Annotated in this window: 104 protein-coding genes (1 of these 104 cut by a window edge); 31 read left to right on the top strand and 73 right to left on the bottom strand. The window is 64.1% G+C overall.

Annotation, left to right across the window (positions count from 1 at the left end; translation table 11 throughout):
- Nucleotides 1-7 precede the first annotated feature (7 nt).
- Nucleotides 8-541, top strand: a complete 534-nt coding sequence (locus ABZO33_RS19420; protein WP_414537308.1) for a PadR family transcriptional regulator — start codon at nt 8-10, stop codon at nt 539-541.
- Nucleotides 538-1,299 carry a siderophore-interacting protein gene (locus ABZO33_RS19415; protein ID WP_414537307.1) on the top strand — a complete coding sequence of 254 codons (762 nt, stop codon included), beginning with the start codon at nt 538-540 and terminating at the stop codon, nt 1,297-1,299. The genes ABZO33_RS19420 and ABZO33_RS19415 overlap by 4 nt, the downstream gene beginning before the upstream one ends.
- Before the next feature lie 48 nt (nt 1,300-1,347).
- Here ABZO33_RS19415 and ABZO33_RS19410 read toward each other — a convergent pair whose 3' ends face one another.
- From ABZO33_RS19410 to ABZO33_RS19375, 8 genes are all read right to left on the bottom strand, one after another.
- Nucleotides 1,348-1,677: a hypothetical protein gene (locus ABZO33_RS19410; RefSeq protein WP_023632434.1), complete on the bottom strand. Its 330-nt coding sequence runs from the start codon at nt 1,675-1,677 to the stop codon at nt 1,348-1,350.
- Nucleotides 1,674-2,597 carry an alpha/beta hydrolase gene (locus tag ABZO33_RS19405; protein ID WP_414537306.1) on the bottom strand — a complete coding sequence of 308 codons (924 nt, stop codon included), beginning with the start codon at nt 2,595-2,597 and terminating at the stop codon, nt 1,674-1,676. Before ABZO33_RS19405 ends, ABZO33_RS19410 begins: the two co-directional genes overlap by 4 nt.
- Nucleotides 2,569-3,846: a flavohemoglobin expression-modulating QEGLA motif protein gene (locus ABZO33_RS19400; protein WP_046854425.1), complete on the bottom strand. Its 1,278-nt coding sequence runs from the start codon at nt 3,844-3,846 to the stop codon at nt 2,569-2,571. The genes ABZO33_RS19405 and ABZO33_RS19400 overlap by 29 nt, the downstream gene beginning before the upstream one ends.
- Before the next feature lie 78 nt (nt 3,847-3,924).
- On the bottom strand, nt 3,925-4,473 hold the full coding sequence (locus ABZO33_RS19395) for a hypothetical protein (protein ID WP_414537305.1): 549 nt from the start codon (nt 4,471-4,473) through the stop codon (nt 3,925-3,927).
- Nucleotides 4,474-4,502: 29 nt separating this feature from the next.
- On the bottom strand, nt 4,503-5,207 hold the full coding sequence (locus tag ABZO33_RS19390; RefSeq protein ID WP_414537362.1) for a TetR/AcrR family transcriptional regulator: 705 nt from the start codon (nt 5,205-5,207) through the stop codon (nt 4,503-4,505).
- 207 nt (nt 5,208-5,414) lie between these two features.
- A complete protein-coding gene (gene lysS, locus ABZO33_RS19385; RefSeq protein WP_023630948.1) occupies nt 5,415-6,917 on the bottom strand; it encodes a lysine--tRNA ligase in 1,503 nt (500 codons plus the stop codon).
- 95 nt (nt 6,918-7,012) lie between these two features.
- Nucleotides 7,013-8,108, bottom strand: a protein-coding gene (prfB, locus tag ABZO33_RS19380; RefSeq protein ID WP_414537304.1) for a peptide chain release factor 2 whose coding sequence is annotated in 2 segments (ribosomal slippage) — nt 7,013-8,035 and nt 8,037-8,108 — 1,095 coding nt in all. Because the reading frame shifts where the segments join, the coding sequence is not laid out codon by codon here.
- Between the two features lie 137 nt (nt 8,109-8,245).
- Nucleotides 8,246-9,028, bottom strand: a complete 783-nt coding sequence (locus tag ABZO33_RS19375; protein ID WP_038706674.1) for a class I SAM-dependent methyltransferase — start codon at nt 9,026-9,028, stop codon at nt 8,246-8,248.
- Nucleotides 9,029-9,124: 96 nt separating this feature from the next.
- On the opposite strand from ABZO33_RS19375, the gene ABZO33_RS19370 reads away from it, so the two are divergent.
- Entirely contained in the window at nt 9,125-9,745 is a 621-nt protein-coding gene (locus ABZO33_RS19370) for an energy transducer TonB (protein WP_414537303.1), read from the top strand.
- A gap of 3 nt (nt 9,746-9,748) precedes the next feature.
- Here ABZO33_RS19370 and ABZO33_RS19365 read toward each other — a convergent pair whose 3' ends face one another.
- The 7 genes from ABZO33_RS19365 to ppc form a co-directional block, all read right to left on the bottom strand.
- Nucleotides 9,749-10,438 (bottom strand): extensin family protein, encoded by a 690-nt coding sequence (locus tag ABZO33_RS19365; RefSeq protein ID WP_414537302.1) that lies wholly within the window; start codon nt 10,436-10,438, stop codon nt 9,749-9,751.
- Nucleotides 10,439-10,444: 6 nt separating this feature from the next.
- Nucleotides 10,445-11,275, bottom strand: coding sequence for an isocitrate lyase/PEP mutase family protein (locus ABZO33_RS19360; RefSeq protein WP_414537301.1), 831 nt, complete (start codon nt 11,273-11,275; stop codon nt 10,445-10,447).
- A 23-nt stretch (nt 11,276-11,298) separates the two neighbouring features.
- Nucleotides 11,299-12,168, bottom strand: a complete 870-nt coding sequence (locus ABZO33_RS19355) for a DUF72 domain-containing protein (protein ID WP_414537300.1) — start codon at nt 12,166-12,168, stop codon at nt 11,299-11,301.
- Between the two features lie 3 nt (nt 12,169-12,171).
- Nucleotides 12,172-12,462 (bottom strand): hypothetical protein, encoded by a 291-nt coding sequence (locus ABZO33_RS19350; RefSeq protein ID WP_038707592.1) that lies wholly within the window; start codon nt 12,460-12,462, stop codon nt 12,172-12,174.
- 132 nt (nt 12,463-12,594) lie between these two features.
- Complete coding sequence (gene tsaB, locus ABZO33_RS19345; RefSeq protein WP_414537299.1) at nt 12,595-13,269, bottom strand: tRNA (adenosine(37)-N6)-threonylcarbamoyltransferase complex dimerization subunit type 1 TsaB; 675 nt, start codon at nt 13,267-13,269, stop codon at nt 12,595-12,597.
- 88 nt (nt 13,270-13,357) lie between these two features.
- Complete coding sequence (gene adk, locus ABZO33_RS19340; protein ID WP_023632584.1) at nt 13,358-14,008, bottom strand: adenylate kinase; 651 nt, start codon at nt 14,006-14,008, stop codon at nt 13,358-13,360.
- Nucleotides 14,009-14,266: 258 nt separating this feature from the next.
- Nucleotides 14,267-16,894: a phosphoenolpyruvate carboxylase gene (gene ppc / locus ABZO33_RS19335; protein WP_414537298.1), complete on the bottom strand. Its 2,628-nt coding sequence runs from the start codon at nt 16,892-16,894 to the stop codon at nt 14,267-14,269.
- Between the two features lie 143 nt (nt 16,895-17,037).
- On the opposite strand from ppc, the gene ABZO33_RS19330 reads away from it, so the two are divergent.
- The 3 genes from ABZO33_RS19330 (at nt 17,038) to ABZO33_RS19320 (ending at nt 18,888) form a co-directional block, all read left to right on the top strand.
- The gene (locus tag ABZO33_RS19330) at nt 17,038-17,382 is read left to right on the top strand and encodes a hypothetical protein (RefSeq protein ID WP_046854414.1); all 345 of its coding nucleotides are present in this window, start codon (nt 17,038-17,040) and stop codon (nt 17,380-17,382) included.
- Between the two features lie 255 nt (nt 17,383-17,637).
- Nucleotides 17,638-18,051, top strand: a complete 414-nt coding sequence (locus tag ABZO33_RS19325; protein ID WP_102684069.1) for a DUF4398 domain-containing protein — start codon at nt 17,638-17,640, stop codon at nt 18,049-18,051.
- A 48-nt stretch (nt 18,052-18,099) separates the two neighbouring features.
- On the top strand, nt 18,100-18,888 hold the full coding sequence (locus tag ABZO33_RS19320) for an OmpA family protein (protein ID WP_046854412.1): 789 nt from the start codon (nt 18,100-18,102) through the stop codon (nt 18,886-18,888).
- A gap of 132 nt (nt 18,889-19,020) precedes the next feature.
- Here ABZO33_RS19320 and rpoS read toward each other — a convergent pair whose 3' ends face one another.
- From rpoS to ABZO33_RS19280, 8 genes are all read right to left on the bottom strand, one after another.
- Nucleotides 19,021-20,028, bottom strand: coding sequence for an RNA polymerase sigma factor RpoS (gene rpoS, locus ABZO33_RS19315; protein ID WP_011535249.1), 1,008 nt, complete (start codon nt 20,026-20,028; stop codon nt 19,021-19,023).
- Between the two features lie 105 nt (nt 20,029-20,133).
- Nucleotides 20,134-20,988 carry a peptidoglycan DD-metalloendopeptidase family protein gene (locus ABZO33_RS19310; protein WP_414537297.1) on the bottom strand — a complete coding sequence of 285 codons (855 nt, stop codon included), beginning with the start codon at nt 20,986-20,988 and terminating at the stop codon, nt 20,134-20,136.
- A gap of 183 nt (nt 20,989-21,171) precedes the next feature.
- Nucleotides 21,172-21,810, bottom strand: coding sequence for a protein-L-isoaspartate(D-aspartate) O-methyltransferase (locus tag ABZO33_RS19305; RefSeq protein ID WP_414537361.1), 639 nt, complete (start codon nt 21,808-21,810; stop codon nt 21,172-21,174).
- A gap of 38 nt (nt 21,811-21,848) precedes the next feature.
- Entirely contained in the window at nt 21,849-22,598 is a 750-nt protein-coding gene (surE, locus tag ABZO33_RS19300; protein WP_046854410.1) for a 5'/3'-nucleotidase SurE, read from the bottom strand.
- The gene (truD, locus tag ABZO33_RS19295) at nt 22,586-23,644 is read right to left on the bottom strand and encodes a tRNA pseudouridine(13) synthase TruD (RefSeq protein WP_414537296.1); all 1,059 of its coding nucleotides are present in this window, start codon (nt 23,642-23,644) and stop codon (nt 22,586-22,588) included. The genes surE and truD overlap by 13 nt, the downstream gene beginning before the upstream one ends.
- The gene (ispF, locus tag ABZO33_RS19290) at nt 23,641-24,114 is read right to left on the bottom strand and encodes a 2-C-methyl-D-erythritol 2,4-cyclodiphosphate synthase (RefSeq protein WP_414537295.1); all 474 of its coding nucleotides are present in this window, start codon (nt 24,112-24,114) and stop codon (nt 23,641-23,643) included. Before ispF ends, truD begins: the two co-directional genes overlap by 4 nt.
- Before the next feature lie 77 nt (nt 24,115-24,191).
- A complete protein-coding gene (gene fghA / locus ABZO33_RS19285) occupies nt 24,192-25,040 on the bottom strand; it encodes an S-formylglutathione hydrolase (RefSeq protein WP_414537294.1) in 849 nt (282 codons plus the stop codon).
- A 10-nt stretch (nt 25,041-25,050) separates the two neighbouring features.
- Nucleotides 25,051-26,163, bottom strand: a complete 1,113-nt coding sequence (locus ABZO33_RS19280; protein WP_039614790.1) for an S-(hydroxymethyl)glutathione dehydrogenase/class III alcohol dehydrogenase — start codon at nt 26,161-26,163, stop codon at nt 25,051-25,053.
- A gap of 108 nt (nt 26,164-26,271) precedes the next feature.
- On the opposite strand from ABZO33_RS19280, the gene ABZO33_RS19275 reads away from it, so the two are divergent.
- Nucleotides 26,272-27,168 (top strand): LysR substrate-binding domain-containing protein, encoded by an 897-nt coding sequence (locus ABZO33_RS19275; RefSeq protein ID WP_414537293.1) that lies wholly within the window; start codon nt 26,272-26,274, stop codon nt 27,166-27,168.
- Nucleotides 27,169-27,225: 57 nt separating this feature from the next.
- On the opposite strand, the gene ispD is transcribed toward ABZO33_RS19275, so the two are convergent.
- From ispD to rpsB, 23 genes are all read right to left on the bottom strand, one after another.
- The gene (ispD, locus tag ABZO33_RS19270; protein ID WP_414537292.1) at nt 27,226-27,933 is read right to left on the bottom strand and encodes a 2-C-methyl-D-erythritol 4-phosphate cytidylyltransferase; all 708 of its coding nucleotides are present in this window, start codon (nt 27,931-27,933) and stop codon (nt 27,226-27,228) included.
- On the bottom strand, nt 27,930-28,211 hold the full coding sequence (gene ftsB / locus ABZO33_RS19265) for a cell division protein FtsB (RefSeq protein ID WP_011535259.1): 282 nt from the start codon (nt 28,209-28,211) through the stop codon (nt 27,930-27,932). The genes ispD and ftsB overlap by 4 nt, the downstream gene beginning before the upstream one ends.
- Before the next feature lie 157 nt (nt 28,212-28,368).
- Complete coding sequence (gene eno, locus ABZO33_RS19260) at nt 28,369-29,658, bottom strand: phosphopyruvate hydratase (RefSeq protein WP_414537291.1); 1,290 nt, start codon at nt 29,656-29,658, stop codon at nt 28,369-28,371.
- A 153-nt stretch (nt 29,659-29,811) separates the two neighbouring features.
- On the bottom strand, nt 29,812-30,657 hold the full coding sequence (kdsA, locus tag ABZO33_RS19255; protein ID WP_046854405.1) for a 3-deoxy-8-phosphooctulonate synthase: 846 nt from the start codon (nt 30,655-30,657) through the stop codon (nt 29,812-29,814).
- 3 nt (nt 30,658-30,660) lie between these two features.
- Nucleotides 30,661-32,289 carry a CTP synthase gene (locus ABZO33_RS19250; RefSeq protein ID WP_046854404.1) on the bottom strand — a complete coding sequence of 543 codons (1,629 nt, stop codon included), beginning with the start codon at nt 32,287-32,289 and terminating at the stop codon, nt 30,661-30,663.
- 270 nt (nt 32,290-32,559) lie between these two features.
- Nucleotides 32,560-33,855 carry a tRNA lysidine(34) synthetase TilS gene (tilS, locus tag ABZO33_RS19245; protein ID WP_414537290.1) on the bottom strand — a complete coding sequence of 432 codons (1,296 nt, stop codon included), beginning with the start codon at nt 33,853-33,855 and terminating at the stop codon, nt 32,560-32,562.
- Nucleotides 33,856-33,953: 98 nt separating this feature from the next.
- Nucleotides 33,954-34,901 (bottom strand): acetyl-CoA carboxylase carboxyltransferase subunit alpha, encoded by a 948-nt coding sequence (locus ABZO33_RS19240; protein ID WP_023628729.1) that lies wholly within the window; start codon nt 34,899-34,901, stop codon nt 33,954-33,956.
- Nucleotides 34,902-35,006: 105 nt separating this feature from the next.
- Complete coding sequence (gene dnaE / locus ABZO33_RS19235) at nt 35,007-38,531, bottom strand: DNA polymerase III subunit alpha (RefSeq protein ID WP_414537289.1); 3,525 nt, start codon at nt 38,529-38,531, stop codon at nt 35,007-35,009.
- Nucleotides 38,532-38,698: 167 nt separating this feature from the next.
- A complete protein-coding gene (gene rnhB / locus ABZO33_RS19230; RefSeq protein WP_414537288.1) occupies nt 38,699-39,322 on the bottom strand; it encodes a ribonuclease HII in 624 nt (207 codons plus the stop codon).
- Between the two features lies 1 nt (nt 39,323).
- Nucleotides 39,324-40,451, bottom strand: a complete 1,128-nt coding sequence (gene lpxB, locus ABZO33_RS19225) for a lipid-A-disaccharide synthase (protein WP_414537287.1) — start codon at nt 40,449-40,451, stop codon at nt 39,324-39,326.
- 1 nt (nt 40,452) lies between these two features.
- The gene (lpxA, locus tag ABZO33_RS19220) at nt 40,453-41,229 is read right to left on the bottom strand and encodes an acyl-ACP--UDP-N-acetylglucosamine O-acyltransferase (RefSeq protein ID WP_414537286.1); all 777 of its coding nucleotides are present in this window, start codon (nt 41,227-41,229) and stop codon (nt 40,453-40,455) included.
- Complete coding sequence (gene fabZ / locus ABZO33_RS19215; protein WP_003252314.1) at nt 41,226-41,666, bottom strand: 3-hydroxyacyl-ACP dehydratase FabZ; 441 nt, start codon at nt 41,664-41,666, stop codon at nt 41,226-41,228. Before fabZ ends, lpxA begins: the two co-directional genes overlap by 4 nt.
- A 112-nt stretch (nt 41,667-41,778) precedes the next feature.
- Entirely contained in the window at nt 41,779-42,834 is a 1,056-nt protein-coding gene (gene lpxD, locus ABZO33_RS19210; RefSeq protein ID WP_414537285.1) for a UDP-3-O-(3-hydroxymyristoyl)glucosamine N-acyltransferase, read from the bottom strand.
- Nucleotide 42,835: 1 nt separating this feature from the next.
- Nucleotides 42,836-43,339: an OmpH family outer membrane protein gene (locus ABZO33_RS19205; RefSeq protein WP_414537284.1), complete on the bottom strand. Its 504-nt coding sequence runs from the start codon at nt 43,337-43,339 to the stop codon at nt 42,836-42,838.
- Between the two features lie 44 nt (nt 43,340-43,383).
- Nucleotides 43,384-45,744, bottom strand: coding sequence for an outer membrane protein assembly factor BamA (gene bamA, locus ABZO33_RS19200; RefSeq protein ID WP_414537283.1), 2,361 nt, complete (start codon nt 45,742-45,744; stop codon nt 43,384-43,386).
- A gap of 75 nt (nt 45,745-45,819) precedes the next feature.
- Entirely contained in the window at nt 45,820-47,172 is a 1,353-nt protein-coding gene (gene rseP / locus ABZO33_RS19195; RefSeq protein ID WP_414537282.1) for an RIP metalloprotease RseP, read from the bottom strand.
- A 42-nt stretch (nt 47,173-47,214) separates the two neighbouring features.
- The gene (ispC, locus tag ABZO33_RS19190) at nt 47,215-48,405 is read right to left on the bottom strand and encodes a 1-deoxy-D-xylulose-5-phosphate reductoisomerase (RefSeq protein ID WP_414537281.1); all 1,191 of its coding nucleotides are present in this window, start codon (nt 48,403-48,405) and stop codon (nt 47,215-47,217) included.
- Nucleotides 48,402-49,217 carry a phosphatidate cytidylyltransferase gene (locus tag ABZO33_RS19185; RefSeq protein WP_414537280.1) on the bottom strand — a complete coding sequence of 272 codons (816 nt, stop codon included), beginning with the start codon at nt 49,215-49,217 and terminating at the stop codon, nt 48,402-48,404. The genes ispC and ABZO33_RS19185 overlap by 4 nt, the downstream gene beginning before the upstream one ends.
- Nucleotides 49,217-49,972 (bottom strand): polyprenyl diphosphate synthase, encoded by a 756-nt coding sequence (gene uppS / locus ABZO33_RS19180; RefSeq protein ID WP_414537279.1) that lies wholly within the window; start codon nt 49,970-49,972, stop codon nt 49,217-49,219. Before uppS ends, ABZO33_RS19185 begins: the two co-directional genes overlap by 1 nt.
- A 16-nt stretch (nt 49,973-49,988) precedes the next feature.
- Entirely contained in the window at nt 49,989-50,546 is a 558-nt protein-coding gene (frr, locus tag ABZO33_RS19175) for a ribosome recycling factor (RefSeq protein WP_414537278.1), read from the bottom strand.
- Entirely contained in the window at nt 50,543-51,286 is a 744-nt protein-coding gene (gene pyrH, locus ABZO33_RS19170; RefSeq protein ID WP_023629889.1) for a UMP kinase, read from the bottom strand. Before pyrH ends, frr begins: the two co-directional genes overlap by 4 nt.
- Nucleotides 51,287-51,464: 178 nt before the next feature.
- Nucleotides 51,465-52,328: a translation elongation factor Ts gene (gene tsf / locus ABZO33_RS19165; protein ID WP_050704410.1), complete on the bottom strand. Its 864-nt coding sequence runs from the start codon at nt 52,326-52,328 to the stop codon at nt 51,465-51,467.
- Nucleotides 52,329-52,515: 187 nt separating this feature from the next.
- Nucleotides 52,516-53,253: a 30S ribosomal protein S2 gene (rpsB, locus tag ABZO33_RS19160; RefSeq protein ID WP_023629884.1), complete on the bottom strand. Its 738-nt coding sequence runs from the start codon at nt 53,251-53,253 to the stop codon at nt 52,516-52,518.
- Nucleotides 53,254-53,600: 347 nt separating this feature from the next.
- Between rpsB and map the strand changes: the two genes are divergently transcribed.
- The 4 genes from map (at nt 53,601) to ABZO33_RS19140 (ending at nt 59,186) form a co-directional block, all read left to right on the top strand.
- Nucleotides 53,601-54,383 carry a type I methionyl aminopeptidase gene (gene map, locus ABZO33_RS19155; RefSeq protein ID WP_046854393.1) on the top strand — a complete coding sequence of 261 codons (783 nt, stop codon included), beginning with the start codon at nt 53,601-53,603 and terminating at the stop codon, nt 54,381-54,383.
- A 25-nt stretch (nt 54,384-54,408) separates the two neighbouring features.
- A complete protein-coding gene (locus ABZO33_RS19150) occupies nt 54,409-57,108 on the top strand; it encodes a [protein-PII] uridylyltransferase (RefSeq protein WP_414537277.1) in 2,700 nt (899 codons plus the stop codon).
- A 21-nt stretch (nt 57,109-57,129) separates the two neighbouring features.
- Nucleotides 57,130-58,323: a succinyldiaminopimelate transaminase gene (gene dapC, locus ABZO33_RS19145; protein WP_414537276.1), complete on the top strand. Its 1,194-nt coding sequence runs from the start codon at nt 57,130-57,132 to the stop codon at nt 58,321-58,323.
- A gap of 119 nt (nt 58,324-58,442) precedes the next feature.
- Entirely contained in the window at nt 58,443-59,186 is a 744-nt protein-coding gene (locus ABZO33_RS19140) for a peptidase M12 (RefSeq protein WP_414537275.1), read from the top strand.
- Here the strand turns inward: ABZO33_RS19140 and ABZO33_RS19135 are convergent.
- The gene (locus ABZO33_RS19135; RefSeq protein ID WP_414537274.1) at nt 59,183-60,829 is read right to left on the bottom strand and encodes a Na+/H+ antiporter; all 1,647 of its coding nucleotides are present in this window, start codon (nt 60,827-60,829) and stop codon (nt 59,183-59,185) included. The two genes, ABZO33_RS19140 and ABZO33_RS19135, sit on opposite strands and share 4 nt — an antisense overlap.
- Nucleotides 60,830-61,111: 282 nt before the next feature.
- Between ABZO33_RS19135 and ABZO33_RS19130 the strand changes: the two genes are divergently transcribed.
- The 4 genes from ABZO33_RS19130 (at nt 61,112) to ABZO33_RS19115 (ending at nt 64,229) form a co-directional block, all read left to right on the top strand.
- Entirely contained in the window at nt 61,112-61,459 is a 348-nt protein-coding gene (locus ABZO33_RS19130; RefSeq protein WP_046854389.1) for an ArsC family reductase, read from the top strand.
- Between the two features lie 42 nt (nt 61,460-61,501).
- Entirely contained in the window at nt 61,502-62,536 is a 1,035-nt protein-coding gene (dapD, locus tag ABZO33_RS19125; RefSeq protein WP_110701871.1) for a 2,3,4,5-tetrahydropyridine-2,6-dicarboxylate N-succinyltransferase, read from the top strand.
- Between the two features lie 80 nt (nt 62,537-62,616).
- Nucleotides 62,617-63,822, top strand: coding sequence for a cysteine desulfurase (locus ABZO33_RS19120; RefSeq protein ID WP_414537273.1), 1,206 nt, complete (start codon nt 62,617-62,619; stop codon nt 63,820-63,822).
- A complete protein-coding gene (locus tag ABZO33_RS19115; RefSeq protein WP_414537272.1) occupies nt 63,819-64,229 on the top strand; it encodes a SufE family protein in 411 nt (136 codons plus the stop codon). The genes ABZO33_RS19120 and ABZO33_RS19115 overlap by 4 nt, the downstream gene beginning before the upstream one ends.
- Nucleotides 64,230-64,272: 43 nt before the next feature.
- Here ABZO33_RS19115 and tcdA read toward each other — a convergent pair whose 3' ends face one another.
- Nucleotides 64,273-65,082, bottom strand: coding sequence for a tRNA cyclic N6-threonylcarbamoyladenosine(37) synthase TcdA (tcdA, locus tag ABZO33_RS19110; protein WP_414537271.1), 810 nt, complete (start codon nt 65,080-65,082; stop codon nt 64,273-64,275).
- Between the two features lie 288 nt (nt 65,083-65,370).
- Between tcdA and ABZO33_RS19105 the strand changes: the two genes are divergently transcribed.
- The 4 genes from ABZO33_RS19105 (at nt 65,371) to ABZO33_RS19090 (ending at nt 70,439) form a co-directional block, all read left to right on the top strand.
- Nucleotides 65,371-67,962: a glycosyltransferase gene (locus tag ABZO33_RS19105; protein ID WP_414537270.1), complete on the top strand. Its 2,592-nt coding sequence runs from the start codon at nt 65,371-65,373 to the stop codon at nt 67,960-67,962.
- 118 nt (nt 67,963-68,080) lie between these two features.
- Nucleotides 68,081-69,232 carry a succinyl-diaminopimelate desuccinylase gene (dapE, locus tag ABZO33_RS19100; RefSeq protein ID WP_414537269.1) on the top strand — a complete coding sequence of 384 codons (1,152 nt, stop codon included), beginning with the start codon at nt 68,081-68,083 and terminating at the stop codon, nt 69,230-69,232.
- Nucleotides 69,232-70,044 carry a putative RNA methyltransferase gene (locus ABZO33_RS19095; protein ID WP_414537268.1) on the top strand — a complete coding sequence of 271 codons (813 nt, stop codon included), beginning with the start codon at nt 69,232-69,234 and terminating at the stop codon, nt 70,042-70,044. Before dapE ends, ABZO33_RS19095 begins: the two co-directional genes overlap by 1 nt.
- Nucleotides 70,045-70,061: 17 nt before the next feature.
- On the top strand, nt 70,062-70,439 hold the full coding sequence (locus tag ABZO33_RS19090; RefSeq protein WP_023631318.1) for a hypothetical protein: 378 nt from the start codon (nt 70,062-70,064) through the stop codon (nt 70,437-70,439).
- 64 nt (nt 70,440-70,503) lie between these two features.
- On the opposite strand, the gene ABZO33_RS19085 is transcribed toward ABZO33_RS19090, so the two are convergent.
- Nucleotides 70,504-70,713 (bottom strand): cold-shock protein, encoded by a 210-nt coding sequence (locus ABZO33_RS19085; RefSeq protein WP_011535295.1) that lies wholly within the window; start codon nt 70,711-70,713, stop codon nt 70,504-70,506.
- 228 nt (nt 70,714-70,941) lie between these two features.
- On the opposite strand from ABZO33_RS19085, the gene plsB reads away from it, so the two are divergent.
- Both plsB and ABZO33_RS19075 read left to right on the top strand, forming a co-directional pair.
- On the top strand, nt 70,942-73,431 hold the full coding sequence (gene plsB, locus ABZO33_RS19080; protein WP_414537267.1) for a glycerol-3-phosphate 1-O-acyltransferase PlsB: 2,490 nt from the start codon (nt 70,942-70,944) through the stop codon (nt 73,429-73,431).
- A 64-nt stretch (nt 73,432-73,495) separates the two neighbouring features.
- Nucleotides 73,496-74,182: a DUF4197 domain-containing protein gene (locus tag ABZO33_RS19075; RefSeq protein WP_023631317.1), complete on the top strand. Its 687-nt coding sequence runs from the start codon at nt 73,496-73,498 to the stop codon at nt 74,180-74,182.
- Nucleotides 74,183-74,312: 130 nt separating this feature from the next.
- On the opposite strand, the gene ABZO33_RS19070 is transcribed toward ABZO33_RS19075, so the two are convergent.
- Together ABZO33_RS19070 and ABZO33_RS19065 are read right to left on the bottom strand one after the other, a co-directional pair.
- Nucleotides 74,313-77,378 (bottom strand): efflux RND transporter permease subunit, encoded by a 3,066-nt coding sequence (locus tag ABZO33_RS19070; protein ID WP_414537266.1) that lies wholly within the window; start codon nt 77,376-77,378, stop codon nt 74,313-74,315.
- A gap of 6 nt (nt 77,379-77,384) precedes the next feature.
- Nucleotides 77,385-78,485, bottom strand: coding sequence for an efflux RND transporter periplasmic adaptor subunit (locus ABZO33_RS19065; RefSeq protein ID WP_414537265.1), 1,101 nt, complete (start codon nt 78,483-78,485; stop codon nt 77,385-77,387).
- A gap of 172 nt (nt 78,486-78,657) precedes the next feature.
- Here ABZO33_RS19065 and ABZO33_RS19060 point away from each other — a divergent pair, with 172 nt between their 5' ends.
- On the top strand, nt 78,658-79,299 hold the full coding sequence (locus ABZO33_RS19060; RefSeq protein ID WP_414537264.1) for a TetR/AcrR family transcriptional regulator: 642 nt from the start codon (nt 78,658-78,660) through the stop codon (nt 79,297-79,299).
- A gap of 772 nt (nt 79,300-80,071) precedes the next feature.
- Here the strand turns inward: ABZO33_RS19060 and recJ are convergent.
- Together recJ and ABZO33_RS19050 are read right to left on the bottom strand one after the other, a co-directional pair.
- Nucleotides 80,072-81,781, bottom strand: coding sequence for a single-stranded-DNA-specific exonuclease RecJ (gene recJ, locus ABZO33_RS19055; RefSeq protein WP_414537263.1), 1,710 nt, complete (start codon nt 81,779-81,781; stop codon nt 80,072-80,074).
- Between the two features lie 30 nt (nt 81,782-81,811).
- On the bottom strand, nt 81,812-82,354 hold the full coding sequence (locus tag ABZO33_RS19050) for a YaeQ family protein (protein ID WP_414537262.1): 543 nt from the start codon (nt 82,352-82,354) through the stop codon (nt 81,812-81,814).
- 140 nt (nt 82,355-82,494) lie between these two features.
- Here ABZO33_RS19050 and ABZO33_RS19045 point away from each other — a divergent pair, with 140 nt between their 5' ends.
- Nucleotides 82,495-83,694, top strand: coding sequence for a CaiB/BaiF CoA transferase family protein (locus ABZO33_RS19045; RefSeq protein ID WP_414537261.1), 1,200 nt, complete (start codon nt 82,495-82,497; stop codon nt 83,692-83,694).
- Between the two features lie 10 nt (nt 83,695-83,704).
- Nucleotides 83,705-84,583, top strand: a complete 879-nt coding sequence (locus ABZO33_RS19040; RefSeq protein WP_414537260.1) for a TIGR02285 family protein — start codon at nt 83,705-83,707, stop codon at nt 84,581-84,583.
- 172 nt (nt 84,584-84,755) lie between these two features.
- On the opposite strand, the gene ABZO33_RS19035 is transcribed toward ABZO33_RS19040, so the two are convergent.
- From ABZO33_RS19035 to ffh, 15 genes are all read right to left on the bottom strand, one after another.
- On the bottom strand, nt 84,756-85,037 hold the full coding sequence (locus ABZO33_RS19035) for a DUF3509 domain-containing protein (protein ID WP_367859007.1): 282 nt from the start codon (nt 85,035-85,037) through the stop codon (nt 84,756-84,758).
- A gap of 139 nt (nt 85,038-85,176) precedes the next feature.
- Complete coding sequence (locus ABZO33_RS19030) at nt 85,177-85,554, bottom strand: histidine kinase (protein WP_414537259.1); 378 nt, start codon at nt 85,552-85,554, stop codon at nt 85,177-85,179.
- 153 nt (nt 85,555-85,707) lie between these two features.
- Nucleotides 85,708-87,117: a threonine synthase gene (gene thrC, locus ABZO33_RS19025; protein ID WP_414537258.1), complete on the bottom strand. Its 1,410-nt coding sequence runs from the start codon at nt 87,115-87,117 to the stop codon at nt 85,708-85,710.
- 54 nt (nt 87,118-87,171) lie between these two features.
- The gene (locus ABZO33_RS19020) at nt 87,172-88,476 is read right to left on the bottom strand and encodes a homoserine dehydrogenase (RefSeq protein WP_023630110.1); all 1,305 of its coding nucleotides are present in this window, start codon (nt 88,474-88,476) and stop codon (nt 87,172-87,174) included.
- An 82-nt stretch (nt 88,477-88,558) separates the two neighbouring features.
- Nucleotides 88,559-89,308 carry a thioredoxin fold domain-containing protein gene (locus ABZO33_RS19015; RefSeq protein ID WP_198745001.1) on the bottom strand — a complete coding sequence of 250 codons (750 nt, stop codon included), beginning with the start codon at nt 89,306-89,308 and terminating at the stop codon, nt 88,559-88,561.
- A gap of 226 nt (nt 89,309-89,534) precedes the next feature.
- The gene (locus tag ABZO33_RS19010) at nt 89,535-90,059 is read right to left on the bottom strand and encodes a hypothetical protein (protein ID WP_414537257.1); all 525 of its coding nucleotides are present in this window, start codon (nt 90,057-90,059) and stop codon (nt 89,535-89,537) included.
- Between the two features lie 53 nt (nt 90,060-90,112).
- Nucleotides 90,113-90,592: a hypothetical protein gene (locus tag ABZO33_RS19005; protein ID WP_414537256.1), complete on the bottom strand. Its 480-nt coding sequence runs from the start codon at nt 90,590-90,592 to the stop codon at nt 90,113-90,115.
- Entirely contained in the window at nt 90,589-95,001 is a 4,413-nt protein-coding gene (locus ABZO33_RS19000) for an RHS repeat-associated core domain-containing protein (protein WP_414537255.1), read from the bottom strand. The genes ABZO33_RS19005 and ABZO33_RS19000 overlap by 4 nt, the downstream gene beginning before the upstream one ends.
- Nucleotides 95,002-95,106: 105 nt before the next feature.
- Nucleotides 95,107-96,003, bottom strand: a complete 897-nt coding sequence (gene xerD, locus ABZO33_RS18995) for a site-specific tyrosine recombinase XerD (protein ID WP_414537254.1) — start codon at nt 96,001-96,003, stop codon at nt 95,107-95,109.
- 124 nt (nt 96,004-96,127) lie between these two features.
- Nucleotides 96,128-96,535, bottom strand: coding sequence for an acyl-CoA thioesterase (locus ABZO33_RS18990; RefSeq protein ID WP_023629813.1), 408 nt, complete (start codon nt 96,533-96,535; stop codon nt 96,128-96,130).
- A 98-nt stretch (nt 96,536-96,633) separates the two neighbouring features.
- Nucleotides 96,634-96,984, bottom strand: coding sequence for a 50S ribosomal protein L19 (gene rplS / locus ABZO33_RS18985; RefSeq protein WP_023629812.1), 351 nt, complete (start codon nt 96,982-96,984; stop codon nt 96,634-96,636).
- 43 nt (nt 96,985-97,027) lie between these two features.
- The gene (gene trmD, locus ABZO33_RS18980; RefSeq protein ID WP_023629811.1) at nt 97,028-97,780 is read right to left on the bottom strand and encodes a tRNA (guanosine(37)-N1)-methyltransferase TrmD; all 753 of its coding nucleotides are present in this window, start codon (nt 97,778-97,780) and stop codon (nt 97,028-97,030) included.
- Between the two features lie 3 nt (nt 97,781-97,783).
- Complete coding sequence (rimM, locus tag ABZO33_RS18975) at nt 97,784-98,320, bottom strand: ribosome maturation factor RimM (RefSeq protein ID WP_023629810.1); 537 nt, start codon at nt 98,318-98,320, stop codon at nt 97,784-97,786.
- A 5-nt stretch (nt 98,321-98,325) separates the two neighbouring features.
- On the bottom strand, nt 98,326-98,577 hold the full coding sequence (rpsP, locus tag ABZO33_RS18970; RefSeq protein WP_011535318.1) for a 30S ribosomal protein S16: 252 nt from the start codon (nt 98,575-98,577) through the stop codon (nt 98,326-98,328).
- 232 nt (nt 98,578-98,809) lie between these two features.
- A complete protein-coding gene (ffh, locus tag ABZO33_RS18965) occupies nt 98,810-100,186 on the bottom strand; it encodes a signal recognition particle protein (RefSeq protein WP_023629809.1) in 1,377 nt (458 codons plus the stop codon).
- 270 nt (nt 100,187-100,456) lie between these two features.
- Here ffh and ABZO33_RS18960 point away from each other — a divergent pair, with 270 nt between their 5' ends.
- From ABZO33_RS18960 to ABZO33_RS18950, 3 genes are all read left to right on the top strand, one after another.
- The gene (locus ABZO33_RS18960) at nt 100,457-101,266 is read left to right on the top strand and encodes an inner membrane protein YpjD (RefSeq protein WP_414537253.1); all 810 of its coding nucleotides are present in this window, start codon (nt 100,457-100,459) and stop codon (nt 101,264-101,266) included.
- A gap of 9 nt (nt 101,267-101,275) precedes the next feature.
- On the top strand, nt 101,276-102,463 hold the full coding sequence (locus tag ABZO33_RS18955) for a transporter associated domain-containing protein (RefSeq protein WP_414537252.1): 1,188 nt from the start codon (nt 101,276-101,278) through the stop codon (nt 102,461-102,463).
- A gap of 242 nt (nt 102,464-102,705) precedes the next feature.
- Complete coding sequence (locus ABZO33_RS18950; RefSeq protein WP_367858057.1) at nt 102,706-104,010, top strand: MFS transporter; 1,305 nt, start codon at nt 102,706-102,708, stop codon at nt 104,008-104,010.
- Nucleotides 104,011-104,088: 78 nt separating this feature from the next.
- On the opposite strand, the gene purT is transcribed toward ABZO33_RS18950, so the two are convergent.
- From purT to ABZO33_RS18925, 5 genes are all read right to left on the bottom strand, one after another.
- Nucleotides 104,089-105,270: a formate-dependent phosphoribosylglycinamide formyltransferase gene (gene purT / locus ABZO33_RS18945; protein WP_414537251.1), complete on the bottom strand. Its 1,182-nt coding sequence runs from the start codon at nt 105,268-105,270 to the stop codon at nt 104,089-104,091.
- A 74-nt stretch (nt 105,271-105,344) separates the two neighbouring features.
- The gene (locus ABZO33_RS18940; protein WP_023629807.1) at nt 105,345-105,812 is read right to left on the bottom strand and encodes a VUT family protein; all 468 of its coding nucleotides are present in this window, start codon (nt 105,810-105,812) and stop codon (nt 105,345-105,347) included.
- Nucleotides 105,813-105,892: 80 nt separating this feature from the next.
- Nucleotides 105,893-106,087 (bottom strand): DUF1289 domain-containing protein, encoded by a 195-nt coding sequence (locus tag ABZO33_RS18935; RefSeq protein WP_046854365.1) that lies wholly within the window; start codon nt 106,085-106,087, stop codon nt 105,893-105,895.
- Complete coding sequence (locus tag ABZO33_RS18930) at nt 106,080-106,604, bottom strand: gamma carbonic anhydrase family protein (protein ID WP_414537250.1); 525 nt, start codon at nt 106,602-106,604, stop codon at nt 106,080-106,082. Before ABZO33_RS18930 ends, ABZO33_RS18935 begins: the two co-directional genes overlap by 8 nt.
- A 45-nt stretch (nt 106,605-106,649) precedes the next feature.
- A complete protein-coding gene (locus ABZO33_RS18925) occupies nt 106,650-107,249 on the bottom strand; it encodes a CoA pyrophosphatase (protein WP_046854363.1) in 600 nt (199 codons plus the stop codon).
- Between the two features lie 137 nt (nt 107,250-107,386).
- Here ABZO33_RS18925 and ABZO33_RS18920 point away from each other — a divergent pair, with 137 nt between their 5' ends.
- From ABZO33_RS18920 to ABZO33_RS18905, 4 genes are all read left to right on the top strand, one after another.
- Entirely contained in the window at nt 107,387-107,941 is a 555-nt protein-coding gene (locus tag ABZO33_RS18920; protein WP_046854362.1) for an NUDIX hydrolase, read from the top strand.
- A 20-nt stretch (nt 107,942-107,961) separates the two neighbouring features.
- Nucleotides 107,962-108,525, top strand: a complete 564-nt coding sequence (locus ABZO33_RS18915; protein WP_046854361.1) for a L,D-transpeptidase family protein — start codon at nt 107,962-107,964, stop codon at nt 108,523-108,525.
- A 220-nt stretch (nt 108,526-108,745) separates the two neighbouring features.
- Nucleotides 108,746-112,768 carry a hemagglutinin repeat-containing protein gene (locus tag ABZO33_RS18910; protein ID WP_414537249.1) on the top strand — a complete coding sequence of 1,341 codons (4,023 nt, stop codon included), beginning with the start codon at nt 108,746-108,748 and terminating at the stop codon, nt 112,766-112,768.
- A gap of 150 nt (nt 112,769-112,918) precedes the next feature.
- Nucleotides 112,919-114,306, top strand: partial view of a ShlB/FhaC/HecB family hemolysin secretion/activation protein gene (locus ABZO33_RS18905; protein ID WP_414537360.1) — the 5' portion only. The gene runs 229 nt beyond the window's last position; the window shows 1,388 of its 1,617 coding nt (coding positions 1-1,388); its start codon is at nt 112,919-112,921; the stop codon falls past the right edge of the window.

Genomic DNA, 114,306 nt, shown 5'->3' with positions numbered 1-114,306 from the left:
CCTCTCCATGCGTGACCATGATCCCTTCGAACGCCGCCCCGGCCGCGGCGAACGTGGCCCACGGGTATTCGCCCCGGGCGACCTGAAACTGCTGATGCTGTCGATGCTGGCCGAACAACCGGGCCACGGCTACGACCTGATCCGCCAGATCGAGACCCTCTTCGACGGCAGCTACAGCCCCAGCCCCGGGGTGATCTACCCGACCCTCAGCTACCTCGAGGAAGCCGAGCTGGTCACTGGCGCCATCCAGGGCAGCAAGCGCCTCTACGCCATCACCGATGCCGGTCGCAGTGCCCTGCAGGAACAGGCCGTCGCCCTCGACGGCGTGCGCATGCGCATCGAGGTAAGCAAGCGCGCCCTGCGCGGCCACGAGCGGCCCGCGGAAATCCACGAAGCCGTCGGCAACCTGCGCCATGCCCTGCACATGCACAGCGGCCGCTGGAACGCCGAAGAGATCGAGCGGGTGCGCAACCTGCTCAACGACACCGCCAAGGCCATCGCCTCCGGGCCGGCCATCCCTGTTACGGAGAACACCCCATGAGCTCCACCATTCACCGTGTCAACCACGAGATCCGCCAACGCCGTCTCGACGTGTTGCGGGTCACCGACCTCACCCCACGCATGCGCCGCATCACCTTGGGTGGCGCGGAGCTGGCGGGCTTCGCCAGCGTCGGCACGGACGACCACATCAAGCTGCTGTTCGCCTGCACGCCAGAAGAACAGCAGGCCATCGACGCCCGCAACCTCGGCCGCGACGGCGGCGCCCGGCCGACCATGCGCGAGTACACGCCACGGCGCATCGACCTGGCGAACCTTGAACTGGATATCGACTTCGTCCTGCATGGCGACGGCCCCGCCTCCACCTGGGCCGCACAGGCGGCGCCAGGGCAGACCCTGGACATTGCCGGCCCACGCGCGTCGATGGTGGTGCCGGACATCTTCGACAGCTACCTGCTGATCGGTGACGAAACCGCAATCCCGGCCATCGCCCGACGCCTTGAAGAATTGCCGGCGGGGCGCCAGGTACTGGCGGTGATCCAGATCGAGGACGAGCAAGAGCGCCAGGCACTGGCCAGCAAGGCGCAAGTGGAGGTGATCTGGGTGCGCCGGCATGCAGAAGACCTGCTGGAGCGGGTCAAGCACCTGGCGCTGCCCCAGGGCCGGCTGTATGGCTGGGTGGCGCTGGAGAAGGCACTGACCCGACAGGCCAAGGCGCTGCTGCTGGAAAAGGGCGTGCAGGAAGACGCCCTCAAGGCTGCCGCGTACTGGCGGGCCGACGGCACTGCCGACGACGAATGACGCCGGCCGGGCCTGTGGCAACGGGCAAGCCCGTTGCCAGGGGACCTGTTACTGCAGCTCCTGCTGCGGCGTCTCCTGCCCGGCGCAGCGCACCGCGCGCTTGCGGTTGTCCACCAGCACGCCGGTCAGCCCTTTCTGCTGGGTATCGAACAGCACCAGCACGCCGTCGATGCATTGCGCCACTTGCGGCGCCGGGGTCAGCGAGAGCTTGTAGTCCTCGCCCGGGATGGTCTTGAGCATGGTGAAGTCCTGCAGCAACAGGGCGTCCTCAGGCTTGGCGAAATGCAGGTAGCCGTAGTACCAGAGGGCTCCCACCGTCACGATGATGCTGCCGACACCGGTCAGGATCAGCGGGATGGCGTTGCGTTCTTCACTCATTGCTTGTTCTTCTCGTCAGGATAGTTGGGTACTTCGGCCAGCCGACGCAGGCCGTTGAAGTGCGTGGGGTCGTCCAGGAAGCGCAGCATCAGCTGGCGCCAGGTCGGGTCGGCGAAGGTCTGCACATGATCGCCACGGGTCAGTTGCAGCACCCGCGGCGGTGGTGCATGCCGGTACAGGCGCAGGCCGTTGTCCAGCGGCACCAGGTTGTCGTCGATGCTGTGGAAGAACAGCTTCGGCGGGCTGTCCAGGCGCTCGATCGAGCGGATCGCGCTGTCGCCATCGGGCACCAGCCACGACAGCGGTACTTGCAACGGCCAGGTCATCCACGAGGTACTCAGGGCATAACGCCCCACGGCCCGGTAGCTGGCTGGCACACCATCGAACACCAAGGCGCTGAAACGCCGACGCTGCTCGGGATGCTGTGCCAGATAGTGAATGGCCATCGCCCCACCGAGGCTCTGGCCCAACAGCACCAGCGGCTTGCCTTGCACCTGGGGAGCGGCGCGCAGCCAGTCCAGGGCCGCGCCGATATCGCCATACACCTCGGGCAGCGTCGGTTTGCCCTGGGACAACCCATACCCGCGATAGTCGAGCATCAGCACCTGGTAGCCCTCTTTCGGCAGCCAGTAGCTGCCGCCCAGATGCCAGGCCAGGTTGCCGCCGTTACCATGCAGGTGCAGCACGGTACCCTTGACTTCGACCCCCTGCGGCACCGGGATCCACCACGCGTGCAGGCGCGTGCCGTCGGCGGCGGTGAGGCTCACGTCCTGATACTGCAAATGTGCCTGTGCCGGGGTGAATGGCAGGCCGGGTTCGGGATAGAACAGCAGGCTGCTGCAACCTCCCAGCAGCAGCAGGCCAAGGCCGAAGGCGAGATGACGGCAGGCGTCAGAGAATGTTCGCGTAGTCGGCTTCAATACGGTCCAGGCTCAGGTGGTTGAGGAAGTTGGAGAAGCACATCCACGCCGACAGCGCGTTGAGGTCGCGGAACTGTTCCGGCAGGTACTTGGGTGGCTCCACCAGCCCCTCTTCGACCAGCTGGCGCAGCGTGCGCATGTCTTCCAGGGTGGTCTTGCCGCAGAACAACAGCGGGATTTGCTCAAGCTTGCCCTTCTTCACGGCCAACTGAATGTAGTTGTAAACCATGATGAAGCCCTTGAGGTAGGACAAGTCCTTGGTGAATGGCAGGCCGTTGGGTACCGAGCCACGGAACACCCGGCTGGCGTTGCTGTAGCTCTGGCCCATCTCGAAGCCCTGGCCGCGGAAGAACTCGAAAACCTGCAGGAAGTCCGCACCCTCCTCGACCATATGGATGGCTCGGGTACGGTTGGTCAGCTTGCGCAGGCGGCTGGGGTAGGAGGCGAAGGCGATCACCTCCATGAGGATCGCCAGGCCCTCCTGGGTCACCGTCGACGAGGGCGGGCCCTTGGCCAGGAAGGTGCAGATCGGCTGGTTCAGGCCATTGAGGGTGGTGCCGACATGCACCAGCCCCTCATGTACCTCCAGCGCCCGCACGTCGCGGCTGTTGAACATGGCGTCGGCGCGTACCTTGATGTAGTCGGCGCCGGCCGCCGCGTCGGCGACGATACCGTCGGACTCGAACACGCGGATGGTTTCCTCGGCTTCGCCGAACACCTTGTTCAGGCGGCGCTGGAGAATCTCCACCGCTTCCTTGGCGGTGAGGTTCTTCGGCTCGTCCTTCAGGTCGCCGCGGCCGTCGATGTTGTTCAGGTAGTCCGAGAGCATCAGGCCCAGGTCGGCCAGGGTCGGGTCACCGGCGTGGAAGGCATCGGAGGCGGCGCCATAGAGCTCTTGGGAGATCAGGCCGAAATCCTCGGTGCCTCGCGCCTCGAGCATGCGCACCACCATGCGGTACTCCTTGCACATGCGCCGCATGATCTGCCCGACCGGGTTGAACTGCCCCAGTTGCCGGGTGATGTCGCGCTCGATGCTCTGGAACTCGGCCTTCACCGCGTTGGAATCGAACGACAACGGCCGGTTCTGATAATAGGCGCGATCTACCGCAGGCGGCTCCTTGCCCTTGGCCTTGAGGAAGCCCTGGCGGATGCCGTCGTCCCATTTCACTGCGTCAAGCACGCGAATCGGGGTCTGCGTGGCGACAATGCGATCGGACAGGCTGCGGATGGTTTGCTGGTATTCGTCCACCGGGGACTCCTTGTTGAAGCCTGTCGCGAGGTTGCGTGGGAGAAGGCTTGCCCCGCGAGGAGGCCGGTATGCTCAGTGCTATTTGGCGGAACGCTGGAAGCGCGCCACTTCGACGAAGAGGTCGGAGTTGGCCGGATCGTCCAGGTAGGCCAGCACACGCTCCGTCGGGCTGTCGATCAGCACGCCGGGGCCATTGTCCTCAGGCACCTGGGTGCTGCGCCCGCTCAGCTCCTTCTCGTCCACTGCCTGCTGGACCTGCTCGACATCGAGGTTGTAGACCACCAGTTGCTTGCCGTCGATCACCTCGAAGCCGCCGATCAGGAAGTTGCCGCCCAGCCGCTTGGGCACGCCCGCCGACAGGTACCAACGGTTGCCGTGCCGGGCCACGGTGAAGACGTATTCCTCGGGCGCCTTGCCCTGGGCACGGGCCACTGCCTTGTAGGTGTTGCCGCCGGCGCGGCTGATGCTCAGTTTCAGCGGCTGGCCCCAGGCGTCCTTGCTGCTCCACTGCCCGAGCAGGGCCTTAGGCGCCGCCTGGTTGGCCGGCAGCGGCTCGTCGAAGGTCACCAGACAACCGCCCAGCAGGAGGAATGACAAGGTCAACAACACCACACGCCAGGCTTTCATCAGGTTCTCCTTGAAAAATCGTTCGCCACTCAGGCCGAGGCCAGCACCATCTGCAGGTATCGGACAAGGATAGCGAGCATCTGCTCATCGGCCTGCGCATTCGCATCCTTGAGCAGGCCCTGATATTCCATCTGCTCGATAATCGCCGTCAACATCTGGGCATCCTGTTCCGGCTGGCGCGAGCCGACCACCTGCAGTATCTGGCGCGCGCCATGCAGCAGGATCTGCTCGTGGGCCTGCACCAGTTCGGCCAGGCGCCGGCACAGCAGCGCCTCCTGGCGGAAGGCCTGCTCGGCCATGAGGAAGTCGCGGCGGTTGTTCAGTTGGCGCAGCACGTAGTCGGCCAGCATACGCGCCACTTCATCGGCCAGGTGCGCCCGGGCCTCGGGGGTACCGTCGCCCTGGGCCAGCAACTGGCGCAGCACGCCTTCGGTGTTGGTCCAGAGCTTGGCCATGTAGGCCGCGCTGCGCTCGACGTACTGGGCGAAGGTATCGGCCAGCAGGTCCTGGATATCCTTGAAGTAGTAGGTGGTGGCCGACAGCGGCACGCCGGCCTCGGCGGCCACGGCGCGGTGGCGCACGCCGCGCACGCCGTCACGCACGATGATGCGCATGGCGGCGTCGAGGATCTGCTGGCGGCGTTGCTCGCTGCCCTGTCGGGCGGTCTTGCGGCCTTGGTACTGCACGCTTTCGGCGACGGCGGTGGCGATGCCGGCGGCGCCCTGGTGGGGCATGGCGGGGGTCACTCTGGTTTACCTCACGAACAGTGGGTTGCCTATACCGGCCTCATCGCGGGGCAAGCCCGCTCCCACGGTTGCACCACAGAGCTTGAGCGTTGTGGTGACCGTGGGAGCGGGCTTGCCCCGCGATGAGGCCCGTAGAAACAACATAAAGCTTCAGGCAAGAAAAAGCCGCCTCGAAAGGCGGCTTGTTCAGATCACTCAGGCCTGTGGACGCATGTGCGGGAACAGGATCACGTCGCGGATCGACGGCGAGTTGGTCAGCAACATCACCAGGCGGTCGATGCCGATGCCTTCACCGGCGGTCGGCGGCATGCCGTACTCCAGGGCACGGACGAAATCGGCGTCGTAGTGCATGGCCTCATCGTCACCGGCGTCCTTTTCGGCCACCTGGGCCAGGAAGCGCTCGGCCTGGTCTTCGGCATCGTTGAGCTCGGAGTAGGCGTTGGCGATCTCGCGGCCACCGATGAACAGCTCGAAACGGTCGGTCACAGCCGGGTTGTCGTCGTTGCGACGGGCCAGCGGCGAGACTTCGAACGGGTACTCGGTGATGAAGTGCGGCTGCTCCAGCTTGTGCTCGACCAGCTCTTCGAAAATCATCACCTGCAGCTTGCCCAGGCCCTCGTGGCCGAGCACCTTGGCGCCGGCCTTCTTGGCGATCTCGCGGGCGCGGTCGACGTCCTGCAGGTCGGCAGCGGTAAGCTCCGGGTTGTACTTGAGGATCGAGTCGAACACCGACAGGCGCACGAACGGCTCGCCGAAGTGGAACACCTTGTCGCCGTACGGCACGTCGGTGCTGCCCAGTACCAGCTGCGCCAGCTCGCGGAACAGTTCCTCGGTGAGGTCCATGTTGTCGCGGTAGTCGGCGTAGGCCTGGTAGAACTCGAGCATGGTGAATTCTGGGTTGTGACGGGTCGAGACGCCTTCGTTACGGAAGTTGCGGTTGATCTCGAACACTTTCTCGAAGCCACCGACCACCAGGCGCTTGAGGTACAGCTCCGGCGCGATACGCAGGAACATGGCCATGTCCAGGGCGTTGTGGTGGGTTTCGAACGGCTTGGCCGCGGCGCCGCCAGGGATGGTCTGCAGCATCGGCGTTTCCACTTCGAGGAAGTCGCGCTCGATGAGGAACTTGCGGATGTGCGAGATCACCTGCGAACGCACGCGGAAGGTGTGGCGGGTTTCCTCGTTGACCATCAGGTCGACGTAGCGCTGGCGGTAGCGCTGCTCGGTGTCGGTCAGGCCGTGGTGCTTGTCCGGCAGCGGGCGCAGCGACTTGGTCAACAGGCGCACGTTGGTCATCTCGACGTACAGGTCGCCCTTGCCGGAACGGGCCAGGGTGCCTTCGGCGCTGATGATGTCGCCCAGGTCCCAGGTCTTGACCGCTGCCAGGGTTTCCTCCGGCAGGGTCTTGCGATTGACGTAGACCTGGATGCGGCCGGTCATGTCCTGGATGACCATGAACGAGCCACGGTTGAGCATGATGCGACCGGCGACCTTGACCGGAATGGCGGCTGCTTCCAGCTCTTCCTTGGTCTTGTCCGCGTACTGTTTCTGCAGGTCGTTGCAGTAGCTGTCGCGACGGAAGTCGTTGGGGAAGGCATTGCCCTTGGCGCGCTCGGCGGCAAGTTTTTCCTTGCGCAGCGCGATCAGGGTGTTTTCTTCCTGTTGCAGGTCTTGCGCTTCGGTCTTGAGGTCGCTCATGTCGTCATTCTTTCCATCAGGTATTCGTTGCCCCTGTCGGGCAGGGCAGGCGATACCGGCCCCTCGGGCCTGGTATCGCGGCGGTGGTGTACGGGTTACAGGCCCTGCTTGAGGCTCGCTTCCAGGTATTCGTCGATATCACCGTCGAGCACCTTGTTGCAGTCGCTACGCTCGACGCCGGTGCGCAGGTCCTTGATGCGCGAGTCATCCAGTACGTAGGAGCGGATCTGGTGGCCCCAGCCGATGTCCGACTTGCTGTCTTCCAGCGCCTGCGAGGCGGCGTTGCGCTTTTGCATTTCCAGCTCGTACAACTTGGCCCGCAGCATTTTCATGGCGGTGTCCTTGTTGGCGTGCTGGGAACGTTCGTTCTGGCAGGCCACCACGGTGTTGGTCGGCACGTGGGTGATACGTACGGCCGAGTCGGTGGTGTTGACGTGCTGGCCACCGGCGCCCGAGGAGCGGTAGGTGTCGATGCGCAGGTCGGACGGGTTGATCTCGATCTCGACCTTGTCGTCGATCTCGGGCGAGACGAACACGGCCGAGAACGAGGTGTGGCGGCGGGCGCCGGAGTCGAACGGGCTCTTGCGCACCAAGCGGTGCACACCGATCTCGGTGCGCAGCCAACCAAAGGCGTATTCGCCCTTGATGTGCACGGTGGCGCCTTTGATGCCGGCGACTTCGCCCTCGGACAGTTCGATGATGGTGGCGTCGAAGCCACGCTTGTCGGCCCAGCGCAGGTACATGCGCAGCAGGATGTTGGCCCAGTCCTGGGCCTCGGTGCCGCCGGAGCCGGCCTGGATGTCCAGGTAGGCGTTGTTGGGGTCCATCTCGCCACTGAACATGCGACGGAACTCGAGCAGGGCGAGGGATTCCTCCAGCCCTTGCAGCTCGGTCACGACATCGCTGACGGCGCCTTCGTCACCTTCTTCGACGGCCATGTCGAGCAGGTCCTTGCAGTCGCCAAGGCCGTTGGCCAGTTTATCGAGGGTTTCGACCACCTGCGCCAGCATCGCGCGCTCACGGCCCAGGGCCTGGGCGTACTCGGGCTTGTTCCAGACAGCGGCGTCTTCCAGCTCGCGGTTTACTTCGACCAGACGATCATGTTTGTGATCGTAGTCAAAGATACCCCCGAATGGACTGGGAACGCTCGGTGAGGTCCTTGATGGTGTTCAGGATCGGTTGGATTTCCATGGGCGGGCAGCTCTCGTGCGAATTCGGTGAAAAGCCCGCGAGTATAACCGAGTCTGCGCCCCGGCGGCAGACCCGCCGGGCGGTATCGCCGGGTGCAGGGGTCGCCACTGCCCACAGATTGAATCAACGACCGACATTCACCCCTTCAGCGCCTTCTTGGGATAGATATCGTACCGGCTGGACTTGCCCTCGAGGCTATGAGAAGGCTTGCCCCCCTCGATGATCGGCGCCTTGCGCGGCCGCTTGACCACCACCCGGTGGGTGGCCAGCGCCAGGGCGGCCTCGAGCAGGGCAGGCGCATCGAGGTCATCGCCGACCAGCGGCCTGAACACCCGCATCTCCTTCTTCACCAGCGCGCTCTTGTCACGATGCGGGAACATCGGATCGAGGTAGATCACCTGCGGCGCCTCCCCCTCCCATGCACGCATGCGCTCGATGGCATTGCCCGTCAGCAGCTGCATGCGCGCGACGATCGGGCCGATTTCAGCATCCCCCCGCGCCCGCGCCAAACCGTCCTCCAGCAGCGCGGCAATCAGCGGCTGGCGCTCGATCAGGGTCATCTCGCAGCCCAGGCTGGCCAGCACGAACGCGTCCTTGCCCAGCCCCGCCGTGGCATCGAGCACCCGCGGCCGCACGCCTTGGGCGATGCCGACCGCCTTGGCGATCATCTGCCCGTTGCCACCGCCGTACAGCCGTCGATGCGCCGCCTGCCCCTCGACGAAATCCACCCGCACAGGCCCGGGCGCCTGCGGCCCCAGTTGCTGGATCTGCAAGCCCTCGGCGCCCAGTTGCACGGCAAACTCCGCCGCCTCGTCAACCAGCGGCAAGCCCAGTCGCTGCGCCCATGCCTCGGCCTGCGCCTGGAATTGCGCGGCCAACGCCTCGACCCTGATACCCGCCGCCTGTTGTTGCTCTAACATCGATTCGCGCACTCGAAAAAAATTAATGTAACCCCGGCCAGAGCCGATACAGGCAATATCCCGCCATTCTGCCAGAGCACAACGCCCGCGACTGCCATGTCAGACACTCTTCCCATTGGCTTGACCTACTTGTCGCCCGTCGGCAACTACGGTCGACAGAATACCCAGGCACTGGGTGGCGTCAGCCACCTGTGGCAGGATTTCTTTGCTCGCGCCATGGCAGAGCAACAGGAAGGCGAAGTCGACGGTTTCAACCAGGCGCTGATGCAGTGCGACCAGGAGAGTGGCGAACCGATCGGCGGCGCCCGAGCCCTGGCCCTGATCGATGCCCAGCGCGCCCTGCCGGTTCACGACACCGAGGTGGCACCACCCGAGCCGCTGTTCCTGCCCAAGGCGGAACTCGAGGCCAAACTGCTGCCCCCTGCCCCCGAGCCCTTCGACACCGTCGAGTTGATCGAGCAGCAACGCCAGCTCGACATCGACAACAGCTGGGTGCGTCCAGTGGTCATGAGCCAGGGCCACCCCCTCGCCGAGCCCGGCCCCGGCCCGACGCCACGCCCGCTGTTCCTGCCCATCGCCGAGTTCGAGACCGGCCTGCTCGACCCTGCGCCCGAGCCCTTCGATGACAGCACACTGGCCAAGCAGCAGAACGACCTGGAATTCGATATTCACTGGGCGCGCCCGGTAGTGTTGAACAACGTGCGCGTGCAGGCCTGAACCTCAGCGGCAGATCTGCCAGAAGCCCATGTCCGCATGGAAGTGATTGTGGTGGGCGGCGTTGTAGTCCGGCCCCAGCACCGTGCTGAAACTTGCGCACGCCGCCTCCTGCACCTGGCGCAGGAAATCCGCCTTGCGCCCACCTCCCTGCCAGTCCCGCGCCAGCACGATGCGCTGGCCGTCCTGCAGGCGAAAACCACTGATATCCAGGGCATTGGCGCTGGCATGCTGGCTGAGCCGCCCTTGCTTGCGATGGTAGACGTTGCGGCAGGCAAAACTGCCCAGGTGATCGACCTGGGTCACTGGCTGGCCGAACACCCGCTGCGCCGCCGGTTGCAACCCATGCACTTCGAACAACGCATAAGCCACGGCCAGCGGGCAGCTGGCGAGGAAGCTGCTGCTGAGCCGCGCCTGCCCGCCTTCGACGCGCCAGACGTTGCGCAACGGGCAGTTGGCCGCCGCCGGGCTGTCGCTTTGCTGCCGATAGCGCAATGACGAAGTCTGCAACGCCTGGCGGCACAGCTCGGGGTCGGCGCGCAGGCGCGACAGCTTGTAGGGTGTCAGCAGGTTCGGTGGCTGGCGCACATCCAGCACCGCCCAAGGGTTCCAGGCATCCGCCGGGCGCCAACCGAGCCACCAGGCAACAAGCACGGCCAGCAGCAGGCTGGCCAATACGGTCAACGTTTTACCCATGCGACCTCAGCGCCGGAAGAGGTCATTGAGCTGATCGAATGGCAACGCCTGCTCGCCATAACTGAAAGTGCCCTGCTCATGGATCTCCAGCGCGGCCCGCTGCAAAGCGCCCAGGGCGGCACGCGCCAGCGATGAGCCGACACTGATGCGCTTGACGCCCAGGTCTTGCAACTGGTTCACGCTCAAGGGCACGCCCGCCATGCCCATCAGCACGTTCACCGGCCTTGGCGCCACGGCCTGCACCACAGCGCGGATCTCATCGACGCTGCGCAGCCCCGGGGCATACAGCACATCGGCGCCGGCCTCGGCGTAGGCCTGCAACCTGCGAATGGTGTCGTCCAGGTCGAGACGCCCGTGCAGCAGGTTTTCGGCGCGCGCGCAAAGGGTGAACGGGAACGGCAGGCTGCGGGCAGCCTGCACGGCGGCGCGTACACGCGCCACGGACAGGTCGAAGTCGTAGATCGGCGCTTCGGCGCGGCCACTGGCATCTTCGATCGAACCGCCCACCAGCCCCGCCTCGGCAGCGCGCAGAATGGTCTGTGCGCAGTCCTCGGGCAAATCGCCGAAGCCGTTTTCCAGGTCCGCCGCCACCGGCAATGGCGTGGCATTGACGATCGCCTGGGCGTTGCCCAGGGTTTCCTCGAGCGTCAGCGCGCCCTCGGCATCCGGCCGCCCCAGGCTGAACGCCAGCCCCGCGCTGGTCGTGGCCAGCGCTTCATATCCCAGGCTGGCCAACAGCCGGGCGGAACCGGCATCCCACGGGTTAGGGATGACGAACGCGCCATCTCGCTCGTGCAGCGCCTTGAAGGCTTCGGCTCGCAGGGTTTGCACATCCATGGTTCAACCTCCCGGCAGTCAGATCAAAGTAACCCCAGTTGTTCGACCTCAGGGGCGCGGGGCAATTCAGGCAGCGCTGCAAGGCCCGGCAGGCGAGCCATCAGCCGCTGGTGAAAACGCATGGCCAGCGCCGCCGCCAGGCGATTGTCGGAAGTATGCAGGAACACGTAGGGGCTGCGGCCCTCTTCGATCCATGCAGCGACCTTGTCGATCCACGGCGTGAGGAAGGCCTCGTTGGCCTCGAGCTGCGGGTGGCCGATGAAACGTACCTGCGGAGACTGGCTGAAAGCCGCTGGCCGCGGCGGTACCTTGGGCTTCTTGGCCTGGGCATGGAGCACCGCAGGCTCGCGTGAGGTGCAACTGAACAACGCGCGCGGATCCAGGCAGATACGCTCGACACCACGTTCATGCAGCAGGCGATTGAGCTGACGCTCCTCCTCGCCCCGGGCGAAGAAGGCATCGTTGCGCACCTCCACAGCCAGGGGCACGCCGATCTCATCAAGGAAATGCGCCAGCTCGCCCAGGCGCGACGGGCCGAACATTGCCGGCAACTGCAGCCAGTACGGCGCCACGCGCTCGCCCAGGGGCGCCATCAGCCGGGTGAAGTCGACGGCCGCATCGAGTTGTTCACACAGGTCGCCGGCATGGCTTACATCGCCTGGAAACTTGGCCGTGAAGCGAAACCCCGACGGCATGATCTGCGCCCAACGCTCGACGGTCGCCGGCGCGGGACGGGCATAGAAGGTGGTGTTGCCTTCAACGGCGTTGAATACCTGGCTGTAGAGCCCGAGGAACTCGCCGCTACGGGCATCGGCGGGATAGAGGTACTCGCGCCAGGCGTTTTCAGCCCAGGACGGGCAACCAAGGAAATAAGGGAGGGGTGATGGCTTCATCCATCAAATGTACAGGTCCAGCCCCAGCACTTCCATCTCCCAGTCGGTGAAGCCGGCGGTGGTCAGGTAGCTGGCCAGGGCGGTGGAGGTGCGGCGGTTGCGGGCGCGGGGAAAGATCAGGTCCTGCTGGCGGGCCGGCAGGTTCTCGCCGCGACGGCTGGCGCGGCTGATCTGCGCGTCGATGTCCTCGATGATCTCGGCATCGGCTTCGTCGATGGCTTCGTCACGCGCTGGCGCCTTGCGTGGCGCACGCTTGATGGGGTAGCTCTGCGAGGAGAAGCCGTCGATACGCATGAAAAAGGCACTCAGGATCAATGATGGCAATTTAGCAGCATCAGGAATCCTTCGCTAATGCCCGAACTGATAACTGGACCACAGTTCGCGCAAAAGGTTTTATCGTGAACGGCAATAGCCGACGAAATACCTTCAACGCGCCTTGGGCGTAGCCACATTATCGCGCAGGTAGACCGGTTGCGCCTGCTCGGCGACCACCGCCTCGCCCCGTGCCCAGGCGAAGCCGGCCAGGGTGAGGATATCCAGGGCGTTGGGCAACGCGGCCGCATCGCTGGCAGAAACCTGCACGGCCAGGCGCTCGGCGTAGCCCCAGCCGGTACCGGCACCGAACCACGCCTCGCCGGCGCCTTGCGGCAGCGCCACGCGCTCCGGCGGCAGTACCGCCTCCTGGCCGATCAGGCGCATCTCACCCTGTTCGGCGCGGTAGCAACCCCAGTACACCTCGTCCATGCGCGCGTCGATGGCCGCGGCCACCTGCTGCACGCCACGCTCACGCAAGGCGCCCTGGGCCAGGGCCGCCAGGTTGGACGTCGGCAGCACCGGGCGCTCGAGGGCGAAGGCCAGGCCCTGGACCACGCCGATGGCGATACGCACGCCGGTGAAGGCGCCCGGGCCACGGCCGAAAGCGATGGCATCCAGCGCACTCAGTGCCACACCCGAGTCGGCCAGCAACTGCTTGATCATCGGCAGCAGCTTCTGCGCGTGCATGCGCGGGATCACCTCGTAATGGCTGGTCACCTTGCCGTCATGCAGCAAGGCGACGGAACAGGCTTCGGTAGCGGTATCCAGGGCCAGCAAGGTGGTCATCGAGCAAGGTATCCAGGCAACAGGGAAAAGAGCGGCAGTATAAACGACAACGGCCCGCAAGCGGGCCGTCGTGACACACGGTGATGGATCAGCTCAGGGCTGCCAGCACCTTGGCGGTGATCGACTCGACCGAACCGACGCCTTCGATGTGGCTGTACTTCGGCTTGCCGGCGTTGGCGGCCGACAGCTTCTGGTAGAAGTCCACCAGCGGCTTGGTCTGGCTGTGGTAGACCGACAGGCGGTGACGTACGGTTTCTTCCTTGTCGTCATCGCGCTGGATCAGGTCTTCGCCGGTGACGTCGTCCTTGCCTTCCACCTTCGGTGGGTTGTACTGGATGTGGTAGGTGCGACCCGATGCCAGGTGCACGCGGCGGCCAGCCATGCGGCCGACGATTTCTTCGTCGTCCACGGCGATTTCGACCACGGCGTCGATGTCGACGCCAGCGGCAACCATGGCTTCAGCCTGCGGGATGGTGCGCGGGAAGCCATCGAACAGGCAGCCGTTGGCGCAGTCAGCCTGCGCGATGCGCTCCTTGACCAGGCTGATGATCAGCTCGTCGGAGACCAGCTGGCCGGCATCCATGACCTTTTTCAGCTCCAGGCCCAGTGGGGTACCGGCCTTGACGGCGGCACGCAGCATGTCACCGGTGGAGATCTGCGGAATACCGAACTTCTCGGTGATGAACTTTGCCTGAGTACCTTTACCGGCCCCGGGAGCTCCCAGCAGAATTACGCGCATCTTGTGCTCCTCATATTTTTTATGCAAATCAACGGATTCGGCGCACAAGGCCAACTCCGGAAAAATCGGTCGAGACCGCAAAATCGGTCAAAAGGCTGCTCAAGATACACAGCACCCGCCCCCCCGACAAGCGTCCCAAAGTGGCAGGAATGCGCCACTTGCGGCTTGCAGGGGGACAGGTTGCGCCGGGCGCAACCGGCCGTGGAGGGCGCGGCCACGGCCAGCCCTGCCACGCGCCGCGACCGCCGTGGGGTGAACTCAACCGGTGTTGCGCAMCCCGGCCGCGATCCCCGCCACTGTCACCAGCAAGGCCTGTTCCAACGGGCTGTCCAGAGCGGCTTCGCGGCTGCGCGAGCGTGCCAGCAACTCGGCCTGCAGGCGGTGCAGCGGGTCCAGGTAGGTGTTGCGCAGGCGGATGAATTCCAGGGTTTCCGGGCTGTGCGCCAGTAGCACCGACTGCCCGGTCAGACCCAGTACCACCTGGCACGACTGCGACAATAGGTCGCGCAGGTGCGCGCCCAACGGCAGCAGTTCGGGTTGCACCAGACGTTCGTCGTAGGCCTCGGCGATCTGCGCATCGGCCTTGGCCAGGACCATCTCCAGCATGTCGATGCGGGTACGGAAGAATGGCCATTGTTCACGCATCTGCGCCAGCAGCTCGCCCTGCCCGCGTGCCAAGGCATTGCTCAACGCAGTCTCCCAGCCGAGCCAGGCCGGCAGCATCAGCCGTGTCTGGGTCCAGCCGAAGATCCACGGGATCGCCCTCAGGCTTTCGATGCCGCCGGCGCGGCGCTTGGCCGGGCGGCTGCCCAGCGGCAGGCGGCCAAGCTCCTGCTCGGGGGTGGACTGGCGGAAGTACTCGACGAAGTCAGGATTCTCGCGCACCACGGCGCGGTAGGCCTTGACCCCGTCGGCGGCGAGCTGGTCCATCAGGGCGCGCCAGGCCGGCTCCGGCGGCGGCGGTGGCAACAGGGTCGCCTCCAGCACCGCGGCCAGGTAGAGATTGAGGTTCTGTTCGGCGATGCCCGGCAAACCGAACTTGAAGCGGATCATCTCGCCCTGTTCGGTGGTGCGGAAACGGCCACCCACCGAACCCGGCGGCTGCGACAGGATCGCCGCGTGGGCAGGGCCGCCGCCACGCCCAACCGTGCCGCCGCGGCCATGGAACAACAACAGCTCGACCTGATGCTCACGGCAGATACGTACCAGGTTTTCCTGGGCGCGGTACTGGGCCCAGGCCGCCGCCGTGGTGCCGGCATCCTTGGCCGAGTCGGAATAGCCGATCATCACTTCTTGCGGGCCGTGCAGGCCGGCGCGATAGCCGGGTAGCCCGAGCAGGCGCTCCATGACCGGGCCCGCGTTGTCCAGGTCGGCCAGGGTCTCGAACAGGGGCACCACGCGCATCGGCCGGGTCAGCCCGGCCTCCTTCAGCAACAACTGCACCGCCAGCACATCGGAAGCCGCGCCGGCCATGGAGATCACGTACGACCCCAGCGACGCCGCAGGGGCCGCGGCGATTTCGCGGCAGGTGGCGAGTATTTCGGCGGTATCGGCCTGGGGCTGGAAATGCGCCGGCAACAGGGGGCGGCGGTTCTTCAGTTCGGTCTGGAGGAAGGTGATGCGGCGCTCTTCGTCCCACTCGGCGTAGCGGCCGAGGCCGAGGTAATCGGTGATTTCCGACAGCGCATCGCGATGGCGGGCAGCGTCCTGCCGCACATCCAGGCGCACCAGGAACAGACCAAAGGTCACCGCCCGGCGCAGGCAGTCGAGCAACGGGCCGTCGGCGATCACGCCCATGCCGCACTCATGCAGCGACTGGTAGCACAGCTCCAGCGGCGCGATCAGCTCGCGATTGTCCACCAGTACCGCCGCGCTGGCCGGCTGCGTCGCGGCCAGCGAGGCGTGGGCCCAGGCGCGCGTGGCACGCAGGCGGTCGCGCAACTGTTTGAGCAGCGCCCGATAAGGTTCGGCGCTGTCCCCGACCTTTTCCTTGAGCGCGGCGCTGGCCTGCTGCATGGACAGCTCGGCGGCCAGGTAGTCGATATCGCGCAGAAACAGGTCGGCGGCCATCCAGCGCGCCAGCAGCAGCACTTCGCGGGTTACCGCCGCCGTGACATTGGGGTTGCCGTCACGATCACCGCCCATCCAGGAAGCAAAGCGAACCGGCGCCGCCTCCAGTGGCAGGTGCAGCCCGGTTGCCTCGAACAGTGCCGCGTCGACCTTGCGCAGGTGACTGGGCACCGCCTGCCACAATGAGTGCTCGATCACCGCGAAGCCCCACTTGGCCTCGTCCACCGGCGTCGGCCGGGTCCTGCGGATTTCCTCGGTGTGCCAGGACTCGGCGATCAACCGGCGCAGGCGCTCACGCACCTGCTGGCGCTCGGCCGGGATCAGGTCGCGGTGATCCTGCGCGGCCAGCTGCGCGGCGATGGCATCGTACTTCTGGATCAGGGTGCGGCGCGCCACCTCGGTGGGGTGCGCGGTGAGCACCAGCTCGATGTGCAACTTGCCCAGTTGCCGGGCCAGCTCATCATTGCCATGGCCAGCCGCCTTCAGGCGCGCCAGCAGTTCGGGGAGCACCTGGGCCTCGAACGGCTCGGGCTGGCCGGCGTCACGGCGTCGGATCAGCTGGTACTGCTCGGCGATGTTGGCCAGGTTGAGGAACTGGTTGAACGCCCGCGCCACCGGCAGCAGGTCCTCCTCGGCCAGATCGCCCAGGGTCGAGCTCAGTTGCTCGCCCGCTCCGCGCCGGTCGGCCTTGGCGCTGTGGCGGATGTCCTCGATCTTCTGCAGGAACGCCTCGCCATGCTGCTGGCGGATGGTCTCGCCAAGCAGTTCTCCCAAAAGGTGCACATCCTCGCGCAAGCGCAGATCGATATCACTCATCAGCCTTCTCCACTCCAGGAAACCGCATGCGCCCAAGAGTGCCCACTCGCGCCCGCCCCTGGCAAGCCGCAAGCCGCCAAAGCAACTAAAGTAAACACAGGTCATCCGAAGCAATGCCACTCCAGGCTTTGACAGAGGTCATCATGAAAATTCGCCAACTCGCCCAGCACTGGGAACAGAACGCCGCCGGCCGCCTGAGCCCCACCGGCCATGTCCTGCACCTGGACATGGAAGCAGAAGCGCGCCTGGCCGCGCTGATCGACATGTACCCCAAGCGCAGCCCCGAGGAACTCCTGGGCGAGCTGGTGGCGGCGGCACTGGAAGAACTCGAGGCCAGCTTCCCCTACGTCAAGGGCCAGCAGGTGATCGCCACCGATGAGGAAGGCGACCCGTTGTACGAGGACATCGGCCCTACGCCGCGCTTTCTGGCCCTGTCCCGGCGCCACCTGCAGGCCCTTGGCCGGGTGCAGAAAGACCCCTCGCACTGAGCCCTTGCGGGTGCCGGGCACTGCCCGGCATACCGTCATTTGCAGCGGAAGTTCCAGGCGAAATCCGCTGACTGATTAGTCAGAAAAAAATACCTTTAGCGTGCAAATTTTTCTGAACTATTCAAAAACCGCTTCGGTCACAGCCAATAGCCATCACGGCAAAACCCTGTAAACACGGGCCTTTGCGCCCGACGCTGGCAACAGGGGAACAGCGATTGTCACAGCGTGGCATCGTCGTTTAACAGGAGTGACCCAATGGAGTTGACCACCATGAAGACCCGCATCGCACAACCTTCCTCCACTCATCTGCGCGGGCTCAAGCTGGCCGCGCTGGCCCTGGGCAGCAGCCTGGTGCTGGCCGGCTGCGCGGGCAAGCCGCCTACCGAGCAGTACGCCGTGACCCAATCGGCGGTCAACTCGGCGGTCAGCGCCGGTGGCACCGAGTTCGCGGCAGTGGAGATGAAGGCTGCCCAGGACAAGTTCAAGAAGGCCGAAATCGCCATGCACGACAAGAAGTATGACGATGCCAAGCTGCTGGCCGAGCAGGCCGAATGGGACGCCCGCCTTGCCGAGCGCAAAGCCCAGGCGGCCAAGGCCCAGAAGGCCGTGCAGGATGCCCGCCAGGGTGTCCGGGACGTACGTGAGGAAGGCCTGCGCAGCGCTGAGTAAGCCTGCCCTGCCTCTATAGCCTTCGTTAAAGATCAAAGGATGAACACTATGCGCAACTACGTCATGATTCCCGCCCTGCTGGCCCTGAGCGTCGGCCTTGCCGCCTGCTCCCACGACCCGAACGCCAATCTTGAGTCGGCCCGCACCAATTTCTCCGCCCTGCAGAGCGATCCGCAGTCGAGCAAGGTGGCCGCGCTCGAGACCAAGGACGCCCAGGACTGGCTGAACAAGGCCGACAAGGCCTACATGGATCGCGAGGATGAGAAGAAGGTCGACCAGCTCGCCTACCTCACCAATCAACGCGTCGAAGTGGCCAAGCAGACCATCGCCTTGCGCACCGCCGAAGGCGAGCTGAAAAACGCCGCGGCACAACGCGCACAGGCCAAGCTCGACGCCCGCGATGCGCAGATCAGGAAACTGCAGGACAGCCTCAACGCCAAGCAGACCGACCGTGGCACCCTGGTGACCTTCGGCGATGTGCTGTTCGACTTCAACAAGGCCGAGCTCAAGAGCAGCGCCTACCCCAACGTCACCAAACTGGCCCAGTTCCTCCAGGAGAACCCTGAGCGCAAGGTGATCGTCGAGGGCTACACCGACAGCGTCGGTTCGGCCAACTACAACCAGACCCTGTCCGAACGTCGCGCCGCCGCAGTGCGCATGGCCCTGGTACGTGCCGGCGTGGACCCTGCGCGCATCGTCGCCCAGGGTTATGGCAAGGAGTATCCGGTAGCGGACAACGGCAGCAACTCCGGCCGTGCGCAGAACCGTCGGGTGGAAGTGACCATCTCCAACGACAACCAGCCGGTGGCGCCACGCTCGGTCAGCCAGATCCAGTAACCGTTGCTGGCTGAACGAAAACCCCCGCCTTGATGGCGGGGTTTTTCGTTGGTATCGATCAAAGCGTTTCCCACGCCACTCACGCAAACGCCCCGAACAAAGTCGGGGCGTCTGCCTGGCGCATGTCACTGATTACTGGAACAGTGACTCGCTGGACAGGCCATTCTTCTCGAGGATCTCGCGCAGGCGCTTCAGGCCTTCGACCTGAATCTGCCGCACCCGCTCACGGGTCAGGCCAATCTCCAGCCCGACATCCTCCAGGGTGCTGCTTTCATGCCCACGCAGGCCGAAACGCCGTACCACCACCTCACGCTGCTTGTCGGTCAACTCGCCCAGCCACTGGTCGATGCTCTGCGACAGGTCGTCATCCTGCAGCAGTTCGCATGGGTCGGTGGGACGATCGTCGGTGAGGGTGTCGAGCAGCGTCTTGTCGGAGTCCGGCCCCAGCGAGACGTCCACCGAGGACACCCGCTCGTTCAGGCCGAGCATGCGCTTGACCTCGGCCACCGGTTTTTCCAGCAGGCTGGCGATCTCTTCGGGCGACGGCTCGTGGTCGAGCTTCTGTGTCAACTCGCGAGCGGCACGCAGGTAGACGTTGAGTTCCTTGACCACGTGAATGGGCAGGCGGATGGTGCGGGTCTGGTTCATGATCGCCCGCTCGATGGTCTGGCGGATCCACCAGGTCGCGTAGGTCGAGAAGCGGAAACCGCGTTCGGGGTCGAACTTCTCCACCGCACGGATCAGGCCCAGGTTGCCTTCCTCGATCAGGTCGAGCAGCGACAGGCCACGATTGACGTAACGGCGGGCGATCTTGACCACCAGGCGCAGGTTGCTTTCGATCATGCGCTTGCGCCCGGCAGGGTCGCCTTTTTGCGACAGGCGCGCGAAATGCACTTCTTCCTCTGGCGAAAGCAGGGGCGAGAAGCCGATTTCGTTGAGATACAGTTGGGTCGCATCAAGTGCCCGACTGTAGTCGATGTACTTGTGCTGCTTGAGCGATGCGCCCTGTTTCGACTTGGTCCGAACCGAAGGTACAGCAGGTTCGTCTGACACCACATCCGTTTCCAAAACGATGCCCGTCTCCATCAGAAGCAGGTCATCGTCGATGTCAAACTCCGGCACTTCTTTACTGAGAGCCATTGTTATAGTCCTTTGCTGAGTTCGAACTCAGACTCGAGCGTCACCCTTCCATGGCAGCGCTGGAGCCTGTCCCCTCTACATCCAAGGAACAGGCCGGGACATTGATCAACGGCGTGGCAGGAACTGGAGAGGATCGACGGGTTTGCCCTGGCGGCGAATCTCGAAATGCAGCTTCACCCGATCAGTGCCCGTGGACCCCATTTCTGCGATCGTCTGCCCTGCCTTGACCTGCTGCCCCTCCCGAACCAAAAGCCTGCGGTTGTGACCGTAGGCACTGACGTAGGTATCGCTGTGTTTGATGATGATGAGCTCGCCATAGCCCCTCAAGCCACTACCGGCGTAGACCACCGCTCCATCAGACGCAGCAAAAACAGGCTGTCCCAAATCACCGGCGATATCAATGCCTTTATTCAAACTACCGTTTGAAGCGAATTTTCCAATCAGCACGCCGTTCGCCGGCCACGTCCAACCGCCGACGGCGCGCTCTGCGGCGGGCACCTGGGCAACCGTTTGCGAGGTGGTGGAAGGGGCAGTTGTGGCACTTTTGCCATTGCTGGTCGCCGGTGCCGTGGTGGCGATCGGCCGGCGGATCACCGTGGTCCGGCTCGACGACGAAGTGCTGCCGACGACCGTCGTGCTGCCCCCTGCGCCGCTGCTGAAACGGATCGGCTGGCCCGGTCGGATGGTGTAGGGGGCGGGAATATTGTTGCGTGCCGCCAGCTCCTTGTAGTCCCAACCGTAGCGGAAGGCGATGGAGAACAGCGTGTCGCCGGGCTTGACGATGTACTGCCCGGAGGTGACGGTCGGGCGCTTGGGCGCGGCGTTGTTGCGGTCGACCACACGGGCGCCGTTCGAGCTGGTGCTGGAACAGCCAGCCAGCAGGGTCCCCATGGCCAGCGCGATCACCAGAAGCTTCAATACCGACCGATCCTTGCGCTGCCGCATGCCTGTGTGACCCACCCGCGCTCCCCTCATGCTGTCAAAAATGACGATACAAAATGCAATATTGTTTCAATTATAACCGAGCCACCCTGCTTGGGGTGACTCGCTGTTGGCCTGTTCGGTGTACGAAAAGCGCCACGCCAGATAGACAGGGCCCAGACGCAAGAATTCGTCGTCGGCGCAAATATTCCGTGGCGCCGCTCAGGCCAGTGGGCCATTGAGCAGCGGCACGAAGCGCACGGCCCCAAGTACCCGGCGCGAGAAGCCATGCTCTTCGCGCACGATCAGCAGCAGTTGCTGGGTCTCCCCCGCCGGCCCGACCGGGATCACCATGCGCCCGCCCGGCGCCAGCTGATCGAGTAATGCCTGCGGCACTTCAGGCGCGACCGCGGTGACGATGATGCCGTTGTACGGCGCCAGTGCCGGCCACCCTTCGCAGCCGTCGCCCCAGCGGAACACCACGTTGCGCAGGTTGAGCTCGACCAGGCGCTCCTTGGCCCGGTCCTGCAGCACCTTGATGCGCTCCACCGAGAACACCCGCTCGACCAGTTGGGCGAGGATCGCGGTCTGGTAGCCCGAACCGGTGCCGATCTCCAGCACCTTGTCCAAGGGGCCTGCCTCGAGCAACAGCTCGCTCATGTGCGCGACCATGAACGGCTGGGAGATCGTCTGGTTGTGGCCGATCGGCAGCGCCGTGTCTTCATAGGCGCGATGAGCCAGGGCCTCATCGACGAACAGATGCCGCGGGGTGCGACGAATGGCCTCGAGCACCTTGGCGTTCGACACGCCTTCTTCATAGAGCCGCTGGATCAGCCGCTCCCGGGTACGCTGGGAGGTCATGCCGATACCGCGGCGCTGCAGATCGTCCTGTTCGCGCATCAGAGCAGGCCCTCCAGCCAGCCGTCGAGGCGCTCGAAGGCATCGTTGAAGGTGCGGTCCAGCTGCAGCGGGGTGATCGACACGTAGCCCTGCATCACGGCATGGAAGTCGGTGCCCGGGCCGCCGTCTTCGGCATCGCCGGCCACGGCGATCCAGTAGCCTTCCTTGCCGCGCGGGTTGACCACCTTGGTCGGCGCCGCGGCACGCGCCCGGTGCCCCAGGCGGGTGAGCTGGATGCCACGGATGTGCTCCAGCGGCAGATTGGGGATGTTGACGTTGAGCACGGTGCGCGGCGGCAGCTCCAGGCGTGACTGCGCCTCGACCAGGCGCCGGGCGATATAGGCGGCGGTCGGCAGGTTGTCGGGCAGGCGCGACAAGAGCGAGAAGGCCAGCGAGGTGCCGCCGAGGAAGCGCCCTTCCAGCGCGGCGGCGACCGTGCCCGAATAGAGCACGTCATCCCCCAGGTTGGCGCCCAGGTTGATGCCGGACACCACCATGTCGGGGGTTTCCGGCAGCAGGCCGTTGAGCCCCAGGTGCACGCAGTCGGTGGGCGTGCCGTTGAGGCTGATGAAGCCGTTGGCCAGGGTCTGCGGGTGCAGCGGCCGGTCCAGTGTCAACGAACTGCCGGCACCGCTCTTGTCTTGATCCGGGGCAATCACCACGCACTCGGCATAGTCCACCAACGCTTCATGCAGCGCGGCGAGGCCGGGTGCGGTAACACCGTCGTCATTCGAAATCAGAATACGCATGGGCTGTCCGTCTGCCCTGCCGGCACCAGATCGACGAGTTCGCGCACCACCACGGTGGCGAAGCATCCGGCCGGAAGGACGAATTCCAGTTGCAGGATATCAGGCTCGGGATAATGCCACGTCAGCCGCCCAATAGGGAGCCGCAGGATACGCCGTTCGTGATCCATGCCCGCTCGCGCCAGCCAATCGCACAGCGCCGGATGACGTCCGGCGATCGTGGACTCGAGGTCCAGGGTCGCGCCCTGGCTCGGTGCCGCACCGGCGCCCCACAGCGGGCCGGTCGGGTGCAGGTCGAGAATGGCCAGGCGCGGGTCGCTGCACTCGGCCTCGCCCGCCACGAAGAAGCTGCGCTTGTCGGTGAAGGCCAACAGGTCGCCGACCTGGGTGCGCTGCCAGCTGCCGTCGGCGACACGGGCAGCCAGCACCTGGTTGAACAGGTAGCTGCGCCCGGCCGACAGCAGCCGCGAGCGCAGGTTGCGCTGCTCGGGCAGCGCCTGGCGAGCGGCCCAGTCCTGGGCGTCGTGCACGTTGCCACCGGCATGGCCGAAGCGCTGGCTGCCGAAGTAATTGGGCACGCCCTGCTGCTTGAGCTTCTCCAGGCGGGAATCGAGGGCCTGGTGGTCGGCCTGCAGCGCGGTCAGGCGCAAGGTGAAGCCATTGGCCGAATGCGCGCCACGCTGCAGCTTGCGCTGGTGGCGCACCTGCTTGAGCACGCGCAGGGTCTCGTCCTCGGCACGGGACAGGTCGGGGTCGGCCTTGCCCGGCAGGTGCAGGCTGAACCACTGGCGGGTCAGGGCCTGGCGGTCCTTGAGGCCGGCATAGCTGATGGCGCGCACCGGCACACCAGCGGCGCGGGCCAGGCGGCGAGCCGCCTCCTCGGTGTTGAGGTCGCGCTTCTCGACCCACAGCCACAGGTGCTCGCCCTGGCCGGACAGCGGGATATCCAGGACTTCATCGACCTGGAAGTCTTCAGCCACCGCCTTGAGCACCGCAGTGCCCAAGACATCGCCCGAGGCCCGAGGGCCCAGCAGTTCCAGTTCGGTCATGCTGGCAGCAGCAGGGCGACTGCGTGCACAGCGATACCCTCCTCGCGACCGGTGAAGCCCAGTTTCTCTTCAGTGGTGGCCTTGACGTTGACCTGGTCGAGCTCGATCTGCAGGTCTGTGGCAATTTGCTGGCGCATGGTCTCGATATGCGGGGCCATCTTCGGGGCCTGGGCGACGATGGTGGCGTCGACGTTGCCAACCTTCCAGCCCTTGTCACGCACGACAGCGACCACGTGGCGCAGCAGCACCCGGCTGTCGGCGCCCTTGAACTGCGGGTCGGTGTCGGGGAAATGCTTGCCGATGTCGCCCAGCGCCGCGGCGCCCAGCAAGGCATCGCTCAGGGCGTGCAGCAGCACGTCGCCGTCGGAGTGGGCCAGCAGGCCGAACTTGTGGGGGATACGCACCCCGCCCAAGGTAATGAAATCACCGTCGCAGAAACGATGGACATCGTAGCCGTGGCCAATACGCATAGAAGAACGCCCTGATTGAGTCAGGGCGTGATTCTACCTGCTTTTGCGCTAATGGGGCTGCTTCACGGCCCTGCGGCTCAGACCCTGCCCAGTGCCACCGCATGATGGCGCAGGTGTTCATCGATGAAGCTGGCGATGAAGAAGTAGCTATGGTCGTAGCCGGGCTGCAGGCGCAGGGTCAACCCATGGCCGCCCTTGCGGGCCGCTTGCTCCAGTGCCTCTGGCTTGAGCTGCTTTTCAAGGAAGTCATCGCGATCGCCCTGGTCCACCAGCAGCGGCGGGCATTCATTCGCCTCGGCCAGCAGCACACTGGCATCCCACTCGCGCCACTGCGCCCGGTCTTCGCCCAGGTAGCGGCTGAAGGCCTTCTCACCCCACGGGCAATCCATTGGATTGCTGATCGGTGAGAACGCCGACACCGAGCGGTAACGCCCCGGGTTGCGCAAGGCGCAGACCAGCGCGCCATGCCCGCCCATCGAGTGGCCACTGATACTGCGCTGGTCAGACGCCGGGAAAGACGCCTCGATCAAGGCCGGCAACTCCTCCACCACGTAGTCGTGCATCCGATAATGCTTGGCCCACGGCTGCTGAGTGGCATTGAGGTAGAACCCGGCGCCGAGGCCGAAGTCCCAGGCACCGTCCGGATCGCCCGCCACCTGCTCGCCACGCGGGCTGGTGTCCGGGGCGACGATGATCAGCCCGAGCTCCGCGGCCAGGCGCTGGGCGCCGGCCTTCTGCATGAAGTTCTCGTCGGTGCAGGTCAGGCCGCTGAGCCAGTACAGCACCGGCAGCTTTTCGCCCTGCTCGGCCTGAGGCGGCAGGTACACCGCGAACACCATATCGCAGCCCAGCACCTTGGAGCTGTGCCGGTAACGCTTGTGCCAGCCGCCGAAGCTTTTCTGGCAGGAGATGTTTTCCAGCGTCATGGCGAGGGCCTCAGAAATGGATCACGCTGCGGATGCTCTTGCCTTCGTGCATCAGGTCGAAGGCTTTGTTGATGTCCTCCAGGCCCATGGTGTGGGTAATGAAGGTGTCCAGCGGGATCTCGCCTTTCTCGGACATTTCCACGTAGCTCGGCAGCTCGCTGCGGCCTCGCACGCCGCCGAAGGCCGAGCCGCGCCAGACGCGACCGGTGACCAACTGGAACGGACGGGTGGCGATTTCCTGGCCGGCACCGGCCACGCCGATGATCACCGACTCGCCCCAGCCCTTGTGGCAGCATTCCAGCGCCGCGCGCATCAGTTGCACATTGCCGATGCACTCGAAGGAGAAGTCCACACCACCGTCGGTGAGGTCGACGATCACTTCCTGGATCGGGCGGTCGTAGTCTTTCGGGTTGATGCAGTCGGTGGCACCCAGCTGGCGGGCGATCTCGAACTTGGCCGGGTTGATGTCGATGGCGATGATGCGCGAAGCCTTGGCCTTGACCGCGCCGATTACCGCCGACAGACCGATGCCACCGAGGCCGAAGATGGCTACGGTGTCACCCGGCTTGACCTTGGCAGTGTTGAGCACCGCGCCAATACCGGTGGTCACGCCGCAGCCGAGCAGGCAGACCTTCTCCAGCGGAGCCTCTTTCTGGATCTTGGCCACGGAAATTTCCGGCAGCACGGTGTACTCGGAAAAGGTCGAGGTGCCCATGTAGTGGAACAGCTGCTGGCCCTTGTAGCTGAAACGGGTGGTGCCGTCAGGCATCAGGCCCTTGCCCTGGGTCGCGCGGATGGCCTGGCACAGGTTGGTCTTGCCAGACAGACAGAATTTGCACTTGCCGCACTCGGGGGTATACAGCGGGATCACATGGTCGCCCACCGCCACCGAGGTCACGCCCTCGCCAATCGCCTCGACGATCGCCCCGCCCTCATGGCCAAGGATCGAAGGGAAGATGCCTTCCGGGTCGGCGCCGGACAGGGTGTAGGCGTCAGTGTGGCAAACACCGGAGGCGACGACGCGCAGCAGCACTTCACCGGCCTTGGGCATGGCTACGTCAACTTCGACGATTTCCAGGGGTTTCTTGGCCTCGAAGGCGACGGCGGCACGGGACTTGATCATCAAGGGTCTCCAGAGAAGATGTCGATTGCAGGCTGCCAGTGTAATTCACTGACTTTTTGTGAATAATCCAGGCATTCACAAAACATTATTGCCATGCAGGGATAATCCATGAACAGTCGCTGGGAAGGCATCGACGAATTCGTCGCGGTGGCAGAAATGGGCCAGTTCACCGCCGCCGCCGAACGCCTGGGCGTGTCGTCCTCGCACATCAGCCGGCAGATCGCCCGCCTGGAGGAACGCTTGCAGACCCGCCTGCTGTACCGCAGCACGCGGCGGGTGGCCCTCAGCGAAGCTGGGCAGACCTTTCTCCAGCACTGCCAGCGCCTGCAGGATGGCCGCGAGGAAGCGCTGCGCGCCATGGGCGACCTGGCCAGCGAACCCAAGGGCCTGCTGCGCCTGACCTGCGCGGTAGCCTATGGCGAGCGCTTCATCGTGCCGCTGGTGACGCGGTTCATGGCGCTGTACCCGCAGTTACGGGTGGAGGTGGAGTTGAGCAACCGTACCCTCGACCTGCTGCACGAAGGCATGGACCTGGCGATCCGCCTCGGCCGCCTGCAGGATTCCCGGCTGGTGGCCACGCGCCTGGCGCCGCGGCGCATGTACCTGTGCGCCTCGCCGGCTTACCTGGAACGTTATGGGCGGCCGCACAGCGTATCGGAGTTGGCGCGGCACAATTGCCTGGTCGGCAGCTCCGACCTGTGGGCGTTGCAGCAGGAGGGTCGCGAGATCAGCCAACGAGTACAGGGCAACTGGCGCTGCAACAGCGGCCAGGCAGTGCTGGATGCGGCGCTGCAGGGGATGGGCTTGTGCCAGTTGCCGGACTACTACGTGCTCGAACACCTGCACAGCGGGGCGTTGGTGTCACTGCTGGAGGGGCACCAACCGCCGAATACGGCGGTGTGGGCGCTGTATCCTCAACAACGGCATCTGTCACCGAAGGTGAGGCGATTGGTGGACTATCTCAAGGAAGGGTTGGCGCAGTTGCCGGAGTACAGGACTCTCTAAACAGCGTGGGAGCGGCGGTGCGCCGCTCCCACGCCGCCCGCATCAGCAGCACATGTTTCAACGACGCCCAGCCCAACGCTGGCGCAGCCACTCCAAGTCCTCTGGCCGGGTCACCTTGATATTGTCGCTGCGCCCTTCGACCAGGCGCGGCGCATAACCGGCCCACTCGATGGCGGACGACTCGTCGGTGACCGCCACATCGGACACCAGGCACTCGGCCAGCGCCCGGTGCAGCATACCGAGGCGGAACATCTGCGGGGTGTAGGCCTGCCAGACGGTGCTGCGGTCGACCGTCGCCGCCACCCTGCCCTCGCCGTCGGCACGCTTGAGCGTGTCCCGAGCGGGTACGGCGAGCAATCCACCGACGGGATCTTCAGCCAGGGCTGACAGCAACTTGTCCAGATCGCCACGCGCCAGATTCGGCCGCGCGGCGTCGTGCACCAGCACCCAGTCGTCATCCGACGCGCCCTGGGCGTGCAGCAGCAATAGCGCATTGAGCACCGAGTCGGCGCGCTCGTCACCGCCCGGGGCGCGCTGGATACGCGGATCGCTGGCGCAGTGCAGGCCGGGCCAGTAAGGGTCATGTTCGGCAATGCTGACCACCACGCCCTTGAGCATGGGATGGCCGAGAAAACAGTCGAGGCTATGCTCGAGAATGGTCTGCCCGCCCAGTTGCAGGTACTGCTTGGGCCGGTCGGCAGCCATGCGGGCACCAATGCCCGCGGCGGGAATCACGGCCCAGAAGGCCGGCAGTTCGTGTGTCATTTCTGTGGCAGCTGGTAGAGGGTTTCGCCCTCCTTGACCATCCCCAGTTCATGACGAGCCCGTTCTTCCACGGTCTCCATACCTTTCTTCAACTCCAGGACCTCGGCGTCGAGCACGCGATTGCGCTCCAGCAGGCGTTCGTTTTCCGCATGCTGGTCGGCGATCTGCTGCTTGAGTTCGGTCACTTGCGCCAGGCTGCCATTACCTACCCAAAGGCGATATTGCAGGCCGCCGAGCAGCAGGAGCAGGACGAGGAACAACCAATAGGGACTGCGCATGAAGATATCCAGGGTAAAAAAGGCCGCCGCAGCGAGCTTCCGATAGCACGAAGCCTGGCCGAGGCCAGGCTTCGTCGACAGAAACCCGTGGAGACAACCGAACGATCAGTACGAACGTTCAGCTGGCCCCGGCTGCTGCCTTTTTACCATCTCTTGCTCAGCCGCGAAACTCGGCACGACCGCGATATACGGCCTTGGCGCCCAGTTGCTCTTCGATGCGCAGCAGTTGGTTGTACTTGCTGACGCGGTCGGAGCGGCACAGCGAGCCGGTCTTGATCTGGCCAGCGGCAGTACCCACGGCCAGGTCGGCGATGGTCGAGTCCTCGGTTTCACCGGAACGGTGCGAGATCACCGCGGTGTAGCCAGCGGCCTTGGCCATCTGGATGGCTTCCAGGGTTTCGGTCAGCGAGCCGATCTGGTTGAACTTGATCAGGATCGAGTTACCGATGCCCTTCTCGATGCCTTCCTTGAGGATCTTGGTGTTGGTCACGAACAGGTCGTCGCCAACCAGCTGGACTTTCTCGCCGATCTTGTCGGTGAGGATCTTCCAGCCTGCCCAGTCGGACTCGTCCAGGCCGTCTTCGATCGAGATGATCGGGAAGCGCTCGGTCAGGCCCTTCAGGTACTCGGCGAAACCTTCGGCGTCGAACGACTTGCCTTCGCCGGACAGGTTGTACTTGCCGTCTTCATAGAATTCGGAAGCGGCGCAGTCCAGGGCCAGGGTCACGTCGGTGCCCAGCTTGTAGCCGGCCTTCTCGACGGCTTCGGCGATGGCGGCCAGGGCGTCTTCGTTGGAAGCCAGGTTCGGCGCGAAGCCGCCTTCGTCACCGACGGCGGTGTTCAGGCCACGAGCCTTCAGCACAGCCTTGAGGTGGTGGAAGATCTCGGTGCCCATGCGCAGGCCGTCGGAGAAGGTCTTGGCGCCAACCGGCTGGACCATGAACTCCTGGATATCGACGTTGTTGTCGGCATGCTCGCCGCCGTTGATGATGTTCATCATCGGTACCGGCATCGAGTACTGGCCCGGGGTGCCGTTGAGGTTGGCGATGTGCGCGTACAGTGGCAGGTCCAGGTCCTGGGCGGCGGCCTTGGCGGCGGCCAGGGACACGGCGAGGATGGCGTTGGCGCCCAGCTTGGCCTTGTTCTCGGTACCGTCCAGCTCGATCATGGCACGGTCCAGGGCTTTCTGGTCGGCCGGGTCCTTGCCCAGCAGCAGGTCGCGGATCGGGCCGTTGATGTTGCCGACGGCCTTCAGCACGCCCTTGCCCAGGTAACGGCTCTTGTCGCCATCACGCAGCTCCAGCGCTTCGCGCGAGCCAGTGGAAGCACCCGACGGCGCGCAGGCGCTGCCGATGATGCCGTTGTCGAGCAGTACATCGGCTTCCACGGTGGGGTTGCCACGCGAATCGAGAACTTCACGACCTTTGATGTCGACGATCTTTGCCATTGTTGTAAGCACTCCAGAATTGACGAAAACAACGCAGCTTTTGGGAATTCTTGCCGTTCACCAGGCGACATGGCACGGGCAGGCCTGGCGAAGGGAGCCCCTGACCGAAAGGTCAGGGGTGGAACGGGCGGTACTTTACCCGAGAAATGAGCTTTACGCGGTTTCTACCGTCGGAAAACTTTTCACCAGGTCGTCCAGCTGCTTGAGCTGGCTGAGGAACGGTTCCAGCTTGTCCAGGCGCAGGGCACACGGGCCGTCGCACTTGGCGTTGTCCGGGTCCGGATGGGCCTCGAGGAACAGGCCGGCCAGGCCCTGGCTCATGCCAGCCTTGGCCAGGTCGGTGACCTGGGCGCGGCGGCCACCGGCGGAGTCGGCGCGACCGCCCGGGGTCTGCAACGAGTGGGTCACGTCGAAGAACACCGGGTACTCGAACTCCTTCATGATGCCGAAGCCGAGCATGTCCACAACCAGGTTGTTGTAGCCGAAGCTCGAGCCGCGCTCGCAGAGGATGAGCTGGTCGTTGCCGGCCTCGACGCACTTGGCGAGGATGTGCTTCATCTCGTGGGGCGCCAGGAACTGCGCCTTCTTGATGTTGATCACCGCACCGGTCTTGGCCATCGCCACGACCAGGTCGGTCTGGCGCGACAGGAAGGCCGGCAGCTGGATGATGTCGCACACCTTGGCCACCGGTTCGCACTGGTAGGGTTCGTGCACGTCGGTGATCACCGGCACGTTGAAGGTCTGCTTGATCTCCTCGAAGATCTTCAGGCCCTCTTCCATGCCCGGGCCGCGGTACGAGCTGACCGACGAACGGTTGGCCTTGTCGAAGCTGGCCTTGAACACGTAGGGGATACCGAGCTTCTCGGTAACCCGCACGTATTCCTCGCAGACCTTCAGGGCCAGGTCACGGGACTCCAGGACGTTCATGCCGCCGAACAGGACGAACGGCTTGTCGTTGGCGATCTCGATGTTACCGACGCGAATGATCTTCTGAGTCATGGATCAGGCCTTGTTCTTCTGTGCCAGGGCAGCCTTGACGAAACCGCTGAACAGCGGGTGACCGTCACGTGGCGTCGAGGTGAACTCCGGGTGGAACTGGCAGGCGACGAACCATGGGTGGTCCTTGGACTCCACTACTTCGACCAGCGCGCCGTCTTCGGAGCGACCGGACACCTGCAGGCCAGCTTCAACCAGCTGCGGCAGCAGGTTGTTGTTGACTTCGTAACGGTGACGGTGGCGCTCGGTGATGATGTCCTTGCCGTAGCAGTCGTGCACCTTGGAGCCGGCCGCCAGCTGGCAGTCCTGAGCGCCCAGGCGCATGGTGCCGCCCAGGTCGGAGGCTTCGGTACGGGTCTCGACCGCGCCGGTGGCATCGGCCCACTCGGTGATCAGACCAACGACCGGGTGGCCGCTGTTGCGGTCGAACTCGGTGGAGTTGGCGTCTTTCCAGCCCATCACGTTACGGGCGAATTCGATCACGGCCACCTGCATGCCGAGGCAGATGCCCAGGTACGGGACCTTGTTCTCACGGGCATATTGCACCGCGGTGATCTTGCCTTCGACGCCGCGCAGGCCGAAACCGCCCGGGACCAGGATGGCATCGGCGCCTTCGAGCAGGCTGGTGCCCTGGTTCTCGATGTCTTCGGAGTCGATGTAGCGCAGGTTGACCTTGGTGCGGTTGGTGATGCCGGCGTGGCTCATCGCTTCGATCAGCGACTTGTACGCGTCCAGCAGCTCCATGTACTTGCCGACCATGGCGATGGTCACTTCCTGCTCAGGGTTGAGCTTGGCGTCGACGACCTTGTCCCACTCGGACAGGTCGGCGCTGTTGCACTGCAGGCCGAAGCGCTCGACGACGAAGTCGTCCAGGCCCTGGGCGTGCAGCACGCCTGGGATCTTGTAGATGGTGTCGACATCTTCCAGCGAAATCACCGCACGCTCTTCGACGTTGGTGAACAGCGCGATCTTGCGGCGCGACGAGGCGTCGACCGGGTGGTCGGAGCGGCAGATCAGCACGTCCGGCTGCAGCCCGATGGAGCGCAGTTCCTTGACCGAGTGCTGGGTCGGCTTGGTCTTGGTCTCGCCAGCGGTGGCGATGTACGGAACCAGGGTCAGGTGCATCAGCATGGCGCGCTTGGAGCCCACTTCGACGCGCAGCTGGCGGATGGCCTCGAGGAACGGCTGCGACTCGATGTCGCCCACGGTGCCGCCGATCTCGACCAGCGCGACGTCGGCATCGCCGGCGCCCTTGATGATGCGGCGCTTGATCTCGTCGGTGATGTGCGGGATGACCTGGATGGTCGCGCCCAGGTAATCACCACGGCGCTCTTTACGCAGCACATGCTCGTAGATACGGCCGGTGGTGAAGTTGTTGTTCTGGGTCATCGTGGTGCGGATGAACCGCTCGTAGTGGCCCAGGTCGAGGTCGGTCTCGGCGCCGTCGTGGGTGACGAACACTTCACCGTGCTGGAACGGGCTCATGGTGCCCGGGTCGACGTTGATGTACGGGTCCAGCTTGAGCATGGTGACTTTAAGCCCCCGCGCTTCCAGGATGGCCGCCAGGGAAGCCGAGGCAATGCCTTTCCCCAATGAAGAAACAACACCGCCCGTGACGAATATGTAGCGCGTCATGAAAAACCCTAGAAGTCTGCGTTAAGGCGGCCAGCGCCGCCGGAGAAAGCGAAGGAAGGCCGAAGCCCCCGATCACCTGCGTCAATCACAGTGCATCTCGAAAAACTGCCGCGTCTGTACAGACCAGGGGTGTCCCCGGCATGGAGCTCGCTCGTCATTTTAAGAAATCAGCCCAGCAAAAAACTGCTTGGTAATCGGCAACCTCTGTGTTTTCGCGGAACCCACAGAAGTTGTATCAAGAAGGGAGGGTAGTCTACCGGAATGTACCCTTCAGCTCAAACCTTGCACGTTCGTCGGCGGTTGCCAGTGCAGTTGGCCTTCGGTCTGAGCGAGTCCGGGCAGATTGGCCACCGCCAGCAATTGCTCGCCGCGGTACAGCAGCGGCAGGCGCGGGCGCACGAAGTGCGGGACCTGCAGCTCATTGAGCAGACGCTTGAGGTCGCGCCGGCCACGGCCGCTGACCTCCAGCACTTCGCCGCCTTGGCGGTAGGCGATGCGCAGGCCTGCGTCATCCACGCAGCCTTCCAGCCACACCTGGCCGTTGCCCGGCAGTGCCAGGGGCCTGGACGGGTTCGGCCACGCCCATTCACCCGTCGGAGCCTGGAGCCATTGCCCGTCCAGCCACCAGATGCGCCCGTGGCTGCGCTGCAACTGACCGTCGGTCAGGCGCCAGATCGGGCAGGCATCGCCGGCCGCGTCACGCAAGTCGTCCCAGCCGGCCCAGTGGCGACTGTCCGGCAGGCGCGTGCGGCGGCCAAGCCAGTATTGCAGGGCATTGCGCTGGCGCACCGGTGACAGCGCCTGGAGTACGGCGAGGTCGAGGGAGGCAAGGCCGAGCCAAGGCAGCGGCGCATTGTCGCAGGCCGAGGCCAGGTCGGTGGCGGCCAGCTCGTCCAGCAGGCCCATCGCCTCGCCCAGGTGTTCGGCACTGCGTGCCAGGTTGGCTTCGGCCTGTAGCCAGCGCTGGCGCAGGATTGGGAAGACCTCGCCGCGCAGGAAGTTGCGGGCAAAGGCCGTATCGCTATTGGAAGGGTCATCGACCCATACCAGCCCGTGCATGTCGGCGTAGGTCTGCAGCTGCTGGCGCGACAGCCCCAGCAATGGGCGCACCAGGCTGCCCTGCCCTAGCGGCCGCTGTTGCGGCATGGCGGACAACCCACGCAGGCCGGCGCCGCGCAGCAAGCGAAACAGCAGGGTCTCGGCCTGATCGTCACGGTGCTGGCCGGTAAACAGCACTTCGCCTACGCCCAGCCGCTTTTCGAAGGCGTCGTAGCGGGCGTTGCGGGCCGACTGTTCAAGGCTGGCGCCAGGGGCGACCTGAACAGGGGCCACATCGAGTTCGACACCCAGGGCGGCACACACCGCTCGGCAGTGATCGGGCCAGGCATCGGCGGCGGCTTGCAGGCCGTGATGGACATGGATGGCGCGCAGGGGCGGCGTTGAATGGTTGCGGGTGTAATCGGCGAGCTGGTGCAGGAGGACGGTGGAGTCCAGGCCGCCGGAGAAGGCGACGTACCAGGCGGGGGCGTTGAGCCAGGGAGAGAGTTGCGCAGTGAGGTCGAGCATAGTAGTCCCTCTTCAAATCGCATCGCGGGGCAAGCCCGCTCCCACGCTACAGAACGTGGGAGCGGGCTTGCCCCGCGATCGAGGGCGTCAGACTACGATCAGAGGCCGTAGCTCATCAGGCGATCGTAACGGCGCTTGAGCAGCGCGTCGTTGTCGAGCTTGCCGAGCATGTCCAGCTGTTCGATCAGGTCGGCGCGGATGCTCGCGGACATCTTGGCCGGATCACGGTGGGCGCCGCCCAGCGGTTCCTGGATGACCTTGTCGACGATGTTCAGGCTCTTCAGACGCTCGGCGGTGATGCCCATGGCCTCGGCGGCGTCGGCGGCCTTGTCGGCGGTCTTCCACAGGATCGAGGCGCAGCCTTCCGGCGAGATCACCGAGTAGGTGGAGTACTGCAGCATGTTCAGCTGGTCGCACACGCCAATGGCCAGTGCGCCACCGGAACCACCCTCACCGATCACGGTGGCGATGATCGGCGTCTTCAGGCGTGCCATCACGCGCAGGTTCCAGGCAATGGCCTCGCTCTGGTTGCGCTCTTCGGCGTCGATGCCCGGATAGGCACCCGGGGTGTCGATGAAGGTCAGGATCGGCATCTTGAAGCGCTCGGCCATTTCCATCAGGCGGCAGGCCTTGCGGTAGCCTTCAGGACGCGGCATGCCGAAGTTGCGGCGCACCTTCTCGCGCACCTCGCGGCCTTTCTGGTGGCCGATGACCATCACCGGTTTGTCGTCCAGGCGCGCGGTACCGCCGACGATGGCGGCGTCGTCGGAGAAGTGACGGTCGCCGTGCAGCTCTTCGAACTCGGTGAAGAGGTGATCGATGTAGTCGAGGGTGTACGGGCGGCGCGGGTGACGGGCCAGGCGGGCGATCTGCCAGCTGGTCAGGTTGCCGAAGATACTCTCGGTCAGGGTGCTGCTCTTGTCCTGCAGACGGGCAATTTCATCGCTGATGTTCAGCGAGTTGTCGTTACCCACCAGGCGCAGCTCTTCGATCTTGGCTTGCAGGTCGGCAATCGGCTGTTCGAAATCGAGGAAATTCGGGTTCATAGGCTTCCGTCTTGGGTCTACGGCCAGGCGGCCGGCCGGTTGATCCGTTTGGCGCCCTACCTTAAGGGATCAGGCGCATATAGGTCGAGATTAAAATTCGTCGTTTCAACGGTATTGCAGGAAGACGTTCTCACGTCCGAACTGGTCACGCAGTGCCTGAATCAGGCCGTCGGCCGGGTCGATGGACCACTGGTCGCCGAATTGCAGCATGGCCTTGGCGTCGCTGCCGGTGTACTCCAGGGTGATCGGGCAGCCACCACGGTGACGGGTGATCAGCTCGCCCAGCCAGTTCAGGCGGTCACCCTTGAGCGCGTCGTGGGCGACCTTCAGGCGCAGGCTTTCGGCCAGCTTGGTCCGGGCATCCTCCATGGTCATCACCGTCTTGACCCGCAGGCGCAGGCCACCGGAGAAGTCGTCGTTGCTGACCTCCCCTTCCACCACCACCATGGCGTCGGTCTGCAGCAGGGCCTGGGCGCCCATGAAGGCATCGGCGAACAACGAGGCCTCGATGCGCCCGGAACGGTCGTCGAGGGTGACGAAGCCCATCTTGTCACCCTTCTTGTTCTTCATCACGCGCAGGGCAATGATCATCCCGGCGATGGTCTGGGTATCCCGCGCAGGCTTCAGGTCGACAATGCGCTGGCGGGCGAAACGGCGGATCTCGGTCTCGTACTCATCGATCGGATGCCCGGTGAGGTACAGGCCAAGGGTGTCCTTTTCGCCTTTCAGGCGCTCCTTGAGCGTCAGTTCGCGCACCTTGCGGTGATTGGCATAGACGTCGACATCCGCCTCGTCGAACATGCCGCCGAACAGGTCGACATGGCCACTGTCAGCAGTATGGGCTGCCTGTTCGGCAGCCTTGACGGCCTCACCCAGTGCCGACAGCAGGGTCGCGCGGTTGATGTCGATGTTGGCCTGGTAGGCCTTGATCTCGTCATGGAAGTGCGGGCCGAGACGGTCCAGCGCGCCACTGCGGATCAACGCATCGAGGGTACGTTTGTTGACGCGCTTGAGGTCGATGCGCTCACAGAAGTCGAACAGGTCCTTGAACGGACCGCCCTGTGCACGCGCCTCGACGATCGCCTCCACCGGGCCTTCGCCCACGCCCTTGATCGCCCCCAGGCCATAGACGATGCGGCCATCGTTGTTGACGGTGAACTTGAAGTCGGAGAAGTTCACGTCCGGCGCGTCGAGGCGCAGCTTCATGCTGCGCACTTCCTCGACCAGCACTACCACCTTGTCGGTGTTGTGCATGTCCGCCGACAGGACCGCAGCCATGAACGGCGCCGGGTAGTGGGTCTTCAGCCAGGCGGTCTGGTACGACACCAGGCCGTATGCGGCGGAGTGGGATTTGTTGAAGCCGTAACCGGCGAATTTCTCTACCAGGTCGAAGATGTTACCGGCCAGGTCCGCCTCGATGTTGTTGGCCACGCAGCCTTCGATGAAACCGCCACGCTGCTTGGCCATTTCCTCAGGCTTTTTCTTACCCATGGCCCGGCGCAGCATGTCGGCGCCGCCGAGGGTGTAGCCCGCCATCACCTGGGCGATCTGCATCACCTGTTCCTGGTACAGGATGATGCCGTAGGTCGGTGCAAGCACGGGCTTGAGGCCTTCGTACTGGTAGTCCGTATGCGGGTAGGCCAGCTCGGCGCGGCCGTGCTTGCGGTTGATGAAGTCGTCGACCATGCCCGACTGCAGCGGGCCGGGGCGGAACAGCGCCACCAGTGCGATCAGGTCTTCCAGGCAGTCGGGCTTGAGCTTCTTGATCAGCTCTTTCATGCCGCGCGATTCGAGCTGGAACACCGCGGTGGTTTCAGCCTTCTGCAGCAGCTCGTAGGTCTTGCGATCATCCAGCGGGATGAAGTCGATGTTGACGTCGGGCAGGTCCTTCTTGGCCTGCTCGCGGTTGATGATCTCCATCGCCCACTTGATGATCGTCAGCGTACGCAGGCCGAGGAAGTCGAACTTCACCAGGCCCGCGGCCTCGACGTCATCCTTGTCGAACTGGGTCACCAAGCCGCCGCCTTCTTCGTCACAGGCGATCGGCGAGAAGTCGGTGAGCTTGGTCGGGGCGATTACCACACCACCGGCGTGCTTGCCGGTACCACGGGTCACACCCTCGAGCTTGAGGGCCATGTCCCAGATCTCGCGGCCATCCTCGTCGCTCTTGAGGAAGTCGCGCAGGATTTCTTCCTGCTCGTAGGCCTTCTCCAGGGTCATGCCCACTTCGAACGGGATCATCTTCGACAGGCGGTCGGCCAGGCCATAGGACTTGCCCTGCACCCGCGCAACGTCGCGCACCACCGCCTTGGCGGCCATGGTGCCGAAGGTGATGATCTGGCTCACCGCGTTACGCCCGTAGGCCTCGGCCACGTAGTCGATCACCCGGTCACGGCCATCCATGCAGAAGTCGACGTCGAAGTCGGGCATGGAAACCCGTTCAGGGTTGAGGAAACGTTCGAACAGCAGGTCGTAGGCCAACGGGTCGAGGTCGGTGATCTTCAGTACGTAGGCCACCAGCGAGCCGGCACCCGAGCCTCGACCCGGCCCTACCGGCACGTCGTTGTTCTTGGCCCACTTGATGAAGTCCATAACGATCAGGAAGTAACCGGGGAAGCCCATCTGGATGATGATGTCCAGCTCGAACTTCAGGCGGTCCAGGTAGACCTGGCGCTTCTCTTCGTAATTGGGCGTGGTCTCCTTCGGCCAGAGCACCGCCAGGCGCTCCTCCAGGCCTTCGTGGGAGACATGGCGCAGGTAGTCGTCGATGCCCATGCCGTTGGGCGTGGGGAAATCAGGGAGGAAGTACTTGCCCAGCTGCACGGTGATGTTGCAGCGCTTGGCGATCTCAACGGTGTTGGCAATGGCATCAGGCAAGTCGCTGAACAGCTCTGCCATCTCTTCGGGCGTTTTGAGGTACTGCTGGTCGCTGTAGCCACGCGGGCGGCGCGGGTCGTCCAGGGTCCAGCCCTCGCCGATGCACACGCGGGTCTCGTGGGCATCGAAGTCCGACTGCTTGACGAAACGCACGTCGTTGGTTGCCACCAGCGGCGCACCGAGCTTGTCGGCCAAGGCCACGGCAGCGTGCACGTACTCCTCGTCACCGGCGCGATTGGTGCGCTGCACCTCGACGTAGAAGCGCTCGGGGAACATGCTCATCCAGTCGGCGAGCAAGACCTGTGCTTCGTCCTGACGATTGGCCATCAGCGCCATGCCGATGTCGCCTTCCTTGCCGGCGGACAGGGCAATCAGCCCTTCGCTGGCCGGGGCGATCCAGTCGCGCTGGATGATCACCAGCCCATTGCGCTGGCCATCGGTCCAACCACGCGAGATCAATTCGGTGAGGTTGCGGTAGCCCTGGGCGTTCATGGCCAGGAAGCAGATGCGCGACAGCGGCGCTTCCGGATCGACCCCGGCCAGCCACAGGTCGGCGCCGCAGATCGGCTTGATGCCGGCGCCCATGGCGGTCTTGTAGAACTTCACCAGCGAGCACATGTTGCTCTGGTCGGTGATCGCCACCGCCGGCATGTTCATCCCGGCCAGGGCCTTGGCCAGCGGCTTGATCCGCACCAGGCCGTCGACCAGGGAGAATTCGGAGTGCACGCGAAGGTGAACGAAGGAGACCGACATGGAGGATCCTGTAGCAGTGCTGAACGACAAGGGCGGGATTGTAGCGTATTGCTCTTCGCTTGCCTCGCCTGCAGGTCAGCGGTTGATTGCAGAATGCATCGCGGGGCAAGCTCGCCCCCACGCAGCTCGGCATGAGAACGGGCTTGCCCCGCGATGAATGGCGACGATCAGATCAGCAGGGTGGAAACGCCCTCACGGGCTTCCCATGCAGCTCGAACAGGCGCGAACGAGCGCCGATGAATGGGCGTCGGCCCAAGACGAGCCAGAGCCTCAAGGTGCACCGGAGTCGGATACCCCTTGTGCCCGCCGATCCCATAACCCGGGTAGATCAGCTCGAACGCGCTCATCTCGCGGTCACGGGTGACCTTGGCCAGAATCGATGCGGCGGCGATGGCCGGCACCTGCGAATCACCCTTGACCACCGGAGCTGCCGGTACCGAAAGTTTCGGGCAGCGGTTGCCATCGATCAGTGCCAGCTTCGGCGTGACGTGCAGCCCTTCGACGGCACGCTGCATGGCCAGCATGGTCGCATGGAGAATGTTCAGACGGTCGATTTCCTCGACCTCGGCGCGAGCGATGCAGAAGCTCAGCGCCTTCTCGCAGATTTCGTCGAACAGCGCATCGCGCTTGGCCTCGGTAAGTTTCTTCGAGTCGTTCAGGCCGAGGATCGGCCGGCGCGGGTCGAGAATCACTGCTGCGGTTACCACCGCGCCACAGAGCGGACCACGACCCACTTCGTCAACGCCGGCCACCAGTTCCTCGACCAGGTTGAAATCCAGTCCCATCTGCATGTCAGCGGTCCTTCAACAGGGCAAGCACCGCGTCGGCCGCCTGGTTGGAGGCGTCGCGGCGCAGGGTGCGGTGAATCTGGTCGAAGCTGTCGGTCTGCTGCGCGCCATCCTTGAGCAGCGGCGCCAGGGTTTGCGCCAAGGCCTCGCTGGTGGCGGCGTCCTGCAGCAGCTCGGGCACCAGCAACCGCTGGGCGAGCAGGTTGGGCAGCGATACGTAGGGGCTTTTGACCATGCGCTTGAGGATCCAGTACGTCAGCGGTGCCAGGCGGTAGGCCACCACCATCGGCCGCTTGTACAGCATCGCCTCCAGGGTGGCGGTGCCCGAGGCGATCAGCACCGCGTCGCACGCCGCCAGGGCCTGGTGCGACTGGCCGTCGAGCAAGGTCAGCGGCAACTCGCGCCCTTCGAGCATCTGCTCGACCTGGGCGCGGCGCGCGGCATTGGCGCACGGCAGCACGAAACGTGCACCGGGCACCAGCTCGCGCAGGCGCTGGGCTGCGTCAAGGAACAGGGCGCCCAGGCGCCCCACTTCGCCGCCGCGGCTGCCGGGCATCAGGGCAATCACCGGGCCATCACCCAGGCCTAGCTCGGCACGCGCCGCGCCACGGTCACCCTCGAGAGGGATGGTATCCGCCAACGGGTGGCCGACGAAACGCACCGGCACGCCCTGCTCTTCATAGAAGCGCGCCTCGAACGGCAGCAGGGTGAGCATCAGGTCGCACCCCTCGCGGATCTTCAGCACGCGCTTCTGCCGCCAGGCCCAGACCGACGGGCTGACGTAGTGCACCGTCTTGATCCCGGCCTGGCGTAGCTTGAGTTCGATATTCAGGGTGAAATCAGGTGCATCGATACCGATGAACACGTCGGGCTTTTCGCCGATCAGTGTGTGGATCAGTTCCTTGCGCCGCTTGAGTAGCTCACGCAGGCGCCCGAGCACCTCGACCAGGCCCATGACGGCCAGGCGTTCCATCGGAAAGTAGGAGGTCATGCCCTCGGCTTCCATCAAGGGACCGCCAACACCGATGAACCGTACATCGGGATGACGTGCCTTGATGGCGCGCATCAGGCCGGAGCCGAGAATATCGCCGCTGGCCTCGCCCGCGACCAGCGCCACGCAGAGCTGGGCCATGTCAGCGGGTGATGCCGCGTGCGGAATTGGCGATCGATTGGCGGAACAGGTCGACTTCGGGGAACTGCGTTACCAGCTCATCCAGCTCCTTGAGCGCTTCTTCGACGGTCAGGCCCTGGCGGTAGACGATCTTGTAGGCGCGACGCAGGGCGTGCAGCACTTCGTCGCTGAAACCGCGACGGCGCAGGCCTTCGAAGTTCATGCTGCGCGCCTCGGCCGGGCTGCCGAACACGGTGACATAGGCCGGTACGTCCTTGCCGATCGCGGTGCCCATGCCGGAAAACGCGTGGGCGCCGATATGGCAGTACTGGTGCACCAGCGTGTAACCGGACAGGATGGCCCAGTCGCCGACATGCACATGGCCCGCCAGCGCGGTGTTGTTGACCAGGATGCAGTGGTTGCCGATGACGCTATCGTGGCCGATGTGGGCATAGGCCATGATCAGGTTGTGATCGCCCAGGGTGGTTTCCGAACGGTCCTGCACGGTGCCGCGGTGGATGGTGACACCCTCGCGGATCACGTTGTGGTCACCGATCACCAGGCGCGTCGGCTCACCCTTGTACTTCAGGTCAGGGGTGTCTTCGCCGATCGAGGAAAACTGATAGATGCGGTTGTGCTTGCCGATACGGGTCGGCCCTTTAAGCACGACGTGCGGGCCAATGACTGTGCCCTCCCCGATTTCCACATCGGGGCCTACGATCGACCAGGGGCCAACCTCGACGCCCTCGGCCAGCCTGGCCGAGGGATCGATGATCGCCCGTGGGTCAATCGAACTCATAGGGAGCGTTCCGCGCAGGTGATCTCGGCCGAGCAGACTGGCTTGCCGTCCACCAGGGCACGGCATTCGAACTTCCAGATCATGCTCTTGCGGCTGAGGAACTTGGCTTCCAGGACCAGCTGGTCGCCCGGCAGCACTGGCTGGCGGAAACGCAGCTTGTCGGAGCCGACAAAGTAGTAAAGCGTGCCGTCAGCCGGTTTGGCGTCGAGCATCTTGAATCCGAGAATTCCGGCCGCCTGGGCCATCGCCTCGATGATCAGCACGCCCGGCATGATCGGATGCGCCGGGAAGTGGCCATTGAAGAACGGCTCGTTGATGCTGACATTCTTGTAGGCACGAATGCTTTGGGCCTCGAAGTCCAGGTCCGTCACCCGGTCCACCAGCAGGAACGGGTAACGGTGAGGCAGGTATTCGCGAATCTCGTTGATGTCCATCATTTCGGGGGGAAGCCTGTATAAGAATAGGGAGCGCAGGTGCTGACCACACGCTCCTTTTGCAGATCCAAAGAGGAGCCAGCTAGCGACTGTAACGCTCGCTCAGTAAATGGTATCAGCCTTCTGATGTCGGCTGGCCACCTGAGGTCACGGTGTCGACACGCTTTTCCAGCTGCTGGAGACGCTTGGACATCTCGTCCAGCTGGCGAATGCGAGCGGCGCTCTTGCGCCATTCGGCCAGAGGTTGCATGGCCGTACCGGAAGAGTAGCCACCCGGCTCGGTAATCGAACGGGTCACCATGGTCATGCCGGAGACGAAAACATTGTCGCAGACGTCGATGTGACCGACCATCCCGACCCCACCGGCAATCATGCAGTGCTTGCCGATACGGGTACTGCCGGAGATGCCGACACAGGCCGCCATCGCCGTGTGGTCACCGACCTGCACGTTATGAGCGATCTGGATCTGGTTGTCGAGCTTGACGCCATCACCGATGCGCGTATCCGACAGGGCGCCGCGGTCTACCGCGGTGTTCACGCCGATCTCCACGTCATCACCCAGGGTGACGCCGCCGATCTGTGCGATCTTGCGCCAGATGCCCTTCTCGTTGGCGAAGCCGAAGCCCTCGCCGCCGATCACCGCGCCGGACTGGATGACCACGCGCTTGCCAATGGTCACGTCGTGATACAGCGTGACCCGGGGCGCCAACCAGCCACCCTCGCCGATGACACAGCGGGCACCGATAAAGCAGTGCGCGCCGACCGTCACGTTGGCGCCAATGCGTGCACCACTTTCGATCACCGCGAACGGGCCGATGCTGGCGCTAGCGTCCACCTGGGCATCCTCGGCAACCACGGCGCTGGGATGGACTCCCGCCACAGCCTTGGGCTTTGGATCGAACAGGTGCGAGATGCGCGCATAAGCCAGGTACGGGTCGGCCACGACCAACGCATTGCCGGCGAAACCTTCGGCGTCCTCGGCCTTGAGCAGTACCGCGCTGGCCGTGGAATCGTCCAGGAACTTGCGGTACTGCTTGTTGGCCAGGAAACTCAGCTGCCCGGAAACGGCCTCCTGCAAGGTGGCCAACCCGGTGATTTCCAGCGCCTCGGGGCCTTTGAGCTCGGCGCCGAGGGCTTCGGCCAGCTGGCCGAGTGTCATGGTCACGGTCATATCAACGGGCTTGGTTCATGCGCTCGATGACTTGGCGGGTGATGTCGAACTGCGGCTTGACATCGATGACCGCGCCACGCTCGAGCACCAGGTCGAAGCCGCCCTTCTTGATCACTTCCTCGACGGCGCCATCAAGCTTGGGCTTGAGCTGCTTGAGCATGTCGCGATCCGCCACGGCCTTGGCTTCGTTGAGTTCCTTGGACTGGAACTGGAAGTCGCGGGCCTTTTGCTTGAACTCGAGTTCGAGGCGCTCGCGCTCTGGCTGAGGCATCTTGTCGCCGCCCTTGATCAGGCGATCCTGGATGCCCTTGGCGCTGCTTTCCAGGCCCTTGAGCTTGGTCAGTTGCGGGCCGAACTTCTTCTCGGCGTCGACGGCGTATTTCTTGGCCGCGTCGGATTCCAGCAGGGCCATCTGATAGTTCAGCACGGCAACCTTCATTTCGGCGAAAGCCGGGGTGGCGACCAGCGCCGCGGCCACGAGGGCCAGTTGGGTCAACTTACGCACGATGCACTCCTGGATAATCCGTTGTCGTTATGCAAGGGCCGACCTCAGAAGGTCTGGCCCAGAGAGAATTGGAACACTTGCGTGTCGGCGTCGTCCGGCTTCTTGATCGGCATCGCCAGGCTGAAGCTCAGCGGGCCCAGCGCGGTGATCCAGGTTACGCCCAGACCGACGGAGCTGGCCATGTCCGAGAAACCGACCTTGGTGCAGTCCGGCTTGGAACCGCAGTTGGTGTCGAACACGTTACCCACGGCCCAGAACACGGAGGTGCGCAGCGAACGCTGGTCCTTGACGAACGGCAGCGGGAACAGCAGCTCCACACCACCCTGGACGAGGACGTTGCCACCGAACGGCAGCGGATCCTGGTCCGGGTCGGCGATGGTGCCCTGGTTGCCGGTCACCGCAGCGCCGCGGCTCGGGGTACTGCGTGGACCCAGGGTACTGTCCTTGAAGCCGCGCACGGAGTTGAAGCCGCCCGCGTAGTAGTTTTCATAGAACGGCAGGCCGGAAGTCGAGCCGAAACCATCACCGTAGCCCAGCTCGGTGTGCAGGCGCAGGGTGTATTCGTTGTTGATTGGCTTGAACAGCTGGCCACGGTAGTCGAGCTTGTAGAACGACAGGTCGCTGCCCGGCACGGTGGTTTCCAGGGTCAGGCTCTGCGAGTGACCACGGGTAGCCAGCACGCCTTTGTTAAGGGTCGATTCGGACCAACCGATCGAGGCCTTGAAGTTCAGGAAGTTGTCACCCTCGTCCTGGAGGAACTTGAAGATCTCGTCGACGGTGTAGCGGCCGGTCTTGATCTTGTCCTGCTGCACGGTCAGGCCGTAGGTCAGGCGCGAGGTCTCGCTGATCGGGTAGCCGAGGCTGACGCCGGCACCCAGGCTGTCCACCGCATAGCTGGCCACGTCGACGTCGAGGTCGTCGTAGTCGGTGCTGCGGTAGAAGGCGTTGTAACCCAGGCTCACACCGTCGGGGGTGAAGTAGGGATCAACGTAGCCGAAGTTGTAGCGGGTCTGGTATTCGGAACGGGTCAGGCCGATGGAGACCTTGTTACCGGTACCCAGGAAGTTGTTCTGGCTGATCGAACCACCGAGGATCAGGCCCGCGCTCTGGGCGAAACCGACGCTGGCGGTGATCGAGCCGGAGGCCTGCTCTTCGACGCTGTAGTTGACGTCGACCTGGTCGTCGGTGCCCGGCACCGGCGGCGTCTCGACGTTGACTTCCTTGAAGAAGCCCAGGCGCTCAAGGCGGGTCTTGGATTGGTCGATGAGGTAGGTCGAAGCCCAGCCGCCTTCCATCTGGCGCATTTCGCGGCGCAGCACTTCGTCTTCGGTCTTGGTGTTGCCGCGGTAGTTGATGCGGTTGACGTAGGCACGCTTGCCCGGATCGACGACGAACATGATGTCGACGGTGTGATCCTGGTCGTTCGGTTGCGGCACGCCGTTGACGTTGGCGAAGGTGTAGCCTTCGTTGCCCAGACGACGGGTGATCAGGTCGGAGGTGGTGGTCATCACCTTGCGCGAGAACACCTGGCCCGGCTGCACCAGCAGCAGCGACTTGACCTGGTCTTCCGGCACTTTCAGGTCACCGGACAGCTTGACGTCGCGAACGGTGTACTTCTCGCCTTCGTTGATGTTGACGGTGATGTAGACGTGCTTCTTGTCCGGGGTGATCGACACCTGAGTGGAGGCGATGTCCATGTTGATGTAGCCGCGGTCCAGGTAGTAGGAACGCAGGCGCTCCAGGTCACCGGAGAGTTTTTCGCGGGCGTACTTGTCGTCGTTCTTGAAGAACGACAGCCAGTTGGTGGTCTTGAGCTCGAACAGCTGGCCGAGGGTCTCGTCGTCGAAGACGTTGTTGCCCACCACGTTGATGTGCTGGATCGCGGCGACGGTGCCTTCGTTGATCTTGATCTTCAGGCCGACACGGTTGCGCGGCTGCGGCACGACCTCGGCGTCGACTTCGGCGGAGTAGCGGCCCTGGGCCACGTACTGGCGCTGCAGCTCGTTACGCACGCCTTCGAGCGTCGCACGCTGGAAGATCTCGCCTTCGGCCAGGCCCGACTGCTTCAGGCCCTTCATCAGGTCTTCGGTGCTGATCGCCTTGTTGCCTTCGATCTCGATGCTCGACACCGAAGGGCGCTCGACCACGTTGATGATCAGGACATTGCCGTCGCGGTTCAGCTGGATGTCCTGGAAGAAGCCGGTCTTGAACAGCGAGCGGGTGGAATCGACCAGACGGCGGTCGTCGACCTGGTCACCGACGTTCAGCGGCAACGCGCCGAACACGCTGCCGGCGGAAACCCGCTGCAGGCCGTTGACACGAATATCGGAGATGGTGAAGGACTCGGCGTGAACTTCAGCGATCATCAGTGCGGAGAGCACCGCAGTTAGCAGCAGACGTTTCATGAAGTCCTTTTATTCCAACTGGCAATAAACAACCTGCCGCGACAAGGCAGCAGGTTTCGCGATTGAGCGAAGCTTTTATAGTCGACCCAGATCATTGATCAGGGCGAGCAACATCACCCCGACGACCAAACTGATACCGATCTGGACCCCCCAACCCTGCACCCGATCCGAGAGCGGACGACCGCGCGCCCACTCGATCAGGTAGAACAGCAAATGCCCCCCATCCAGTACAGGGATGGGCAGCAGGTTCAGAACCCCCAGGCTTATGCTCAGGTAGGCCAGGAAATTCAGGAAATCCCCAACGCCCGACTGGGCTGAAGCGCCCGCCACTTTAGCAATGGTTATCGGTCCGCTCAAGTTTTTTACCGAGAGCTCTCCGAACAGCATTTTCTTCAGCGATTCGAGGGTCAGGACGCTCATGTTCCAAGTGCGCGACAAGCCCTCGCCCACCGCCTCCAGCGGCCCGTAACTGACCTCGCGGAGCATCTTCGCCGGCCATTCGCTGGCCTTGACCCCGGCGCCGAGGTAACCACCGGACGCCTGGCCTTCGCCCTTGCGCGCCAGGGTGACCGGTAATTCGAGCGTTGCGCCGTCGCGCTCGATGCGCAGGTTCACCGTACGCTCGGGGCGGGCACGGACCGCGTCGACCACCTGCTGCCAGTCGCCCAGCGCCACGCCGTCGAGTGCCAGCAGCTTGTCACCGGTCTTGAGCCCGGCGGCGGCGGCCGGCCCTTTCGGATCGATCTCCGCCAGCACCGGAACCATCGCAGGTCGCCACGGGCGCAGGCCAAGGGACTGGATCGGATCAGGCTCATCGGCGCCCTTGAGCCAATTGTTCAGGGTGATGTCGGCCTGGCGCTCGACCGTTGCCCCTTCGTCGAGCACACCCACTCGCAACGTGCCGCTCTCGCCGAGGCGACGCACCAACTGCAGGTTGACCGCCGACCAGCCATTGGTCGGTTTGCCATCGATGGAAACAATTTCCTGGCCGACGCCCAGACCGGCGCTGGCCGCCAGGCTGCCCGCCTCGACCGCGCCGATGACCGGGCGCACCTGCTGCGAGCCGAGCATGGCCAGCACCCAGAAGAACAGGATGGCGAGGAGGAAGTTGGCGACCGGGCCGGCCGCCACGATGGCGATGCGCTGGCGTACCGATTTACGGTTGAACGATTGCTCGATCAGCGCCGGCGGCACCTCGCCCTCGCGCTCGTCGAGCATCTTGACGTAGCCGCCCAGGGGAATCGCGGCGACGACGAACTCGGTGCCCTGGCGATCGTGCCAGCGCAGCAACGGCGTACCGAAGCCCACCGAGAAGCGCAGGACCTTGACCCCGCAGCGCCGCGCCACCCAGAAGTGGCCGAACTCGTGGAAGGTGACCAGCACGCCGAGCGCAATCAGCGTGCCGACAATCATGTAGAGCGCAGTCATGTCCTATCTCCGGATGACATTCGGCGGAGCCGGCCGCAGGCTTCAGCGGCCGTGGCGTCGCAGCCATTCGCGGGACAGCTCCCGGGCACGCTGGTCGGCGGCGAACACCGCGTCGAGCGTGGGCAATGCCACCACAGGCTCCTGGTCGAGCACCTGTTCGATCATACCCGCGATCTCCGGGAAGCGGATACGCCGCTGGAGAAACGCTTCGACAGCCACTTCGTTGGCGGCATTGAGCACCGCCGGCGCACTGTTGCCCGCCTCGGCAGCCTGACGCGCCAGGCGCAGGCATGGGAAGCGCTGTTCGTCGGGGGCCTGGAAATCCAGACGGGCGATGGCGAACAGGTCCAGCGGCGCCACGCCCGAATCAATGCGCTCCGGCCAGGCCAGGGCATTGGAGATCGGCGTGCGCATGTCCGGGTTGCCCAACTGGGCGAGCACCGAGCCATCGACATAGTCCACCAACGAGTGGATAACACTCTGCGGGTGCACCACCACTTCCACCTGCGAAGGCTTGGCGTCGAACAGCCAGCAGGCCTCGATCAGCTCCAGGCCTTTGTTCAGCATGCTTGCCGAATCGACCGAAATCTTGCGCCCCATGGACCAGTTCGGATGGGCGCAAGCTTGTTCCGGCGTGACATCCAGCAAGGCTTCGGCCGGAGTTTCGCGGAACGGGCCGCCCGAGGCCGTCAGCAGGATCCGACGCACACCGACAGCGCCCAGACCGCGGGCGTAGTCGCCGGGCATGCATTGGAATATCGCGTTGTGCTCGCTGTCGATCGGCAGCAGCACCGCACCGCTACGTTGCACCGCTTGCATGAACAGGGCCCCGGACATCACCAGGGCTTCCTTGTTGGCCAGCAGCACTTTCTTGCCCGCCTCGACCGCGGCCAGGGTCGGACGCAAGCCAGCAGCGCCGACGATGGCCGCCATCACGGTATCGACCTCCGATGCGGAGGCGACCTGGCACAGCCCGGCCTCACCTTCCAGCACCTCGGTGGCACATCCGGCCTTGGCCAGACCCGCGCGCAGGCGCCCGGCCGCCTCGGCACTCGGCACCACGGCGTACGCCGGGCGATGGCGCTCACACAGGGCCAGCAGTTCGTCGATGCGCGAATAGCCGCTCAAGGCGAACACCTGGTAACGGTCAGGGTGGCGAGCGATGACGTCCAGCGTGCTCAAGCCAATGGAGCCGGTGGCCCCCAGCACGGTAATGCGTTGCACGCGATTCACATCACACCCCACTCAGCCGCCCACAACAGTACGGCAAACATCGGAATCGCCGCGGTCAGGCTGTCGATGCGATCAAGCACGCCGCCATGGCCCGGCAGCAGGTTGCTGCTGTCCTTGATGCCTTCACGGCGCTTGAACATGCTCTCGGTCAGGTCGCCGACCACCGAGGACATCACCACCACCACGGCGCCCAGCAAGCCGAGCAGCACCTGGCCGACACTCCAGTCACGGGCAATGCCCACGCCCAGGGTGATCAGCAGGCTGACCGCGAGGCCACCGTACACGCCCTCCCAGCTCTTGCCCGGGCTGACCTGCGGCGCCAGCTTGCGCTTGCCGAAGGCACGGCCGGAGAAATAAGCGCCGATATCGGCCGCCCAGACCAGCACCATGACCGCCAGGATCAGCCAGTTGCCCAATGGCCAGTGCTTGAGCAGCACCAGGCCCTGCCAGGCGGGGAGCAACACCAGCAGGCCGATCAACAGGCGGCAGGCGGCACTGCTCCACAGCTCGCCGCTGCGCGGGTAGGTCAGCACCAGCCACGTAGCCAGCGCCCACCAGATCACCGAAGCGCCCAGTACCCAGGGTGCCAGGTCGGGCATCAGGTAGAGCAGCATCAGCCCGCCCGCCACCACGGCGGCATAGGCGATGCGCAGCGGGTGCGCGACCAGGCCGGCCAGGCGCGCCCACTCCCAGGCACCGAGCGTCACCACGAAACCGATGAAGAGAGCGAAATCCCCACCATTGAGCAGGAAGAAACCACCCACCGCGATCGGCAGCAGGATCAGCGCGGTAATGATGCGTTGTTTAAGCATTAAGCACGGGCTCCGGCTTCGACCTGCTCGCTGGTCTTACCGAAGCGGCGCTGGCGCGAAGCGAAATCGGCCAGCGCGCTGCGCATGGCCTCGTGTTTGAAGTCCGGCCAGTAGAGGTCGGAGAAGTACAGCTCGGCGTAGGCCAGCTGCCACAGGAGGAAATTGCTGATGCGGTGCTCGCCGCCGGTGCGGATGCACAGGTCAGGCAATGGCAGGTCGCCCGTCACCAGGCAGGTCTGCAGCAGGTCCGGGGTGATGTCGTCCGGGCGCAGATGACCGGCCTGCACTTCACGCGCCAGGCGCTGGGCAGCCTGGGCGATATCCCACTGGCCACCATAGTTGGCGGCGATCTGCAGGATGAAGCGGTTGCTGCCGGCAGTCGCGGCCTCGGCCTCGCGCATCGCAGCCTGGAGTTCAGGGTGGAAGCGTGAGCGGTCGCCGATGATGCGCAGGCTGATGTTGTTGTCGTTCAGGCGCTTGGCCTCGCGGCGCAGCGCCTTGAAGAACAGGTCCATGAGGGCACTGACTTCGTCTGCCGGTCGCTGCCAGTTTTCACTGGAGAACGCAAACAGCGTGAGCACCTCGACCTTGGCCTCGGCGCACACTTCGATCACGGCGCGCACCGCATCGACACCCGCTTTATGCCCGGCAACGCCGGGCATAAAGCGCTTCTTCGCCCAGCGATTATTCCCATCCATGATGATCGCCACGTGACGCGGCACCACGGAGGGCACAGTCTGCTTGGTCTTTTCCATGAAGGTGTCCTGACCCTTAGACGGCCATCAGGTCCTTTTCTTTTGCTTCGGTGGCCTTGGTGATCTGCGCCTCGACATCCTTGATCAGCTTGTCGATGTCGGCACTGGCACGGCGCTCTTCGTCTTCACTGATTTCCTTGTCCTTGGACAGCTTCTTCAGGTCACCCATGGCGTCACGACGAATGTTGCGCACGGCAACGCGGGCATCTTCGGCTGCGGCACGGGCCTGCTTGGTGAAGCCCTTGCGGGTTTCTTCGGTCAGCGGCGGCATGTTGACCAGCAGCAACTCGCCCAGGTTGGTCGGGTTGAGGTTCAAGCCGGCGCTGCCGATGGCCTTGTCGATGGCGCCCAGCATGTTGCGCTCGAAAGGCACCACTTGCAGGGTCTGGTTGTCTTTCACGGTCACGTTGGCCACGCTGGTCAGCGGGGTGTCGACGCCATAGTAAGGCACCATCACGCCACCCAGGACGCTCGGGTGCGCCTTGCCGGTGCGGATCTGGCCAAATGCGTGGTTCAGCGACTCCAGCGACTTTTGCATGCGCGCCTGGGCGTCTTTCTTGATTTCGTTGATCATTTTTGAACTTCCTCGATCAGAGTTCCTTCCGCGCCGCCATGCACGATGTTCAGCAGGGCGCCGGGCTTGTTCATGTTGAAGACGCGCAACGGCATCTTGTGATCGCGGCACAGGCAGATTGCCGTCAGGTCCATTACACCCAGCTTGCGATCCAGCACTTCATCGTAGGACAGATGATCGAACTTCTCGGCATGCGGGTCCTTGAATGGATCTGCAGTGTATACACCATCGACCTTGGTTGCCTTCAATACCACGTCGGCATCGATTTCGATGGCGCGCAGGCAAGCGGCGGAGTCGGTGGTGAAGAACGGGTTGCCGGTACCGGCAGCGAAGATCACGACTTCTTTCGAGTTCAGGTGGCGCATGGCCTTGCGGCGATCATAGTGATCGGTGACACCGACCATGGAGATGGCCGACATGACGATGGCGGTGATGTTCGCCCGCTCCAGCGCGTCGCGCATGGCCAGGGCGTTCATCACGGTGGCCAGCATGCCCATGTGGTCGCCAGTGACCCGATCCATGCCGGCTGCGCTGAGCGCCGCACCACGGAACAGGTTGCCACCACCGATCACCAGGCCGACCTGGACGCCGATGCCGACCAACTGGCCAACTTCCAGCGCCATGCGATCCAGGACCTTGGGGTCGATCCCGAACTCTTCCGAGCCCATCAGGGCCTCGCCGCTAAGTTTGAGTAGAATGCGTTTATAGCGAGCCTGATGACCACTGCCCTGCTGAGCCATTGCGAATCTCTCCTGCGGCGTTTGTAAAAATCTGGCGGGCTGTTTTCAGCCTGCGCGTAACTCTAGCGTGACGCAGCTACTGCGTCAGCGAGCAGCGGTCTGGTAAACCACTCCCGCTTTGACAAAGAGGCTGCGCGCGTGAGCGGGCAGCCTCTTTGGGGCGACAGACGAGTCCGTCTTACTGCTTGGCGGCAGCTACCTGGGCGGCAACTTCGGCAGCGAAGTCGTCAACCGGCTTCTCGATGCCTTCGCCAACCTTGAAGTAGGTGAAGGAAACGATTTCGGCACCGGCTTTCTTGGCCAGCGCGCCAACTTTGACTTCCGGATCCATCACGAAGGCTTGCTCTTTCAGCGAGGCTTCGGCTTTGAACTTGGAGATACGACCGTTGATCATGTTTTCAACGATGTTTTCCGGCTTGCCGGCGATCTTGTCGGCGTTCAGCTGCAGGAAGACGTTCTTCTCGCGCTCGATGGCCTCGGCGGAGATTTCCGACGCATCCAGGAACTCTGGGTTCGAAGCAGCAACGTGCATGGCAATGTTCTTGGCCAGATCGACGTCACCGCCTTTCAGGACAACAACGGCACCGATCTTGTTGCCGTGCAGGTAGGCACCGACAACGTCACCCTCAACGCGCACCAGGCGACGGATGTTGACGTTCTCGCCGCACTTGGCAACCAGGGCTTCACGAGCAGCTTCACGCGAGGCGATCAGCGGAGCGGCGTCGGTCAGCTTCTGGGCGAAGGCTTCTTCGATGCTTTCAGCTACGAAGTTCTTGAAGTCGTCCTGCAGGGCCAGGAAGTCGGTCTGCGAGTTCACTTCCAGCAGAACGGCGGATTTACCGTCGGTCTTGACGGCGATAGCGCCTTCAGCAGCGACGTTGCCAGCCTTCTTGGCGGCCTTGATGGCGCCCGAGGCACGCATGTCGTCAATGGCTTTTTCGATGTCGCCGCCAGCCTTTTCCAGGGCCTTCTTGCAATCCATCATGCCTTCGCCGGTACGCTCGCGCAGTTCTTTGACCAGCGCCGCAGTAATTGCTGCCATTTCAAAATCCTCTTGGAAAGTTTTTCAACCATTCCACCCGTTCGTCACGGGCGTTAAATTCTGCAAATCCGCTGTTTTATACCTCAGCCGGCCCATGATGCGGGGCCTTCGCTGACAGCAGGATTTCAAGGTGGCAAAAAGGGGGCAAAGCCCCCTTTTTGCGTGCCAAGTAGACGCTAAGCGTCAATTACTCAGCAGCAGGTGCAGCCGCTTCTTCAACATAGACTTCAGTGCCGCCGGCAACGTTGTTGCGGCCGCGGATGACGGCGTCGGCCATCGAAGTCATGTACAGCTCGATAGCGCGGATGGCGTCATCGTTACCTGGGATGATGTAGTCAACACCTTCAGGGCTGCTGTTGGTATCGACAACGCCGATGACCGGGATGCCCAGCTTGTTGGCTTCGGTGATGGCGATGCGCTCGTGGTCGACGTCGATCACGAACAGGGCATCAGGCAGGCCGCCCATGTCCTTGATACCACCCAGGCTGCGGTCCAGCTTCTCCAGATCGCGCGAACGCATCAGAGCTTCTTTCTTGGTCAGCTTGGTGAAAGTACCATCTTCGGCCTGGGTTTCCAGGTCACGCAGACGCTTGATCGAAGCGCGGATGGTCTTGTAGTTGGTCAGCATGCCGCCCAACCAACGGTGATCAACGTATGGCGAACCGCAACGAGCAGCTTGCTCGGCGACGATCTTGCCGGCGGAACGCTTGGTGCCGACGAACATGATCTTGTTCTTGCCCTGGGCCAGGCGCTCTACGAAGGACAGAGCTTCGTTGAACATCGGCAGGGTTTTTTCCAGGTTGATGATGTGGATCTTGTTGCGCGCGCCGAAAATGTACTTGCCCATTTTCGGGTTCCAGTAACGGGTCTGGTGGCCGAAGTGCACACCGGCCTTCAGCATATCGCGCATGTTGACTTGGGACATGATAGTTCCTTGATAAGTCGGGTTGGGCCTCCACGTATCCCAATGACCAACCCGTGTTTCCAGGGAAACCGGGCACCCAGGCCATCGTGTCGACACGTGTGTGGGTTTGAGCTGACGGAGGACATCCCCCGAAAGCGGCGCATTTTATACCACAGCCGGCGGGCGAACGGAACCCGGATGATGCTTCGTCCGTCAGCGGCTTTTGCAGCCCCCGCCTTTTGGGGCCAGAATGCCCTCAATAGACCACCGGATCTGCTGGACTATCCCGACAGATCGCCGCCGCGCTCTGGTAGAATCCGGCCTTTCCCGTTTGTTCGCGCCGCGCGCGGCGCCGTAGAGAGCCTGTAATGACCGTCACCATCAAGACCGCAGAAGACATCGAGAAGATGCGCATCGCCGGCCGCCTGGCCGCCGAAGTGCTGGAAATGATCGAGCCACACGTCAAGCCCGGCATCACCACCGAGGAGCTCGACCGCCTCTGCCACGACTACATCGTCAACGAGCAGAAGGCCATCCCGGCGCCGCTGAACTACAAAGGCTTCCCCAAGTCGATCTGCACCTCTATCAACCACGTGGTCTGCCATGGCATCCCCAATGACAAGGCACTCAAGGATGGCGACACCATCAACATCGACGTGACCGTGATCAAGGACGGCTACCACGGCGACACCAGCCGCATGTTCCATGTCGGCACCGTCGCGCCGTGGGCCGAGCGCCTGTCCAAGATCACCCAGGAGTGCCTGTACAAGGCCATCGAACTGGTCAAGCCCGGCTGCCGCCTGGGCGACATCGGCGAGGTGATCCAGAAGCACGCCGAAAAGAACGGTTTCTCGGTGGTACGCGAATTCTGCGGCCACGGCATCGGCAAGGTGTTCCACGAAGAGCCGCAGATCGTCCACTACGGCCGCGCCGGCACCGGCATGGAGCTCAAGGAAGGCATGACCTTCACCATCGAGCCGATGATCAACCAGGGCAAGGCCGACACCAAGGTGCTGGGCGACGGCTGGACCGCCATCACCAAGGACCGCAAGCTCTCGGCGCAGTGGGAACACACCTTGGTGGTGACCGCCACCGGCTACGAGATCTTCACCCTGCGCAAGGACGATACCATCCCGCGCACCTCGGCCTGATACTGAACGACAGGAACGCGACTCGATGCCCCAGGTGGATCCCGAGCTGTTCGACCGCGGCCAGTTCCAGGCGGAACTGGCCCTCAAGGCAAGCCCCATCGCCGCCTTCAAGAAGGCCATCCGCCTGGCCGGCGAGGTGCTCGACAAGCGTTTTCGCGAAGGTCGCGAGATCCGCCGGCTGATCGAGGACCGCGCCTGGTTCGTCGACAACATCCTGCAACAGGCCTGGCACCAGTTCAGTTGGGGCGCGCCAGGCGGCATCGCCCTGGTGGCGGTGGGCGGCTACGGCCGTGGCGAGCTGCATCCGTATTCGGACATCGACCTGCTGATCCTGCTCGACGCCGCCGAGCACGAGCAGTACCGCGATGCCATCGAGCGCTTCCTCACCCTGCTCTGGGACATCGGCCTGGAGGTCGGCCAGAGCGTGCGCACAGTCAATGAGTGCGCCGAGCAGGCCCGGGCCGACCTCACGGTGATCACCAACCTGATGGAAAGCCGCACCATCGCCGGCCCCGAAGCGCTGCGCCAGCGCATGCTCGACGCCACCAGCACCGCGCACATGTGGCCCAGCAAAGAGTTCTTCCTGGCCAAACGGGCCGAACTCAAGGCCCGCCACCACAAGTACAACGATACCGAGTACAACCTCGAGCCCAACGTCAAGGGCGGCCCGGGCGGCCTGCGCGACATCCAGACCGTGCTCTGGGTAGCCAGGCGCCAGTACGGCACGCTGAACCTGCACGCGCTGGCCGGTGAAGACTTCCTGCTGGAAAGCGAAAACGAGCTGCTGGCCTCGTCCCAGGCCTTCCTCTGGCGGGTGCGCTACGCCCTGCACATGCTCGCCGGCCGCGCCGAAGACCGCCTGCTGTTCGACCACCAGCGCAGCATCGCCGCGCTGCTGGGCTACACCGACGAGAACCCCAAGCGCGCGATCGAACAGTTCATGCAGCAGTACTACCGGGTGGTGATGAGCATCAGCCAGCTGTGCGACCTGATCATCCAGCATTTCGAAGAGGTGATACTGGCCGATGACAGTGGCGCCACGCAGCCGGTCAATGCCCGCTTCCGCCTGCACGATGGCTATATAGAAGCGGTCAACCCGAACGTTTTCCGGCGCACCCCGTTCGCCATGCTGGAAATCTTCGTGCTGATGGCCCAGCACCCCGAAATCAAGGGCGTGCGCGCCGACACCGTGCGCCTGCTACGCGAACATCGCCACCTGATCGACGACAAGTTCCGCCACGATATCCGCAACACCAGCCTGTTCATCGAGCTGTTCAAGTGCGAGATCGGCATCCACCGCAACCTGCGGCGGATGAATCGCTACGGCATCCTTGGCCGCTACCTGCCGGAGTTCGGCCTGATTGTCGGGCAGATGCAGCACGACCTGTTCCACATCTACACGGTCGATGCGCACACCCTCAACCTGATCAAGCACCTGCGCAAACTGCAATACACGCCGGTCTCGGAGAAATTCCCGCTGGCCAGCAAGCTCATGGGCCGCCTGCCCAAGCCCGAGCTGATCTACCTGGCCGGCCTGTACCACGACATCGGCAAGGGTCGCCAGGGCGATCACTCCGAACTGGGCGCGGTGGATGCGCAGCAGTTCTGCGAACGGCATCAGCTGCCGGCCTGGGACAGCCGCCTGATCGTCTGGCTGGTGCTGAACCACCTGGTGATGTCCACCACCGCCCAGCGCAAGGACCTCTCCGACCCGCAGGTGATCAACGATTTCGCCCTGCATGTCGGTGACGAGACACGGCTGGACTACCTCTACGTGCTGACCGTGGCCGACATCAACGCCACCAACCCAAGCCTGTGGAACTCCTGGCGGGCGAGCCTGCTGCGCCAGCTCTACACCGAGACCAAGCGCGCCCTGCGTCGTGGCCTGGAGAACCCGCTGGACCGCGAAGAGCAGATCCGCCAGACCCAGAGCGCGGCGCTGGACATCCTGGTGCGCGAGGGCACCGACCCGGATGACGTCGAGCAGCTCTGGTCGCAGCTGGGCGACGACTACTTTCTCAAGCACAACGCCGCCGATGTGGCCTGGCACAGCGATGCGATCCTCCAGCAACCGGCCGATGGCGGCCCGCTGGTGCTGATCAAGGAGACCACCCAGCGCGAGTTCGAGGGCGGCACGCAGATCTTCATCTACGCCCCCGACCAGCACGATTTCTTCGCCGTGACCGTGGCCGCCATGGCCCAGCTCAACCTGAACATTCACGATGCCCGGATCATCACCTCGAGCAGCCAATTCACCCTCGACACCTATATCGTGCTCGACAACGACGGCGGCTCGATCGGTGACAATCCACAGCGGGTCAGGCAGATCCGCGACGGCCTGACCGAGGCGCTGCGCAACCCCGAGGACTACCCGGCAATCATCCAGCGTCGGGTGCCGCGTCAGCTCAAGCACTTCGACTTCCCGCCGCAGGTGACCATCCTCAACGACGCCCAACGCCCGGTGACCATCCTCGAGATCACCGCGCCCGACCGCCCCGGCCTGCTGGCCAGGATCGGGCGGATCTTCCTCGAGTTCGACATCTCGCTGCAGAACGCCAAGATCGCCACCCTCGGCGAGCGCGTGGAAGACGTGTTCTTCATCACCGACGCCGACAACCAGCCGCTGTCCGACCCGCAGCTGTGCAGCCGCCTGCAGGAAGCCATCGTCCAGCAGCTGCAGGCCGGCCAGGCCAGCGACGCCAGCCCTACCCGCATGACCTTTTGACGCTAACGAGACCTTGCGCCGATGAACCACGCCCTGACCCAGCTCCAGCCCTACCCGTTCGAGAAACTGCGCGCCCTGCTGGGCACCGTGAAACCGGCCGCCGACAAGCGCGCCATCGCCCTGTCGATCGGTGAGCCGAAGCATGAATCGCCGGCCTTCGTCGCCAAGGCCATGGCCGACAACCTCGACAAGCTGGCGGCCTACCCCAGTACCATCGGCCTGCCGGCCCTGCGCCAGGCCATCGGCCAGTGGTGCGAGCGGCGCTTCGGCGTGCCGACGGGCTGGCTGGACGCCGACCGGCATATCCTGCCGGTCAATGGCACCCGCGAAGCGCTGTTCGCCTTCACCCAGGCCGTGGTCAACCGCGCCGACGACGGCCTGGTAGTCAGTCCCAACCCGTTCTACCAGATCTACGAAGGCGCGGCCCTGCTGGCCGGCGCCACCCCGCACTACCTGCCCTGCCTGGAAAGCAACGGCTTCAACCCCGACTTCGATGCCGTGCCGGCCGAGGTCTGGGAACGCTGCCAGATCCTGTTCCTGTGCTCCCCGGGCAACCCCACCGGCGCCCTGGTGCCGATGGACACCCTGAAGAAGCTGATCGCCCTCGCCGACAAGCACGACTTCGTGATCGCCGCAGACGAGTGCTACAGCGAACTGTACTTTGACGAGGACGCCCCGCCACCAGGCCTGCTGAGCGCCTGCGCTGCGCTTGGTCGCAACGACTTCAAGCGCTGCGTGGTGTTCCACAGCCTGTCCAAACGCTCCAACCTGCCAGGCCTGCGTTCGGGCTTCGTGGCTGGCGACGCCGAGATCATCAAGCCGTTCCTGCTGTACCGCACCTACCACGGTTGCGCCATGCCAGTGCAGACCCAGCTGGCCAGTATCGCCGCCTGGCAGGACGAGGCCCACGTGCGCGAAAACCGCGACCAGTACCGCGCCAAGTACGACGCGGTGCTCGACATCCTGCAGCCGGTGATGGATGTGCAGCGCCCGGATGGCAGCTTCTACCTGTGGGCCAAGGTGCCAGGCAGCGACGCCGACTTCACCCGCGACCTGTTCGAGGCCGAGCATGTGACCGTGGTACCGGGTTCGTACCTGTCCCGCGAAGTGGACGGAGTCAATCCAGGCGCCGGGCGCGTGCGCATGGCGCTGGTCGCGCCGCTGGCCGAGTGCATCGAGGCCGCCGAGCGGATTCGCGCGTTCCTGGGCCGCTGATGGCAGGCGCCCTCCTCACAGGGGGGCGCAATCTGAATCAAGGCAAGCATTAAGTACCGTCAGTGCAGAATGCAGTCGACCGATAGTTGGCACCTCTCTACCCCTGAAGGTGCACAACGATGTCCGATGTTCTCGTGGCAAACGCGATCTACCGCCTACGCCAGAAGCTGCTGCTCCAAGCGATGAAGCCGCGCAGGAAACGCTCGGTGGCCGATCATTCCGTATTCTGGCGCCCAGGCCAGACACTCAGGGTCTCGTTCATCGGCACGCCCTGCCCATGGCTTGAGAAAGCGATTTTCGACACCGCGTGCCAGTGGCTGAAATACGCCAACCTGACATTCGAACGCCTCGGCAACGATGTCGACGAAGCCGAGATCCGTATCCAGACCGATGTGCAGGACGGTGTGAATTTCAGCTTCCTGGGAAACCAGGCGCTGGACGTGGAAGGCGCCACCATGGCATTGGGGGTCAAGCTGTCCGACCCGTTGTTCGAGCCGGTGGTACTGCATGAATTCGGCCACGCATTGGGCATGGAGCACGAGCACCAACACCCACAGGCCAACATTCCCTGGGATCTGGACGCGCTGCGCCAGTCGTTGGCCATGGCCCTGGCCAACGAGGCCAATAATCCGGATCACCTCGACGACCTGATCGAAGAGGACCTCGCGACCCAGTTCCTGCCACTGCCCGACAACGGCGACCTGCTCATCCTGCCCTATGACCGACAGTCGATCATGCACTACCGCATCAGGCAGAAGCTCACGCGCCACGACTTCAAACGCAGCCAGAACCTGAAGATCAGCAAGAAGGACAAGCGCTTCATGCGCCTGGTCTATCCAGCTTCATGTAAACAGCACGGCTAGCGGACCTGCCCGAGGTTGGCCTCGCTCAGGTCCAATTCGCCCAGCACCTGGCGAACCACTTCGTCCCCCACCAGGTGCTGGCGATGCAGCTCGTACAACTCCAGCCGCTGCGCACGCAGGGCACGCAACCGCAGACGGCGTTCGAGCTGATCCATCTGCTCGGCCAGTGCCCTGGCCTCGGCACTGTCGTTGTAGCTGTCCAGTTCATCGCGATACTCGGCCATCAGTCGCGCCTTGAGTTCGGTGGCGAGGGTAGCCTGGGCGGCATCCTGCGGCGCATTGGCATCGATCACCTCTTCGGCTTCCAGGGCATGAATAGCCGCTTCAGCGGTGCGCCGCCAGGCCTCCTGCACCTCCTGGTGCAAGCGCTCGTCGGGGCTCTTGGTCACGCCACGCAGCAGAATCGGCAAGGCAATCACCGCGCTGATCAGTGACAGCAGGATCACCCCGGCGGCAATGAAAATGAGTAGGTCGCGCTCGGGGAAGGCCTCGCCCGCCCCCATCAGCAACGGCACCGACATCACGCCCGCCAGGGTTACCGCGCCACGTACCCCGCCCAACGTCAGCAACCAGCACGAGCGCGCGGTCGGCATCAGCACCAGCGCGGGCTTGCCGCGCCAGCGCCGAACCACACCGATGGCCCGCCAGATGCTTTGTACCCAGATGAACCGCAACAGCACCAACGCAGCGAAAATCGCCACCACGTCCAGGCAACGCCAAGCCAGGGTCGGCCATACCGTCGCCTCGTCGGTGACCACCGCTTTGATGATGTCCGGCAACTGCAGGCCGAGCAGCAGGAAGATCAGGCCGTTGAAGGCGAACTCCAGTAACGACCAGACACTGCGATTGAGCAGGCGCGTGCTGGTCTGGCGTGGCAGCAGGTCGAGCCAGCTCTGCATCATGCCCGCCGCCACCGCCGAGAGGATGCCCGACACGCCCAGGCGTTCGGCCAGTACATAGGCAGCAAAGGGCAGCAGCAGCATGAACACCACGTGGGTGGCCGGATCGTCCCAACCGCGGGTGATCATCCACATGCGCAGGCGCCCCACCAGCCAGCTCAGCGCCACGCCCACCGCCAGGCCGCCAAGGGCGACGAGCACAAAGGTCAGGCTGGCCTCGGTCAGCGAGAACACGCCGGTGATCGCGGCGGCCAGGGCGAACTTGAAGGTCACCAGGCCCGAGGCGTCGTTCATCAATGCCTCACCTTGGAGCATGTGCATCAGGGGCGTGGGCAGGCGGTCCTGGGTGATGGCCGAGACCGCCACCGCATCGGTGGGCGACAGCACCGCCGCCAGGGCAAAGGCCACCGGCAGGGGAATGCTCGGCAGCAGCCAGTGGATGAAGTACCCGGCGCCGACCACGGTGAACAGCACCAGCCCCACCGCCAGTGCCACCACCGGCCCGCGTATGCGCCACAGCTCGCGCTTGGGCATGCGCCAGCCATCGGCGAACAGCAACGGCGGCAAAAACAGGAACAGGAACAGCTCGGGATCCAGCGCCACATGCAGGCCCAGGGTCGGCCAGGCCAGCAAGGCACCCGCACCGATCTGTACCAGCGGCAGCGGCAGCGGCAACACGCGCCCCACCAGTTTCGACACGCTCACCAGCATCAGCAGGATAAGAACGGTATAGGCTGACTGCATCGGCAAGCTTCCTGTTTGATCGTAGAAACCCCAGCAAGGCGAAACATCGCCATTGAAACAATATGTTAGCGAGGATCTTCTATTGTGGACCGCTGCACGTTAGTCGCAACCCGCCGCTGAATATGTAACACAATGCTTCTTGAGACGATGTGACATACATCCCCCCTACCTTCGGGCCCGCAGCCGTGGCGCCAACCCCATCGATACCGCATAATCGCTGCCACCCAATCTTCAAGGAGTATCGGGGACGCCGGGCCACGGCCGGCAGCCCCAGGCATTTCAATGGCTTACACTCTCTACGGCATCAAAGCCTGCGACACCATGAAAAAGGCCCGTACCTGGCTTGAAGAAAAGGCCATTGGCTACGACTTCCACGACTACAAGACCCAGGGCATCGACCGCGACAGCCTGAACCGCTGGTGCGACGAGCATGGCTGGGAAGTCGTGCTGAACCGCGCCGGGACCACCTTCCGCAAGCTCGACGACGCCAGCAAGGCCGACCTCGACCAGGCCAAGGCCGTCGAACTGATGGTCGCCCAACCGTCGATGATCAAGCGCCCGGTGCTCGACCTCGGCGAGCGCACGCTGGTCGGCTTCAAGCCCGACCTGTACGCGGCGGCGCTGGCCTGATCACGCATTACGCTCCATCCCCTTTTCGCATGAGGTAATCGCATGTCTCAATCGCTGTTCAGCCTGGCCTTCGGTGTCGGCACCCAGAACCGCCAGGGCGCCTGGCTGGAAGTCTTCTACGCACAGCCTGTGCTCAAGCCGTCCGCCGAACTGGTTGCGGCCATCGCGCCGGTCCTCGGTTATGAAGGGGGCAACCAGGCCATCGCCTTCAGCACCGCCCAGGCCGCCCAGCTGGCCGACGCGCTCAAGGGCGTCGACGCCGCCCAGGCCGCCCTGCTGACCCGCCTGGCCGAAAGCCACAAGCCGCTGGTCGCCACCCTGCTGGCCGAAGACGGCGCCCTGGCCTCCACCCCCGAGGCCTACCTCAAGCTGCACCTGCTGTCGCACCGCCTGGTCAAGCCGCACGGTGTATCGCTGGCCGGCATCTTCCCGCTGCTGCCCAACGTCGCCTGGACCAACCAGGGCGCGGTCGACCTGGCCGAGCTGGCCGAGCGGCAACTGGAAGCGCGCCTGAAAGGCGAACTGCTGGAAGTGTTCTCGGTGGACAAGTTCCCGAAGATGACCGACTACGTGGTGCCAGCCGGCGTGCGCATCGCCGACACCGCCCGCGTGCGCCTGGGCGCCTACATCGGCGAAGGCACCACCATCATGCACGAAGGCTTCGTCAACTTTAACGCCGGTACCGAAGGCCCGGGCATGATCGAAGGCCGCGTCTCCGCTGGCGTGTTCGTCGGCAAGGGCTCGGACCTGGGCGGCGGCTGCTCGACCATGGGCACCCTTTCCGGCGGCGGCAACATCGTCATCAAGGTTGGCGAAGGCTGCCTGATCGGCGCCAACGCCGGTATCGGCATCCCGCTGGGCGACCGCAATACCGTCGAAGCCGGCCTGTACATCACCGCCGGCACCAAGGTGAACCTGCTGGACGAGAACAACCAGCTGGTCAAGGTGGTCAAGGCGCGCGACCTGGCCGGCCAGACCGACTTGCTGTTCCGCCGCAACTCGCTCAATGGCGCCGTGGAGTGCAAGACCCACAAGTCGGCCATCGAGCTGAACGAGGCACTGCACGCTCACAACTGAGGCTCTGCCTGGGTTTGAGATGATAAGATCGGGTCTGCTCCTACGGGCAGACCCGATTTTTCATTCCAGGCCCCGCGAACATGTTCCAGCCCTCCCCCTGGCGTACCGATTTCCCGGCCATCGCCGCCCTGCAACGGCAGCACCAGACCTACCTGGACAGCGCCGCCACCACGCAGAAACCCCAGGCCCTGCTCGACGCCCTGAACCACTACTACGGTCATGGCGCAGCCAACGTGCACCGCGCCCAGCACCTGCCGGGTGCCTTGGCGACCCAGGCCTTCGAGGGTACACGGGACAAGGTCGCCGCCTGGCTCAATGCAGCCGATGCGCGCCAGGTCGTATTCACCCACGGCGCCACCTCGGCCTTGAACCTGCTGGCCTATGGCCTGGAACATCGCTTCGAGGCAGGCGACGAAATCGCCGTCAGCGGCCTGGAGCACCACGCCAACCTGCTGCCCTGGCAACAACTGGCGCAGCGCCGCAACCTGCGCCTGGTGATCCTGCCGGTCACTGACCAGGGGCATGTAGACCTGGAGCAGGCCCTGCAACTGATCGGCCCGCGCACTCGCCTGCTGGCGATCAGCCAGTTGTCCAATGTGCTGGGGACCTGGCAACCGCTGGCGCCGTTGCTGGCCCACGCCCGCGCCCAAGGCGCGCTGAGCGTGGTCGATGGCGCCCAGGGCGTGGTCCACGGCCGGCACGATGTGCAACAGCTGGGCTGCGACTTCTATGTGTTCTCCAGCCACAAGCTCTATGGTCCGGACGGAGTGGGCGTACTTTACGGCCGCCAGGATGCGCTGGCGTTGCTGCGTCACTGGCAATACGGCGGAGAAATGGTGCAGATGGCGGACTACCAGAGCGCCAGTTTCCGCCCCGCACCACTGGGTTTCGAAGCCGGTACCCCGCCGATTGCCGGGGTGATCGGCCTGGGCGCCACCCTGGACTACCTGGCCAGCCTCGACGTACATGCCGTGGCTGCCCATGAAACCAGCCTGCACCAGCACCTGGTACGGGGCCTGGCCGATCGCGAGGGGGTTCGCCTGCTCGGCTCGCCCGAGGCGGCACTGGCCAGTTTCGTCATCGATGGCGTGCACAACGCCGATATCGCCCACCTGCTGACCGAACAGGGCATCGCCGTGCGCGCCGGGCACCATTGCGCCATGCCGCTGCTCAGGCACCTGGGGCTCGATGGCGCGATCCGCGTATCGCTGGGGCTGTATTCCGACAGCGACGACCTGCAGCGTTTCTTCGAGGCGCTCGACAAAGGCCTGGAGCTGTTGCGATGAACCTTTCGCCAGAGGCCAGCCAAGCGCTGGAAGCTTTCGAACAGGCGCGTGGCTGGGAGCAGCGGGCGCGGTTGCTGATGCAGTGGGGTGAGCGCCTGGAGCCGCTGGACGACAGCGACAAGACCGAAGCCAACCGGGTGCATGGCTGCGAGAGCCTGGTGTGGCTGGTGGCGGTGCAGGATGACGGCCAGTGGCGGTTCAAGGCGGGCAGCGATGCGCGGATGCTGCGCGGGTTGCTGGCACTGCTTCTTGTGCGGGTACAAGGCTTGGCCAGCGATCAGTTGGCAGCGCTCGACCTGAGCGCCTGGTTTACCCAACTAGGGCTGGAGCGGCAGTTGTCACCGTCGCGCAGCAATGGGCTGCATGCGGTGTTGCTGAGGATGGCCGAACTCGCCACCCTGGTCTGAATCGCTGCCGGATTCATCGCGACCCGACTTGCCCCGCGATAGCCTATTCGGCCTTGACCCGCTCTGAAGGCCGCCGCGCACCGGCCACAAGCTTTTCAACAGCCTTGCTTGCCGCCACCATGCCGAAGGTCGCGGTCACCATCATCACCGCTCCGAAACCACCCGCGCAGTCCAGGCGCACGCCTTCACCGACAAAGCTCTTCTGCAGGCACACGCTGCCATCCCCCTTGGGGTAGCGCAGCTGTTCGCTGGAAAACACGCACGGCACGCCATAGTTGCGGCTGGTGTTGCGCGAGAAGTTGTAGTCGCGGCGCAAGGTCGAGCGCACCCGTGAAGCCAGCGGGTCGTTGAAGGTCTTGTTGAGATCGCCAAGCTGGATCTGGGTCGGATCGATCTGCCCGCCAGCGCCACCGGTGGTGACGATGGCGATCTTGCGCCGGCGACACCAGGCGATCAGCGCCGCCTTGGCCATCACGCTGTCGATGCAGTCGATCACGCAGTCCATCTGCTCGGTGATGTACTCGGCCATGGTCTCGCGGGTGACGAAATCGGCCACCGCGTGCACCGTGCACGCCGGGTTGATCGCCCGCAGGCGCTCGGCCATCACCTCGACCTTGGCTCGGCCGACCTGGCCTTCGAGGGCATGGGCCTGGCGGTTGGTGTTGCTCACGCAGACATCGTCGAGGTCGAACAGGCTGATCTCGCCCACGCCGCTGCGCGCCAGGGCCTCGGCCGCCCACGAGCCAACCCCGCCGATGCCGACGATGGCCACATGGGCCTGACGCAGGCGCTGCAGGCCGTTGTCGCCATAGAGCCGGGCGACGCCGGCGAAGCGTGGATCTTCTGTGCTCATGTGGGTACCTCGAAAAAACCGGCGCGCATTATATGCCAAGGCATGCGCTCCGGGGGGAGCACAGCGCGTGAACACGCCGCAAGGGCGTGGCAGAGCGGCCAGGGGTTGGAATAAAACCTACCGAGCCTGCTTTAATGTCCTATCAAGCAAATATATCTGGACGACAAGCGAGCGGCCTGAGAACTACATTCCTTGTCGATAATCCAACGGATTACATTCTCCGGCACTTGTAGGACCCACGGCCTGCCACAGCGACCCTCGCTCCCCTCTTCGGAACCTCGAACACCTATGTCATCACGTAAATTCGGTCTCAACCTGGTAGTGGTCCTGGCCATTGCCGCGCTGTTCACCGGGTTCTGGGCCTTGATCAACCGCCCGGTGTCCGCCCCCGCCTGGCCGGAACAGATTTCCGGTTTCTCCTATTCGCCCTTCCGCCTGGGGCAGAGCCCGCAGAAAGGCCAGTACCCCAGCGAGGACGAGATCCGCCAGGACCTCGAGCAACTGAACAAACTGACCGACAACGTGCGCATCTACACCGTCGAAGGCACCCAGGCCGAGGTACCGCGCCTGGCCGAAGAGCTCGGCCTGCGCGTGACCCTGGGTATCTGGATCAGCAACGACCAGGAGCGCAACGAGCGCGAGATCGAAAAGGCCATCGGCCTGGCCAATACCTCACGCAGCGTGGTGCGGGTGGTGGTCGGTAACGAAGCGTTGTTCCGCGAGGAAGTCACCGCCGGACAGCTGATCGGCTACCTGGACCGGGTACGCGCCGCGGTGAAGGTGCCGGTGACCACCAGCGAGCAGTGGCACATCTGGAAGGAACACCCGGAACTGGCGAAACACGTCGACCTGATCGCCGCGCACATCCTGCCCTATTGGGAATTCGTGCCCATGAAGGACTCGGTGCAATTCGTCCTCGACCGCGCCCGCGAGCTGCGCAAGCAGTTCCCGCGCAAGCCGCTGCTGCTCTCGGAGGTCGGCTGGCCGAGCAACGGCCGCATGCGCGGCGGCGCCGACGCCACCCAGGCCGACCAGGCCATCTACCTGCGCACCCTGGTCAACACCCTCAACCGCCGTGGCTACAACTACTTCGTCATCGAGGCCTACGACCAGCCGTGGAAGGCCAGCGACGAAGGCTCGGTGGGCGCGTACTGGGGCGTGTACAACGCCGAGCGCCAGCAGAAGTTCAACTTCGAGGGGCCGATCGTGGCGATCCCGCAATGGCGCGCCCTGGCCGTGGCCTCGGTGGTGCTGGCGATGATCGCCCTGGCCATCCTGTTGATCGACGGCTCGGCCCTGCGCCAGCGCGGGCGCACCTTCCTCACCTTCATTACCTTCCTGTGCGGGTCGGTGCTGGTATGGATCGCCTACGACTACAGCCAGCAGTACAGCACCTGGTTCAGCCTGACCGTGGGCGTACTGCTGGCACTGGGCGCCCTCGGGGTATTCATCGTGCTGCTGACCGAGGCCCACGAACTGGCCGAGGCGGTGTGGATCCACAAGCGCCGACGCGAGTTCCTGCCCGTGCAGGGCGACAGCGCCTATCGGCCCAAGGTCTCGGTGCATGTGCCGTGCTACAACGAGCCGCCGGAGATGGTCAAGCAGACCCTCGACGCCCTCGCCGCGCTGGACTACCCAGACTACGAAGTGCTGGTGATCGACAACAACACCAAGGACCCGGCCGTGTGGGAGCCGCTCAAGGCCCACTGCGAGAAGCTCGGCGAGCGCTTCAAGTTCTTCCACGTCGCGCCGCTGGCGGGCTTCAAGGGCGGCGCCCTGAACTACCTGCTCCCGCACACCGCCAAGGACGCCGAGGTGATCGCGGTGATCGACTCGGACTACTGCGTCGACCGTAACTGGCTCAAGCACATGGTGCCGCACTTCGCCGACCCGAAGATCGCCGTGGTGCAGTCGCCCCAAGACTACCGCGACCAGCACGAGAGCGCATTCAAGAAGCTGTGCTACAGCGAGTACAAGGGTTTCTTCCATATCGGCATGGTCACCCGCAACGACCGTGACGCGATCATCCAGCACGGCACCATGACCATGACCAGGCGCAGCGTGCTCGAGGAGCTCGGTTGGGCCGAATGGTGCATCTGCGAAGACGCCGAACTGGGCCTGCGGGTGTTCGAAAAAGGCCTGTCGGCAGCCTACGCCCACAACAGCTACGGCAAGGGCCTGATGCCCGACACCTTCATCGACTTCAAGAAGCAGCGCTTCCGCTGGGCCTACGGCGCCATCCAGATCATCAAGCACCACGCCGGCGCCCTGCTGCGCGGCAAGGGCAGCGAGCTGACCCGTGGCCAGCGCTACCACTTCCTGGCCGGCTGGCTGCCGTGGATCGCCGATGGCATGAACATCTTCTTCACCGTCGGCGCGCTGCTGTGGTCGGCGGCGATGATCATCGTGCCGCATCGGGTCGMCCCGCCGCTGATGATGTTTGCCATCCCGCCGCTGGCGCTGTTCTTCTTCAAGGTCGGCAAGATCCTGTTCCTCTATCGCCGGGCGGTGGGTGTCGACCTGAAGGACGCCTTCGCCGCCGCTTTGGCGGGGCTGGCGCTGTCGCACACCATCGCCAAGGCGGTGCTGTACGGCTTCTTCACCAGCAGCATGCCGTTCTTCCGCACGCCGAAGAATGCCGACAGCCATGGTCTGCTGGTGGCGATTGCCGAGGCCCGTGAAGAACTGTTCATCATGCTGATGCTGTGGGGCGCGGCGCTGGGGATCTACCTGGTGCAGGGGCTGCCGAGTTCGGACATGCGCTTCTGGGTGGCGATGCTGCTGGTGCAGTCGTTGCCGTACCTGGCGGCGCTGGTGATGGCGTTGCTGTCGTCGTTGCCCAAACCGGCGGAGAAGGCAAGCGAAGCACAGGTCGTTTGATGGCGCGTGGGAGCGGCGGTGCGCCGCCGCTCCCACGAAGCACATCGTGTCCGCGGACATCATTTGATATAAGATAACGCCCCAGTTTCCCGCCCTGCCTTGCCCCCGGAGTCTTGCAATGACGGCCCCAGCCGAGCTTTCGCCTACCCTGCAACTGGCCTGCGACCTGATCCGCCGCCCGTCGGTCACCCCGGTCGATGCCGACTGCCAGACCCAGATGATGAACCGCCTGGGCGCCGTCGGCTTCCAGCTCGAGCCGATGCGTATCGAAGACGTCGACAACTTCTGGGCCAGCCATGGCACCCAGGATGGCCCGGTGCTGTGCTTCGCTGGCCACACCGACGTGGTCCCCACCGGTCCGGTGCAGCAGTGGCAGCACGAGCCGTTCGAGGCGCTGATCGATGCCGACGGCATGCTCTGCGGCCGCGGCGCCGCCGACATGAAGGGCAGCCTGGCGTCGATGGTGGTGGCCAGCGAGCGCTTCGTGCACGACTATCCGAACCACCGCGGCAAGGTCGCCTTCCTGATCACCAGCGACGAGGAAGGCCCGGCCCACCACGGCACCAAAGCCGTGGTCGAGCGCCTCAAGGCACGCAACGAGCGCCTGGACTGGTGCATCGTCGGCGAGCCCTCCAGCACCACCTTGCTCGGTGACGTGGTCAAGAACGGCCGACGTGGCTCGCTCGGCGCCAAGCTGACCGTGCGCGGCAAGCAGGGCCACGTGGCCTACCCGCACCTGGCGCGCAACCCGATCCACCTGGCCGCGCCGGCCCTGGCGGAACTGGCGGCAGAGCATTGGGACGAAGGCAATGCGTTCTTCCCGCCGACCAGCTTCCAGATCTCCAACCTCAACTCCGGCACTGGCGCCACCAACGTGGTGCCTGGCGAGCTGACAGCACTGTTCAACTTCCGTTTCTCCACCGAATCGACGGTCGAGGGCCTGCAGCAACGCGTCGCCACGATCCTCGACAAGCACCAGCTGGAATGGAACATTGATTGGGCGCTGTCGGGCCTGCCGTTCCTCACCGAGCCGGGTGAATTGCTCGATGCGGTGTCGTCGAGCATCAAGGCCGTCACTGGCCGCGAGACTCGACCATCGACCAGCGGCGGTACCTCCGATGGCCGCTTCATCGCCACCATGGGCACCCAGGTGGTCGAGCTCGGCCCGGTCAACGCCACCATCCACCAGGTGGACGAGCGTATCCTGGCCAGCGATCTCGAGCTGCTGACCGAGATCTACTACCAGACCCTGGTGCGGTTGCTCGCCTGATGCTCGCCTGCCCTCTCTGCCAGGCGCCCCTGGCGCGGCTCGACAACGGCGTGGCCTGCCCCGCCGGCCACCGCTTCGACCGCGCCCGCCAGGGCTACCTGAATTTGCTGCCGGTGCAGCACAAGAACAGCCGCGACCCAGGCGACAACCAGGCCATGGTCGAAGCCCGCCGCGATTTCCTCGAAGCCGGCCACTACGCCCCGGTGGCCCGTCGCCTGGCGGAACTGGCCGCCGAGCACCAGCCACAGGCCTGGCTGGACATCGGCTGCGGCGAAGGCTACTACACCGCGCAGATTGCCCAGGCGCTGCCGACAGCCGACGGTTACGCTCTGGACATCTCCCGCGAAGCGGTCAAGCGTGCCTGCCGCCGCGCCCCCGAGGTGACCTGGATGGTGGCCAGCATGGCCCGCGTGCCCATGGCCGATGCCAGCTGCGGTTTCATCGCCAGTGTGTTCAGCCCGCTCGACTGGCAGGAGGCCAGGCGCCTGCTCGCCCCCGGCGGCGGCCTGATGCGGGTCGGCCCGACCAGCGGCCACCTGATGGAGCTGCGTGAGGTGCTCTACGATGAAGTGCGCCCCTACGCCGATGACAAGCACCTTGCCCTGGTGCCTGAAGGCATGACCCATGCCCACGGCGAGGTCCTAGAGTTCCGCCTGAGCCTGGTCGAGGCCAAGGCCCGCGCCGACCTGCTGGCGATGACCCCGCACGGCTGGCGAGCCAGCGCCGAGAAGCGCGCACACGTGATCGACCAGCCCGAACCTTTCGTGGTCACCGTTTCCATGCGTTATGACTATTTCGTGCGCCAAGACTGAGCACACTGGAGCCTCCCATGCGTCAACCCGATATCGAGATCTACCTCAAGGATGCCGAGGTCGATCACAAGCAGATCGCCGACTGGCTGACCCAGGCCCTGGGCCCGTGCAGCGAATGGAAGCAGAAAGGCCAGACCTTCAAGTGCACGGCCGGTAACATCCCGGTCACCTGGTTACCGAAAGCTGTGGGGAAATGGAACAGCCTGTACCTGGAAAGCGACCAGACACCCTGGGCCGACGACATCGCCTGCGCCCGTGCGGCATTCGCCGCGCTGAACGTCGAGGTGCGTTGCGCGCCAGGTAGCTGGGCGGAAGAAGACGGGGAAGAAGATGCCGATCGCTGGATCCGCATCAGCGCCGACGGTGAAGAGGAAATCACCTGGCGTACCAGCTGAGGCCGTTCGCATCAGGCTGCAAGTTCCACGGACAACTTGCAGCTTGAGCGTGCAGCCGGAAGGCTCAGAGCCCGACTACATCCTCTGCCTGCAGGCCTTTCTGGCCCTGCACGAGTGCGTACTCCACCTGCTGCCCCTCGACCAGGGTGCGATGCCCCTCACCGCGGATAGCCCGATAGTGGACGAACACATCCGCACCACCTTCGCGCTGAATGAAGCCATAACCCTTGGCATCGTTGAACCACTTCACATTCCCAGTCTCACGAGACGACATCTGAACTACTCCGGATTTTTATTTTGAAGATCGCCTTGCTGGCATGGGCACACCGCCCGCGCCGACGCAGCTTGCGCGAATATCCTGCAAGCGGCAGGCCGAGTATATGACAGGGAACAAAAAAAATTCATGACAGGGGCATTTATGGCGGAATTTTGCTGAACTTACGCAGATACGGCAGACTAACGCGCTGAAAAAACACTGTTACTTCCACCCAGGGCCCACCCCATGACCCGTTCTCCCCTGCGCCGCCTCATCTTCGGCGCCCTGCGTCGCGTTCTCTACCTGTGGGTGCGCTCCGAAACCATCAACCAGTCCTCGCTGACGCTCAAGCTCGACCGCAGCCGACCGGTGTTCTATGCCCTCTCCTCGCCCTCGCTCACCGACCTGGCCGTAATCGACCACGAGTGCACCAAGGCGGGGCTGCCGCGCCCGGTATTGCCGGTGGCCGTCGGCCCGCTGCAGGAGCCTGCGGCGTTCTTCTACCTGACCCCCGAGCCTGACTGGCTCGGCCGCCAGGACAAACGCGGCGCGCCGCCCACCCTCGAGCGCCTGGTCGCGGCGATCAGCCAGCACGCCGAGGAAGACGCGCAGATCATTCCGGTCAGCGTGTTCTGGGGCCAGACCCCGGCCAGCGAATCGAGCCCATGGAAACTGCTGTTCGCCGACAGCTGGGCGGTCACCGGTCGCCTGCGCCGCCTGCTCAGCGTGCTGATCCTCGGGCGCAAGACCCGGGTGCAGTTCTCCGCGCCGATCCACCTGCGCGAACTGGTGCAGCACAACAAGGGCCACGAGCGCACCGTGCGCATGGCTCAACGCATGATGCGCGTGCATTTTCGCAACCTGAAGACCGCAGTGATCGGGCCGGACATCTCGCACCGTCGCAACCTGGTCAAAGGGCTGGTGCACGACCCGTTGGTGCGCCAGGCGATCAGCGACGAGGCCGACCGCGAAAAGATCCCCTACGCCAAGGCCGAGGCCAAGGCGCTGCACTACGGCAACGAGATTGCCTCGGACTACACCTACACCGCGATCCGCTTCCTCGAAGTGGTGCTCAGCTGGTTCTGGAACAAGATCTACGACGGCATCAAGGTCAACCACATCGAGCAGGTGCAGGGCATCGCCCCCGGCCACGAAGTGATCTACGTGCCCTGCCACCGCAGCCACATCGACTACCTGCTGCTGTCCTACCTGCTGTTCCGCAACGGCCTGACGCCACCGCACATCGCCGCCGGCATCAATCTCAACATGCCGGTGATCGGCGGCCTGCTGCGTCGCGGCGGGGCGTTCTTCATGCGCCGCACGTTCAAGGGCAACCCGCTGTACACCGCGGTGTTCAACGAGTACCTGCACACCCTGTTCACCAAGGGCTTCCCGGTGGAATACTTCGTCGAAGGCGGGCGCTCGCGCACCGGGCGCATGCTGCAGCCGCGCACCGGCATGCTGGCGATCACCCTGCGCAGCTTCCTGCGCTCCTCGCGCACGCCGATCGTCTTCGTGCCGGTGTACATCGGCTACGAGCGGGTGCTCGAAGGCCGCACCTACCTGGGCGAACTGCGCGGCGCCAGCAAGAAGAAGGAATCGATCTTCGACATCTTCAAGGTCATCGGCGCGCTCAAGCAGCGCTTCGGCCAGGTGTACGTCAACTTCGGCGAGCCGATCCGCCTGAACAGCTTCCTCGACCAGCAGCAACCCGGCTGGCGCGAACAGGCGCTGGCCCCGCAGTTCCGCCCGGACTGGCTCAACGAGACCACCACCCGCCTGGGCGAGACGGTTGCCCGCCACCTCAACGAGGCCGCGGCGATCAACCCGGTCAACCTGGTGGCCCTGGCTCTGCTGTCGACCAGCCGCCTGGCCCTCGACGAACGCGCCCTGACCCGCGTGATCGACCTGTACCTGGCCCTGCTGCGCCAGGTGCCCTACTCGCCGCACACCACCCTGCCCGAAGGTGATGGCAAGGCACTCATCGAGCACGTACTGGGCATGGACCTGCTGGCCGAGCAGAAGGATGCGCTGGGTCGCATCCTCTACCTGGACGAAGCCAACGCGGTACTGATGACCTACTACCGCAACAACGTGCTGCACATCTTCGCCCTGCCGGGGCTGCTGGCGAGCTTCTTCCTCAGCAGCTCGCGCATGAGCCGCGAACTGCTGGGCCAGTACGTGCGGGCGTTGTATCCGTACCTGCAGGCCGAACTGTTCCTGCGCTGGACGCCCGAGCAACTGGACGAGGTGATCGACCAGTGGCTGGCGGCGCTGGTCGAACAAGGGCTGCTGCGCAAGGAACAAGACATCTACATGCGCCCTGCGCCCAGCTCGCGGCAGTTCGTGCTGCTGACGCTGTTGGCCCGCACCATCACCCAGACCCTGCAGCGCTTCTACATGGCCACTTCGTTGCTGCTCAACAGCGGCCAGCACACGCTGAGCGCCGAGGAACTGGAGGAGCTGTGCGTGATAATGGCCCAGCGCCTGTCGATCCTGCATGGCTTGAATGCGCCCGAGTTCTTCGACAAGACCCTGTTCCGCCACTTCATCCAGACGCTGGTACGCGAAGGGGTCTTGCGACCCGACAGCACCGGCAAGCTGGGCTACCACGACAAGCTTGCCGAACTGGCCGAAGGCGTGGCCAAGCGCGTGCTGTCGGCCGAGCTGCGCCTGTCGATCCGCCAGGTGGCCTTGCACCGCGATGAAACAGCGGAACCTGCGGCGACTGCCTGACTGGCCCGATCACGGACTAAACGATACGCTGAACCTGCTCCATTCTGCCCATAAGGAAAGCCCCATGATCCGCTCCTCCCTGCGCTTCACCACGCTGTGCGCCGGCCTGCTGTTGTCGGCCAGCGCCCTGGCCCTGTCGCTTGGCGACCTGTCCCAGAGCGACGCCTCCGGCGGCCTGAAGGACGCCCTTACCCAAGGCGCGCAGATCGCCGTCAAGCAGCTGAGCACCCCCGGCGGCTTCAGCAACAACCCGGACGTGCGCATCGAGCTGCCAGGCAACCTCGGCAAGGCCGCCAAGGCCATGAAGATGTTCGGCAAGGGCGACCAGGTCGATGCCCTGGAAACCAGCATGAACAAGGCCGCCGAGGCTGCCGTGCCGCAAGCCCAGGCGATCCTGGTGGACGCGGTGAAGAAGATGACCGTGACCGACGCCAAGGGCATCCTCAGCGGCGGCCAGGACTCGGCCACCCAGTACCTCAACAAGAGCAGCCGCGAGCAGATCCGCGCCAAGTTCCTGCCGATCGTCAAGCAGGCCACCGACAAGGTCGGCCTGGCCCAGCAGTACAACAGCTTTGCCGGGCAGGCCAAAGGCCTGGGCCTGATCAAGGATGACGCCAATATCGAGAACTATGTGACCGAGAAGGCGCTGGACGGCTTGTTCGAAATGATCGGCAAGCAGGAAGAAAGCATTCGCCAGAACCCGGCCGGTGCGGCCACCAGCCTGGCCAAGAAGGTGTTCGGCGCGCTGTGATGTTGAGCTGAAAACCGGTGGGGCTGCTGTGCAGCCCTATCGCTGGCAAGCCAGCTCCCACAGGTACAGCGCAACTCGTGTGGGAGCCGGCTTGCCGGCGATAGGAGGGCAAAGCCCTCCCGCTCGTTCCTCAGTTTTTCTTGACCCTGAACCACGCCGCATACAACGCCGGTAGGAACAGCAGGGTCAACACCGTGGCGACGATCAAGCCACCCATGATCGCTACCGCCATCGGTCCGTAGAACACACTCCTCGACAACGGAATCATCGCCAGCACCGCCGCCAGCGCGGTCAGCACGATCGGTCGGAAGCGCCGCACCGTGGCCTCGATGATCGCCTGCCAACGCTCCATCCCCGCAGCGATGTCCTGTTCGATCTGGTCCACCAGGATCACCGAGTTGCGCATGATCATGCCGGCCAGGGCGATGGTCCCGAGCATGGCGACGAAGCCGAACGGCTGGCGGAACACCAGCAGGAACAGGGTCACGCCGATCAGCCCGAGGGGCGCGGTGAGGAACACCATGAACATCCGCGAGAAACTACGCAGCTGGATCATCAGCAGGCTCAGCACCACCACGATGAACAGCGGCATGCCGGCGTTCACCGAACGCTGGCCACGCTCGGAGTCTTCCACCGTGCCGCCCACTTCGAGCAAATAGCCATCAGGCAGCTCGTCCTTGATCTGCGCCAGCGTCGGCTGGATCTGCTTGATCAAGGTCGCCGGCTGTTCCTTGTCGTAGATATCGGCGCGCACGGTGACCGTGGGCAGGCGGTTGCGGTGCCAGATGATGCCTTCCTCGAAGCCGTACTCCAGGGTCGCCACCTGCGACAGGGCCACGCTCTGGCCGTTGTCGGTGGGCACCGCCAGGCTGCCCAGGTTACCCAGTTCACGGCGCTCCTCTGGCGTACCACGCAGGAGAATCTCGATCAGCTCGTTGTCCTCGCGGTACTGGCTGACGTTGCTACCGGTGAGCGAACTCTGCAGGAAGCTCGACAGGTGCGCGGTGCTCACGCCCAGCGCCCGGGCACGATCCTGGTCGATGTCCAGGTACACCGCCTTGCTCGGTTCTTCCCAATCCAGGTGCACGTTGACCACATGCGGGTTCTCGCGCACCTTGGCCGCCACCTCGCGAGCCAGGGCGCGAACCTTCTCGATATGCTCGCCGGTGACACGGAACTGCACTGGATAACCTACGGGCGGGCCGTTTTCCAGGCGCGTGACCCGTGAGCGCAAGTCGGGGAACTGCTGGTCCAGGGTGCCGATCAACCAGCTGCGCAGGCGTTCACGGTCCTCCAGCGACTTGGCCAGCACCACGAACTGGGCAAAGCTCGCCGCCGGCAGTTGCTGATCCAGCGGCAGGTAGAAACGCGGCGAACCGGTGCCGACATAGGCGACATAGTTGGCTATACCGTCCTGCTGTTTGAGCAGCGCCTCCAATTGCTTGACCCGCTCGGCGGTGTTGTTCAGCGAAGCGCCTTCGGTCAGTTTCAGATCGACCATCAATTCCGGCCGCCCGGACGCCGGGAAAAACTGCTGCGGCACGAAGCGGAACAACAGGATGCTGCCGACGAATGCGGCGATGGTCAGCACGATCACCGTCTTGCGCCGCCGCACGCACCACTCCACCACCCGCCTGACGCGCTGGTAGAACGGCGTGGCGTAGGGGTCGGGAGCATGTCCGTCGGTGCCGTGGCGGGCCGTGTGGAGCTTGGCCAGGTCCGGCAGCAGGCGCTCGCCCAGGTAGGGTACGAACACCACCGCCGCCACCCAGGACGTGAGCAAGGCGATGGTCACCACCTGGAAGATCGACCGGGTGTATTCCCCTGTGCTCGACGCCGCCGTGGCGATCGGCAGGAAGCCCGCCGCGGTGATCAGGGTGCCGGTGAGCATCGGGAACGCCGTGCTGGTCCAGGCGTAGCTCGCCGCCTTGAGCCGGTCGTAGCCCTGTTCCATCTTGATCGCCATCATCTCCACCGCGATGATCGCGTCGTCGACCAGCAGGCCCAGGGCCAGCACCAGCGCCCCCAGCGAAATCTTGTGCAGGCCGATGCCGAAGTAGTGCATGGCGGCGAAGGTCATGGCCAGCACCAGCGGGATCGCCAGCGCCACCACCAGGCCGGTGCGCAGGCCCAGCGAGAAGAAACTCACCAGCAGGACGATGGCCAGGGCCTCGACCAGCACCTGGACGAACTCACCGACTCCGGCCTTCACCGCCGCCGGCTGGTCGGACACCTTGCGCAGCTCCATGCCCGCCGGCAGGCTCTGCGCGAGGCGGGCGAACTCGCCTTCCAGGGCCTTGCCGAGCACCAGGATGTCGCCGCCGTCCTTCATCGACACCGCCAGCCCGATGGCGTCCTCGCCCATGAAGCGCATGCGCGGCGCGGGCGGGTCATTGAAGCCGCGCTGCACCTCGGCGACGTCCCCGATACGGAAGGTGCGGTCACCGATGCGAATAGGGAACTGGCGAATCTGCTCGACACTGTCGAAGCGCCCGCTGACCCGCAGCTGCAGGCGCTCGCTGGGGGTTTCGAAGAAGCCTGCGGTACTCACCGCGTTCTGCTCGCGCAGCGCCTGCTGCACGGCGGCGAGCGGCACCCCGAGGGTGGCCAGCTTGACGTTGGACAGTTCGATCCAGATCTTCTCGTCCTGCAGGCCGATGAGCTCCACCTTGCCCACGTCCTTGACCCGCTGCAGCTGGATCTGGATACGGTCGGCGTAGTCCTTGAGCACCGCGTAGTCGAAGCCGGCGCCGGTCAGGGCGTAGATATTGCCGAAGGTGGTGCCGAACTCGTCGTTGAAGAATGGCCCCTGCGCCTCGGGGGGCAGGGTGTGCTTGATGTCCGCGACCTTCTTGCGGATCTGGTACCACAGCTCGGGGATATCCTTGGAGTGCATCGCGTCACGGGCCATGAACGTGACCTGGGACTCACCCGGCCGGGAGAACGAGACGATCTTCTCGTACTCGCCGGTCTCCATCAGTTTCTTCTCGATACGCTCGGTGACCTGGCGCGACACCTCCTCGGCGGTCGCCCCAGGCCACAGGGTACGGATGACCATGGCCTTGAAGGTGAAGGGCGGATCCTCGCTTTGCCCCAACTTGGTGTAGGACATGGCGCCGATCGCCGCCAGCAGGATCATCAGGAACAACACGATCTGGCGATTGCGCAGCGCCCAGGCGGAAAGGTTGAAACCCATCGGGACTTACTCCTTGGCCGCCAGGTTCACTTCACGGTTGCTGCGGTCCACAGGCCGCACCTGTTGCCCCTCGCGCAGCACATGCCCGCCTGCGGCAACCACCCAGTCGCCGGCGTCCAGGCCTTCGAGCACCGGCACGCTGTCTGCGCCATAGGCCCCCAGACGCACAGCGGCGCGCTCCAGGCGGTTGTCCTTGCCAACCCGCCAGACATAGGCCTGCCCCGCTTCGGCGGTTACCGCCGACAGCGGCACCGCCAGCGGCGAGCGTTCGGCATGGTCGATGAACACCCGTGCGCTCTGGCCCAGCTCGGCCGGGGTGGCATTGGAGGTAAAGGCGATGCGCGCGGCGAAGGTGCGCGAACGTGGGTCCGCCGCAGGGGAAAGCTCGCGAATCCGCCCTTCGAAACGCTGGTTCGGGTGCGACCACAGCTCGACGCTGACCGTCTGCCCGACGGCAAAGCGGGCGAACTGCTGCTCCGGCAGGCCGATGGCCACTTCGCGCTCACCATCGGCGGCCAGCGTGAACACGGTCTGCCCCGCCGCCACCACCTGGCCCACTTCGACCTGGCGCTTGGCAATCACGCCGGCCTGAGGGGCGCGCAACACGGCATACTCGGCCTGGTTGCCCGCCACCTCGTACTCGGCCTTGGCCTGCTTCAGGCGGGCCATGCCGGCGCGGTAAAGATTTTCGGCATTGTCGAACTGGGAATGGCTGACCATCTGCCGATCCAGCAGTTTCTGGTAGCGGTCGCGCTCGGCGCGCACCAGCGCCAGGTTGGCCTCGGCCGCCGCCAGCTGGGCGCGGTTGGCCTCCAGTTGCAGGCGCACATCCTGCGGGTCGAGTTCAGCCAGCGGCTGCTCAGCCTTGACCCGCTGCCCCTCCTCCACCAGGCGTTTGCTGACCTTGCCTCCGATACGGAACGCCAGTTCAGGCTCGAAACGCGCCCGCACCTCGCCCGGGTAACTGTCGGCGGATGCCCCGGCCGGCTGGGGTTGGACCACCAGCGCCGGACGCGGCGCGGCGGGTGGCGCGGCCTCCTGGCCGCAGGCGGTGAGCAGCAGCACGGCAACGGCCGGCAGGGCGAGGGACAACGCACGACGCAACATGATGAATGACCTTTGGCAGAGGGCGCATCGAATATTTATACTGGCGAGTATATTAAGTCAGCGAATCGGGTCGGGGAAGCAGGCGCTTCAGAGAAAATCGATATTTAGTGGTGCGACGCACGCTGCAGCCGACCGCCCCCGGACCCGGTAAGATGTGCCCCTTTCACAGAGAATGCGGTCCCTCATGTCCAACGACGCACCCATCGGCCCCGGCCGGCCCAAGGACCTGGCCAAGCGCGAGGCCATCCTCGAAGCCGCCAAGCGCCTGTTCCTCAGCCTTGGTTATGCCAACACCAGCATGGATGCGGTCGCTGCGGCGGCGGGTGTTTCAAAACTCACCGTCTACAGCCACTTCACCGACAAGCAGACGCTGTTCGGCGCGGCGGTCATGGCCACCTGCCAGAACCAGTTGCCTGACCTGATGTTCGAGTATCCCGAAGGCGCGGCGGTGGAAGACGTGCTGCTGAACATTGCCCGTGGCTTCCAGGCGTTGATCAGCAGTGACGAGGCCGTGAAGCTGAGCCGCCTGATCTTTGCCCTGGGTAGCCAGGATCCGGGGTTTGGCCAGTACTTCTATGCGGCGGGGCCCAAGCGGGTGATGAGCGGGATGGAAGCGTTGCTGCGTTGTGTCGACCAGCGGGGGCTGTTGCGGATCGATAACCCGTGGCAGGCGGCGGAGCATTTTTTCTGCCTGGTGAAGGGGGCGCCGGATTATCGGTTGCTGCTGGGGTGCTCGCCGGCGCTGGAGGGGGATGAGGCTGAGGCGCATGTGCGGGAGGCTGTGGGGGTTTTTGTTCGGGCGTTTCGGGGGTAGGTTCGGGTTCGGGTTCGAAAGCCATTGTTTTGAATTTTTTATGCGCATTCGTAGACGATGTCGACATTTAAGCACCTTTCCGCCCTTACGGCGGCCTACTTTTGTCGTGGCAAAAGTAGGCAAAACCGTTCGGCTCCGTTCATACGGCCCCTGCGCTTCGCTCCGGGGTTCCCTCGCTCCGTTCTTGCTCCCGTGGGTACCGCGCTGAACGCCCCATCCTGGGGCGCAGCGCTCGACGGCCATCCATGGCCGTCGCCCCACTACGCAAGAACTCCACTCGGCCTCCTGAAGTCGCAATTGGCGGCGCCTGAACTATCGCGCACTTAGAAGCAAGATCAAGAGCAGATCAAGAGCAGATATGTTGGTTTTGTTAGTGGCTGTTATGTTGTTCTTCATTACGCTATCGCGGGGCAAGCCCGCTCCACGTTGAATCACGTAGTCAAACTATGGTGGGAGCGGGCTCGAACGCAGGTCTTGCGGAGGGAGGTGACGGGCATGGATGCCCGTCAAGCGCTGCGCCCCAGGATGGGGCGTTCAGCGCGGTCCTCCCGGGAGCAAGGCCGGAGTGAGGGAACCCGGAGCGAAGCGGAGGGCCGGATGAATGGAGCGCAACGGCTTTGCTTACTTTGGCCGCGGACGGCGAGTTAAGACCAAAGTAAGCCGCCGTAAGGGCGGAAAGGTGACTAAGCGTCGACATCGCAAATGAATGCGCATACAACTTCAAAACCACCAAAAACCCAAAACCCCAAAATCCCAGCAATTCAACAAAAGATCACCGAGCTTCCATGTGCGCAATCATCAACTGCACACTCTCATTCCCCCGAAACTCATTCACATCCAACTTGTAAGCCAACTCGACCCACCGCACGGTAGGATTCGGCCAGACCTCCCGGTCAACCCCAAAGGCAATCCCATCCAACCGCACCGCCCCACACTCGCTCTTGAGCACCACCTTCAGATGCCGCTCCCCGACGACCCGCTGCTCGACCAGCTGGAACACCCCGTGGAACAACGGCTCGGGAAAGTGCTGCCCCCAGGGCCCGGCATTGCGCAATGCCCGCGCCAGGTCCAGGTGAAACTCCTCGACCGCCAAGGTGCCATCCGACAACAACCGCCCGGTCAGGTCTTCTTCACGCAACTGGCGCCGCACCTCGTCGTCGAACGCCTCGGCAAACGCTGGGAAATTCTCGGCCGGCAAGGACAGTCCCGCCGCCATGGCATGCCCGCCGAACTTGCTGATCAAGGCAGGATGCCGCGCCGCAACGGCGTCCAGCGCATCGCGGATATGGAACCCCGGCACCGAACGCGCCGAGCCCTTCAGCACCCCTTCCCCGGCATCGGCGAAGGCGATGGTCGGGCGGTGGTAGCGCTCTTTCAGGCGCGAGGCAAGAATGCCGATCACCCCCTGGTGCCAGTCGGCGTCGAACAGGCACAAGCCATAAGGCATGGACTCGATCGGCAAGTCCTTGAGCTGGGCCAAAGCCTCGCGCTGCATGCCCTGCTCGATGGACTTGCGATCCTGGTTCAGGCCATCGAGCTGTTGGGCCATGTCCAGCGCAAGCGCCGCGTCTTCGCACAACAGGCATTCGATGCCCAGGCTCATGTCGTCCAGGCGCCCGGCGGCATTGAGCCGAGGGCCAAGGATGAAGCCAAGGTCAGTGGAAGTGATGCGCTTGTGGTCACGCCGCGCCACTTCGAGGATGGCCTTGAGCCCCGGGCGGGCGCGACCGGCGCGGATACGCTCCAGCCCCTGATGCACCAGGATGCGGTTGTTGGCATCCAGCGGCACCACGTCGGCGACGCTGCCCAGCGCCACCAGGTCAAGTAACTCGCCGATGTTCGGCTGCGGCTGCGCTTCGTAGCGCCCCAGGCTGCGCAACCGCGCACGCAGGGCCATCAGCACGTAGAAGATCACGCCGACACCGGCCAGTGACTTGCTCGGGAACGCGCAACCAGGCTGGTTCGGATTGACGATGGAATCGGCGGCCGGCAGCTGCTCGCCCGGCAGGTGGTGGTCGGTGACCAGTACCTTGAGCCCGGCAGCCTTGGCCGCAGCCACGCCATCGACGCTGGAGATACCGTTGTCCACAGTGATCAGCAATTGCGGCTGGCGCTCGAGCGCGACCGCGACGATCTCCGGGGTCAGGCCGTAGCCATACTCGAAACGGTTAGGCACCAGATAGTCGACATGGGCCGCGCCCAGCAAGCGCAAGCCCAACACACCGACCGTGCTGGCGGTGGCGCCGTCGGCGTCGAAATCGCCGACGATGAGAATGCGCTGGCGCTGATCGAGCGCCTCGACCAGCAACTCCACCGCCGCGTCGATACCCTTGAGTTGCTGGTACGGCAGCAGGCGCGCCAGGCTCTTGTCCAGCTCGGCCTCGGACGCTACGCCACGGGCGGCGTACAGACGGGTCAGCAAGGGTGGCAGGTTGCCCAGTAAAGGCAGGGGCGACGGCAGGGGACGTGGTTCGATACGCATGGGGTCTTCGCAATTCCGCTTTGTTTCAGGTCAGCCGCGCTCACCAAGCAGCCATTGCAACTGCACTTCGTGCTGGCCACGGTCGTCGGTGACGAACACCGTGCCTTCGCTGATCATCACGTCCCACTTGATGGTACGCGGCATGTCGGTGGCGAGGGTTTCCAGCACCTCCTGCGGCACGGCGGCAATGCTCAGGTTCTTCAGGCCCTTGACCGCGCCGAGCACCTTGGTCTCCCACACGCGCAGGCTGCCGTAGGCCAGCAGGCTGGTGCGCTCGGTACGCCGCGAGCACCAGGTCAGGCGGTCGGCGTCAGGCTGGCCGACTTCGATCCAGTGCAGGATGCGATCGTCCAGGCTTTTTTCCCACAGGGCCGCCTCATCGACGTCCGACAGGCCACGGCCGAAGGTCAGCTGCTCGTTGTACCAGAGGGCATAGCCCAGCAGGCGCACGGCCATGCGTTCTTCGGTTTCCGAAGGGTGGCGGGCGATGGTCTGGCGAACGCTCTCGTACACGCCGCGGTCGAGGTCGGTCAGATTCAGTTCGAACTTGTAGGTGGTGGACGGCTGGGCCATGGGCAATAGGCTTCTTGCGGGGGAAAGGCGCACAGTCTAACTGATCCAGCCACCCAGCGCCGGTCCAGACAATGCCGATATACCTGCCGCCGCCGAGCTGTGATACAACCTGCGTCACGCCCAGACGCCACGGATGCCCCATGACAACGCCCAGCAAACCCCTCGCCGGCCTGAAAGTCATCGAGCTCGGCACCCTGATCGCCGGCCCGTTCGCCTCGCGGATCTGCGCCGAATTCGGTGCCGAGGTGATCAAGGTCGAGTCGCCCGATGGCGGTGATCCGCTGCGCAAATGGCGCAAGCTCTACGAGGGCACCTCGCTGTGGTGGTTCGTCCAGGCGCGCAACAAGCAATCACTGACCCTCAACCTCAAGCATCCTGAAGGCCGCGACGTGCTCAAGCGCCTGCTGGCCGAGGCCGACATCCTGATCGAGAACTTCCGTCCCGGCGTGCTGGAGAAGCTCGGCTTGGGCTGGGATGTGCTGCACGCCCTCAACCCGCGCCTGGTGATGGTGCGCCTGTCTGGCTTCGGCCAGACCGGCCCGATGAAGGACCAGCCAGGCTTTGGCGCGGTTGGTGAATCCATGGGCGGACTGCGCTACATCACCGGCTTCGAGGATCGCCCGCCGGTGCGCACGGGTATTTCCATCGGCGACTCCATTGCCGCCCTGTGGGGCGTGATCGGCGCGCTGATGGCCCTGCGTCATCGCGAAGTCAACGGTGGCGACGGCCAAGTGGTGGATGTGGCGCTGTACGAGGCGATCTTCGCCATGATGGAGAGCATGGTGCCGGAATTCGACGTGTTCGGCTTCATCCGCGAGCGCACCGGCAACATCATGCCGGGCATCACCCCCTCCTGCATCCACACCACCGCCGATGGCCGGCACGTGCAGATCGGCGCCAATGGCGATGCGATCTTCAAGCGCTTCATGCAGGCCATCGGCCGCGACGACCTGGCCAACGATGCTGCCCTGGCGACCAATGACGGCCGCGATGCCCGCCGCGATGAGCTGTACGGTGTCATCGACCGCTGGGTCAACGGCCTGGCGCTGGACAAGGTGATGCAGGTGCTCAACGACGCCGAGGTGCCAGCCAGCCGGATCTACTCCGCCGAGGACATGCTGGGCGACCCGCAGTTCCTCGCCCGCGAGATGTTCCTCCAGGCCCGACTGCCGGATGGCAAGCCGTTCAAGATGCCGGGCATCGTACCCAAGCTGTCCGATACCCCAGGCTCCGCCGAATGGGTCGGCCCGGCCCTGGGCGAACACACAGCCCCGCTACTGGCCAGCCTAGGCTACGACGAAGCCGCCATTGCCCGCCTGCGCGCGGCCGGAACGGTCTGATCCGCGGCCCATGCGCATCCGCCACCTGCCCCTGCTGCTCTGCCTGGTACTCGGCGCGCTCGCGGCACAAACGGCCGGGGCCAAGGAACGCCTGCTGTGGCTGGTCCGAGACCTGCCACCGTTCACAATTTTCGAAGGGCCGGCCAACGGCCAGGGCGTGATCGACCAACTGTTGCCCATGCTGATCGCACAGATGCCCGAGTACGACCATCAGATCGTCCGGGTCAACCGCGCCCGAGGCCTCCAGATGCTCCAGGAGCCCACTTTCACCTGCGATCCGACTCTGCTTTGGACGCCCGAACGCGCCAGGTACGTGCATTTCTCCCAGCCATCGCTGGGCGTACTGAGCAGTGGCCTGGTGGTGCGCAAGCGCGACCAGGCACTGCTGGAGCCTTATCTGGATGGGCAACAGGTGGACCTTCAGCGGCTGCTGGCCCAGACCCGGCTCAAGCTGGGCATCGTCGCCGAGCGCAGCTACAGCGTGCAGGTCGATGACGTGCTGAAGCAGCTGCCCGACAGCGCCTTCAGCCGCCACTACGGCAACGATGCCACCGCCAGCCTGCTGCAGATGCAGCAACTGGGGCGCCTGCAGCTGGTGCTCGGCTACTGGCCAGAAGTGCGCTACCTGATCCAGCAGCAGAATGGCTCGCTGGACGATTACCGCTTCTATCCCATCCGTGGCGTCGACCGCTACCAGTTCCTGCATGTGGGCTGCTCGGACACCCCCTTGGGGCGCGAAGCGATCGCCCATATCGACCAACTGCTGCCAACGCTGCGTCGCGACACCTTGCCAGGCCTTTATGCCCGCTGGCTGGATGCAGAGCTGCAGGAGAACTACCTGGACCAGGCCCGGCATTTCTTCGAACAAGACGAAACGCCGGTGCACTGAGCTGCCGCGTACAGACCAGCAAGGATGCCGGTGAATTCAAGGCAAAAAGAAACCCCGGTCGCTGGGGAGGACGACCGGGGTCAAGCGAAAGCCCTTGGGACTTCCAGTGACAGCCTGGAGGGTACCGGAGCAAAGCACCATCAGGCTGCCCTTGCTGAATCTGACGGGCCGGTCAGGCAAAGGTTCCGTGCATTTGCCTCTGATGCTGCAAGGCGGCGATCACACAGGGTTGCAGGCGGCCTTCGGCAATTTGCAGGTCACGGTGCAGGCCATCGACCAGGTCGACCAGCAATTGCTGCTCCACCAACTCTCGCTCACACACCGTACGCCGCAAAATCGGCAATCCATGCTCATCACGAACACTGAGGTGACGGCAGCCACGGTTATCGGCCGGTCCAAGTTCAGCCTGGTACGGGGTCAGGGCATCGTTGAGCAGTCTGCAGATTCTTTCCATCCGGATCACTCGCTGGCTAGGGTAAGGAAACTGACCATCGGGGCCGACGGAAAGTTCGCCCTGGCCCGTCATCACGAGCATGCGCGGCCAACATGACAGTTTCGATGCTCCCCCCGCCCCTTCCGTGCCGAAGGACCGACTACAGGCGCCCCAGTGCCTGCTCCAGGCCCACCATCGACATCGGCCAGGGCAGCTCGGCCAGGACATTCAAGCCCTGCTCGCGGGCCTCGAGCGCGAGGTCGATACCTCCAGCGTCGCCATAGCCGACAAACAACAGCCCACCCGCGCATGAGGCCTGCACCAGGTACTTGAACAGGCGCCGGGCATGACGCCTCGGCATTCCCTGATCAAGCACCAGCACATCAACCGGCTGCTGCCCCTGCGCCATGCGGGCCCTGACTGCCGGCACGTCATCGGTGAGCCGGACGTTATACAGACCCTGGGCATTGAAGGCCTGATGCAACAGCATCTGATAGTAGGGCCGAGCCTGGTGGATAAGAACATTGAGCTGATGCATGAGCCTCCCCCTGGAGCCGTGTGTTCTGTTGGTCAGAACGCCACTTTAGTAGGGCTATCCATCGAACTACATGGGAAAAATCTGAAAGCTGTTACCGTGTGTCTTGCCCACAAAAAAGCCCGTGCAAGACGGGCTTTCCTGTCGATGGGCCGCTTACAGCGGTTTGCCGCGGTTGCCATGCTGGCTGACGAAGGCCTGCACGGCCTTCAGGTCGTTGGCCAGCACCGTGCAACGCTCCTCCCGGTTGAACAGATCGCTCAGGTGCGCCGGCAGCTCCAGAGCCTTGGCGACACCAGCCTTCTCCACCGCCTCGGGGAACTTGACCGGATGCGCGGTACCCAGCACCACCATCGGGGTGTCCAGGCTACGGCGGCACTCGCGGGCAGCCTTGACGCCGATCGCGGTGTGCGGGTCGAGGACTTCACCGGTGCTCTGGAACACCTCGGCAATGGTCTCGCAGGTCTGTTCGTCGGTAACGGCCAGCGAGTCGAACAGCTTGCGCGCCTCGGTCCAGCGATCCTGCTCGACGCTGAAGCCGCCGCCTTGCTTGAAGGTGTCCATCAGCTGGGCAACCGCGGCGCCATTGCGACCATGCAGGTCGAACAGCAGACGCTCGAAGTTGGACGAGACCATGATGTCCATCGACGGCGACAGGGTCGGGTGCAAGGCGTCCTTGGCGTACTGATTGCCGCTCATGAAGCGGTGCAGGATGTCGTTGCGGTTGGTCGCCACCACCAGCTGGCTGATCGGCAGGCCCATGTTGCGCGCCAGGTAACCGGCGAAGATGTCGCCGAAGTTGCCGGTCGGCACCGAGAACGCCACCGAACGCGCCGGGCCGCCGAGCTGCAGGGCTGCGTGGAAGTAGTAGACGATCTGGGCCATGATCCGCGCCCAGTTGATCGAGTTGACTGCCACCAGACGGGTGCCCTTAAGGAAGGACTGGTCGGCGAAGCTGGCCTTGACCATCTCCTGGCAATCATCGAAGTTGCCTTCGATGGCAATGTTGTGGATGTTCTCGCCGAGGATGGTGGTCATCTGCCGGCGCTGCACTTCCGACACACGCTGATGCGGGTGCAGGATGAAGATGTCGACGTTGTCGCAACGGCGGCAGCCTTCGATGGCGGCCGAGCCGGTGTCACCGCTGGTGGCACCGACGATCACCACGCGCTCGCCGCGCTTGACCAGCACGTGGTCGAGCAGGCGGCCGAGCAGTTGCAGGGCGAAGTCCTTGAAGGCCAGGGTCGGGCCGTGGAACAGCTCCATCACCCACTCGTTGCCGTTGAGCTGGCGCAGCGGGGCGATCGCGGCGTGGGCGAAGTTGCCGTAGGTCTCTTCGAGAATTTTCTTGAAGTCGGCGTCGGCGATGCTGCCTTCGACGAACGGGCGCATCACCCGGAAGGCCAGTTCGTGATACGGCAGGCCAGCCCAGGAGGCGATCTCTTCCTGGGTGAAGCGTGGCAGGTTCTCGGGCACGTACAGGCCGCCGTCGCTGGCGAGGCCCGCCAGCAGGACGTCTTCGAAGTTCAGGGCCGGAGCCTGGCCGCGGGTACTGATATAGCGCATGGGTGCAAACCTTCGATGCTGGGCGCGGGCCGCCGTCGCGGCCCGCCGCCGGAATTAATTGAGCTGTTCGACGCGGATGCGCACGACCTTGCCGACCACGTCCTGGAGCGCTTCCAGGGCGACGATGGCGTCGTCGATGCGCTGCTCGACCACACGATGGGTCAGCAGGATCATCGGCACCAGGCCATCCTGCTCCTCGGCTTCCTTCTGCATGATCGACTCGATGTTGATGCCACGCTCCGAGAGAATGCTGGCGACCTGGGCCAGCACGCCCGGATGGTCCTTGGCCTGGATACGCAGGTAATAGGCACTTTCGCAGGCTTCGATCGGCAGGATCGGGTGAGCCGACAGCGCGTCTGGCTGGAAGGCCAGGTGCGGCACACGGTTCTCCGGGTCCGACGTCATGGCGCGAACCACGTCGACCAGATCGGCGACCACCGACGAGGCGGTCGGCTCCATGCCGGCACCGGCGCCGTAGTACAGGGTTGAACCGGCGGCGTCACCATTCACCATCACCGCGTTCATCACGCCGTTGACGTTGGCGATCAAGCGGTCATTGGGGATCAGCGTCGGGTGCACGCGCAGCTCGATGCCGTCGGCGGTGCGACGGGCCACGCCCAGGTGCTTGATGCGGTAGCCCAGGGCCTCGGCATAGTTCACGTCAGCGGTGGTCAGCTGGGTGATGCCCTCGGTGTAGGCCTTGTCGAACTGCAGCGGGATACCAAAGGCGATGGACGCCAGGATGGTCAGCTTGTGCGCGGCATCGATGCCCTCGACGTCGAAGGTCGGGTCGGCCTCGGCGTAGCCCAGTGCCTGGGCTTCGGCCAGCACATCGGGGAAGGCACGGCCCTTGTCGCGCATTTCGGTGAGGATGAAGTTGCCGGTGCCGTTGATGATCCCGGCCAGCCAGTTTATACGGTTGGCCGACAGGCCCTCGCGGATCGCCTTGATCACCGGGATGCCACCGGCCACGGCAGCTTCGAAGGCGACGATGACGCCCTTCTCGCGGGCCTTGGCGAAGATCTCGTTGCCGTGCACGGCAATCAGCGCCTTGTTGGCGGTGACCACGTGCTTGCCGTTTTCAATGGCCTTGAGCACCAGATCGCGGGCGATGGTGTAGCCGCCGATCAGCTCAATGACGATATCGATCTCGGGGTTGCTCGCGACTTCGAACACATCAGCGGTAATGGGGGTACCGGTAATCTGGCAGTTCGGGTTCTGCGAGCGCATGGCAATCTGTGCCACTTCAATACCGCGCCCGGCACGGCGGGCGATCTCCTCGGCGTTGCGCTGAAGTACATTGAAGGTTCCGCCACCGACGGTCCCCAACCCACAGATGCCTACTTTGACCGGTTTCACTGTGAACTCCCCATAGAACGGCCGGCACCTGCGCCGACCGTGAAACATGCCGTCACCCCATGACGACGGCGTACTGAATTGGTTACTTGCTCTCGGCCAGGGCCAGTTTGGCCACTTGCGGTGCCGGCTGGTAGCCCGGAATCACCTGGCCATTCTGTAGAACGATCGCCGGCGTGCCATTTACACCAATCGACTGGCCCAGCTGGAACTGCTTGCTGACCGGGTTGGCACATTTGGCGGCTTTGATTTCCTTGCCATCGACCATCTTGTCCAGCGCCGCGCGGCGATCACTGGAGCACCAGACCGCCTGCAACTGCTCGTCGCCCGGAGAACCCAGGCCCTGGCGCGGGAAGGCGACATAACGCACTTCGATACCGCGGCGGTTGAGCTCAGGCACCTCGGCGTGCAGCTTGTGGCAGTACGGGCAGGTGGTGTCGGTGAACACGGTGATGTGCGACTTGGTCTCGCCCTTGGCCGGGTAGACCACCATCTCGCCGGCCGGAATGCCGTTGATCAGCTTGGCGATGCCCTGGCGCTCGGTCTTCTCGGTGAGGTTGACCGGCTTGCCGTCCTGGATCTGGAACAGGTAGCCCTGCATGACGAACTGGCCGTCGGCGCTGGCATACAGCACGCGGCCGCCTTGCAGCTTGACTTCGTACAGGCCATTGAGCGGACTGCTGGCAACGCTTTCGATCGGTACCTCCAGCTGGAGGTTCTGCAAGGACTTGCGGATCGCCTGCTCGGCACCGGCGTTGGCATCGGTGGCCGCGGCGACGGCAAAGGTACTGGCCAGCGCCAGGACGGCGGCGGCGAAAATCTGGGTCACGCGCATGGGGTACTCCTGAAGGCGGACGGGGCCGGATGCAGCACGCCCGTACTGAAAACGGGGTGTCATTGCGGTCCACGGTGCAAACCGCCCAAGCCTACCACAGAAGCGGCGGCGGTCGAGGCGTGCTCGATCGGGAGCGCAAAGCTGCGTGCGCCAGGGGGCGGCGGTTACCTCAGCTATCAATCACCGTCTACCAGCAACACCGCAGGCTATCCGCCGAGCCCAGCGCTCAGGTCAATTGGGCGCGCCGTAGAACAGCGCGCAGTTGATTCGCCAATTCATCCACTTCCCGGTAGCTAAAGTCGCCACTGCAAACAGCACGGGAAGTACCCTTCAAGTCGGCGAAAACCAGATCCTGCTCAGGGATTTCCAACCTCCAAATGACGCGTCCAAAGGTGTGATTACGTCGATGAGAAAACACCAGGAAATCGTCGAACAAAGTGCCACAGGTTAGAAAAAACGGCCTGGCGCGCTCACTGAAATCCTCAGCTTCTTCCTCATCGAACGAAGAAAGATCCTTTTCCAGCAAGGCGAAAGTCTGCGCGACACTTGGGGAATCATAACACTCAGGCAGGCCTGGCTTACGCAGCAAGTCTTCAAGGCAACCCAGCAGATAACCTTCGAAGTAGATCAGATCCTCCAACGACCCCAGCGGCTGATGACTGAACCAGAATCGAGCATGCCCCATCAGCTCGATACGGTCGGTCAGGACATACTCGATGGCGAACGATGATTTGTTGCCGAGGACGTTCAAATAGACAACTCCACCGCCATTAGTGTTTTCACCCCACAGCAGAAATACAGTCCTCAACTGCCGTTGCTATCGATCAAAAAATATTGATTGGGATCGACTAAACTACCACTATCCAATGCGTAGACAAATTCCAGCGAAAACGAACACATCCATTGACTGAGCACCTGTACAACGGCGTAGCGATCTGACGCAAGATATTCCTTGCTAAAGAAACTAATTTTTGATTTATTCTTATACAACGAAAGCGTTAGCTCATAGCCAATCAACGATTCATTTTCTTCGGATGGACGGCACCACACATCTATTACTGACTTTATTTGCCTCCGCTCATCAACGCTGTGCTCACAGAGCGCATAGAATACATCAGCAGCAAAAAAATTCTCACGCGCCAACATCTGCTCAAGCGGATTTTCTATATCTTCCAAGACACCCGGATCGGCATCGATAATATTATTCTTCACTAGATTCCAGCCCCCCGGAACCTGCAAAGTCATCAGAGGATAGGTTAGCGCCAGACGCTGAACAATATTCATTTTTTTAACTTCAGATAATTAAAGTAGTCGGCTTGTGAGATTGGGTGACCATGAAACTCCGGCGACGGCGAATTGGTCACCTCAACCCGCACATACTGTGTTGGCTTCCCATTATTGTAGCCAATTGGGGCGCCTGCATCGTGCACATAGTAGGAAGAACCTTTGCTACCCATGTCGATTTCAACCCCGTGGCGCAAGGCTGACTTCTCTACTTTATTTCTGAATGCCGTGACCTGGCGAGCTCCCGAGCCATCAGCCAGATCTTTGCTCCAGTACTGCGCCGCACCGCCTCTTGAGGAAAGACTTTGGGCTTGTGCTTGGCTGCCAGCCTTGGTGTGCTTCCCGTACGTAGCGGAGCGTGAGTGATGTCGATTTCGACGACCAAGTTTTGCACACCCAGCTGCTAAACCCAGCGGATCTACCCAGCCAACAGGATTCGGGGCGTACTGATAAAGGTTAATCCCGCCAGCCAACCCAATCGGGTCCGGCTGCGTGAACCGTCCGATATCCGGATCATAAAACCGAAACGTGTTGTAGTGCAGCCCCGTCTCACGATCCAGATACTGGCCCTGAAACCTGAGGTTCTGCTCTTCGATGAAATGCGCCTCACGCACCTCCTGCAGAGTATTGCCCCAGACCTGATAGCGCGCCTGCCAGACCGCTTCGCCACTGTCATCCGTCAACTGTTCGGGCAGGCCATTGAGATCGTTATGGTAGTAGCGCACCTGCTGGTGCTGCCCGGTACCGTCAACTCGCGCCAACGGTTCGTGACTGTCTTCAACATACAGGTACAGGCTGGTCTGGCTGTATCGGTGCTCCTGCAGCAAGCGCAGGCCATCCCAGGTAAAGCGGGTCTGGTCGAGCAGATTGCCCTGATCGTCATATTCGCTTTTCTCGACACGCCGCCCGAGCGGGTCGTAGCGCATGTTCAGTATCCGTTCGCGCCCACCGTGCTGGCTGCGCACCTGGACCAAGCGGTGCTCGGCGTCGTAGCTGAAGCGCTGGATACCACGCCGGCTGCTGCGTTTCTCGATCAGGCGGCCGAAGCCGTCGTAGCGATAGCGCTTGTCCTGGTAGGTGAGCAAACGGTTATGGCGCACCAGGCCGATGCCGGCTTGCGGCCCATCGAGCAGGTTGGCGGCGGCGTCGTAGGCGAAGGTTTCGCTTTGGCCCTGGCCGGCGTCCTGGCTGGCCATGATTCGGCCGCTGGAATCGTAGTGCAGCAATTGCTGGTACTGGCTGCCGGGCTGCTGGTTGAAACGGCCGATCAGGTTGTCTGCCGGGTCGAAATCGAAGCGTTGCTGTACCGCGGCCGGCAGTTGCGGCGGCTGGTGGCTGGGGCGGCGCAGGCGTGAGCGCAAACGGCCGCTGCGGTCGTACTCGCTGCAGGTGCTGATTTGGCCCTGGATGCGTAGCACTTCACGGTGCAGGCGGTCGCGTTCGAAGTCGCTGATCACCTTGCCGTCGAAATTAACCTGATGCAGGTGGCCGCTGCCGTAGTACAGGCGGTTGAGCCAGCGGCCATCGGGCAACTGGGTCTGGGTCAGGTTGCCGAGTTCGTCATAGCGATGCTTGAGCACACCATTGGCACTGTGTTCTTCAACAAGCTGGCCAAAAGAATCATAAGCGAAGGCCAGTTGTTCGCTGTTGCCCATGTTGTCAGTGACGCTCACCGCCGTCAGTTGATCGAGAGGGTCATAAGCGTATGAAGCAAGACCATCATCGGTATGCCTGGCGATCAACCGCCCCGCCGCATCCCGCTCCAGCTTATGGGTGATTGGTTGCTGATGACTGCCATCCGGCGCTGGGATGAATTGCACCTGGCGGATCTCATCGAGCGCGTCATAACAAAGGCGCTTGGCACTGCCATCCAGATTCTGCTGCAGCGTCAGACGATCCCCCAGGTCCCAGGCAAACCGGTAACTTTCACCATTTTCATTGGTCAGGGCCTGAAGACGGCCGTAGGCATCATAGGCAAGCTGTACGTTGCGGCCATGGGCATCGATTCGCTCGCATACCTGACCACGACGGTCATGGCGGTAATGAGTGGGATGCCCGGCCAGGTCGATGTAACGCTCCAGCAGACCGTGCGCATTGTGCAGGTAGTGTTCACTGCGGCCGTCGGGCAGCACCCTTTTGAGCAGCCTACCCTTATGGTCGTACGAATACTCCATGCGTTCGCCGAGGGCATCGGTGACCGCCTGCAGATGCCCGCGCCGGTCATAGCTGAAGCGGGTCGGGTACCCCGAACAATCGACCCGTTCAATCAGCAGGCCCAGTTCGTTCCAGCGCAGGTGCCTGTGCTTGCCCGCCGCATCGATGATCTCCACCACCCGGCCGCGTTCGTCATGGCGGTAGCGGGTGGTGTGGCCCAGCGGGTCGGTTTCGCTGCTGCAGTTGCCGCGCTGGTCATAGCGATAGCTCCAGCGCTTGCCGGCCTTGTCGGTCTGTACCCGGGGCAGCGACCAGTGTTCCAGCCACTGGGTCGCCTCGCTGCGCCCCAGTGGGTCGATGCTTTCGCAGAGGTTGCCGGACTCATCGTACAGATACTGCCATTGCCCGCCCTGCGGGTCGGTGGCGGCCAGCAACTGGCGTTCGTCGTTCCACTCGAAATGCCAGGTGTGGCCGAGGGCGTCGGTGTACTGGGTGATCTGGTACTGCGGGTTCCAATAGCGCGTGCTGACCCGCTGCAAACCGTCGGTGACCCGGGTGATGCCAGCCTCGGTGTCATAGTCGAAACAGTACTCGTCACCGTCATCGGTCCAGTGCCGGGCCACGCGCCAGTCGTCTGCAGCACGAGCCCATTCATAGAAGCAGCGCAGGCCGCTGGGCAGCTGGTGTTCGACCATGCGCCGGCCCTGGTCATAGGCGAAGCGCCGTTGCACCTGGCCGCTGGCGTCGCGGACTTCGGCCAAGTCGCCGTTGCTGTCATAGGCATAGCTGGCCAGCAGTTCGTTCGACTCGTCGCTGTACCATCGCTCGATATGGCTGACCCGGGCTGGCCATTGGCTGCTATAAAGCAACTGCACCTGGACCACATCGAAGGTATCGCGCAGCCTGAGCAAGCGACCGTTGCTGTCGTAGTCCAGGTAGATGCGGTTGTCGTTGCGGTCACCCAGTTGCGCCAGGCGCAGGCGCTGCGGATTGTTCGGGGTGGGCTGGAACAGGCGATAGAGACCGTCGACACTTTCGATCAGCAGCTCGCCGTTGTACGCGCGACGCACGCTGAGGCCTTCGCCGGCGCTGAACACGGCATCACCACGGGGGATATGGCCCATGTCGACGACCCGTGCCTGTTCGTCGGTGAACAGCAGGCGCTCGCCGCCTTCAGGATGCGCTTCGATAGCGACGAAGACTTCGTAATCGACGCTCCAGCCGGCACCGAACAGGCCGTCGCGGCGTTCATCCCGGCTGTTGTAGTAGCGCTGCCAGTCCAACGGGATCAAGCCCGGAAGGCTGAAATCAAGCTCGGCTTCGCCGCTCAACAGTTTGGCGCCAGTGGGGCTGTGGACCGGGTTGGGTGAGCCGGCGATGGCGCTGGTGATCGCGCCGGTCACCTGGCTGGTGACCGCGCTGCCGATGCCGCCAATCACCATGCAGCCGAACTTGCTGTAGAACTTGCCGCCACGCCCGCGCAGCATCATCAAGGCGGTAATCGCCAGGCCGATGCCCGGGGTCTTGCCGCTGCGAATCTCGCGGACCACGATCGAGTCACCGCCGATGCGCACATTATCGGAGACCAGCCCGGCGTCGACGATCACCGCCTCGCAGGTGCTGCGATCGCCGCTGCGACAGGCCGGATGACCGTTGATGGTGACCTTGCTCGAGCCTTCGGCCAGGTATTGCGGCGGCATCGGCGGATGCTTGCTGCAGAGGATCTTGTCGTCCTCGGCAGGCTCGGTGTTCGGCGCCGGGCTGGCGACCGTAGGCCGCCACATCTGTGAGAAAAAGCCCTTGGCCATGTCGAGGAAGCTTTCTTGCTCCTCCTCGGCCGGCGGCTGAGCCGCGTCGCTGCCGACGGGCGCGGCGGCGGCAACGATGACGCCGGCAGCGCGTGCGGCCGGTTTGCCATTGGTGTGGGTATTCTTCGAGCCGGTGAGGATGTTGGCTTGCACCGAGGGCGGGAACAGGAAGTTGCCGATGCCCTCGCATAAACTGCTCAAGCCCTTGTCGGCCCCGGTCTTGCTCATGACCACGCCGACCACGATGCCCACCACCGCGCCGAGCACGAAGCAGCCGAGGCCGCCGGTGACCACGGTCAGACCCAGCGCCGCAGTGACCGCCGCGGTGGCCAGCACACCGATGGCGACGTTGGCGGCCACTTCCAGCACGCCGCTGACGATGTCGGCCATCATCGAGGTGTGCATCAACGCATCGCCCTCGCGGGCGGCCCACAGGGCGTCAGACATTACTGACCGGCAACGGCACGGCTGCAGGGCACTTGAACCTGGTCATGCTTGATTTCCATATCGAGCGCTTGAGGTGTCGAAATCTGCTGGATGATCGCCCGAGCGTCAACCCCGAGGGTGATGCAAAGCGTGTAGTTCCTGCAGCCGCGCGCGGGCCACATGGGTGTATATCTGCGTGGTGGACAGGTCGCTGTGGCCCAGCAGCATCTGCACCACGCGCAGGTCGGCGCCATGGTTGAGCAGGTGGGTGGCAAAGGCGTGGCGCAGCGTGTGCGGCGACAGCGGCTTGTCGATGCCGGCCACCCGCGCGTGGTGCTTGATGCGGTGCCAGAAGGTCTGGCGGGTCATCTGCTCGCCGCGCAGGCTGGGGAACAGCACGTCGCTGGGGCGTCCGCTGAGCAGCTCGGCACGGCCATCGCGCAGGTAGCGCTCGATCCACACCACCGCCTCCTCGCCCATCGGCACCAGGCGCTCCTTGCTGCCCTTGCCCATCACCCGCAGCACGCCCTGACGCAGGTTGACCTGGTCCAGGGTCAGGCTGACCAGCTCGGTCACACGCAGGCCACAGGCATAGAGCACTTCGAGCATGGCGCGGTCGCGCTGGCCAATCGCCTCACCGCGATCCGGCGCTTGCAGCAAGGCCTCGACATCGGCCTCGGACAGCGACTTGGGCAGTGGCCGGCCCAGTTGCGGCATGTCCACCTGCAAGGTCGGATCAACGCCGATCATCCGTTCGCGCAACAGATAACGGAAAAAGCCGCGCACCCCGGACAGGAAGCGCGCGGTGGAACGAGGCTTGTAGCCTTGGTCGAAGCGCCAGGCCAGGTGATCGAGGATCAGTTCGCGGCCGGCATCGGGCAACAGTACGTGCTTGTCCTGCAACCAGCCGTTGAACAGGGCCAGGTCGCTGCGATAGGAGGCGCGGGTGTTGTCGGACAGGCCTTTTTCCAGCCAGAGGGCGTCGAGAAACTGGTCGATCAAGGGGTGGTCTAGGGCGGGCATGCGAGGCTGCTGCATCAGCGATAGAAGGTGGCCAAGTGTTTCATAGCGGGCTACAGGTTGTCTGTACTGGCCTCATCGAGGGACAAGCCCGCTCCCACGCAATCCAGCCCCGCAATAACGCACCTCAAGCCAACGGCAGCACCGGCACAGGACGCTTGTCCTCGTCGATGGCGACGAAGCTGAACACACCATGGATCGCCCGCTCGCGCCCATCGAGGTACATGTTCTCGACGAACACATCCACCTGCACCTGCAGGCTGGTGTTGCCGACCTTGATCACCGTCCCCACCAGCTCGACGATCGAGCCTGCCGGAATCGGGTGCTTGAAATCGATGCGGTCGGTGGACACGGTCACCAACGGCAGCCGGCAGAAGCGGGTGGCGGCGATGAACGACACTTCGTCCATCCACGCCAGGGCGGTGCCGCCAAACAGGGTGTTGTGGTGGTTGGTGGTGTTGGGGAACACCGCCTTGGTCACGCGGGTCACCGACAGTTCGGTGCGGCGCTGGATTTCCTGGTCTCGGGTTGTCATCTCGGAGTCACATCGCAAAGGCAAGATTCAAGACGCAAAAAAGCAGCCCGAAGGCTGCTTTTTCTCGCACGGGGCCTAGGCCACCGGACAAACTGCACTCAGGACAGTTTTTCCTTGATGCGAGCTGCTTTACCGGACAGGTCACGCAGGTAGTACAGCTTGGCTTTACGCACGTCACCACGACGTTTCACGGCCAGGCTGTCGATCTGCGGGCTGTAGGTCTGGAAGGTACGCTCTACACCAACGCCGCTGGAGATCTTGCGCACGGTGAAGGCGCTGTTCAGACCGCGGTTACGCTTGGCGATAACGACGCCTTCGAACGCCTGCAGACGCGAGCGGTCGCCTTCCTTCACTTTAACCTGGACGACAATGGTGTCGCCTGGTGCGAAGGTCGGGATCTCTTTGCTCATCTGCTCGGCTTCGAGCTGCTGGATGATCTTGTTGGTCATGCTGTGCTCCTAAGATGGATAACGCGATCCACCATCGATACGTTTAACTATCGTCCCGCTCGCGGAGGTATTCCTCGAGCAGCTTCTTCTCTTCTCCAGAAAGCGAGCGACTTTCCAGAAGATCGGCGCGTCGTTCGAAGGTCCTACCAAGGGACTGCTTCATCCGCCATCGCCGGATATGTGCATGGTTGCCACTAAGCAACACGTCGGGTACACGCTGATCCGCATACACCTCGGGTCGGGTGTAGTGCGGGCAATCCAGCAGACCGTCGGTGAAAGAATCTTCCTCCGCCGAGTCCACATGCCCTAAAGCTCCGGGCAGCAGCCGCGTAACCGCATCGATCAGTACCATGGCCGGCAGCTCGCCACCGGAAAGCACATAGTCGCCAATCGACCACTCCTCATCGACATGAGCCTCGATAAAGCGCTCGTCGATACCTTCATAACGGCCGGCGATCAGGATCAACGATTCCTGTTCGGCCAAGCCTTTGACCGCCTGCTGGGTCAGCTTGCGGCCTTGTGGCGAAAGGTAGATCACCTTTGCCGCAGCTCCGGTCGCCTGCCTGGCGCTAACCAGGGCGTCTTCCAGAGGCTTGATCTTCATCACCATGCCCGGACCACCGCCAAACGGCCGATCATCCACGGTGTGGTGGCGATCTGTGGTGTAGTCCCGTGGGTTCCAGCAGGTCACTTGCAGCAACCCCTGTTTCACCGCACGGCTGGTAATGCCGTACTCAGTGATGGCCGAGAACATCTCGGGGAACAACGTGATGACTTCTACGCGAAGGCTACCCATCGTCTAGAAATCCGCGTCCCATTCGACTCGCATCACACCGGCCTGCAGGTCGATTGCCAGCACGCATTGCTCCGTATAGGGCAACAGACGCTCGCGATCATCCAGGCTGCCTGTGCAAGGCTTGACCACCATTACATCGTTCGCACCGGTCTCCAACAGGTGATCGATCGTGCCGAACAGCTGTTCGTCCTGATTGATGACCTTCAGGCCTTCCAACTGGTACCAGTAGTACTCGTCGGCTGCCAGGTTGGGCAAAAGGCTCCGCGCAATGCAGATTTCGTAACCGCTCAGAAGCCGGGCTTCGTCACGATCCTCGAGGCCTTTCAATTTCACGACCAGGCCCTTTTGGGAGCCACGACCGCTGACCAGCTCGACCTGCTTTACCTTGCCTTCATGCCGAAGCGTCCAGCGCGGATAATCCAACAGGTTTTCAATCGGATCGGTAAAGGAATACACCTTCACCTCGCCGCGAACGCCGTGAACCGAAAAAATCTTGCCAACGACGATGAGGTCATCAGCCTTTTCTGGCGTCGCGTTCATACTGCTCAGGCTGCAGCCTTGGCAGCTTCCTTCAGCAGCTGAGCAACACGCTCAGACGGCTGTGCGCCCTGGCTCAGCCAGTAGGTGACGCGCTCTTGGTTGACCGACAGCTTGACTTCGGCGCCCGATGCGATCGGGTTGAAGAAGCCAACGCGCTCAACGAAACGGCCGTCACGGGCGTTACGCGAGTTGGTCACGGTCAGGTGGTAGAATGGGCGCTTTTTCGAGCCGCCACGGGCCAGACGAATGGTTACCATGTGAACATCGTTCCTATAGTCGGTGCTGCAAAACTGAATGCCCAATGGGCACACGGGTGCCCAAAAGGCCGCATATTCTCGGGGAATACACGGACATTTGCAAATGCCTTTTTCGGCGAGCGCTTGACCCACCGTTCAGATCTGCCGGTTAAGCCGCCATTTGGCGGCGCTGTTCCCGCCGAAGCGGGGGCTGGGTGACTGTCCTCATATAAAGACAGCCGCCCGAATTCGCTTACATCTTGGGCATGCCACCACCCGGCAGCATCCCGCCGAGGCCGCGCATCATCTTGGCCATGCCGCCCTTGGCGGAGAATTTCTTCATCATCTTCTGCATCTGCTTGTGCTGCTTGATCAGCCGGCCGATGTCCTGCACCTGGGTGCCGGAACCGAGGGCGATGCGGCGCTTGCGCGAACCGCTGATCAGGTCAGGGTCGCGGCGCTCGGCAGGGGTCATGGAGTTGATGATCGCTTCCATCTGCTTGAACTGCTTCTCGGCAGCGCCCTGGGCGTTGCCCATCTGCGACAGGTTGACGCCACCGATGCTCGGCAGTTTGTCCATGAGGCCACCGAGGCCGCCCATGTTCTTCATCTGTTGCAGTTGATCGCGGAAGTCTTCGAGGTCGAAGCCCTTGCCCTTCTTCAACTTCTTGGCCAGTTTGTCGGCCTTTTCCTTGTCGATGTTCTGCTCGGCCTGCTCGATCAGGCTGAGCACGTCACCCATGCCGAGGATGCGCGAAGCGATCCGGTCAGGGTGGAACGGCTCGAGGGCTTCGGTCTTCTCGCCCATGCCGATGAACTTGATCGGCTTGCCGGTAATGGCGCGCACCGACAGGGCGGCACCGCCACGGGCGTCACCGTCGACCTTGGTCAGCACCACGCCGGTCAGTGGCAGCGCATCGCCAAAGGCCTTGGCCGTGTTGGCCGCGTCCTGGCCGGTCATGGCGTCGACCACGAACAGGGTTTCGATCGGCTTGACCGCGGCGTGCAGGGCCTTGATCTCGTCCATCATGTCGGCGTCGACGTGCAGACGACCCGCGGTATCGACGATCACCACGTCGATGAACTTGAGCTTGGCTTCGCGGATCGCCGCTTCGGCGATGGCCACCGGCTTCTGGCTGATGTCGGACGGGAAGAAGGTCACGCCGATATCATTGGCCAGCGTCTCGAGCTGCTTGATCGCCGCCGGACGGTAGACGTCGGCCGACACCACCATCACGCTCTTCTTCTTGCGCTCTTTCAGGTGGCGCGCCAGCTTGCCGGCGGTGGTGGTCTTACCCGCGCCCTGCAGGCCGGCCATCAGCACCACGGCCGGCGGGGCGGCGTTGAGGGTCAGCTCTTCGTTGGCCGCCCCCATGAGGCTTTCCAGCTCGGCCTGGACGATCTTCACGAACGCCTGGCCCGGGGTCAGGCTGCGCGACACTTCGGTGCCGACCGCACGTTCCTTGATGCTGTTGACGAAATCCTTGACCACCGGCAGGGCGACGTCGGCCTCGAGCAGGGCCATGCGCACTTCGCGCAGCGTGTCCTTGATGTTGTCTTCGGTCAGCTTGGCCTTGCCGGTGACATGGCGCAGCGTCTGTGACAGGCGGTCGGTCAGGTTTTCGAACATGGTGATCCTTTCAGGCCCAGTGAAGCCGAGATTTTTCAGGCGCCCAGGTGGAAATGCACACGCGCTGGGCACAACAAGGCGGCGATTATAGCGGAGACTGGGATAGACGCACACCTCGCGCTGGACCACCGGCCAAACATGCAGCTCATGCCAGGCTGCCCCACACCGGGTTCGTGGGGGCGGGCTTGCCCCGCGATTGATACGCAGTCTTCCTTGCCTACCGCGATCTATGCCAAACTCCGTCCCTTTAGGGCTTGCACGCCAGGACTTATGTTCTCTTCACCCAGCCTCATACCCAACCTGCTCGCCGCCTTCCTTTATCTGGCCGCGACCGTCTACCAGGCCACCGGCCTGGCCCGTGGCGCCCGTGCCGACAAACGGCTGCTTGGCCTGCTTGGCACCCTGGCGGTCGTCGCCCAGGGCGGTGCCCTGTTCTTCCAGCTGATCACCCCGCTGGGCCTGAGCCTCGACTTCTTCAGCGCCGCCAGCCTGATCGCCGTGGCAGTGATCGGCCTGACCCTGCTCGCCTGCTTGAGCATCCCGGTGGAAAACCTGCTGGTGCTGCTGTTCCCGCTCGGCGCGGTGACCGCACTGCTGGCCCAGTTCGCGCCACCCGGCACGGTGCCGCTGATCAACGAAGAGCCGGGCATCCTCGCCCATATCCTGCTGTCGATCCTGGCCTACGGCCTGTTCACCATCGCCGTGTTCCAGGCCCTGCTGCTGTTGCTGCAGGACCACCAGCTCAAGCACAAGCACCCGTCCGGGCTGATCCGCAACTTCCCGCCGCTGCAGACCATGGAAAGTCTGCTGTTCGGCTTCCTCTGGGCCGGCTGGGGGCTGCTGTCGCTGTCACTGCTCTCCGGCTGGCTGTTCCTCGACAACCTGTTCGCCCAGCACCTGGTGCACAAGACGCTGCTGGCCTGTGTCGCCTGGATTGTCTTCAGCGTACTGCTGTGGGGCCGCACCCGCCTCGGCTGGCGCGGTCACAAGGCGATCCGCTGGACCCTGGCTGGCTTCTGCCTGCTGATGCTGGCCTACTTCGGCAGCAAGCTGGTCCGCGAATTCATCCTGCACATCTGACGGCCGCCCATGGACACTCTGCCGTACGCCCCGCTGCTCGGCATCATCGCACTGGCCCTGCTGTGGTCGGCGCTGTTCACCGCGGTAGACTGCGCCCGCCAGCAGCTCAATGGCCACGGCGCCCCGACCCTGCCCGCCCAGGGCCTGGTGCTCGGCGCCAGCCTCGGCAAGTTGCTGGTGCTGGGCCTGGCCTGCCTGATTGGCCAGCGCTACAACGGTGAACACGGTTTCTGGCTGGCCGGCCTTGGCGCCAGCTTCACCCTGCTTGTGCTCGCCGACTACCTGCCGCGCCGCCTGGCGCGCCGCAACCCGCAAGCCTTCCTGGACCTGGGCGGCAACCTGCTGAAATTGCCGCTGGCGCTGCTGCAGCCGCTGGGCTGCCTGCTCGATGGCTGCGCCAAAGTGATCCTGCGCCCGTTCCGTGTGCAACCCACCGCGGTGGCACTGCACCCGCAGCAGGGCGATGCATTCGACGAAGACGAGCCTGCCGAGACCAGCCAGCACGGCCTGCTGGAGGGCCTGCAGGCGCTGGACAAGATCACCGTCAACGACATCCTGGTACCGCGTAACGAAGTAGATGGCATCAACCTCGACGATCCCATCGAGCGGATCATCGAGCAACTGATCATCAGCCGTCACACGCGCCTGCCGGTCTATCACAACGACATCAACCAGGTCGAAGCCGTCCTCAACACCAAGCTGATCAGCCACCTGCTGCCGCGGGCAGAGCTCACCCTGGAAAAACTCCAGGCGGCCTGCTACGAGCCCTACTTCGTGCCCGAAAGCACACCACTGCAGATGCAACTGCTGAATTTCCACAAGCAGCAGCGGCGCATGGGCGTGGTGGTGGACGAGTATGGCGAAGTCCTGGGCATCGTTACCCTTGAAGACATTCTCGAAGAGATCGTTGGCGAGTTCGAAGACGAGCAGAGCCTGGAAAACCCGCATGTCCACCCGCAGCCCGATGGCCGCTTCGTCATCGAAGGGACGGCTTCGCTGCGCGAGATCAACCGCACCCTGGGCTGGCATCTGCCCTGCGACGGCGGGCCGAAAACCCTCAACGGCCTGGTCACCGAGGCGTTGGAAAGCATTCCGGCTAGCGCGGTTTGTTTGAAAATTGGCAGGTATCGGCTGGAAATCCTTGAAACAGAGGATAATTGTGCAAGCAAAGTACTGGTCTGGACACTGACTCGCTAGCTATACTCAGGCCACGCTTACCCAGCCCTGCCGCCCCGCCCGCTACCCGCACCCGGCGTCCGACGGCCAGTCCGCACCACTGACACGCCCCGCGGTCCTGCTTCAGCACCCCGAACAGCAACCGCCTACCGCCTATCCCCTGGGCTATCGTCAGTCGCGCGACCAACAACAATACGCTCCGGCTCCCGTGTGCCCGCCACATGGGCCGTGCCCCATGGAGCATGACTGTCAGGGACCTTCGCATGACTACCAGCAGCACCTACGCCGAACCTGCCTCGGCAGCCCCGGTCAACTCGCCTGCCCGGGTGGCCACCGCCAGCTTCATCGGCACCGCCATCGAGTTCTACGATTTTTACGTCTACGCCACCGCCGCCGCGCTGGTGATCGGGCCGGTGTTCTTCCCGTCCGGTTCCGGTACCGCGCAAATGCTGGCGGCCTTCCTTACCTTCGGTATCGCCTTCCTCGCCCGGCCCCTGGGATCGGCGCTGTTCGGCCACTTCGGCGACCGTATCGGGCGCAAGTCGACACTGGTCGCCTCGCTGCTGCTGATGGGCGTGTCCACCACCCTGATCGGCGTGCTGCCCGGGTATGACAGCATCGGCGTATGGGCACCGATCATTCTCTGTGTGCTGCGCTTCGGCCAGGGCCTGGGACTGGGCGGCGAATGGGGCGGCGCGGCATTGCTGGCCACCGAAAACGCTCCTGAGGGCAAGCGCGCCTGGTTCGGCATGTTCCCGCAGTTGGGCCCGTCTATCGGCTTCCTCGCCGCCAACGGCCTGTTCCTCACCCTAGCCTTGGTGCTCAGCGACGAGCAGTTCCGCGAATGGGGCTGGCGCATTCCGTTCCTGCTCAGCGCCGCACTGGTGCTGGTCGGGCTCTATGTGCGCCTGAAACTCGAGGAAAGCCCGGTGTTCGCCAAGGCCGTGGCCCGCCAGGAGCGGGTCAAGATGCCAGTGATCGAGCTGTTCTCCCAGTACTGGCTGCCGACCCTGCTGGGGGCTGCGGCGATGGTGGTGTGCTACGCGCTGTTCTACATATCCACGGTGTTCTCGTTGAGCTATGGCGTGTCCACTCTGGGCTACAGCCGTGAAACCTTCCTCGGCCTGCTGTGCTTCGCCGTGGTGTTCATGGCCCTGGCCACGCCCCTGTCGGCCTGGCTGAGCGACCGTTACGGGCGCAAGCCGGTGTTGATCGCCGGCGCGCTGCTGGCCATCGCCTCGGGCTTTGCCATGGAGCCACTGCTGACCTCGGGCTCGACCACCGGGGTGGCGTTGTTCCTGAGCATCGAGCTGTTCCTGATGGGCGTTACCTTCGCCCCGATGGGCGCGCTGCTGCCGGAGCTGTTCCCAACCCATGTGCGCTACACCGGCGCTTCGGCGGCCTACAACCTGGGCGGCATCGTCGGCGCCTCGGCGGCACCGTTCTTTGCCCAGAAGCTGGTGAGCATGGGCGGCTTGAGCTGGGTGGGAGGTTATGTGTCGGCGGCGGCGGTGATCAGCCTGATTGCCGTGTTGTGCCTGAAAGAAACGCGTAATACCGAGCTTTGAGTCAATCGCGGGGCAAGCCCGCTCCCACGCCAGGCTGATACTGGCGTGGGAGCGGGCTTGCCCCGCGATCGTTGCAGATCAGAACTCGACCTTGACCGCCTGCGAAGCCCGGGTCGCCTTGGCCCGCGCCGCCTCGACCGATTCGTCACGCGCCAGGCACACGCCCATGCGCCGAGTACCGTTGATCTCCGGCTTGCCGAACAGGCGAATGGCGGTATCCGGCTCGCTCAGGGCGGCGCCCAGGTTGGCGAAGCTGGTCTGCTGCGACTGGCCCTCTGGCAGGATCACCGCCGACGCCGACGGGCCGAACTGGCGCACCACCGGGATCGGCAGGCCGAGGATGGCCCGGGCATGCAGGGCGAACTGCGACAGGTCCTGGGAAATCAGGGTCACAAGGCCGGTGTCGTGCGGGCGCGGCGACACTTCGCTGAACCACACCTGGTCACCCTTGACGAACAGTTCCACACCGAACAGGCCACGGCCGCCCAGCGCGTCGGTGACCGCCTGGGCCACACGCTGCGACTCGGCCAGCGCCTTCGGGCTCATGGCCTGGGGCTGCCACGACTCCTGATAGTCGCCTTTCTCCTGGCGATGGCCGACCGGCGCGAGGAAGGTGGTGCCACCGACATGGCGCACGGTCAGCAGGGTGATCTCATATTCGAAGTCGATGAAGCCCTCGATGATCACCCGCCCCTTGCCGGCACGACCGCCTTCCTGGGCGTAGTCCCAGGCTTTGCGCAGGTCATCGGCGCTGCGCAGCAGGCTCTGGCCCTTGCCGGACGAACTCATCACCGGCTTGACCACGCACGGGTAGCCCAGGTCGGCCACCGCCTTGCTGTAATCCTCGAAGGTGTCGGCGAAATGGTACGGCGAGGTTGGCAGGTCCAGCTCCTCGGCAGCCAGGCGGCGAATACCTTCGCGGTTCATGGTCAGCTGGGTGGCGCGGGCGGTGGGGACGACGTTGAAGCCTTCGTTTTCCAGCTCGACCAGCGTGGCGGTGGCAATGGCCTCGATCTCGGGGACGATGTAGTGCGGTTTTTCCGCCTCGATCACTGCGCGCAGGGCCACGCCATCGAGCATGTTGATCACGTGGCTGCGGTGCGCGACCTGCATCGCCGGCGCATTGGCATAGCGGTCCACGGCAATCACCTCGACGCCCAGGCGCTGCAGCTCGATCACCACTTCCTTGCCCAGCTCGCCGCAGCCACACAGCAGTACACGGGTCGCGGTAGGCGACAGTGGGGTTCCGATACGGGTCATTTCAGGTCCTCGAAGGCGTCCGGGGCCGCGCCACGCTGGCTGCCGCCCGCTGAAAAATGGACCGGTATTCTACATCAGGATGTGGCCACCGCGCGCCGTGCCCGCCAGGCCATGATCAACCACACCGCCGTGACCCCGGCGAACTTCGAGGCCATCGCCGTGCCGATCACCGCAGGCGTCAAGGCGCCGATCATGCCGAAGAAGATGAAGGTGTCCACCGGGATGCTCAGCGCCGAGCTCAGCCACAGGCGGTCGCGCAGGGGCCGGCGGGTAACGCTGAACACCAGCCAGTCGATCAGCTCGGAGACGAAGAACGCGGTAGCGCTGGCCAGGGCGATGGCAGGCTCGGAGGTGATATAGGACAGCACCAGCGCCACCAGCATGGCCAGCAACGCGCCATGGCCGTAGCGGGTCTGCACCATGTCGCGCAGGATGAACACCAACCCGCCCCAGGCGGACCAGATCACGTCCAGGTGCGGCGCACTGGAGAAGGCGAAGTTGATCAGCACCACGCTGCTGATGTAGGCGATGAGATAGAACATGGTCTGTGTTTTCGGAGGGCCAGCCGCACAGATTAGCGCCGGCACCCGTGCGGGACAAGCCCGCGCCACGGGCGCCGGTTCTACAGGCCGATGATCAGCCCCGCCGCCACCGCCCGCTCATGGCAGCGCTGCAACACCACGCGCCGCTCGGCATTGTCCATGCGCCCCCAGCGAGTGATCTCGCTCACCGTGCGCTGGCACCCGGTGCAGATATCCTGCTCGTCCAGCGCGCAGACATTGACACAGGGCGAGGCCACGGGCCGCTCGTCACTCATCGTCGCTCACCAGGTCACGGGCATAGCGCTGGGCATTGTGCACATAATGAGCGGCGCTGGCCTCGAGCATGCGTTTCTGCTGCTCGGTCAACTCGCGCACCACCTTGCCCGGCGAGCCCATCACCAGCGAGCCATCGGGTATCTCCTTGCCCTCGGGGATCAGCGCGTTGGCGCCGATGATGCAGTGCTTGCCAATACGCGCCCCGTTGAGGATCACCGCATTGATGCCGACCAGGCTGTAGTCGCCGACCGTACAGCCATGCAGCATGGCGTTGTGGCCGACGGTCACCCCGCGACCAAGGGTCAGCGGCGAACCCATGTCGGTGTGCATCACCGTGCCATCCTGGACGTTGCTGTCTTCGCCGATGTCGATCAGCTCGTTGTCGCCGCGCAGTACCGCGCCGAACCATACGCTGGCCCGGGCCTGCAGACGCACCTTGCCGATCAGCATGGCAGTGGGCGCGGCCCAGCTCTCGGGATGGGCTTCGACGCGCAGGTCGCCCAGGCGGTATTTCATGTGTCGCTCCTCACGGTTGAACGCCAGTGGCGGGGTGTGCCCCGCTCAGTTCTCGATGAAACGCTCGGGGGGCTGGTGCAGGCTGATGCCAGCGTCGAACAGCAGGTTGACCAGTTCGACGATCATGATCGCCGAAAGCCCCCAGATCTTGTAGTCGCCGTAGCGGTAGCTGGGCACGTACCAGCTGCGGCCCTGGTAGTCGATGCGGTGGGTGTGCTCGCGGGGGTCCTGGCGGAAGAACGCCAGCGGCACACTGAACACGGCGGCGATTTCCGCGTCGTTGGCGCGGTACTCGACATAGTCCGGGATCAAACCGACGAACGGCGTCACCTTCAGGCCATGCAGCGAGATCAACGGGCTGAGCGGGCCGATCACCTCGACCAGCCCGGGCGGCAGGCCGATTTCCTCCTCGGCTTCGCGCAGGGCCGTGAACACCAGGTCTGGGTCCTCCGGGTCGCGCCGCCCGCCCGGGAAGGCGACTTCACCGCCGTGGGTGGACAGGCCCTTGGCGCGCAGGGTCAGCACCAGCTCCGGCTCCTCGCTGCGGGTAATGGGCAGCAGCACCGCCGCTTCTGGGAAACGGCGATCCGTCTCCGGTGACGCGGGGGTATGGTTGCTCATTCGGCGAAGAAGCTCGTCCAGCATTACGCACTCTCGTGTCCAAGGCCTGCCCTGCATGATGCACCAAAGCCGCGAGGCACCCAAGCCCCGCCCGCAGGCCGCTTGCGGTAAGCGGGCCGGGCGCGCCAAGATAGCCCGACCCCACTGGAATGAATGAAAGCATGAAATTCTGCAGCGCGTGCGGCCAACCGGTCACCCAGCGGATCCCCGAAGGCGACAGCCGCCTGCGGTATGTCTGCGACCATTGCCAGACCATCCACTACCAGAACCCCAACATCGTTGCCGGAGTACTGCCCACCTGGGGTTCGCAAGTGCTGCTGTGCCGGCGCGCCATCGAGCCGCGCCGGGGCTTCTGGACCCTGCCCGCCGGGTTCATGGAGAACGGCGAGACCCTGGACGCCGCCGCCCGTCGCGAAACCGTCGAGGAAGCGTGCGCGCGGGTCGGCGAAACCAGCCTGTACCAGTTGTTCGACCTGCCGCACATCAACCAGGTGCACGTGTTCTTCCGCGCCGAACTGGCCGATCTTGACTTCGCCGTGGGTATCGAGAGCCTCGAGGTGCGCTTGTTCGAAGAGCATGAGATCCCCTGGCGCGAGCTGGCTTTCCGCACCGTCACACGCACACTAGAATGCTATTATCGCGACCGCGTCAGGCAGCACTACCCGATAGGCCATGAATACCTGCCGCCGATGAACGTCACGTCGTCCACCACCTAAGTTTTCAGGGATACGGTTTCATGCGCTGGCTGCTTGCCCTCCTCTGCTTCAGTGTCGCCTCGGTGTCGCAAGCCGCCTTCACCGAGACCATCATCCGCAAGACGCCGTCGGCCGCGCCGTCGCCGGTCCAGCCCGCCACCACCGGCGTGCAGCAGGAGCGGCTGATCGACAAGGTGCTGGTGATCAAGTCCGAGCGCCGGCTGCAACTGATCAGCCGTGGCGAGCCGCTCAAGACCTACCGCATCTCCCTGGGCAAGCAGCCCAAGGGGGCCAAGGCCCGCGAAGGCGACAAGAAAACCCCGGAAGGCCTGTACTGGCTGGACTGGCGCAAGGTCAGCGACCGCTACAACCTGGCCATGCACATCTCCTACCCGAATATCACCGATGCCGCCAAGGCTCGCAGCGAAGGCGTTGCCGCCGGCAGCATGATCATGATCCACGGCACGCCGATCAACGAGGAGTACCCCGAGTGGTACTTCCATACCCTGGACTGGACCGAGGGCTGCATTGCCATGCGCAACGACGACATGCGCGAGGTGTGGAGCATGGTGAAGGACGGCACGCTGATCGAAATTCGCCCATGAACGCTGCCCTATGACAGCAAAGGCCTGTCCTGCTCACGCGGGACAGGCCTTTCTCTTTAAGCGCCCGCCCCTTTCGCCACGCGCCCGCTCACTTTTCCTACATGTAGAATCGCCTCATTCCCTCAGCATAGTGGCATTGAGCCACATAAATGCCATCACTGACATTCTTAGAATTCCCGCAGCTGATTTCACGATTTCGTACATCACTTGCGAGGTTTTCATGCAAAATCCTGTCTCCAAGACCCGACCAGATACCCTGCGCTGGGCTGTCTTCCTTGCCCTGCTGGGCAGCACCCAGGTCCAGGCGCAAGGCGCCCTGACACCGACACCGGGCCCCGGCGGTACCCCGATCATCGACAACGGCCATGGCGTACCCGTCATCGACATCGTCGCGCCGAATGCCAGCGGCCTGTCACACAACCAGTTCCTCGACTACAACGTCGGCAAGCCCGGCCTGGTGCTGAACAATGCCCTGCAGGCCGGGCAGTCGCAGCTGGCCGGCCAGTTGGGCGCCAACCCGCAGTTCCAGGGCCACGCCGCCTCGACCATCCTCAACGAGGTGGTCGGCCAGAACGCCTCGCGAATCGAGGGGGCCCAGGAAATCTTCGGTCAGAAAGCCGATTACCTGCTCGCCAACCCCAACGGCATCACCCTCAACGGCGGCAGCTTCATCAATACCACCCGCGCCGGCTTCCTGGTCGGCAAGGCAGACATTCACGACGGGCAGATCAGGCACCTCGACAGCCGCGACGCCAGCGGCACACTCAATGTGCTGGGCCGTGGCCAGAGCAATGCCGGGGGCGCCCTGGACCTGATCGCGCCGCGTCTCGGTAGCACAGGGCACCTGTTAGCCAAGGGCCAGTTGAACTTGACCGTCGGCCGCAACCTTGTCGACGCAGGCAGCCGCGAGGTGCTCGAACATCTACCCGCCGTCGCCACCGCTATCGATGCCAACCTGCTCGGCGCCATGCAAGCCGGACGCATCCGCATCGTCAGCACCGCCGAAGGCGCTGGCGTGCAGGTTGGCGACAAGGAACTGCGCGCGGACCGCGACCTGATCATCCACTCCGCAGGCGATCTGAAGGTCCAGGGCAGTGACAAGCGCCAGGCCAGCCTCGCCAGCAACACCGGCAAACTGGACCTGAAGGCCGCCGGCGATCTGCAGCTCACCCATGCCCATGGCAAGGCCAGGCAGATCGAGGTACACGCCGGCAAAAAACTGACCTTGGATACCGCCACCCGCGAAAAGGTCACGGACGATCCAGTCAATTGGGCGAAGCAATGGCTGTTCATCCCCACCGAAAGCCTCGACGGCGTCACCACGCAAACCCGTCGCCAGCAGCTGGGCAGCCGCCTGGTGGCCGCAGACAGCCTGATCCTGGAGGCGGGTACCGACCTGCAGCTGACGGCCGCGCAACTGGAGGCGGACAATGCCTTGCAACTGCGCAGCGGCGGCGATCTGACGATCAGCGCGGGCGTGGATACCCTCGATATCGCCGAACAGTCCACCCACAAGACCTACCTCGACCGCACTACCATCGACAGTCAGGCCCATACCGAACAGGCCAGGGCCAGTACCCTCAAGGGCACCACCCTCGTCGCCAGCGCCGGAGCCGACATGCGGATCTCCGGCGCCCGCCTCGAGGCCCGCAAGCAACTGGAACTCGACGCCAAGGGCGACCTCAGCATCGAAAGCGCCGAGGAAAGCGACCACGCCCGACGTAGCAAAGGCACCCGTGAATTCGTGGCCAGCGCCAGCAAGAACGATCCGGACTCGCAGCAGTACACGGCCAAGATCGGCTACGAGCAATTGCACAGCGACGAGCAGACGGCGGCGACACGCCAAGTCGCCAGCAGCGTCAGCGCCGGCGGCGTCACCTTGCGCAGTGGTCGCAGGCTGACAGTCAGTGGCTCGGACGTGCAGGCAAACACATCGGATATCAAGCTGGCCGCCAGCGAAATCGACCTTGCCGTCGCTTACGACACCACCACCCGCCACACCCTCGATACCCGCACCGGCGCCGCACTCAGCGTTACCGGCGGCACCGACCGCGTCGCCTTGGGCATCGATGCCTACCATGGCCCTGCCGCCCAGCTCGAGCGTGACAGCATGGTGCGTCGCAGCACGCTGACCTCCAGCGGGGACCTGCATATCGACACCACGCGACTGACCACCACCGCCGCGCAACTGCACGCTGGACGCACATTGAAGGTAGACGCCGAGCACATCGACAACCGGGCAGCGGCCAACACCAAGGTTCGCGAGACCACCCTCAGCAACTGGGATGGCGGCCTCAGCGCCGGTATCGACTACAAATACGTCACCGATCGCATCCAGCGCCTGTTCAGTGGCAAGAAAAGCGATGACGAGGCTGCCGCACTCACCGACTCGCCCAAGCCCAACGCGGGCGTCGAACTGTCGCTGCAGCACAAGTCGCGTGTACACAAGGACAGCGACAGCACCGCCCAGGTCAGTCGCTTCAGCGCCGGCGAGATCTTCGTCCGCGCCGATCAGTTGAAGGATGAAGGGAGCGACTACAAGGCGAGCGTGGGTAGCCTGCGGATCGAGGCCGGCGAGCACCAGATGCTGGCAGCCCAGGATCAGAACAGCAGCGAGAAACACGACATCACCGGTGGCGGCAGCCTGCGTGTGGGTACCACCAGCGGCACGGATATCAACGCCAGACTCGCCGGCCATGGCAGCTCCCTGACCCAACTGAAGCAGACGACGATCGCCCGAGTCGGAAGTCTGCAAGGCAAGCAGGGAGTGCAGGTGGAGCTCGAACGCAACGGCCACTATGAGGGCGTGCGCATCGACGGCGGCAACAGCGCGGTCAGCCTGCGCAGCGATGCCAACCTGACACTCGCGGCAGCCCATGATCGCACCGCAGAGCAGATCACCAGCTTGGAGGCAGGGCTGGCGGTCAACGGCGGCACCGGCCTGACCGGCCCCGGCGGCGGCCTGAACGGCAATCTCAAGCACCACAGCCTGGAGAAGCAGGCCAGCCAGGCACGGGTGGCACAGATCAACGGCAAAGGCAGCGTAACGCTCGCCAGCGGCGGCGACATGCACCTGGAGGGCACGCGCATCGGCAGCCGTGGCGCGGCCACCGGCGATATCAACCTGCACAGCGACGGCATGCTGAAGGTAACCGCCGCCAGCGATACCCGCCAGAGCCTGGGCAAGACCTGGGGTGGCAAGCTGGAAGTCGAGGGCAGCGGCATCGGCGGCGGCCTGGGCGGCCAGGGCACCTTCGGCTGGGTCAACGAGCAGGCCAGCACGGCCGTTGGCGCACAGTTCGACAGCAAGGGCACGCTGCAACTCACCAGCCTCGCCCACGACGATGAGGCGCTACAGGTGCAGGGGCTACAAGCCAATGCGCAACGGATCGGCCTGGACGCCCGCAACGGTGGCCTGCTGGTCGAGGCGGCAAGCAACACCGAACGCCACGACAACCTCGACGTCACCCTCGGCGGCGGTATGAAGGCCAAGGCCACGGAAGTCGGCGGCATCAATGCACAGGTGAAGGTGAACCTGGACAAACGCGACAACACCACCTGGCGCGACAGCCAGCTGCGCGCCGACGTGATCGACCTGCGCAGCCAGGGTGATACCCGTATCGAAGGCGCCCAACTCGAAGCCGCCACGATCGAAGGCGAGGTCGGTGGCAACTTGCGAGTGTCCAGCCGTAAGGACCAGGTCGACAGCCTGACACTCGGCATCGACGCCAGCCTGGCCCAGAAGCAACCGACCGAGGCCGCCACGCAAGAGCAGCCCTCGCTGGCAACCGTCATCGGCGGCGGCAACCTCAAGGAGATTGCCGGAGCGCTATGGGACAAGGTCACTGCGAACTTCACCCCATCGGTCAAGGTGGATTACGCCCGACGTACCAACGACACCGTCGGCCAGCAGACCCTCCTGTCGGGTACGCAAGGCATCGACCTGGCAGTCGAAGGTGACACCCGTCTGGTCGGCGCCACGCTGCAGGCGCTCGATGGCCAGGTCGAACTGGGCAGCGGCGCGATTACCCGCGAGAGCCTGAGCGGCCGCGATTACGCCAAGGATGTGCAGGTCAATGTCGATCTGTCGGCCGCCGGTCTGGCCACCACCGCCTACGCGTACCTCACGAACCTGGTCACCGGCAGTACTGACAAGACCAGCGATCACAAGGTGTACAGCAACACTGGCCACGACCGCAGCAACGAGTATGTCTCGCAGATAAAGGAGAACCGCCAGCGCTGACGCGTGCCAGGCAGCGGCCTTTGCGCCGCTGCACTCCCCGCCCCTCGGAACGCCCCCATGAACTCACCGATCCTCACTACCCGTTTCCCCCGCTTGTCACGCGTGGCTGCACGGCGCCTCTGCGGCATCCTGCTTGCCTGCATCACCCTGATGCTTTCGACCTCAGCCCTGGCCAGGGTCGACCCGGCCAGCCAGCAATTGCGAGACCAGCAGCAGGCCATGCGGCAACTGGAGCAGCAGCAGCGACTCGAGCGCTGGCAACGCGAGCCTCCCACCGAAACCGCCGATGAGCAAGGAGCCGGGCTGGTCGAACCCGAGCAGCACTGCTGGACGATCAGCGGTGTGCGCCTGGCCGGCAACCGTATTCTCGACAACCAGCAACTCGAGCCAACCCTGCGTGCGCTGACGCCCCCTTGCATGGGCGTCGCCGCAATCGACCGCCTGCTCAAGCACCTGACCCAGCGCTATGTGGAGGCCGGATACCCCACCAGCCGCCCCTATGTGGCCCGCGCCCCCGAGCACGGCGCCCCGCTGGACATCATCATCGTCGAAGGCTTCATCGAATCGATCGAACTGGCTGGCGCCGACCTGCCCCTGTCGCTGCAAGGCGCATTTCCGTGCATGCTCGGCTTTCCCCTGCACTTGCCGGACCTCGAGCAAGGCCTGGACCAACTCAACCGGCTGCGTGCCTATGACCTGCAAATGGCCTTGCTGCCGGGCGAGATGCAAGGCGGCACCCGCGTCATGCTCGAACCCCGACGCGTCGCTTCGCGCGCCCACCTGGACGCCCTGCTCGACAACCGCGGCGGTGAACTGACCGGCCGCCACCGCCTCAACCTGGGGCTTGGCCTGGACAGCCCGCTGGGCTTGAACGACGACCTGCGCCTGTCGCTGAGTTCGGTGGTGTTCGACGCGCCCGGCCAAAGCGAGGGCGCCAGCCTGTACTACAGCATTCCCCATGGCCACTGGACCTTCAGCCTCAACGCCAGCCAGATGCGCTACCTAGCGCCGATCCCGAACACCCGCTACGCCAGCAGTGGCCGCAGCGAGTTCTACGGTATCAGCGCCGAGCGTGTGTTGTGGCGCAACCAGCAAGGCATGCTCAGCGCCAGCGCCCGGCTGGACCGCAAGCAATTGCTCAACCGCTTCGGCCCCGCCGTGCTGGCGCTGCAGAGCCCGACCCTGGCCACCCTCGAAGCCGGCCTGAACCTGCTGTGGCTCGAAGGTGGATTGTGGAACGCTTACCTGGGGGTAAGCCAAGGGGTACGCTGGTTCGGCGCCGACCGCCCGTTCGCCCACAAGCAAGCGCCCCGCCCGGACTTCACCAAGTACCGCGCCAACCTGCTGCACCTGCGCCAGGGCCCGGCTCAATGGCCCTGGCGCTGGCAGAGCGAACTGGCCCTGCAATACAGCGCCCATGTGCTGCCCGCCGTCGAACAGCTGCAACTGAGCGATCATTCGGCCGTGCGCGGATTCCGCCAGCACAATGTCGCGGGGGCCAGCGCCGGGGCATGGCGCAACACCCTCAGCCAGCCGCT

The organism is Pseudomonas sp. CAM1A (genome assembly GCF_047501685.1).
GTDB lineage: Bacteria > Pseudomonadota > Gammaproteobacteria > Pseudomonadales > Pseudomonadaceae > Aquipseudomonas.
This window is presented reverse-complemented; position numbering and strand designations above follow the sequence as displayed.

Coding starts and splice junctions, on each gene's coding strand:
- eno (WP_414537291.1), bottom strand. CDS start 29,658: ATGGCAAAGATCGTCGACATCAAAGGTCGTGAAGTTCTCGATTCGCGT.
- ABZO33_RS19185 (WP_414537280.1), bottom strand. CDS start 49,217: ATGCTTAAACAACGCATCATTACCGCGCTGATCCTGCTGCCGATCGCG.
- ABZO33_RS19130 (WP_046854389.1), top strand. CDS start 61,112: ATGGCTTACACTCTCTACGGCATCAAAGCCTGCGACACCATGAAAAAG.
- ABZO33_RS19240 (WP_023628729.1), bottom strand. CDS start 34,901: ATGAACCCGAATTTCCTCGATTTCGAACAGCCGATTGCCGACCTGCAA.
- ABZO33_RS18940 (WP_023629807.1), bottom strand. CDS start 105,812: ATGTTCTATCTCATCGCCTACATCAGCAGCGTGGTGCTGATCAACTTC.
- lpxA (WP_414537286.1), bottom strand. CDS start 41,229: ATGAGTTCGATTGACCCACGGGCGATCATCGATCCCTCGGCCAGGCTG.
- xerD (WP_414537254.1), bottom strand. CDS start 96,003: ATGCCCGCCCTAGACCACCCCTTGATCGACCAGTTTCTCGACGCCCTC.
- ABZO33_RS19320 (WP_046854412.1), top strand. CDS start 18,100: ATGCGCAACTACGTCATGATTCCCGCCCTGCTGGCCCTGAGCGTCGGC.
- ABZO33_RS19305 (WP_414537361.1), bottom strand. CDS start 21,810: ATGACCTCCCAGCGTACCCGGGAGCGGCTGATCCAGCGGCTCTATGAA.
- dapD (WP_110701871.1), top strand. CDS start 61,502: ATGTCTCAATCGCTGTTCAGCCTGGCCTTCGGTGTCGGCACCCAGAAC.
- rpoS (WP_011535249.1), bottom strand. CDS start 20,028: ATGGCTCTCAGTAAAGAAGTGCCGGAGTTTGACATCGACGATGACCTG.
- ABZO33_RS19035 (WP_367859007.1), bottom strand. CDS start 85,037: ATGGAAAGAATCTGCAGACTGCTCAACGATGCCCTGACCCCGTACCAG.
- purT (WP_414537251.1), bottom strand. CDS start 105,270: ATGACCCGTATCGGAACCCCACTGTCGCCTACCGCGACCCGTGTACTG.
- fghA (WP_414537294.1), bottom strand. CDS start 25,040: ATGACGCTGGAAAACATCTCCTGCCAGAAAAGCTTCGGCGGCTGGCAC.
- ABZO33_RS19015 (WP_198745001.1), bottom strand. CDS start 89,308: ATGCGCGTGACCCAGATTTTCGCCGCCGCCGTCCTGGCGCTGGCCAGT.
- lpxD (WP_414537285.1), bottom strand. CDS start 42,834: ATGACCGTGACCATGACACTCGGCCAGCTGGCCGAAGCCCTCGGCGCC.
- ABZO33_RS19410 (WP_023632434.1), bottom strand. CDS start 1,677: ATGAGTGAAGAACGCAACGCCATCCCGCTGATCCTGACCGGTGTCGGC.
- rpsP (WP_011535318.1), bottom strand. CDS start 98,577: ATGGTAACCATTCGTCTGGCCCGTGGCGGCTCGAAAAAGCGCCCATTC.
- tsaB (WP_414537299.1), bottom strand. CDS start 13,269: ATGACCACCTTGCTGGCCCTGGATACCGCTACCGAAGCCTGTTCCGTC.
- ABZO33_RS19415 (WP_414537307.1), top strand. CDS start 538: ATGAGCTCCACCATTCACCGTGTCAACCACGAGATCCGCCAACGCCGT.
- ABZO33_RS19005 (WP_414537256.1), bottom strand. CDS start 90,592: ATGAATATTGTTCAGCGTCTGGCGCTAACCTATCCTCTGATGACTTTG.
- tilS (WP_414537290.1), bottom strand. CDS start 33,855: ATGCTCGACCTCACTGCGCAACTCTCTCCCTGGCTCAACGCCCCCGCC.
- ABZO33_RS18925 (WP_046854363.1), bottom strand. CDS start 107,249: ATGCTGGACGAGCTTCTTCGCCGAATGAGCAACCATACCCCCGCGTCA.
- ABZO33_RS19120 (WP_414537273.1), top strand. CDS start 62,617: ATGTTCCAGCCCTCCCCCTGGCGTACCGATTTCCCGGCCATCGCCGCC.
- ABZO33_RS18935 (WP_046854365.1), bottom strand. CDS start 106,087: ATGAGTGACGAGCGGCCCGTGGCCTCGCCCTGTGTCAATGTCTGCGCG.
- ftsB (WP_011535259.1), bottom strand. CDS start 28,211: ATGCGCAGTCCCTATTGGTTGTTCCTCGTCCTGCTCCTGCTGCTCGGC.
- ABZO33_RS19135 (WP_414537274.1), bottom strand. CDS start 60,829: ATGCAGTCAGCCTATACCGTTCTTATCCTGCTGATGCTGGTGAGCGTG.
- ABZO33_RS19030 (WP_414537259.1), bottom strand. CDS start 85,554: ATGCATCAGCTCAATGTTCTTATCCACCAGGCTCGGCCCTACTATCAG.
- ABZO33_RS19040 (WP_414537260.1), top strand. CDS start 83,705: ATGCGCATCCGCCACCTGCCCCTGCTGCTCTGCCTGGTACTCGGCGCG.
- thrC (WP_414537258.1), bottom strand. CDS start 87,117: ATGCGCTATATCAGTACCCGCGGCCAGGCTCCGGCCCTGAACTTCGAA.
- ABZO33_RS19365 (WP_414537302.1), bottom strand. CDS start 10,438: ATGGGTAAAACGTTGACCGTATTGGCCAGCCTGCTGCTGGCCGTGCTT.
- ABZO33_RS19050 (WP_414537262.1), bottom strand. CDS start 82,354: ATGGCCCAGCCGTCCACCACCTACAAGTTCGAACTGAATCTGACCGAC.
- uppS (WP_414537279.1), bottom strand. CDS start 49,972: ATGGAAAAGACCAAGCAGACTGTGCCCTCCGTGGTGCCGCGTCACGTG.
- tcdA (WP_414537271.1), bottom strand. CDS start 65,082: ATGAGCACAGAAGATCCACGCTTCGCCGGCGTCGCCCGGCTCTATGGC.
- rplS (WP_023629812.1), bottom strand. CDS start 96,984: ATGACCAACAAGATCATCCAGCAGCTCGAAGCCGAGCAGATGAGCAAA.
- ABZO33_RS19395 (WP_414537305.1), bottom strand. CDS start 4,473: ATGAAAGCCTGGCGTGTGGTGTTGTTGACCTTGTCATTCCTCCTGCTG.
- ABZO33_RS19065 (WP_414537265.1), bottom strand. CDS start 78,485: ATGTTGCGTCGTGCGTTGTCCCTCGCCCTGCCGGCCGTTGCCGTGCTG.
- truD (WP_414537296.1), bottom strand. CDS start 23,644: ATGACCGAACTGGAACTGCTGGGCCCTCGGGCCTCGGGCGATGTCTTG.
- tsf (WP_050704410.1), bottom strand. CDS start 52,328: ATGGCAGCAATTACTGCGGCGCTGGTCAAAGAACTGCGCGAGCGTACC.
- ABZO33_RS19150 (WP_414537277.1), top strand. CDS start 54,409: ATGCCCCAGGTGGATCCCGAGCTGTTCGACCGCGGCCAGTTCCAGGCG.
- lpxB (WP_414537287.1), bottom strand. CDS start 40,451: ATGGCCCAGCTCTGCGTGGCGCTGGTCGCGGGCGAGGCCAGCGGCGAT.
- ABZO33_RS19280 (WP_039614790.1), bottom strand. CDS start 26,163: ATGATCAAGTCCCGTGCCGCCGTCGCCTTCGAGGCCAAGAAACCCCTG.
- ABZO33_RS19140 (WP_414537275.1), top strand. CDS start 58,443: ATGTCCGATGTTCTCGTGGCAAACGCGATCTACCGCCTACGCCAGAAG.
- frr (WP_414537278.1), bottom strand. CDS start 50,546: ATGATCAACGAAATCAAGAAAGACGCCCAGGCGCGCATGCAAAAGTCG.
- ffh (WP_023629809.1), bottom strand. CDS start 100,186: ATGTTCGAAAACCTGACCGACCGCCTGTCACAGACGCTGCGCCATGTC.
- ABZO33_RS19350 (WP_038707592.1), bottom strand. CDS start 12,462: ATGCGTATCGACGGCTTCTCCTCGCAGAGCTACCCCATCAAGCGTGCG.
- ABZO33_RS19045 (WP_414537261.1), top strand. CDS start 82,495: ATGACAACGCCCAGCAAACCCCTCGCCGGCCTGAAAGTCATCGAGCTC.
- plsB (WP_414537267.1), top strand. CDS start 70,942: ATGACCCGTTCTCCCCTGCGCCGCCTCATCTTCGGCGCCCTGCGTCGC.
- rimM (WP_023629810.1), bottom strand. CDS start 98,320: ATGAACGCGACGCCAGAAAAGGCTGATGACCTCATCGTCGTTGGCAAG.
- ABZO33_RS19085 (WP_011535295.1), bottom strand. CDS start 70,713: ATGTCGTCTCGTGAGACTGGGAATGTGAAGTGGTTCAACGATGCCAAG.
- kdsA (WP_046854405.1), bottom strand. CDS start 30,657: ATGACTCAGAAGATCATTCGCGTCGGTAACATCGAGATCGCCAACGAC.
- ABZO33_RS18990 (WP_023629813.1), bottom strand. CDS start 96,535: ATGACAACCCGAGACCAGGAAATCCAGCGCCGCACCGAACTGTCGGTG.
- ABZO33_RS19070 (WP_414537266.1), bottom strand. CDS start 77,378: ATGGGTTTCAACCTTTCCGCCTGGGCGCTGCGCAATCGCCAGATCGTG.
- ABZO33_RS19075 (WP_023631317.1), top strand. CDS start 73,496: ATGATCCGCTCCTCCCTGCGCTTCACCACGCTGTGCGCCGGCCTGCTG.
- ABZO33_RS19090 (WP_023631318.1), top strand. CDS start 70,062: ATGCGTCAACCCGATATCGAGATCTACCTCAAGGATGCCGAGGTCGAT.
- fabZ (WP_003252314.1), bottom strand. CDS start 41,666: ATGATGGACATCAACGAGATTCGCGAATACCTGCCTCACCGTTACCCG.
- ABZO33_RS19095 (WP_414537268.1), top strand. CDS start 69,232: ATGCTCGCCTGCCCTCTCTGCCAGGCGCCCCTGGCGCGGCTCGACAAC.
- rnhB (WP_414537288.1), bottom strand. CDS start 39,322: ATGCAGATGGGACTGGATTTCAACCTGGTCGAGGAACTGGTGGCCGGC.
- ABZO33_RS18950 (WP_367858057.1), top strand. CDS start 102,706: ATGACTACCAGCAGCACCTACGCCGAACCTGCCTCGGCAGCCCCGGTC.
- ABZO33_RS19060 (WP_414537264.1), top strand. CDS start 78,658: ATGCGGTCCCTCATGTCCAACGACGCACCCATCGGCCCCGGCCGGCCC.
- ABZO33_RS19325 (WP_102684069.1), top strand. CDS start 17,638: ATGGAGTTGACCACCATGAAGACCCGCATCGCACAACCTTCCTCCACT.
- ABZO33_RS19115 (WP_414537272.1), top strand. CDS start 63,819: ATGAACCTTTCGCCAGAGGCCAGCCAAGCGCTGGAAGCTTTCGAACAG.
- ABZO33_RS19275 (WP_414537293.1), top strand. CDS start 26,272: ATGAACAGTCGCTGGGAAGGCATCGACGAATTCGTCGCGGTGGCAGAA.
- ABZO33_RS18955 (WP_414537252.1), top strand. CDS start 101,276: ATGGACACTCTGCCGTACGCCCCGCTGCTCGGCATCATCGCACTGGCC.
- ABZO33_RS18915 (WP_046854361.1), top strand. CDS start 107,962: ATGCGCTGGCTGCTTGCCCTCCTCTGCTTCAGTGTCGCCTCGGTGTCG.
- dnaE (WP_414537289.1), bottom strand. CDS start 38,531: ATGTCGGTCTCCTTCGTTCACCTTCGCGTGCACTCCGAATTCTCCCTG.
- ABZO33_RS19000 (WP_414537255.1), bottom strand. CDS start 95,001: ATGTCTGACGCCCTGTGGGCCGCCCGCGAGGGCGATGCGTTGATGCAC.
- ABZO33_RS19420 (WP_414537308.1), top strand. CDS start 8: ATGCGTGACCATGATCCCTTCGAACGCCGCCCCGGCCGCGGCGAACGT.
- ispD (WP_414537292.1), bottom strand. CDS start 27,933: ATGACACACGAACTGCCGGCCTTCTGGGCCGTGATTCCCGCCGCGGGC.
- recJ (WP_414537263.1), bottom strand. CDS start 81,781: ATGCGTATCGAACCACGTCCCCTGCCGTCGCCCCTGCCTTTACTGGGC.
- ABZO33_RS19360 (WP_414537301.1), bottom strand. CDS start 11,275: ATGGATGTGCAAACCCTGCGAGCCGAAGCCTTCAAGGCGCTGCACGAG.
- bamA (WP_414537283.1), bottom strand. CDS start 45,744: ATGAAACGTCTGCTGCTAACTGCGGTGCTCTCCGCACTGATGATCGCT.
- rseP (WP_414537282.1), bottom strand. CDS start 47,172: ATGACTGCGCTCTACATGATTGTCGGCACGCTGATTGCGCTCGGCGTG.
- trmD (WP_023629811.1), bottom strand. CDS start 97,780: ATGGGTAGCCTTCGCGTAGAAGTCATCACGTTGTTCCCCGAGATGTTC.
- ABZO33_RS18910 (WP_414537249.1), top strand. CDS start 108,746: ATGCAAAATCCTGTCTCCAAGACCCGACCAGATACCCTGCGCTGGGCT.
- map (WP_046854393.1), top strand. CDS start 53,601: ATGACCGTCACCATCAAGACCGCAGAAGACATCGAGAAGATGCGCATC.
- ABZO33_RS19370 (WP_414537303.1), top strand. CDS start 9,125: ATGTCAGACACTCTTCCCATTGGCTTGACCTACTTGTCGCCCGTCGGC.
- lysS (WP_023630948.1), bottom strand. CDS start 6,917: ATGAGCGACCTCAAGACCGAAGCGCAAGACCTGCAACAGGAAGAAAAC.
- ABZO33_RS19250 (WP_046854404.1), bottom strand. CDS start 32,289: ATGACGCGCTACATATTCGTCACGGGCGGTGTTGTTTCTTCATTGGGG.
- ABZO33_RS18920 (WP_046854362.1), top strand. CDS start 107,387: ATGAAATTCTGCAGCGCGTGCGGCCAACCGGTCACCCAGCGGATCCCC.
- dapC (WP_414537276.1), top strand. CDS start 57,130: ATGAACCACGCCCTGACCCAGCTCCAGCCCTACCCGTTCGAGAAACTG.
- pyrH (WP_023629889.1), bottom strand. CDS start 51,286: ATGGCTCAGCAGGGCAGTGGTCATCAGGCTCGCTATAAACGCATTCTA.
- ABZO33_RS19375 (WP_038706674.1), bottom strand. CDS start 9,028: ATGTTAGAGCAACAACAGGCGGCGGGTATCAGGGTCGAGGCGTTGGCC.
- ispF (WP_414537295.1), bottom strand. CDS start 24,114: ATGCGTATTGGCCACGGCTACGATGTCCATCGTTTCTGCGACGGTGAT.
- surE (WP_046854410.1), bottom strand. CDS start 22,598: ATGCGTATTCTGATTTCGAATGACGACGGTGTTACCGCACCCGGCCTC.
- ABZO33_RS19330 (WP_046854414.1), top strand. CDS start 17,038: ATGAAAATTCGCCAACTCGCCCAGCACTGGGAACAGAACGCCGCCGGC.
- ABZO33_RS18930 (WP_414537250.1), bottom strand. CDS start 106,604: ATGAAATACCGCCTGGGCGACCTGCGCGTCGAAGCCCATCCCGAGAGC.
- rpsB (WP_023629884.1), bottom strand. CDS start 53,253: ATGTCCCAAGTCAACATGCGCGATATGCTGAAGGCCGGTGTGCACTTC.
- dapE (WP_414537269.1), top strand. CDS start 68,081: ATGACGGCCCCAGCCGAGCTTTCGCCTACCCTGCAACTGGCCTGCGAC.
- ABZO33_RS19355 (WP_414537300.1), bottom strand. CDS start 12,168: ATGAAGCCATCACCCCTCCCTTATTTCCTTGGTTGCCCGTCCTGGGCT.
- ABZO33_RS18960 (WP_414537253.1), top strand. CDS start 100,457: ATGTTCTCTTCACCCAGCCTCATACCCAACCTGCTCGCCGCCTTCCTT.
- ABZO33_RS19390 (WP_414537362.1), bottom strand. CDS start 5,207: ATGCCCCACCAGGGCGCCGCCGGCATCGCCACCGCCGTCGCCGAAAGC.
- adk (WP_023632584.1), bottom strand. CDS start 14,008: ATGCGCGTAATTCTGCTGGGAGCTCCCGGGGCCGGTAAAGGTACTCAG.